Below are 115343 nucleotides of genomic sequence, written 5' to 3'. Positions count from 1 at the left end.
GCTGTTAACTTTCTTAGCAGCTTTAACCTTACCGCCTCCTTTGCTGCCCGGAAGTTTAGTGAACTTGCGCTTCATATAACCAAATTCCATTAACTCTTCCTTCAGAGCCGTAAGATCTTCCTCTGCCAGAGCAATATCCAGAGAGGTCTTAATGGAATCCAGATGCTCGATATCCGCTTTTGTTTCTTCCGAGAGTTTCGTTAGGGCTTCGTAGGTTCTCTTAAGCTTATTGTATTTTTCGAAATAACGTTTGGCATTTTCCGCAGGAGTAAGGGTGTCATCTAACGGAATGGTAATCTCCTCGCCTGTATAGTAGTTAAGTGCCTGAAAGGATTTGGCACCTGGTTCCACCTGATAACCATAAGTATTGATAAGTTCACCATAAACCCTGTATTTATCCCTTTTGTCCGTATCCTTTAGCTGTTTTAACTGCAGATCGTACTTCTTTACCGTACGTTCCATCGCATTGGTTATAATCTTACGAAGATCCGTAGACTTTTGACGTATTCGAGAGACCGTATTCTTTGAAGCATAAAAAGTCTCCAATACCTTTGAGATGGAATCTTCCTGATTCACCGAGAGGTCCTGATAACAGCTTAGCGGGAAACAGGAGAATTCTACCGGCTCCTTTTCGTTATAAACAATATTTGGAGTGAATTTAGCTTGAATCAAATCCTCACGCATATATTCAAAGGTTCGGAAAAGATGTAAACCTTCTTCATCGGATAAGGCATTAGCGGCAGGAGAATTATCCAGAGAAGCACGGTGAATCAGTTCAGTAGCCATGAGCGGGCTAAAGCCGGTAAGAGCAGAGTAAATTGCTTTGTCTAAGGGCATAGGCTTAGTAAGGATATTTGACCTGAATTCCTCTAAGGTTACGGTAAGGGGATCCGCCTTTTCTCCGGTCTGAGGGATAAGATAGGTTCTTCCAGGAAGTACCTCTCTGATAGAGCTTACCATATGTGAGATTCTCTTGATACTATCTACTATAACATCATTTTCATCACAGAAGATAATATTACTGTGCTTTCCCATGATTTCAATAATGAGGTATTTAATACATAAATCCCCCATTTCATTTAGATGTTCAATCTTAATTCGGATAATACGTTCCAGTCCCGGCTGTATAATATCAAGAATTCTGGCACTGTTTAAATGCTTGCGCAAAAGCATACAAAAGCCGGGAGCCACCATCGGATTTTGCTTTGATTCCTCCGTCAGGTATATCAACGGTAGGCTTGCATTTGCCGATAAATATAACTTATAATTTTCTTTACCTCTTTTTATGGTTAATACCAATTCGTCCTTTTCAGGCTGAGATATCTTAGAGATTCTTCCTTCGACCAATTTATCCCTTAATTCTGAAACGACGTTGGCTACTACAAATCCGTCCAGAGCCATTTTTAATCTCCTTCATCAGTTTAATACTTTCTGTTTATTCCAGATTTAGCAAAGAACAACAGATATATAAAGTATACCATTTGCCGGTTAGTCATGCAAGGATGCAGAACCAACTTTTGTGGTATTTTATGCTTTCATAATTATTCTATTATGGAATGGCATCCATAACACAGCAAATAAGTAATAATTACAAAGAAACTGATTAATTTACCAGGGTTCCTGTGTGATAATCCCGTCATAAATTTATGTGACAAAGGTAATATTATAAAACCGTTTAATTTGTCAGTAATATGACACGATTTTAACAAAACCTGGATTTAAAATAAGCATAATGCAAGTGATAAAGGCCTTATCCTAATGATTACCTATACGATTAGGAAATAAGGTTTTAGACATTCGAAGGGATATAGAAAGAGTAATGGGAGAGGAGTAATTATGAGAAAGATAATGGAGAAGTTTGTTATAATAATAATTGTAATAGCAGCAATTGCAATATCAGGACAAAATGTGAAAGCAGAATCAGTATATCACTTTTCAAAGAGCAATTCAGCGGAATACAATCAGGAAGAGGTATTTTCTGTTTCTGATAATGTAACCATATCGGATTTTTTTTACAAACCTGTGTATGCCTCTGTAAAGGTATTAAAGATTGAAGAGGGGGTTACTGCTTTTAGCTGGGATATACTGACAACAGATAGTTTCCCTAATCTTGAGAGCATTATTATACCATCTACCCTAACGAAAATAACGAGCAATGGTTTCGGTTATACTTACGGATTAAATTATCTGAAAACAATAACCGTAGCAGAGGGTAATACCAGTTATAAAGTAGTTAATGGCTGCCTGTTCAATAAGAATATGACTGTATTGATACAGTATCCGGCAGCTTCTGAAAGCGAATCTTATGTGATTCCGGATACAGTTACAACTATCAAGAACAATGCTTTTATTCATACGGAGAACCTAAAGACTGTTACCATAGGAGCCGGAGTAGAAAGGGATCAGTTAAAATCAATTATGGGTCAGTTAAGGAATATCAATGCATTTAAAGTCAGCCCTTTCAATAAGGCCTATTGCAGTAAGGATGGCGTACTTTTTGATAAGGCAGGCAAGATACTTCTGTTATATCCAAATGGTAAAGGGGATGAATATTTCGTACCTTCCGGTACGGTTACACTTATTAAGAATTCCTTTTATCTGAGTCCTATTGTAAAATTAACGTTACCTAATGGCTTGAAAAATATTAATGAAGGAGCTTTCACACAATGTAATAAATTACAGGAGATATACCTTCCGAAGACCTTAGTGAATCTTAAAATATTTGATTTCTTGATGCTCAAATCCTTAAAATATATTCAGGTAGAAAGCGGAAATAAGCTATATTCATCCTATAGAGGTATACTTTATAATAACGCACAAACAGAAATAATTTTGGTTCCTGGGAGGTATGAAGAGAGCAAATTAGTATTTCCTTCTTCCCTTAAAAAACTGGAGCTAAGTACAAGTCTGATAAAGAAAGCCAATGAAATCACAATACCAAAAAACTTAAAGGAACTTAGTGGAGGATCTGGAAGAAGTTTTCAGAATATTCAGATAGCAAGCGGAAATAAAGCATTCATACTCTATAAGGGGTCTCTCTATAATAAGAATAAAACAAAGCTGTATCTGTTTAAGAAACAGGAAAAAGCGGAATTTCCGGATACCTTAGAAGAATTACCTGTTGGACAGCTGATTCATAGTGGTGTAAAGGAGTTCGTATTTCCGCCGGCAGCTAAGATAAATGATACTTCAAATGGTATTTACGATATTCCTACATTAAAAATAGTGTCTATGCCAAAGGGGAGCAAGTATTATATATTAGATGACGGAATGCTTTTTAGCAAAGATAAATCTGTCCTTTATGATGTTCCTCAAGAGACAAAGACTGTTATTGTCCCGGATTCAGTTAATGAAATTTCCAGTATCCTATTTTATAAACGAAATATAGAAAGAATCAATATTCCAAAAAACATAACGGATATTAATCCTTTTGAATTAATTAGTTTAAAATCAATGGAATATATAGAAGTGGCATCTGATAACAGTATGTACAAATCAATTAACGGGGTGCTTTACAATAAGGATGTTACACAGCTGATATATTACCCTGTAAAAAAGAAGGATTCATCCTATACAATGCCGGATACAGTAAAAAAAATAGATAATTCCCAAATCATAATAAAGAATCCTTATTTAGAATCAATAACACTGTCCGGGGACTTGGAATATAAGGATTATGGTTTTTCAGGCAGCAGTTCCTTAAAAGAAATAAATGTCAGTACAAAGAATCCATTTTATAAAAGTGTAGAGGGAGTTTTGTATGACAGTGCAATGACAAAAATAATTGCTTATCCGTATCAAAAACCAGGGAAAATCTTTATAATTCCGGATTCTGTAACGGATGCAACCGGGTTATATAGTATATATCAAGTATTTGTAGATAAAGGGGAAAGTAATTATTATTATATGGTACATCTTAATCCTAACTTGGATACACTGGCTATCGGAAAAAATGTGGAGAAACTAGTTGATGAGGATTACTACCCCAATACACTGGGTGGCTTCCCCCAGTTAAAGAAAATTATGGTCAATGAAGGAAACCAGTATTATTGCATGAATAATGGCATCCTGTATGATAAGAACTATACAGATATGATACTTTATACAGCGGAACATCAGGATTCAGTTCTGAAAATTCCATCTACAGTAAAATCAATTGAAAGCATTTTCTTTCAGTCATTAATAGAAAACAATCAAATTGAGAGAATTGAAGTAGAAGCTGGAAATAAATCCTTTCGTACTTATGGTACATCACTTTACGGCTATTTTACTACTAAAAAATACTACACCATTGGTGATAAAGAATATCACCTTGACACATCAGGGGATTAAACCGGTAAGAGATATTTTAACTCAAATCTTGACTTGTACAGGTATTTCCATTATAATGAGATGAAATGCCTAAAAAGCAGCTTAGAAAAATGAATAATGAAAGAACGTGAAATCATGTTAAAGAGTATGACTGGCTTCGGGCGCTGTGAAGAAGCAGATGCAGAGCGCAAGGTTGTTGTAGAAATGAAAGCGGTAAACCACCGGTACCTGGATATTAATATCAAGATACCAAAGAAACTAAGCTTTTATGAGGCTGGGATTCGAAGCGTTTTAAAGAAATACCTTAGCCGTGGTAAAGTTGATGTGTTTATCAGCTACGAAGAACATCATGAGAATAGTTTATGTGTTAAATATAACGAGGCCATAGCAAGGGAATATTACGATAACCTGAAGAAGATGGCAGAAACCTTTGGATTAAAAGATGATATCACGGTATCTGTATTATCATCCTATCCGGAAGTTTTTACTTTAGAGGAAGAGCAGTCCGACGAGCAGGAGATATGGCATCTTATCGAAGAAGCTGTTAATGGTGCTTGTTTACAGATGGTGGAGTCCAGAAGTCTGGAAGGAGAACATCTTAGGAAGGATCTTTGTGATAAATTAAATGGTATGCTAAAAGTTGTTCATACTATAGAAGAAAATTCTCCAGAACTAGTAAGCGAATACCGGGAGAAGCTAAAGAATAAAGTAGCTGAGCTTCTTGGAGATACAAAGGTAGAGGAAAGTATCATCGCTACAGAGGTTACAGTCTATGCGGATAAGATATGTGTGGATGAGGAAACAGTGAGACTGAAAAGTCATATTGAGAATATGCTCTTATGTTTGAATCAGAGCGAAGAAGTAGGAAGAAGACTTGACTTCATTGCACAGGAAATGAACAGAGAAGCGAATACCATCCTTTCTAAGGCCAATAATATTGATATAACGAATATGGCAATTGACCTTAAAACAGAGATTGAAAAAATCAGAGAGCAGATTCAGAACATTGAATAGCCATGGCGATGAGATAGGCTGAGGAGGCATAGCGTTAGAATGAATCGATTAATTAATGTTGGTTTTGGTAATGTAGTAAATGCTGATAAAATAGTCGGTATCATCAGCCCGGAAGCAGCCCCAATTAAAAGGTTGGTTCAAAATGCCAAGGATGCAGGAAATGCAATCGATGCGACCTGCGGCAGAAAGACAAAGGCGGTTTTGGTCATGGACAGCGGACATTTGATATTATCTTCATTGCTTCCGGATACAATCGCAAATCGTGTTAATTTGAAGGAAATTTCAGAATAGAGTAAAAAAGGCGAAAGGCAGGAAATTCAATATGTTACATCCATCCTATACAGATTTAATGAAAGTGGTTAACAGCGATGTGGAACCCGGTGAGCAGCCGGTTGTAAACAGCCGTTATTCCATCGTGCTCGCTACAGCTAAAAGAGCAAGACAATTAATAAGCGGAGCAGACCCTATGGTTCGCGCCACCACATCCAAACCTTTATCAATAGCAGTAGAAGAGATGTATCAGTCGAAAGTCAAGATACTAAATGATGAAGAAGCGGGAAAGGAAAATAAATCCGAATAATTAATATAAGGCATTCTCGTTTATTCTCTATGAAGCATGGCGGGGATGCCTTACTTTATAAACGGAGGTTCTTATTTATGGATGATAAAAAATTAGAAAACGAAGAAGAATTCGATATGAATGAAATAATAGAAGATAAAGAACCTGAGGGGCAAGAACCGTTGCAGGAAAGTCTGCATTCAGAACCCAAAAGGGATAACGAAAAAGGAAGTCTTGGAAAAGATATCAGGGATATGCTGATTTATTTTGCAATAATTATAGCAGCCGTACTGTTAATACATAATTTCGTGGGGCAGCAGATTGAAGTCAGCGGAAGTTCCATGGAAGCAACACTACATAATGAGGATCATCTTATACTGGAAAAAATATCCTATGAAACAGGTAAACCGAAACGCTTTGATATTATTGTATTCAGACCATATAGCGATGATAAGAAAACCTATTACATAAAAAGAGTAATCGGTCTTCCTGGTGAAACAGTACAGATTATTGGAAGCGATATTTATATAAACGGCGAAATATTGAACGAAGATTATGGGAATGCTTTAATAGAGGATGCCGGAATAGCAAGCGAACCTATTCAGCTTAGTAACGATGAGTATTTTGTGCTGGGTGATAACCGTAATAACAGCAAAGACAGCAGAAATCCGGTAGTTGGTATAGTAAAGGGAAAGAGCATTTTAGGCAGAGCCTGGGTCAGAATATGGCCTGTGAATAGTTTCGGAGTGTTGAAGCATCAGTAAATTCAGAGAATGGAAGGTACTTAAGTTATGGGACTAAGGCCAGAAAATAGGACGGATTCCTTAACAGAAGAAACGCCTGTGAAGGAAGACACAGATAGATTGAACCAGGATATCTTATCCGAAGAAAGCACGGAAGATAGATTGAAATTAGATAAATTACGAGATGTGAAGCAGAAGGACGAAGAGGACAAGCCTTCATCCAAAAAGAATGCAATAATTAAAGATCTAATTACTTATGCTATTATATTTATTGTATGTCTATACATCCTTCCTACCTTTGTGATTCAAAAAACAATTGTAGACGGACCCTCCATGGAGAATACACTCCACAACGGGGATCAGTTGATGGTTGAAAAGATCAGCTATCGTTTGGATGATTTAAAACGGTTTGATATTGTTGTTTTCTATCCCTATGGAAGAAAGCAAAAGGAATATTATGTGAAGCGTGTTATCGGTCTTCCAGGTGAAACAGTACAGATTAAAGGAAAAGATATCTACATTAACAATAAGAAGCTGACTGAGAATTACGGTAAGGAACCTATTACCGATGCAGGCATTGCGGCCAAGCCTTTGAAATTAACAGAGGATGAGTATTTTGTTATGGGAGATAATAGGGAAGTAAGCTTTGACAGCCGGTATGAGGAGGTTGGTCCGGTTAAAAAAGAAAATATCGGAGGAAAAGTTATTCTTCGAATATGGCCATTGAATAAATTCGGACTTTTGGAATAATATAGTAAGAAAAGCGAAAAAGGATTAGAAATGAAAAAAAGTATTTTTCGCTTGTTCCGTTTTCAAGGACCGATTTCGATTCTTTACTATCTTGCCTTTGCAGGATTGTTATGGTATCTGATTGTTCCGCATACTTCGATTTTTTACAGAACCAATCTCTTTGATCCTTTTTCGGTAAGGATTAATGCAGAAGATATTGTTCTAAAGAAAGGGGAAGAATTTCATATTTACCTTTTAAGACTCAATGAAAGGGTAAGGTATTCTTCTACCGATATAAAAGTTGCCGATGTCAGTATATTCGGGACAATAACCGCCTACCGGCCGGGCACTACTTTTATCAGAATACGCTTTGATGGAAAGGAACGCAAATGCCGGATAAGGGTAATAGATATAAGCCATAGGAAGCTCACACTTTCAAAAGGTGAAGGCCACAGACTTTATATCAAGGGACCAAACGGCAGAGTCAAATGGTACAGCGGAAATAAAAAGATTGCAACAGTAAGCCGATTCGGTAAGGTAAGAGCCCATAAAAAAGGCTCAGCTGTAATTTATGCAAAGGTGAATGGAAAACTTCTGACCTGTCAGGTTATAGTTAAATAATAAGGTAGTTGACTGGTTTTCTGCATAAAATAAGTTTTCATAAGGATGTTAAATAGTTCAATGAAAAAGATGTTTCTTCTTGGAAACATCTTTTTTTTATGAAAATCTTTCGAAAAGATTACAATTAAATTTCAAATTTCTTAATTTATCCTTAAAATTTCACCATTTATTCACAGAAAAATCACTACTTCTTTTTAGAATAGAAATGTATTTTAATGGTGGATATTAGTAATTTGATTGAAAAGGAGACTTTAAATGCAGCGAAAACTACTAATGGTAATACTTATTGCAGCTGTTCTTGTAACAACAGTCTATCCGTCTGTTTCGGTAAAAGCGGACAGCAGCAATGCACTGAAAGTAATCAGGGAATTGGGAATTATGAATACGGATAAAGGCAGCACCAGCGCTTTATCAAGTACGGTAAGCAGAGCAGAATTTGCACAGATGCTGATTAATTTATCTACTAAAAAGGGATATGTAACTGCAGCATCGAATGTTACTTTATTTAAGGATGTAAAGAAAACCTATTGGGCTGCAGGATATATTCAAGCAGCAGTAGAAGCTGGTTATATGTCAGGCTACATAGACGGTTCCTTTAAACCGTCATCCGCTATTACCTTAAAAGAAGCCGTATATGGTGTAATTAAGCTTTTGGGATACGCCGATGCTGATTTTACAGGTAATGTTTATAACGGAATGATGAAATTATATACCAGTAAGGATTTGAACGAGAACATTACAAAGACAGCAAATCAGATATTAACAAGAGGTAATTGCGTTAATCTGTTTTATAATGTTCTGACAGCAACAGGAAAAGATGGAAAGGTTTATGGAAGTACATTAGGTTATACCATTGATGCAAATGGTGAAATCAGTTACCTGACTCTGGTAAATTCTACGCTGAAGGGACCGGTTGTAGTTATGAACAACTGGAAAGAAAAGATTCCATTTGCACTGGCTCAGGCTAAATATTACAAAGACGGAAAAGCATCTACTTTAACAGAGATTGACCAGTATGATGTCTTATATTATTCATCTTCTTTAAAAACTATCTGGGATTATGATAATAAAGTGACCGGTACGGTTCAAGCTATTGGAAATGATTCTCTTGCACCGGACCATATAACCATTGCAGGCACCCAGTACACATTAAGTACAGCTACGACTGCGGAGCAATTTGCAGCAGGCGGAAACTTTGAGGTCGGCGATGTTGTAACCTTGCTGCTTGGTAAGAATGGTTCGGTGGTGTATGCATTAGGAGTTGACGAACTTAATGTTACCCTAACAGGCCTTGTCTTAAGCACCGGCCAGCATACAGTAACGGATTCGAAAGGAGATTATTTGAGCACGGCCTACATGACAGTAGTAGATGCCAGCGGTAATACTTTTGAACAGGATTATGACAGTACTTCTATTAGTTATACAAAAGGTCAGTTGGTTCGTATCACTTATACAGATGGAATATCAACCGTCCAGAACTATGATTTTGCAAATTCACTGCCGGATAGCTTAAGTTTTTCAGCAGACGGAATGTTATTAGGCAATTATACGTTAGCAAGTAATATTAAGATATTAGATTATTACGACGGAAATTATGTTTCTCTATACCCAAGCCGGCTTGCTGGTACACTTTTAGGTTCAGGCAGCGTAATCTATTATGAACTAAATAGCAGAAATGAGATTACAAAGCTTATACTTAATAATTTAAGCGGTGATTTATATCAATATGGTATCTATCTTGGTATTAAAAATACAGCAGGTTCAAGTGTAACAAGCCAGTATATATTAAATGGCAAGACCTCCTCAACCGCATCAACGGCAGTACTTTCAGCTGACATCGGACCAGCAGGATTTATGGTAAACGGAGCAGATATTTCTTCCGTTAAGAAACTTCAGTCCGTTGCAGTGAAAGCAGTAGGCACAACATATGTTCAAGATTCCTCCACAAAGTATTTATTAGCAGATAATGTGCAGGTTTATTTCTGCAATGGTACAGATTATACTCAGACAACACTAAGTAAGGTAACAAACTTAACCAAATATAAACTGACAGCTTATTATGATAAAGTTACCGCTTTGGGTGGCCGTGTACGCGTTATCATAGCACAAAATGTGAACTAAACAGTTAAGGAGGATAGAACATGAGTCTGTTTAAGAAGAAAGACACTAAAACTACAGGAACTGCGAAGTCAGAAGCGGTTAACGGCAGAAAATCCAGGCAGAAGAGTAAAAAGAAAAGTATTATACGATTCCTGATCATTTTAATAATCCTTATGTTATTGGTTGGATTAGGTTATAAGAAACTGGTGCTTGACAAAACGAAGAAGGTATCTTCAGAAAATACTGTAACAACTGCCAAAGTTGAAACAAGAGATATTGAAAATACCTTGACTTCATCCGGCACTATACAACCTCTAAACACTTATGATGTAAAGACACTGGTGGAAGGAGAAGTGATATCTGCTGATTTTGAAGAAGGTGATGAAGTAAAAAAAGGCCAGGTATTATACCAGGTAACTACGGACACCCTTGATAAAAAGATAGATCAAGGTAAAACTTCAGTGTCAAGGGCAGAGAAGAATTATGATAAAGCAGTTGATAATTATAACAAGGCAAAAGATAATTATGCAGATGCCTTGAAGGATTATAACGAAGCCGCAGCAAAATATAAGGATTTGAACTTAACTTCATCTGTATCCGGTGTAATCACTCAATTAATGGTGAAAGAAGGAGATAATGTTCAAAAGGGCAGTCAGCTTGCAAAAATTTATGATAACAGCTACATGCTCTTAAATGTTTATTTTAGTGCATCAGATGCAACCTCATCTATAGTTGGTAAAAGTGCTGCAGTTGAATTGTCCGACAGTGCTGATACCTTAACGGGTACTGTTACTAAGGTGAGTAGTCTTGAAGAAACCTTAAGCGGTAACCGCATAGTCAAGAAAGTTACGATTAAGGTAAAGAATCCCGGCGGAATTACAACTGCGAGTAAAGCAACTGCTTCCATCGGTTCACTATCCTCCAGTGAAGAAGGCACCTTTACAGCACTAACTGATACCGTAATTACTGCAGAAAAAGCTGGTGAAATAGCCAAACTTTCTGTAGAAGAGGGGGATAAAGTAATAGAAGGCGGCTCCATTGCTGTATTAGATAAAGACTCTGTAAGCGATCAGCTGGACTCTTATAATAAAGCAGTAGAAAACGCAAAAGACTCTATGGACAATGCATCAGATTCCATTGAAACATCAAAGGAGAGTATTGAAGATGCAGAATCATCTTTGGATGAGGTAATTGATACCAAAACAGATTACAGCATTACAGCACCAAGTGCCGGTAAAATTATCAGAAAAGATGCACTGGAAGGTGATACCATTAATAATCAAAGCAGTCTTTGTACGATTTATGATTTGTCCGCCGTAACCTTTGAAATGTATGTAGATGAATTAGATGTTAAGAGTGTAGCTGTCGGACAGGAGGTTAAAGTGACTGCTGATGCACTGGAAAATACAGAGATTAGCGGTATTGTTACTAATATTAGCCTAGAGAGTACGACCAACGGCGGTGTTACCCAATATCCCGTAACCGTACGCATTGATAAGGTCGGGGAGCTGCTTCCGGGTATGAATGTAACCGGTGAGATAGTAGTTGCCAAATCAGAAGGAGTTCTTGCCATACCTGCAGATGCATTGGTACGTGGGGATATGGTATATGTGAAAGATGATTCTGTAAAAGAAGCAAATGGCAATGTTCCAGCAGGTTTTAAAGCGGTGCAGGTAGAAACAGGCCTGACTGACGGTAACTATATTGAGATCAAGAGCGGATTAACCGGTGACGAAGAGGTCTATGTAAAGCGTATCAGCTCAGGAACTAATCAGCAGAATATGATGCCAGGTATGTTCGGCGGCATGGAAGGCGGTCAGAGAGGTAACTGGCAAGGAAGCACAGGTTCTGGAAGAAGCGGCTCCTTTGGAGGATCGGGAGCTCCTGCTGGTGGTTCCTTTGGCGGCGGCAAATAAGGAGGTGTTACCGTTATGAATGGAAGGATGGATGAGGATAGAGAACCTCTGATCAACCTGATAGATATCTATAAAATATACCAGATGGGTAACACGGAAGTACGCGCAAATGACGGCATAAGTTTAAAGATTCACCATGGTGAATTTGTGGCTATTGTAGGTAAGTCGGGAAGCGGTAAATCGACAATTATGAATATTATCGGTGCTTTGGACGTTCCGACAGATGGGCAATATATCCTGAATGGAGAGGATGTTTCAACCTTAAAGGGAGATGAACTGGCGGAAATCAGAAATAAAACCATTGGCTTTATCTTTCAGCAATATAATCTGTTGGCCAGACAAAATCTTCTTGAGAATGTGGAACTTCCGCTGCTTTATGCAGGAGTACCAAGAAAGCAGAGAAAAGAGCTTGCCATGGCTGCCTTGGATAGAGTAGGGATTAAAGACAAATGGAAAAACTACCCCAATCAGTTATCCGGTGGTCAGCAGCAGCGAGGATCCATTGCCAGAGCTTTAGTGGGTAATCCTTCCTTGATTCTTGCTGACGAACCTACGGGAGCCTTGGATTCCAGGACCAGCAGAGAAGTACTTGACTTCTTAAAACAGCTCAATGCGGAAGGTAATACAATAGTATTGATTACCCACGACCGTTCCATTGCCGAAGAAGCAAACCGTGTTGTATCTTTAAAGGATGGTAAGGTTGATTTTGATGGTGATGTAGAGGATTACAGGAGGAGTCGTGCATGAATTTATTTCAGACCTTTAGATTGGCAATAAAGAGCATTATCGGCAATAAACTGCGCTCCTTCCTTACAATGTTAGGTATGATAATTGGTGTGACCTCCGTTATTACCTTAATCGGTTTAATGAATGGTGTTACGAACTATGTATTATCAACCTTTTCCGATATGGGAACAAATACAATAACTGTTTCAGTAACGAATACGGATACGAGATTTGTTAAAGTTGATGATGTGTATGACCTAGTTGAAAAATACAGCGATTTATTCGAGGGAGTTTCTCCTACGGTTACCAGCAGCTATACGCTGAAATATGGAACAAATTCTATGTCCAGTACTGTTACAGGAGTTGGGGAGGACTACGCTGATTTGAAAGATTATAAGCTTTCAAGCGGCCGTTTCATTGATTATGCAGATATTAAGAACCGTTATAAGGGTTGTGTGATTGGAACCTATATCGTAAACGAATTGTTTGACGGAGTAGCCAGATTAGGAGATACTATTCGAATCAACGGAGAAGTCTATACGATTATAGGTATTAAGGAAGAAACCGCAGACTCAGAAGAAAACTCAGCAGATGACTGTGTCTACATACCATATTCCAATGCTGTAAGGATGGCCGGAACTGCGATATCAAGCTATACTTTTTCAGCAGCCAGTGACAGCAAGGTTGATGCTTGTAAGACTCTTCTTGATAATTATTTATACAATATTATGAAGGATGAAGATTTGTATAAGATATCTACAATGGCAGAGCTTTTGGATAAGGTTACAGAGATGACAAATATGTTAGGTTCCATCTTAGGAGGGATTGCTGGCATATCCCTGCTGGTTGCAGGTATTGGAATTATGAATATTATGCTTGTATCTGTTATAGAAAGAACAAAAGAGATAGGTATCAGAAAATCACTTGGTGCTAAACGGAAGGATATTCTGCTGCAATTTGTTATTGAAGCAGCTACCATCAGTATTCTTGGCGGAACCATTGGAATCATATTGGGGTGGTTAGCAACTACAAGCATCGGAAATGCGTTTGGACTCGAGGCTTATCCATCTTTGGGATCTATTCTTCTGGCTTTTGGAGTATCCGCCGGTATCGGTGTCGGCTTCGGTTTTATGCCGGCGAACAAAGCTGCAAAATTAAATCCTATAGATGCGCTTAGAAGTGAATAAAGTTGGTCTAAAATCTTATACTTCGTACTAATTATATATTAATAGATATGGACTGGGTGGTGCATAGTAGGAAAATAAATTTTCCTACGCAAGTTTGCGCCTGCGAAATCCTCGGCGCAAACTAGCGGCGTGTTGGAGATTACAAGGCAACCGTATGCCTGCGAAATCCTCGGCGCAAACTAGCGGCGTGTTGGAGATTACAAGGCAACCGTATGCCTGCGAAATCCTCGGCGCAAACTAGCGGCGTGTTGGAGATTACAAGGCAACCGTATGCTTGCGAAATCCTCGGCGCAAACTAGCGGCGTGTTGGAGATTACAAGGCAAACTGTACGCCTGCGAAATCCTCGGCGCAAACTAGCGGCGTGTTGGAGATTACAAGGCAAACTGTACGCCTGCGAAATCTTTAACGCAGACACTTTGCGGGGTGAGAACAGCATGGCGGTCAAATTTGCAGCATTAATACAGTATGGAGGTTAGTATGAAGTATAAGAAATTTGCTCGAATTCTGTGCTTTGTGTTATGTATTTCATTACTCTTTTCCTATAATGTGCCTGTAAGGACACTGGCAGATACCGAGAAGAGCAGTAAGTCAGATACTACCGCAAAAGACAGCACAGGACAGGAAGAAGCTGCCACGGAAGTAACCGGGCAGGATAGCACTGCAAAGGATAGCGCTGCAGTTGATATCACATCTGAATCGGCAGTACTTATTGAAGGTTCAACAGGTACTGTAATATACGAAAAGAACAAGGATGAGAAGAGAAAACCTGCCAGTATAACAAAAATAATGACACTTTTATTAATTTTTGATGCACTGGCAAGCGGGAAGATTAAACTGACAGACCAGGTTACAGTAAGCGAATATGCATCATCTATGGGAGGCTCACAGGTATATTTGGAACCGGGAGAAACGCAGGATGTAAATACCATGATAAAGTGTATCAGTATAGCCAGTGCAAATGATGCTGCTGTTGCAATGGCCGAATACATAGCCGGTTCCGAAGAATCCTTTGTAAATATGATGAATGAAAGAGCAAAGGGCCTGGGCATGAACAATACACATTTTGTAAACTGCTGCGGACTCGATGTAGATAATCATTATACTACAGCCTATGACATCGCTCTTATGTCGCGTGAATTGATTACAAAATATCCTCAAATCAGTGATTATTCCACTGTTTGGATGGAAAACATCACACATACTACCAAGAAAGGCCAAAGTGAATTCGGTCTGACCAATACAAATAAATTAATAAAAAGTTATAATGGAATTACCGGACTGAAAACCGGATCCACCAGTCTTGCCAAATACTGTTTATCTGCTACCGCCAAACGAAATGGTATGGATATGATAGCAGTTGTATTGGCGGCACCGGAAACGAAGGTTCGATTCAGAGAAGCTGCTAAGCTTTTAGATTACGGATTTGCCAACTGCAGCATCTATCAGGATGATAACAAAGACCTTGCTATAACGCCTATACCGGTTAAAAAAGGTGTGGCAGATGCCCTGAATTACCGAGTAGGGGATAAGTTTTCTTACCTCTGTCTAAAGGGAACCAACCCTGCTGATATTACCAAAAAAATAACACTGGAGGAAAGTGTTACCGCACCGGTAAAGGAAAATGATAAAGTGGGCGAGATTACTTATGAACTTGGTGGTAAAACCATAGGAAAAATTGATATTGTTGCCGCTGAAAATGTCAATAAAGCGAAACTTATGGATTATTTCAAGCAGGCTCTTAAAAAATTCAAATTCTAAAAAAGGGTACTATAGACCGCAGAGAAAGTCTGTGTTATAATTGATAACAGGCTTTTTGGCGGTCTATCCTTTTTATGGGAATCAGAAGATAATTAAAGGACTGAATATAAGTATATCATTAGAAAGGATTATGAATGATAAAAATAATAGGAGCACTTCTTTTACTCCTTCTTCTCATAGAGTATATAAGAAACCTAAAACCGCAAATCACAAGGATAACAGTGGAATCAGACAGGTTGGGTGAAGCCTTTGACGGTTTGACTATGGTTGTTTTAGCGGATCTTCATAATTACAGTTACGGAAAAGAGAATGAAGTATTAATAAAGCAGATAGATTCCATTAAACCGGATATTGTATTAATAGCGGGGGATATGCTGGTAAGAAAAGCACCAAAGAAATATGAAACCGCTTATCGGCTGTTAAAAGTATTGTCCAGGAAATATCCCATTTATTATGGAATGGGTAATCATGAACAGAGTTTAGCCTGTGAAAGGGAAGAATATGCAGCTCTTTTTAAAAACTATGCTGACAAGCTTACAAAGGATGGAATCGTTCTTCTGGATAATGAAAGCATTACACTAAAACGAAAGAAAAGTACACTTAAGATAACCGGCTTGTCCATTGAGAAACCTTATTATGGTAAATCCAGGATACCAAAGATGCCCGGGGATTATATTGAGAATCTCGTAGGAAAGTGTGAATCTGAGTGTTATAATATATTAATTGCTCATAACCCTGCGTACTTTGAGAATTATGTGGCATATGGCGCTGACCTTATTTTAGCGGGACATGTTCATGGAGGAATTATTCGAATTCCCTTTCTGGGAGGTATGCTGTCTCCTCAGTATCGTTTCTTTCCAAAATATGATGCAGGGCGTTTCTCTGAAAAAGGAAGCACTATGTTAATATCAAGAGGACTGGGACTTCACACCCTGAAATTCCGAATAGGAAACCGCCCGGAATTAATGACTGTAGTGATAAAGAGAAAATAAGCAAAATACTTACAGATTGTATTAAAAGTTACGTATGATTTATTTTGTATAAGACACTTGGGAGGTATAAAAATATCTATGAGAATAGAATTAATAAGACTTATAACTTCCTTCCTGGCAGGTTGTATTGTAATGATACTCCATGAATTTCCGAAAGCTTTCTTATATAACAAATTAAATAAGAATCAGGATGCAAAAAAGAAAAATAATATCTATAAACTGCATCAATATATTGATCCTATCGGAATTCTATTCTGTGCAACAAATCAGGCAGGTTTTTCAAAACCCTATATGTACCGTTTAAAGAACAGAAGAAGCAATTTATTGCTGGGAATCTGCGGTTTTACAAGCTTACTGCTAATCTTTATAATCAGTGTTGTAACCATAAAACTGCAGCATAGTTTTTCCACACCTCTTAAGGTTAATCCGAATGATAGTATATTACGGTTATTTACTCAATTTTTTATGATGAATACGGCACTTATCAGTTTAAGTATGCTGCTGGTTAATTTCTTTCCCGTTTCAACCTTTGATATGGGTTTATGTATTGCAGCCAAGTCTCCTTCCAGATATTTTTCAATCATAAAAAATGATTATCTGATTAAAATTCTTTTGATTTTTGCAGTAATCTTTCAGCTGCTAACATATATATCTTCTTATGTACTGACCTTTTTGATTAAAGGCTGACTTACATGATTGTTATAGCATCTATGTGGATTTTCGAGCTGTTAAGAAATTATATGGTAGGGCTTATTAAGACACATAATTAACGTTTAAGTACGTGTTTACAACCAGTTGGAGGTTATAGAATGGATATTTCATTTAAACTGGAGGTGTTCGAAGGACCTCTGGACTTGCTGTTACATCTTATAGATAAGAATAAAGTAAATATACATGATATTCCTATTGTTTTGATAACAGAGCAGTATATGGACTATGTAAATCACATGGAGACAAAAGACTTAAATATCATGAGTGAATTCCTTGTTATGGCAGCCACACTCCTTAATATAAAATCCAAAATGCTGCTGCCAAAGGATGAAAAACGTGATGTAGTCGAAGAGGATCCCAGACAGGAACTGGTTGAGAGATTATTGGAATATAAGATGTTTAAATACATATCCCTGGAACTTAAGGATAAAGAATTGGATGCCGGAAGAACTTTCTTTAAGAATCCAAGCATTCCGGATGAAATTAAAGATTATGAAGAAAAGGTCGATGTAAGTACCCTCCTCTCGGATTTAACCCTTGCTAAGCTTCATCGTATATTTGAAACTGTAATGAAGAGGCAGGTAGAAAAGATTGACCCTATTCGAAGCAAATTCGGTAAAATCGAGAAAGAAGAAGGAAATCTATCAGATAAGATGGAAGAAGTATCGAAATACGGAAAACTTCATAAAAATTTCTCCTTCTATCAGCTATTATTGGGTCAGCGCAATAAAACAGAGATTATTGTTACTTTCCTAGCTATTCTGGAACTTATGAAGACCGGGGAGATTGTGATAAAACAGGACAACCTGTTTGATGACATTATGATTACATACAATGATTTAGTAGTTTTATCATAAATAGGAAAAGAGATTAATTACAAACGTATGGGAAGTATGTTGGTTTTGGTGAAGTATGAAAAAGCTTACACTAATGCAGAAAGGGTTTGATCATTTATATGGAAATAAATCAGATTAAAGCAGCAATAGAAGCAATTCTTTTTACTATGGGAGAAGCGGTGGAACTGGAAAGGCTTTCAGCTGCATTGGGACATGATAAGGACACCGTAAAGAGAATATTACATTCCATGATGGATGATTATGACAAGGAAGAAAGAGGAGTTCGTATTATTGAATTAGAAGACTCTTATCAGATGTGTACGAAGACTGAACTGTACGAATCTCTCATTAAAATTACACATATACCCAAAAAACATATCCTTACGGATGTACTTTTAGAGACATTGTCCATTATTGCTTATAAACAGCCGATTACCAGAATAGAAATTGAGGCAATACGTGGGGTGAAGTCAGATCATGCTGTCAACAAATTGATTGAGTATAATTTGGTTGGTGAGGTGGGAAGAATGGATGCCCCCGGAAGACCAATATTATTTGGAACGACGGAGGAATTCCTTCGAAGCTTCGGAATTCATTCCTTGGAGGACTTGCCTATCATAACCTCAGATAAGGTGGAAGATTTTAAATTAGAAGCTGAAGAAGAGGTACAGCTTAGGTTGGATATCTAAAAATTGATTTTATTAATTGCATAAAGGGAAACAGTAAAAAATGAGAGAAACGGCAATGGTATGAAACTATTGCCGTTTCTCTTTTTTGATTTATTGTTAAAAACTCTATACCTGACTGATTTTCTAGCCTATTATTTCTTTCTGGTAGATATGAGTAAAGCTAAGTTTCTTTGGATATAATACCAGATATATGAAAATCAATGGATTTTAGGAGGATTCTATGACTCTTTTACATGATGATAAAAACCATATAACAGCACTTTTTTCAAAAAATCTGGATGAAAATATCGATACCCTCTCCGCGTTGTTTGAAAATTGTGCGGACGTAGTAAAACGGAAGTTTAGTGTAGGCGGAATCAATCAGGTTGATATTTTCATTATATATATTGATAACATGATTGACAAAGAGCTGCTGGAAATGAATACTCTGCTGCAATTGTTCCGGGATTTAAAGGACATGCCGGTAACTGAACAATTTGACTATATTAAAAATCAAGGGATTCAGACAGTGGACTTAGTAGAGGTTACCACTATTTCAGAACTTGTAGGCCAGATCCTCTCCGGGGATACGGTTATTCTAGTCAACGGTTATGATAAGGCCCTTAGAGTTTCTATGCGAAAAGCGCCTAACAGAGGAGTTCCTACCAGCGAAAATGAGGTTACTGTAAGAGGCTCCAAGGAAAGCTTCAGTGAAGCATTCTTTATAAACAGAGTACTTCTAAGAAGAAGAATCAAAGATACAAATTTAAAGATGAAACAATACAAAATCGGAACCAGAACACTTACGGATGTGGCTGTCTGCTATCTGGATGGGGTAGCAAAACCGGAAGTGGTTGCTGAGATTGAACGGCGATTAAGTGAATATGAGATAGATGGCATATTAGACAGCGGTATGTTAGAACAGCTTACGGAACGCAACACCTATTCGCCTTTTCCGGAATTTCAATCGACAGAAAGGCCGGACAAGGCAGCTGCAGCCTTATTGGATGGAAGAGTTGTGGTTCTGGTAGATAACTCTCCTGTTGCGACTATACTTCCTACCACACTAAATTCCTTTTTCCAGGCATCCGATGATGCCTATACCAGGTGGGAAGTAGCCACATTTCTTCGACTTTTGCGTTATGTAGCTGCATTTATTACCATAGCACTACCCGGGCTTTACGTGGCGGTATTGAATTTTAATTCGGAACTTCTATCACCGGCTATGGCACTTTCCTTTTCAGCGGCAAGAGGAGGAGTGCCCTTCTCGGTACTAGTTGAAGTGATTATCATGGAAATCAGTTTTCAGATGTTATTGGAAGCGGGAGTCCGAATGCCGGGACCTATGGGCGGAACCTTGGGTGTTGTAGGAGGACTTATTATTGGACAAGCTGCAGTGACCGCCAATATCGTAAGTCCTATAGTAGTAATTGTGATTGCATTGACAGCTATTTCAGCTTTTACGGTGCCGAATGAACCTTTTGCATCTGCTTTTCGTATCATTCGTTATTTCATATTGGCCTTATCTGCTTTTCTTGGATTGTTCGGGTTTATTATTGGAATAACATGTATGCTGATACACCTTGGCGGTCTGAAAAGTTTTGGAATGCCTTATATGGTTCCTTTTGCTGCTTCAGGTATTAATCACGGTACGGACACAAAGGATGGATTAGTACGTTTTCCTTTCAGGAAACTCAGAAGAAGACCTTTATATTCTGAAAAGGATGAAAGAACCAAGCTGGTAAAGAAAGAAGGAGAATCATCAGATGAAGATGAGAAGGGAGAAGAATCATAATGTTTTCAGATAATGACAGAATATCCTTAAGACAATTTTCCAGGCTTTTGGTGTTCGACCTTTTTAGTATTTCGGGCTTAATCATTCCGAATATTGCAGCTGCCTCATCCGGAAGGGACGGCTTGCTTGCCATCTGTTTGGGAACATTGTATGCTTTTATCTACGGATATTTGATACTATCTTTATGCAAACAGACAGGCGGAAGATATTTAAACTTTTGTGATGATACTTTTGGAAGATTCGTAACTTTTTTTGTAGCGATACCCTATATCATAAAGCTTTTTTTCTGTCTCGTATTTTCCGCTAAATTATTTGGACAGGTCATTAATCAGACCTTACTTGCGGATACGGATAACCGGATAATCATACTGTTCCTTCTGGTAGTTTCGGCTTATTCTGCTTCCAAGGGAATGGAGGTTAGAGCAAGGATAACGGAAATCATCTATTTTCTTGTGATTATACCAATTATCCTGTTTCTCTTTCTTGGTATACGTAAGGTGGACCCTGGGAATATAACTCCTTTGTTTACAGAGAATCTAAAAGATATCGGAACAGGCAGTTATCTGGTCCTACTGACCTTTAGTGCCCTGGAAATGATGATTTTTGCAGCACCAATGATTCATTACCGGAAATCTGATCTGAGTAAAGGAAAGCGTTTATATAACTATGCAGCCAGAGCAATTATCATAACTGGAATCCTGGATATCCTAATGTATATTGTTACAATGGGGCTGTTAGGCAGAAAAGAAACCGCAGACAAGCTGTGGTCTGCCATAAATATCTTCCAGATGGTAAAGATTCCGGGAGGGATTGTACAGAGGCAGGATGCCTTTATCCTATCCATATGGCTGCTAAGTATTTTTACCTTAACTGCTGCCTTGTTCTATTACCTGACGTATATTTCGGGACATGTATTAAAATTATCAAGCAGGAATTATCTGCTGGTACCCTTTATTTTGCTTGCTTTTGGAGTGGCGGTAATACCCATTGATACGGAGCAGTTTTATTATTTTTTCAAAAAATATATGATGTATATCGGAATGCCCCAGTCACTGATTCTTCCATTCCTGGTGGCTTGCACCGGTAAACTTAAGAAATTTATAAATAAAAAGGCAATTATCAATACCATGTTTGCCATTGTAATAACGGCGGGTGCATTCACCTTAACCGGCTGTAGTGATATGACAGAGATAGAAGACAAGAATTTTATTCAGGCTGTGGGGATTGATACGGAGGGGAAAGACATGATCAAGGTTTATTATATCCTGCCTGACCTCCAGGCTCTGACAGAACAAGGAGCGGAAGACCCAAAGAAATTAAAACTGTCTTTTTCGGATAAGGATTTCACGGAAATTGAACAAGATTATGGACTTGAGAATAATAAGAGACTTGATTTCAGCCAGCTAAAAGCCGTCATACTGGGGAACGGAATTGCAAAAGATAAAGAGAAAATGGATGCCTTCCTAACTTATGTGGAAAATAAGTATGAATTTGGAAGAAACACTCCGATATTCCTGGCGGAAAATACAGCCAAGGAAATAATGGACCTGAACAGCAATATTGAAGGGGGTATCGGGGATTTTCTGGCCCAGTTAAGCCGTATCAATCTAAAAAATAACGGTATTAAAGAAATTGATGCCGGGGACCTGATCCTTGCCAGAAACGAAGGAAATATGAATATTGTCATTCCAATGCTGCGTGCCGAAGAGACGAAAATGAGAGTCTCAGGCATTGGTATTTACTCCGCAGGAACAGTGCAGCTGCATGCCACGGAGAAGGAGAGTGATTTTATCTATTTTGCTTCCGGTTTCGGAAAGAATAAGATTCTTTATCTTCCGGAAACAAATGAAGATGAACTTCCCAAGTACGTATTAAAGATTAACCGAATCACAAGAACAATGGAATTTCGTAATGCAGACGGGAAGCCATATCTTAATATGATTATTGAAGGGAACGCCTCAATACAGAAAGGGCTTGCCAAAAAGGAAGATGAGGCTAGAAACGAAGATATTAAAAAAATTGAAGAGGAATGCAATGACTACGTCAAGAAAAATATACAAAAGACAATAACGGCAATCTGTATAAACGAAAAGTTGGACTATTTGAATCTTTACCGAATGACCGGATACCGAAACAAAAGTTTATGGCTGGAATACAAAGATGATCCGGAGAAGTTCCTGGAGAATATAACGATTAATTTGAAGGTTAATTTTCATATACAGTAAAAGGTGATAGAGACCGTTTCAAATTCTGTGTTTTAGATATTTTGGAGCCTTAATTATTTTAATAAACCCATGAAATGCCGTAAAGGCTGGAACCCTTGCCTTGACTGCATTTCATTGGCTTTTGTGTATTATAATTAAGCCCCAAATAAGATATGCTGTAAAATGGGTTTACACGAAACTATAAACAGACCCAGGTGATAGTTCAACCACGTGATTAACACATGAAAATTCTATGGTTACTTTCATTTTCAATGTTTTTTATAATATACGGTTTGAATAATTAAGGATTCATTCTAAAATACGACGCAGAATACCGCAGTATAGGGCAGTATTCTACGTCACAACATGTTTTCAAAACGACATAAAGAAACAAATGCAGAAAGAAAACTATGAGATGCTTCATTTCTGATTGGATAGCCGATTCTTTAAGGAGTTATAAACAATGAGGTTATAGGCCTTAAATGTTAAGGAATTCTTTTCTAAGGAAGGAAATTCGCCGTTATCCGACCAAACCACTGTAACCATCCTTGCATTTTGAGTAAATGTATCCCAATTCTCAGCAGTCAATCCGGGCTGAAAAGGTTCCCAATGGTCTCTGTAATTTTCATTTTCTTTTTCAGGCAGATATTTGATTACAGGTTCATCAGCCCAAAATTTCAAGTGTTCGGATTCAGAGTATTCTCTCACTGGTATTATACCTTCTATTACTTGATATTGATCATAGATAGTAACATTAGATATTGTTTTGCCATATGCTTTTTGCATTTTTTTCAATACATTATTCATATCCGTATTGTCGGGATAGGTTACATTCACCGCACAAAGCACCGGATTTCCATCTTTTAAATCTATGAAACTAAAGATGATCTCAGAAGTCTTTTCACCGAATAATTTATATCCTTTAAGTGTAAACCCTAAACCTTCTTCAAAATAACTGGTATCCTTTTTGCTTATCTTGTATGCGTCCAATGTTTCTTTCATGCTCATGCCCCATTTTGTTTTGGGGAATTCAGGATAATTACTATCTGCTTTCTTACTGCATGAGCACAGCAGTATTACGGCAAGAAATAGGATTAATAAGACCTTCTTCATATCATTTTCTCCCCCCTTAAATAAATCCAATAATAGTTGCTTTATATTTATTAATAATATCATATGCTTTATAGCAGAGGTAATAATAAAATTGAAAAATTACTGATATTACCAATTCGCGCTAATTTTACTCTACTAAATACATAATGTCAATGTTAAGTTTCGTATTCATCTATGTTAATGCAGCATCAAACCATATTTTTATTAGTTTATCTTAACTAATTTTGCAGCCCTTTCCTAGGGAGTTTTTTTCTTGTAAAATAATAAGTATATGTGATATTATAGAGATTAGATGATAAATATTGAATTTGTGAAAGCAGCATAAAACTAACTAGTTTGTGCTGTTTTTGCTAGTGTTTCTATATTTATAAGCAAAGTAAAAAATAAAAATGAAACATGATAGAACGGAATGTGAAAGGATAGGCATTATGATTAAGATTATAGCTGACAGTACCTGTGATCTATCAAAAGAACTTCTGGAAAAATACGATATAACAATTTTGCCTTTATGTGTTATTATGGGTGAAAATACATATCTGGATGGAGTGAACATAAAAAAAGAAGAGATATTTACTTGGGCGGAAAGGGAAAACAGCTTGCCAAAGACAGCGGCACCTTCCCTAGAAGGAGCTGTGGAGATATTATCACCCTTTGTAAAGAATAACATGGATATCCTGTTCTTTGGCATATCGGAGGAGATGTCTTCCTCCTGCAACGTGGTGCGTCTGGCAGGAGAATATCTGGATTATAAGAACATACATATTATAAATTCACAGAATCTCTCTACCGGAATTGGATTGCAGATATTAAAAGCTGCTGAAATGGCCCTTGAAGGTTATAATATTCAGGATATAAAAGCATATATTACAGAAACTATGAGCGAGAAGGTGAGAGCCAGTTTTGTAGTGGATACTCTTACCTATCTGCATATGGGCGGAAGATGTTCCTCCGTCGCGGCACTCTTTGGAAATGTATTGCAGCTAAAACCTATGATTGCCGTTAAACATGGGATAATGGGTGTTGATAAAAAGTACAGAGGTACAAATCATAAGGCTCTACTAAGTTATTTTAAGGATCTTATTCCGGAACTATTAGAGGCGGATCCAGAGCGGATATTTATAACTCATTCCGGTTGTGATGATGAAATTGTGGAGAGCCTGTATCAGGAAATAGAAAAGCTTAATGTATTTAAAAATATTTATGTAACCCAAGCCGGAGCGGTTATTTCCAGTCATTGCGGCCCTAAGACCCTGGGTATATTGTATGTTGAAAAATAAAGAGGGTACTTCATACCTTAAGGTTTACGGTACCAATCAATCTGACCTGCCTCTAATGCTTCTTTGAAAGAAGAAGTCTTTGGGGCAGTTCCTCCGTAATTCTTATACCAGCTGGCAGGATAGAGAATAGAAGGATTCTTTGCCGCATTTTCTACCGGAACCTGAGGGTCTTCATTCTCCCTGACTTTTCTAGCCACAATGATTGTCCTGTAATTGTCAAGTTCATAGGAACAGGTGGAGAGGGTAATAATCTGATCCTTTTCATTTAGATCGACGGGAAGATTATAGATGGAACGGACTCTAAGCTGGTACAAGAAGTCCAGAAAATCAGCATCATCCTGAAAATCAGCCCTGGTAAAGTTAAAGAAATCATCATTTATATCAGCATCGGCTTTGAAGATCGAAAATATCTTCCACTGGCCTTTCTGATAGAGGGTATTAAAGGTAATAACGGAGTGCTGCCTATAATAATCAATATCATTGTATTTAATAAGATAATGGAACATGTTGTCAGAGGACTTCATGTTATGACCATACAATACCATATTTCTTGTGTTATTCTCAACAGAGGAGTTTACATCCAAAAAGATACTGCCGGCCTTGTCTGTCTGCCGGTTGATATTTCTGTGCAGGTAGTATTCCGGGTCCTCTTTGCTGGATTGAAGCACAGGATAATCAATGTTTGTACCGTCAATGGTAAGCCAACCCTTTACATCACTGTTAATGGAGAGCAGTGCAGAAAATTCTTTCAGGCGGCCCTCCTTATCATAAAGGCTGTCGGAATCGGCTGGGGAACTGCTGTCAGAAGCAGAGATTGCTGAGTCAGAGGAAGCAGCCTCTGCCGAAGGGGTTATGGAACTGTCAGCACTTTTAGTTCCATTCTTTAATTCTTCCTTTTCGATTTCTTCTTTTGATGCTTCATAAAGGTTCCTGGCTTCGGTAACCGCTTTTTGGGAAATATATGGTCGTAGTATCAGTTCATACCCTAAGTAAACAGCAGATACCAGAAAAACACCAAGGGAAATATAGCGTATTACTTTAATAATATTATTTTTATGAATAGTCTTATTTTTCATACAAACCTCCGTGTGAATATTCAATCTTTGATTAAATATTCCTGAATCTGAAGCTAAAAAAACAGTTTTTTGTTTTTTCAACAAAGAAGTGCTCTTTATTATGTATTTATGTTGATATTATACAATATTTTTCTGTACATGGGAAACACTAATAATAAGAATTTGGATTTATAATTCTTCTTATATATATAGACCTTGGCACATGAAAAATTTAGTAGTAATTTAAACTTATAAGTGCTATAATATGACGAAGCAGGTTTTTTATGCCAACATGCCAGAGATCGTCTCCGAGACTTCTGAAAAGGGCATCGGCTTTTGATTCGGTGGATTTTTCAGTAGTTTCGGCATCTTTGGCAAATTTATCAATAAAGGAGTATAATTCATGTACAAAAGTTTTTCCATGGAGCTTGCCGGAAGAACACTTACCGTTGATGTAGGCAGAGTGGCAGCTCAGGCAAATGGTGCAGCATTTATGCACTACGGTGATACCGTTGTTTTATCAACAGCAACAGCATCTGACAAACCAAGAGAGGGAATAGACTTTTTCCCGTTAAGCGTTGAATATGAAGAAAAATTATATGCAGTAGGAAAAATTCCCGGAGGTTTTATCAAAAGGGAAGGAAAAGCTTCTGAAAATGCAATTCTTACCTCACGTGTCATCGACAGGCCCATGAGACCTCTTTTTCCCAAGGATTACAGAAATGATGTAACCCTTAATAATCTTGTAATGTGTGTGGACCAGGACTGTAGCCCTGAGCTTACCGCTATGCTTGGTTCCGCTATCGCAACGGCAATATCCGATATTCCCTTTGACGGACCGACAGCTTCAACTATGGTTGGTATGGTTGATGGTGAACTTGTCTTTAATCCGACCAGTGCACAAAGAGAAAAGTCTACGTTAAGCTTAACCGTAGCTTCTACAAAAGAAAAAGTTATCATGATTGAAGCCGGTGCTTATGAATTACCGGAAGATAAGATGATTGAAGCAATTTTTGCAGCTCATGAATTAAACCAGAAAGTTATTGCTTTTATTGAGACAATCGTTGCTGACTGCGGTAAAGAGAAACACGCTTATATTAAATGTGATACACCGGAAGAGCTCTATGCAGATATGGTGGCTTTCATTACTCCTGAGGCAATGGAAGAAGCAGTTTTTACCGATGTGAAGCAGGTAAGAGAAGGCAATATCCGTGAAATTACCGATAAGCTTACAGAGCGTTACCAGGAAACACATCCGGAATGGATACCGTTACTTGGTGAAGCAATATATAAATTCGAGAAGAAAACCGTACGTAAGATGATTCTAAAGGATCATAAACGTCCTGATGGCCGTGAAATTACACAGATAAGACATCTGGCAGCAGAAGTTGATATTCTTCCAAGAACTCATGGCTCCGCTATGTTTACCAGAGGACAGACACAGGTTCTTACCATAACAACATTAGGTGCTCTTGCAGAAATTCAGAAGTTAGACGGAATTGATGAAAATGAGAAGACGAAACGTTATATGCACCATTATAACTTCCCTTCCTACTCTGTAGGTGAGACAAAACCTTCCAGAGGACCGGGAAGAAGAGAGATAGGACATGGCGCTTTGGCAGAGAGAGCGTTAGTTCCGGTATTGCCAAGCGAAGAAGAGTTCCCTTATGCAATCCGTACCGTATCCGAAGTATTAGAATCCAATGGCTCCACTTCTCAGGGAAGTATCTGTGCTTCAACACTTTCTCTTATGGCAGCAGGTGTTCCTATTAAGAGCATGGTAGCAGGTATTTCCGTAGGTCTTGTTACCGGTGAATCAGATGATGACTACATTATCCTTACCGATATTCAAGGTCTTGAAGATTTCTTTGGGGATATGGACTTTAAAGTAGCCGGAACCCATAAAGGTATTACTGCAATACAGATGGATATTAAGATTCATGGTTTGACAAGAGAGATTATTGAGAAGGCTATCAGACGTACAAAAGAAGCAAGAACCTATATTCTGGATGATATTATGGCACCTTGTATCAGCAGTCCTCGTTCTGAAGTTGGACCTTATTCACCTAAGATTGTTCAGATTAAGATCGATCCTGCCAAGATTGGTGATGTTGTTGGACAAAGAGGAAAAACGATTAATGCTATTATTGACCAGACCGGTGTTAAGATTGACATTACCGATGACGGTGCCGTATCCGTATGTGGTGTTGATTCTGACAGCATTCAGAAAGCAATTAAGTTGATACAGACAATCGTTGCAGACTTTGAAGAAGGACAGATTTTCGAAGGTAAAGTTGTTAGTATCAAAGAATTTGGAGCTTTTATTGAATTTGCACCGGGCAAAGAAGGTATGGTTCACATTTCCAAGATTTCTAAGGAGAGAATTGATAAAGTAGAGGATGTTCTTACTCTTGGAGATGTTGTTAAGGTTGTATGCCTTGGTAAAGATAAAATGGGCAGAATCAGCTTTAGTATAAAGGATGTTAAGTGATAAGCAGTTAACAATTTAATAATTGTTTGATAAAAAGAAGCAGTCTATTAATTCTTGCGACACATGGTTTATTTACCATATGTACAGAATCAACAGGCTGCTTTTTTGACATAGATAGACATTATTCAGGATTATAGTTTTATGATATAGGAATCTAACTTGATAATTAATAGAACAATCTGTTCGTATTCACTTCTTTACTAGTTAGGATACTGTACAAAAGGACCCTCATTAAGATATCGGGTTGAAGAAAATTGGGCTTGTAAAATACTGCCATAGGTATTATAATTTGTAAAAGAACAGATGTTCTTATTGGAACAGCTGTTCTACTGATTTTAGGACAAGCTTTTGTATGTAACGAATAAAGCTGATAATATGTAACGAATAAAGCTGATAAAAAGACAATGGAAGAGGAAAGGGAGAATATATGAAGCAATATTATCTATCCAGAAAAGAAGCAAGAAGGTTGCTGCTGATGAAACAAGGCCTCCTTGGGGAACACCGTTTTCACGGAGAGGAAGGAATTACTTCTTATATTAAGCAGGCAGGCTGTATTCAGTTTGACCCTGTTGACGTATGCGGTAAGAATCCAGAGCTGGTACTGCAGTCAAGAATTAAGGGTTTTCAAAAAGAAATGTTATATAAACTGTTATATCAGGACCGCGTACTGATAGATTATTTTGATAAGAACCTTTCCATATTTTTAACAGAAGATTTTCGATACTTTGAAAGAACAAGAAAGCGTATGGCTGAAAATGCCTGGTTTCAAAGGGAAGTCAATGCACTTGCACCGGTTATTCTAAAGAAGATGAAAGAAGTTGGTCCAATCAGTTCAAAGGATATAAAGACAGGGGAGAGCGTTGATTGGTATTGGGGAATGAATACCAGCTTATCAAGAATCGCTCTTGAGAATCTTTATTTTGCCGGAGAATTGATTATCCATCATAAAAAGGGCTCGAATAAGTATTATGCACCTGCAAAAGAGTATTTGGGGAAAGAATATAAACGCAGGGACCCTTTAAAGGAAGATTATGATCATTATAAATGGAGAGTATTAAGAAGAATATCCGGTGTGGGACTGCTTTGGAATAAGCCTTCCGATGCCTGGCTAGGTATCAAGAATCTTAAGGCCTCGGACAGGGAGAAAATATTTGGTGAGTTATTGGAAAAAGGTAAAATAGTTAAGCTAAATGTAGAAGAGATAAAGGATCCCTTGTATTGTATGAAAGAGGATATTAAGTTATTAAGTAGTGCGAAGGAATCCTGTACTGAAAGAACAGAATTATTGGCACCACTTGACAATATGCTCTGGGATAGAAAGCTTATTCAAAGTCTCTTTGATTTTGATTATAAATGGGAGATCTATACCCCCCTTGATAAACGGAAATATGGGCATTATGTGCTTCCTATCTTATCTGACGACGATATTATTGGCAGAGGTGAATTTATATTAAACCGTAAGAAAAAAGCGCTGGACGTAAAGCGGATATGGCTGGAAGAAGGCAGGAATTGGGATAAGTATCAGGAAGGTGTAAAAGGTGCAGCGTATCATCTGGCGGAATTCAATGGTGTGACAGAAGTAAACTTTGACAAGGATTTTGTTCAGTATTAGCATTACACAATATGAAAGAAAAGATTAAAAATACAAATAATGTAAATAAATAAACACATTGGATTTTTCACTGTTGTATAATAACTGCAATGATGATACAATTGAATTTATCGATTATCAGAAAGGTTGAAATTAATGGTAAATACCAGGAAATTATCCAATGGAATAACTGTTGTATTGGAAGCAATGCCATATCTAAGAAGTGCGGCATTAGGGATATGGGTTAAGGTAGGTTCTTCCAATGAGAATGCTAAGAATAACGGGATTTCACATATAATTGAGCATATGCTCTTTAAAGGAACAGAAAACAGGAGTGCAAAGCAGATTGCAGATGAAATGGCTAAAATAGGAGGAGATATTAATGCCTATACCAGTAAGGAATGTACATCCTTTTATGCGGTAACCTTGGACGAGCATCTACCTATTGCAATTGATATATTAGGAGATATGTTTAATAACTCTCTTTTTGAAGAAAACTCATTTCAAAAGGAAAAGGGGGTTATCATAGAAGAAATTGATATGTATGATGATTCACCGGAGGATCTGGTTCATGAAATGCTTCAGATGAAAGTCTGGGACAAGCATCCTCTGGGGTATCAGATTTCAGGGTCGAAAGAAACAGTAAAAAATATCACCAGAGCGGAAGTAGTGGAATTTATGAAAAAGCACTATGTAACTCAGAATATGGTGATATCTGTAGCGGGTAATTATAAGGAAGATGAAATTATGGAACGGTTAGAGCTGAATTTCAGTAAGATACCATCCGGTGAAAAATCAGTAATAGCCCCCGCACCTACTTATGAATCTACATTCTATGTAAAAGACAAAGACGTGGAGCAGCTCCATCTGAATATGGCTTATGAATCGATTCAATCAGATGCAAGTGAAAAATATATACTTACTGTTCTGAATTCAGTGTTCGGCGGAAGTATAAATTCCAGATTATTTCAGGAAATCAGAGAAAACCTTGGTTTAACCTATACAATATATTCCTATGGAAGCTCATATTCCAAAGCAGGACTTTTTCATATATACGGTGCTATGAATCCTTCTCAATTAAAACCAGTCATAAATAATATTTTTCAGATTATTGATGATATCAAAGAGAACGGGATTACGGATGAAGAACTCTCGATGTGTAAGGAGCAGATAAAAACGGAACTTATACTGGGCGATGAGACTGCAAAGAATCGTATGAACAGCAATGGAAAGGCAATGCTTTTCCGAGGATATATTATACCTTTAGAAGAAATTATCGAGAAGGTGAATGCTGTAACCAGAGAAGAAATCAAACAGTTTGCAGCCAAATATTTAGTGAAAGAAAATGTTAGTATTTCCCTGGTAGGGAACTTAGAAGGCATTGATAAAGAAGGACTTTTACAATAGACCTGCTCCTATTAAGGAAAGATTAAAAATATTCATGAAATTTAAGGAACAGGACACGGATTCATTAATATAATAAAATATAGTGTTTTTAACGGAGCGTATGGCTTATGCAACTTTTATAAAGAAGATTGAATATGTAATTACCCTTTTATCTTAGCGATAATAGAGTGTATTACAGGCTGTGGCTCCGTTTTTCTGTATAAGAAAAGGGAGGGTATACCGTGCAAATAGACTTAAGCAGATTTCGTGGAACTTGTACTTGCGGCAGAACCCATGAGATATTTGTAAAGGATATACTAATTGAAGAAAATGCATTAAGAAAACTTCCTGATAAAATAAAGAATATACATAAAGGTCCAAATAGCAGCATTGTTGTTATCTGTGATACCAATACATACCAGGCAGCAGGAAAGCAAATCGAAATCCTTCTGCCGGGATCTGAATTTGTAATACTTCCGGCCAATGGTCTTAGGGCGGATAATATTGGGCTTGCTTTGGCTAAAAAAGGGATATTGGCTTCTGATAATCCAAGACTGCTCATTGCAGCAGGTTCCTGCACGATACATGAAATCAGCAGGTATCTTGCGAAAGAATTTTGTATTCCTTTCGTTTCGGTTCCTACGGCCGCCAGTTGTAACACTTATGCTTCTCCGGTATCCGTAATAAATTGGAATGGATTTAAGAAAGTATTACCGGGAGTTTCACCGGTTTTCGTTCTCGCAGATACGTTAATTTTTGCAAAAGCTCCCTATAAGCTTACTGCAGCAGGGATATCCGCTATGCTTGGTAAATATACGGCTCTTACAGATTGGGAGATATCCCATATGGTAACTGGTGAGTATATCTGTAACCGGGTTTGCGAAATGGAAATGACTGCGTTAAAGGATGTATGCATAAGTATCAATAACTTAAAGGGAGCTTTGCAGGAAGCCGGTACGAAGGAAGCAGGTACGAAGGAAACTGGTACGAAAGAAGCTTATGAGAAATTAATGTATGCCTTATTGCTATCAGGTGTTACCATGCAGATGATTGATAGTTCAAAATTTGAAGGCCGCATGTTGTCCCAGATTTCTGGTTTGGAGGACATGGAAATGAACAGCACAAGTTCAGAGGTTAATCATGGAGAAAAGTTCTCATTGGGTTTAATGATGGCAATACATACCTGTCATAAAATCAAAAGTTCTATAAGAAACGGAATCTACAAAGCAATACCATATGACGGGATAGCGTATAATTTATTAGAGGTGAATTTTAGAAGGAAAAGTAGTCGGGATGAAATCCCAGATACAGGGTTAGAGGAATCCTTTGAATTAACGAATGAATGGGAACATGGCAGTAAACGACCTTTAATTGCCGGCGTTCTTGATAAATTGCCTTCCGAAGCGGAACTGATAAAACTAATGACTGCTGTTGATTGTAAAAGCAAAGAGAACTATGGGAAACCACAAGATATTTTGGCTCCGATAACGTTACGACTTGTTCCCTACATACGAAATAGAGCAGAGTTAATCAGGCACTCAAAACTTTTTAAAATGAAAAATGAGACTTAAAATGAAATACAAATTAATTTATATGAATTAACTTATAATATTGATAATACAAAAAAAGATTAACCATACAAAAATATGGTTAATCTTTTTTATGTTAAGGTTTCATGATATTTTAACTTTGATTTGGGAATATTAAAACTTATCACGATGACAATATGTGAAGACGTGAACAGCCATAAACTGGCATATAAAGGATAAAAGAAATACGAAATAGATGTAAGGAGATGCCATGAGTAAAGACGAAGCCAAGCTTGAGAGAGAAAAGGAAGAAAAGGAAAAGGTAGAGTTAGATGATGGTAAGATCAGGGAATTCGGACAAACAACTCTGGTTAATGAAGAAAGAAAATCTAAGATTCACCTGCTTTCTATTATAGGAGAAATTGAAGGACACGAATGCCTGCCCCAGCATAATAAAACAACGAAGTATGAACATGTCTTACCACAGCTTGCCGCGATTGAAGATAGTTCAGATATTGACGGACTCTTGATTCTTATAAATACGGTAGGAGGAGATGTGGAAGCGGGACTTGCAATTGCAGAGATGATAGCATCTTTAAGTAAACCGACCGTTTCATTAGTATTAGGAGGAAGTCATTCTATCGGTGTGCCTTTGGCAGTGTCAGCAAAATACAGCTTTATCGTTCCCACTGCCACCATGATTATACATCCGGTGCGTATGAATGGCACAGTGATAGGGGTTTCACAGACTTACGATTATTTTGAAAAGATACAGGACCGTATTTTGAATTTTGTATCAACTCATTCCAAAATTGAAAAGGAAAAGTTAAAAAATCTGATGCACAACACCAGCCAGCTTGCGAAAGATGTAGGCTCTATATTGGTAGGCATTGAAACAGTAGAGAATGGGATTATCGATGAAGTAGGCGGAATTAAAGAAGCATTAGGTAAATTATACGAACTGACAGGAAGAGGTGAGAAAGAATGCTCTACACCGTAGTACCTCTGGAGAGAATCTACACTGATAGAACAGATTCGTTGATTAAGTCGAAGGATAACAGAGAAAAGACGACTGATGTAGAACGAAGTGGATTTGGTGTAGAACATGGTAGAATATATACCAGACGAGAGGGAGATAACTATATTATTGAAGGAATACAGTCCACCGATATGCAGGATTATTTGAATCCCCAGTATTCCCCGGGGAATAATTTTCCTTGCAAGGAATAGGGTTTAAGGGTATAATAAAATTATGGTAAATTCCTGAAAGAATAAGATAGGAAATGCTATTGTCCTACATTTTCTTTCAGGAAATAATTTGTAAATGAAGGCATTTTTAATGGCTGTCAAAAGATCAGGAAAGCAGCAGACAGCTGCACAGTTCCGGGTCTATTTTTAAGTTAGGGAGGGTTTGGGTTTGGCTGCCGTAAAAGGAAAAAATAATAGTTCTGCCAGAAAAAGGACAAGTACTGCAAAAGGGCAAAATGGCAGAAAGAGTGTACATAGAGGAAAAAGAAAAGCTGCGAAAAAGGATAATATGTTCAGGGATGAGGTTACATTGGTTACCAGCCTTGTAGTTTCGCTGCTGCTGATACTTAGTAATTTTAATTTAAGCGGAATAGTTGGGAAATGGATTAATAGCTTTACATTTGGCATGGTGGGTTTCCTTGCCTTTTTGCTGCCTTTCTTTCTGTTTTTTTCGGTTGCATTTGGGATTGCAAACAGAGGTAATAAGACGGCTTACGTCAAGATTATTACAGCGGCATTAAGCGGAGTTGTTCTGGCTGCAATAATACAATTAATTCAGACCGGATTCCCGAAAGGCACAAGGCTTATCGATGTCTATTTGACATCTGCGGATAAAAGAAATGGCGGAGGACTTATTGGTGGTTTATTACTCAGTTTGATTAAACCTTTATTTGGGTTGGTTGGCAGTTATGTTGTACTGTTTGGAATAATGGCGGTACTAATCGTTCTCTTTACGGGTAAATCTCTGTTCAAACCTCTTGGGCAAAAGAGCGAAGCAGCACTTCTTCAAATGAAGGAATTGAAGCGAATAAGACAGGAGGAAGCCTTCGAACAGTCCGATGAGGAAGAGGTTTTACCCAAAAGAAAAGCAAGAATCATTTCCTTTCAAAAGAATAAAGACCAGAGTGAAAATGGCGTAGATACGAAAGAGACTGTAGTAGAAAACCAAAATACAGAAGATACTGCAGCAGGAAAAAGAGGAAAAGCTTCGAAAAAGAAGAAAGACGGGGGTAAGGCAGCTGTAGAAATGCAGGAAATAACCCCAGCTATAAAGGAAGATTTTCCAATCCAGGAAGCCGACATGGGATTTGTTTTGCAGGAAGCCAGAGCTTCAGAACCAGAATTTATGAAAGCAGAAGATATCTCGGTCATGCCTTTTACTGACGGTATGTTTGCGGATGTAAATAATAGCACCTCGGCTTTTGACATAAATACTCAGCCGGAGAGCCAGAATGGCTTAAAAGAGGACGAAGAACAGCCCGAGAATGCATTCAATATGGATAATATGATACAAATAGATAGAGCCGAGAACTTTAAGGTGGAAAATACGGCAGAAGAAAATGGCGTATTTTATGAAGAAGAGCCAAAGGATATCCATGTAAAACAACAGCCAGAGAAGAAGGACAAAGAAGATGGTGGGGAAGATATAGCCAGTGAGATGAATCTTAACCAACAGGCTCCGATAAAGGAATATGTATTCCCACCATTAGATCTTTTAGCAAAACCAAAGGGGAATGTAAAAGGTGTTTCTGAACGGGATTTAAAAGAAACAGCTCTCAAACTCCAGAAGACCCTGGAAAGCTTTGGGGTTGGTGTTACGGTAACCAATGTAAGCTGCGGGCCGTCTGTAACCAGATATGAACTCCTGCCGGAGCAAGGCGTTAAAGTAAGCAGAATAACCGGTCTTGCCGATGATATCAAGCTTAATCTGGCAGCAGCGGATATTCGTATTGAAGCTCCTATCCCTGGAAAAGCAGCGGTAGGAATCGAAGTTCCTAATAAGGATAACGCAACAGTGTTGTTTCGTGAACTCATAGACAGCAAGGAATTTAAAGGACATGCATCAGATATTGCTTTTGCTGTAGGAAAAGATATTGGCGGACAAACGATTGTTACTGATATTGCAAAGATGCCCCATCTTCTTATAGCAGGAGCTACCGGTTCCGGTAAATCCGTATGTATAAACACTTTAATAATGAGTATTTTATATAAAGCAAATCCATCAGATGTAAAAATGATTATGGTAGATCCAAAAGTAGTTGAGTTAAGTGTATACAATGGGATTCCCCATCTGTTGATACCGGTTGTAACCGACCCTAAGAAAGCATCTGCAGCGCTTAACTGGGCTGTCATGGAGATGACGGAACGTTATAAGAAATTCGCAGATTTAGGGGTGAGAGATGTAAAGGGTTATAACGATAAGGTAGCAACTGTGGCAGAATATCAGGATGAACGATATCAGAAATTACCTCAAATTGTTATTATAGTAGACGAGCTTGCTGACCTTATGATGGTAGCACCCGGAGAAGTTGAGGATGCTATTTGCCGTTTGGCTCAAATGGCTCGTGCAGCAGGGCTTCACCTTATAATTGCAACCCAAAGACCATCTGTTAATGTTATTACCGGTCTGATTAAGGCAAACATTCCTTCCAGAATTGCTTTTTCTGTATCTTCGGCTATTGATTCCAGGACAATTATTGACGGATCTGGCGCAGAGAAGCTGCTTGGTAAAGGGGATATGTTATTCTTTCCTTCCGGTTATCCAAAGCCCGTACGTGTTCAAGGAGCATTTATCTCAGATAAGGAAGTAAGCGAAGTTGTACGTTTCCTTGCAGAAACCAATAACGGAGCAGAATATAGTGAAGAAGTAGCCGGTAAGATTGCAAATGCCCAATCGGGAGAGAGTAGTTCAGCAAGTGGCGGAGGCAGCGAACGTGATGATTATTTTATAGAAGCCGGTAAGTTTATTATAGATAAGGATAAAGCCTCTATCGGAATGCTGCAACGAGTATATAAAATCGGCTTTAACAGAGCTGCAAGAATTATGGACCAGCTGGCAGAGGCCGGTGTGGTGGGGCCGGAAGAAGGCACGAAACCAAGAAAGATATTAATGTCTTTGGAAGAGTTTGAACAATATGTGGACGAATATTATTAATAAGACTTGGAGATGAAATGAATGAATTATAAAAAAGGACTGATTTTAGTAAATGCATTTTCTAAACTAAAGTCTGCCATGCATCAACCGGTTCGTTTAAAGGATGAATTAAAAGTGCTGGGTATAGAGTGTGATATAAAACCCTGCAGCATTGAAACAGCAATGATAATCTCCGGCAGCAGTACTTCCTTTCTTAAGGATTATGATTTTATAATATATTTGGATAAGGATAAATATACTTCAGCACTTCTTGAAAAAACAGGTAAGCGGCTGTTTAACTCACATGAAGCGATTCTTACCTGTGATGATAAGATGATGACACATATAGCACTATCAGATAAAGGGATTAAAATGCCCGATACTATTCCGGGATTACTTTGCTATAATAAAGATGCGTCTTTACAGGAGGTAATGAAGAGAATTGAAATGATTGAGCAAAGACTTGGTTATCCGTGTATTATAAAGGAATGCTATGGTTCGCTTGGATCAGGAGTGTTCAGAGCAGAAAACCGGGATGAATTATTATTAAACATGGAAAAAGTAAAATGTAAAGAGCATTTGTTTCAAAAAATGATAAACTCCAGTGAGGGAAAAGATGCAAGAGTAATTGTTATCGGTGGCAAAGTAGCTTGCAGTATGAAGCGGATATCAGATACGGATTTTCGGTCCAATATAGAATTGGGAGGAAGGGCGGAAGTGTTTGACTTACCACCGTCTTTTAAAGAAATTTCTGAGAAAGTAGCAGACATCTTGAAACTGGATTATTGCGGCATTGATCTGTTATTTGGAGAATCTGGGGAACCGGTTGTATGTGAGGTGAATTCCAATGCCTTTTTTGGGGGGATGGAAAGTGTTACCGGTTTTAATGTTGCAGGAGCTTATGCGAGACACATAAAGGAAATTATTTATGAAACAAAAGTTTGTTAGTGAACTTGGTCCCGGGCTGATTTGCAAAATCACATAAACCGGTATAAAGTTCACTTTGACAAATTGAATGCTTTATGGTAAGATATCAAAAATAATTTATTATCACTAAGATGAGGTAGAATTATGAATCCTTTTAAGCCTTCCTTCATGAATAGGGACGATGATAGGCGGCGCTTATAGCTATGGAGAACCATAGGTATAAGCGCTTATTTGGCTTGTACCTATGGAGGCAGGATTCTTATATCATCAGAACAAAAAGCCACCTGGGTATTGTATTTTAATATAATATCCGGGTGGTTTTTTGCTTAAGGGGGTGATAATATGCAGCATACAGATTATGCTGGAAAAGATATGGCGCGTGAAATATTGAGAATTGTATTAATAAACGACTGGGAAATTCTCAGTCCTATCCTGCAGCCGTTTAAATGGCAGGGCTGTAAATTTGAAAACATTAGTGTGAAAATGAAAGAACAATTATCACTTTTAATCTGAATATACGCTAAAGCGCATCCTATGGAGGTTTGTATGAATAATATTGTTGGTAAAACGATAGAAGTAATAGAAGAAAAAGAATTAAGAGAAAAATTAGGCAGTATTGCGGAATTTACCGGAGCGGTTTATAAGATAAGAAAAATGAGCGGTTTTTCATTTGTAATAATCAGAACGGCAAGAAATCTTATTCAATGTGTTTTGGATACCAGTAAATGTTCTTATGAAGAACTTTGTGAAAATGCCTGTGTACGAATTAAGGGAATGGTACGAAAAGAAGAAAGGGCTCGTGCAGGCTTTGAGATTGATATACTTGAGGTAGAGATTCTCTCCCAGCCGGCAGCTGAATCGCCGGTAGTTATCAATAACAAAGAGGTAAAAGCATCACTTGAAACAAAACTGGATTACCGTCCTGTTACTCTTAGAAATCATAAAGAAAGAGCGGTATTTAAAATACAGGAAGGATTTATAAATGGAGCAAGAGAATTTCTAAGGAATCAGAAATTCACAGAGATACACACACCAAAGATTGTATTTGCAGGAGTGGAAGGAGGTGCGAACATGTTCAGCCTTGAGTATTTCGGAAAAGAAGCCTATCTTGCCCAAAGTCCTCAAGCCTTTAAACAAATGATGGTAGGTGTTTATGACAGAGTATTTGAAGTCGGTGCTGTTTACCGAGCGGAAAAGCATGATACAGCAAGGCACCTCAATGAATATATGGGATTGGATCTGGAAATGGGCTATATCAACAGTTTCTATGACATTATGGAGACAGAAACTGCAATGCTTCAGTATTCAATGGCGTATCTTAAGGATAATTACAAAGAGGAACTGGAACTGCTTTCGGTATCACTTCCTGTTGTAGAAGAAATTCCTGCCATATCCTTTCAAGAAGCAAAAGAATGGATACAAAAGGAGTTTAACAGAGAAATAGCAGACTTCTATGATTTTGAGCCGGAAGAAGAACGACTGCTATGCCAGTTAGTAAAAGAGAAAACCGGCAGTGAATTTATCTTTGTTACTCATTATCCAACGGCTAAGAGACCTTTCTATGCTATGGAAGAGGAAAATAATAAGGAAGTAACCAAAAGCTTTGACTTGTTGTTTCGAGGAATAGAGGTTACTACAGGGGGACAGCGTATTCATGATTATCATGCACAGGTCGAAAAGATGGTGGCAAGAGGCATGAACCCTGAGGCATTTGAAAGTTATTTAATGCTTCATAAGTATGGGATTGCTCCCCATGGAGGACTAGGAATGGGAGTGGAGAGATTCACTATGAGCCTGTTGGGTAAGAATAATGTCAGGGAAGCAGCGCTGTTTCCCAGAGATATGAATCGGTTAGTGCCCTAATATAAAAAAATTATTCTGCTCTCATTTGTGGGAAACACCAAGGGACATGACCAAGAACTGTCCCTTGGATTGTATTTCTTATTAATGCAGTATTTCTTATTAATACAGTATTTTTGGGTATTTTCTACGCTGAAATTAGTGCTTTTTAATGATATCATCAGATGCTAATACAGGAAGAAGTTCCGTGGGATTATCAATTACCATATCAGCACCTGCACTTTCTAAAAAGGCTCTGCCGCGAAATCCCCAGGCAACACCGATACAGGGTAAGCCTGCATTGTGTGCGGTATGCACATCCACATCGGAATCACCTACAAAGACAGTATTACCGAGATCGGAACCTAGTTCCTGAACTGCTGAATATACGCAATCCGGTGCAGGTTTTGTAGGAACTCCTGTCCGGTTACCTACAGCCACAGTTACATAATCAGAAAAATAAAGGTGACATAAATCCTTAACAGCACTGTCATATTTATTGGAAACGACACCTACTTTATATCCTTTATCCTTAAGTTCTTTTAGTAATGTCATGATACCCTCATAGGGTCTAGTCTTTTCGTTTACGTGTGTGGAATAATATTCTTTATTAAACTGAAGGCAGGTGTTTATCAGTTCTTCGGAGGTGCCCTCCGGTACCGCACGCTTTATCAGCATAGCAACTCCATTACCGACAAACTGCCTGACCTCATCAAGGGTTCTCTCCGGATAATTCATTTTTCGTAAAGCATGATTTACACCGTCTGCAATATCCTCTAAGGTATTAAGCAGCGTTCCGTCCAGATCAAATAATATTGTGTCATTCATTGGTTTTCCTCCTTAGTTGGATCTAGAAATTATTATAACCCTAGTTCAGCGATTTGGTCAAAATAAATAATATTAATAAAAGTAATCTGTAATTATAATGAATGAAGTACTATCTTTCTTACAGGAAATTGGTATATAATAGATACAAAAGCTAACAGGAGGCTATGATAGGATGTTAACGGATATAGAGATTGCAAGAAAAGCATCAATGAAACATATCAGAGAGGTTGCTAAACTGCTTGATATTTCGGATGATGATTTGGATTATTATGGTAAATACAAAGCAAAGCTTTCAGATGAATTGTGGGATAAGGTAAAGGATAAGAAAGACGGTAAGTTAATATTAGTAACAGCAATTAATCCCACACCGGCAGGAGAAGGAAAAACAACGACCACCGTTGGTCTTGGACAAGCACTGGCTTTAAGAGAGAAAAAAGCTGTTATTGCCTTAAGAGAGCCTTCCCTTGGGCCTTGTTTTGGTGTGAAGGGCGGTGCATCTGGCGGCGGATATTCACAGGTAGTTCCTATGGAGGATTTAAACCTTCATTTTACCGGAGATTTTCATGCGATTACTTCCGCAAATAATCTTTTGGCAGCAATGCTCGATAATCATATTCATCAGGGAAATCAGCTGAATATTGATACGAACCAGATTGTGTGGAAGAGATGCCTTGATATGAATGACCGTGCACTGCGTAATATTGTCATTGGTCTTGGCAAAAAAATAGACGGAGTGGTAAGAGAAGATCATTTTATCATAACCGTTGCTTCAGAAATTATGGCAATTCTCTGTCTTGCAGATGATATGGAAGACTTAAAAGCAAGACTGTCCAGAATAATAGTAGCTTATTCTTATGATGGAAAACCAGTTACAGCACAAGATCTAAAGGCAGTAGGCTCTATGGCAGCCCTTTTAAAAGATGCTATAAAACCGAATCTGATTCAGACTCTTGAGAATACTCCTGCTATTGTACATGGTGGTCCTTTTGCAAATATTGCCCATGGCTGTAACAGTGTAAGAGCAACGAAAACAGCCTTGAAGCTGGCGGATATTGTAGTTACGGAAGCCGGCTTTGGAGCTGACCTCGGAGCTGAGAAATTCTTTGATATCAAGTGTGTCAGCGCAGGTTTAAAACCTGATGGAGTTGTTCTGGTAGCAACTGTGCGGGCCTTAAAATATAACGGTGGTATGCCAAAGAAGGAACTTGGACAAGCTGATCTATCAGCACTTAAGAAGGGAATCGTTAATCTGGAAAAGCATATAGAGAATCTCCAGAAATTTCAGGTTCCGGTAGTCGTAACGCTGAACCGTTTTTCTTCGGATACCGAAGAAGAGCTTCAGTTTGTAAAGGAGTTCTGTGAAGAAAGAGGCTGTGAGTTTGCCATTTCCGAGGTTTGGGAGAAGGGTGGCGAAGGCGGTCTTGCCTTAGCGGATAAAGTAATTGAAATGCTTGATACAAAGAGAAGTAACTTTGCTCCCCTTTATCCCCTTTCACTCTCCTTAAAAGAGAAAATTGAGACAGTGGCAAAGGATATTTATGGAGCTGTTTCTGTTACTTATGATTCACAGGCTGAGAAGACACTGAGGAAAATAGAAGAGATGGGCTATGGCCAGGTTCCGGTTTGCATGGCTAAAAATCAGTATTCTCTTTCTGATGACCCTGCAAAGCTTGGAAGACCTGAAGGGTTTAATATCAATATCAGAGAAGTTTATTTATCGGCAGGTGCAGGTTTTGTAGTTGCAATAACAGGTACCGTTGTTACCATGCCTGGACTTCCTTTGGTACCGGCTGCTGAGCAGATAGATGTAAATGAAGATGGTAATATTATAGGATTATTTTAAAATAAGAAAATGCAGTAGTTTGTTAATTGAATAGTAACAGCAGAAATGAGACTGCTCAGGCTTGTTGGAATAAAAGCTGATTTATAGACTTTTGTATCTTCAAAAACACCTGACAGTCTCTTTTTGTTAGGGTACAACATTCTGAACTATAAGATAATATTCTCCAGAACTTACAATCAATTGAGGTATCAAAAAGCTTGATTAGAAGAATAGGAAGTATCTTTTCATGAAGTTTATCTAAAATAAATAATATAATACTAATTGAAATTTTTCTGCGTATATTTAAGTAATGGAATAATATGTAGTAGGAATAATGGAGGATGGAATGAAATTCGTAAAGTTAAACTTTGAATATTCGGATGATGTTACAGTAATTAACCAGGAACAATTTGACGTACATATGCGGCTATATGAAGGATACATTAACAAGATGAACGAGATCGATGCTCTTTTAAAAGATAACACAGGTGTAAAAGAGGCCAATGCGACATATAGTGAATTCAGAGGTATTAAACGAGGAGAGACATATGCCCTAAACGGTGTAATTCTTCATGAATTATATTTTGAAAATATAGGGTCTACGAATAATACACCAAGCACGATGATAACCCAGATGCTATCCAGAGACTACGGAAGTTTTGATAACTGGAAAGATCAATTTGTTGCTACAGCCAAAGCCAGCAGAGGCTGGGCAATCCTTTGCTATGATCCTAGGTCTGATTCCTTCCGCAATGACAGTCTGGATACTCATGACGATGGGTATATGGCAATGTCAATACCGCTTCTGGTTCTGGATATGTACGAACACGCTTATTTCTTGCAATATGCTGATAATAAAGCAGAATATATCGATCGGTTTATGGATAATATCGACTGGCAGGTAGTTGGAGAGAGAATGTCAATGTTACAGTAAAATATATGGATTTCTGGAGCTCTATAGGGTAAAAGCTATAGGGCTTCTTATATGAGAGAGGAATCTTTTCGTCAGCTGGACATCAACGATGGACATAAAACAGTATTTTAAAGATATGAGACAGTTGACAAAAGAAGGAATATAAGACATAATGATATTATCAAATTGATAATATCAAGTAAGAAATATCAAAATATTAATTTCAATAAGAAATATCAAGTATTATTATCAAGTAAGAAATATCAAATAAGAAATATCAAATAAGAAATATCAAATAAAAAATATCAAATAAAAAATATCAAATAAGAAATATCAAGGTAAATATTAAGTAAACTACATCAAAGTATTAATTTCAAATAAGCAAGAAAATGATAACGTGTAAACAATATCTAGATAATTAATATCCAGTAAACAATATCATATATAACTACTTCGTAATTAAGGCAGATAGGTTTAAAAGTTTTTTAAAGTGTAATATACAAGTTTCAAGTAAAATGAAAATCTTCAGTGAGGTCAAGAAAGATGGAAAAGGAGAACCGGATACAATTCGATATAAAAGATAAGAATGGGTTGACGGAAGCTGAATTTTTAAAGGGCTATAACCCGGCAAAGTATGACAGACCGTCTGTTACGGTTGATATGTTAATCTTTACAGTAAGAGAGAGGGAAGAACAAAATTACAGAAAGCTCACAGAGAAAAAATTAAGTATTCTCCTGATTAAGAGAGGCGAGCATCCTTACTTAGGAAAATGGGCGCTTCCAGGCGGTTTTGTTAAGATGGAGGAAGATCTTGAGGAAGCAGCCAGGCGTGAATTAGCCGAAGAGACCGGTTTAACAGGTATCTATATGGAACAGCTATACACCTGGGGGGACACCGGGAGAGATCCAAGAACTAGGGTTATAAGTACATCTTATATGGCTTTAACAGATAGCCGTTACCTGTCACCCAGAGGAATGGATGATGCTTCGGATGCAGCATGGTTTGATGTGAAATTGAAGCAGATAGATGAGGAAAGAAGAGATACAGAGAATGGTACAATACTGGTGCAAAAGTTGAAATTATCTCTTACCAGTAATAAGGAAAACCTAACGGCTGAGTTCGAGATATCAAATAACTTAATGCGGGGAATGAGTATAACAGAGCGAAGGATTACCAAGTCAGAGGGTATTGCCTTTGACCATGGTAAGATAATCGCCTATGCACTGGAAAGACTTCGCAGTAAGATTATGTATACGGATATTGTTTTTCACCTTATGCCGGAACTATTTACTCTTACGGAGCTGCAGCAGGTCTATGAAACTATCCTTGATAAGGAACTTTTAAAAGCCAATTTCAGAAGAAAGATTACTGCTATGGTAGAAGAAACAGAGCAATACAGGACAGATGCCGGCCACAGGCCGTCAAAGTTATATCGAGTCCATTCTGAAAACAATATAGTTAATTAGAAAGCTACGGGTATATGCATATTTATTTAGAAAAGGAGCAGATGATGAAAGACAGTAGAAATCTATACTCACTGGAATGTATTGAGCGATTTAGAAAAGGGAACAAACAGGTCTTAAAAGAAGAAAAATGGCTTATGTACCTGTCAGTAACATCACAGGAAAATATCAATATGGAACGGCTTCATTCCATGGAAGAGAAAAAAAGCAGTTATTTACTGGATTATGTGGAACGAACCCTTCGGGTTCTGGAGCAAAAGGGAATGAAAGAAAATATCCCATCAGATATCATCTCTCTGGTGGAAGAGACGCTAATATGGTCAGAGGTTGCCAAGGGCGGAACGGATTATCAAAGAAAAAAGTGGCTTGAGTCAGGAATCAACTTATATGTTCACAATATAGGCTCAGCGGATATATACCAAAAAAACGTAATTACCTCAAATGAGCGAAAGCATATTGTAACTGTGTTGATCAGTACTCACGGATTAATTGGGCAGTATATCAGAGGAGAAGTATCGCTGTCTGGAAACGTAGCGCTGACAGAACTTATCAGAGAAGGAACTTTAACCAAAGAAAAGCTTGCTGCTACTTTGGAACTTCTCAACTACTGCATTGTTTCAGGGGTTGATGCTAATTTGTGGGAGAAGATACAACCGGAGTTGAAATCGGTGATTTCATATATAGTAAATAATGACCTGCTAAAGGACTATGATTTAAGAGAAAGGTTAAGACGTCTTAGGAAGAGTTCCATTGAGCATGGGGAAGATTTTGAGGCATTATATGAAAAATTAGTTATAAAGAATAATATAAAAGAAAAACTGGAAGAACTTTTATACCAAAAAGAACTATGGTTTGTAGAAAGTGCTCTTTATGATTTTTCCTTTGAAGAATTCATAAAGATATTTTTGATAATCGGAAACCAGATTGCAGAAACAGAAGCAGTAAGACATATCAGTTTTGAACCTCTTATGAAAGATATTTATTACCAGCACGAAGGACGTAAACGAATTAATATTTATAAAAAGCGCATTATTGAGAGTTATCTTTCTGCTATGTCATTTGAAGATATTTTAGGAGGCACATTCGGAACCAGTCTTCATGTATCTCAGCATATTAGTTTATTTGGCGAACCCCGCAGTACGCTTTTCTTTCACTTCGCATATTCACCTGCCGGCGAAAAACTGATAGATTTTTGTGTGGAAGCAGAAAAAGCAGATGTACTATATGAAAGTGCGATTGTTCTACTGTTTGACCTGTTTCAGTTAAGGAAAGACAAATATGATAGATTCTATGAGGAAGAAACTTATCTAAAAACTATGAATCAGAGTATTGATTATAAAAAAATCATTCTGGATTACATAAAAGGGGAGAAAGTAATTGACATTGGCCCCGGCGGTGGTGCTCTTATGGATCTTATTGAAGAAAATGCACCGGAGAAGAGGGTTACCGGTATTGATATTGCACAGAATGTTTTGGATAATCTGAAGCGAAAGAAACAGATAGAGAATAAACAATGGGAAGTTATGTATGGAGATGCCTTAAACTTAAGCTCTTATCTGCCGGAAAACAGTATTGACACCATTATCTTTTGTTCCATTTTGCATGAACTCTTTTCCTATATCGAATTCGAAGGCAGTAAATTTAATTATAATACCTTGGCAGCAGCTTTCCAAAGTGCCTTTGATGTATTAAAACCCGGCGGGAGAATCATAATCCGGGATGGTATTATGACAGAAGAGAAGGAAGAAAAACGAATTATTCGGTTCTTATCCCATGATGGGATGGAGTTCCTGAAAAGATATACCTCGGACTTTAAGGGACGGGAAATCCAATATGATATGGTTGGACAGAATGAAGTAATACTTCCGGTAAATGATGCCATGGAATTCTTATATACCTATACCTGGGGAGAGAAGTCCTATGTACATGAAGTGAATGAACAGTTCGGGTATTTTACGCCGGAAGGATTTCGCCGATTTATCAGTAAGGTTCTGGGGGAGAAAGCTGAAATTATTGTATTGGAGCATTTTCTCCAGGAAGGGTATACCTTAGCTTTATCCCAAAAAATTGAATTTTTTGATGAAAGAAGAAAGCCTGTAAGGCTTCCGGACAGTACTTGTCTGGTGGTTATAGAAAAGAAAGAATAAACATATTCAGCTAAGACGGGAGGATAATTATGTTTGGTTTTCGCTATGTAAAGTTTCAACCGAGTCAGTATGTTTTGAAATATAGGAATGGAAAGGTTGTTAGAGAGGGAGCAGGTTTGTCTTTCTACTATTATGTTCCACAAACTTCAATTGTTGCCATTCCGATGGAAAGTAATGAGGTTCCGTTTATCTTTGAAGAAGTAACAGCGGATTTTCAAACAGTAACAATTCAAGGGCAGATTACCTACCGAATAGCGGATTATAAAAAAATAGCCGAGGTTCTTAATTATACCCTGGATATGAAGGGAAATGGCTATTCATCCGAAGACCCAAAGAAATTACCTCAACGTATCATTAATATTGTCAGAGTACTGACGAAGAAATCCATTGAAGAAATGGCTTTAAAAGAAGCTATTAAGTCAAGTCAGCTGCTTGCTAAAAGCATCAAATCAGAAATTGCGGAAAATGCTGAAATCTCATTCCTTGGAATTGATATTCTGGGTGTTCTTATCCTCTCTGTCCTGCCGAACCGGGAAACGGCAAGAGCCTTGGAAGCCCAGACCAGAGAAGAAATATTAAGAAGTGCTGATGAAGCTATATACGAAAGACGTAATGCTGCTATTGACCAGGAACGTCGCGTAAAAGAAAATGAATTTAATACGGAAATTGCTGTTGAAAATAAAAAGCGTCTGGTAAAAGAGACACAGTTGGAAGCTGACCGTGTTGTACAGCAAAAGAAGAATCTTCAAAAGGAAGAGCAGATGGACTTCGAGACTGCCCTGGAGGAAAAAAGGAAGGAATTTATTAATCTTACTGTGGAAAATAAGAAGGCTGAAGCCGATGGTAAAGCTTATGAGCTGGCAGCTGTTATGAAGGTACTGGAAGGAATGAAACCGGAGGTAATTCAATCTCTTGCAAATATTGATATGCAGCCAAGTAAGCTTATTGCCATTGCATTTCAGGAACTGGCAGAAAAGGCCGGACAGATTGGACAGCTTAACATTTCCCCGGACTTATTAAGGGAATTAATGAAAGAAAGCTGATGAAAGAATGGTAATCTACTATTAGCTAAATACCACTTAAGGTTATATTGGTATCAGTATAATGCCGGTACATTCATAGTGAGCAGGTAACAGAAGGGGTGTGGTTTGTATGAGCGGGCGTTTATATGATAGAAAAATCATTATCATTAAAAGAAAGTCCAGATTAAAAGAACTGATTTACCGTTTTAATACAGTAGAACAAGCGAGATTCTATATCGAGCATATGGGAAGTGATTTTTCAGATTATCTGCAAGAGGATAAAAAGTATGAAGAAGCGCTGATGCATGTAAATCTGGAACTGGAACGGCTTGGAAGAGTGCAGGTGCTGGATCGGGAATTTGTTCCGAATTTCATCTTTGATCCTACAGATATTGTTGTGGTGGTAGGTCAGGATGGGCTGGTGGCCAATACCATGAAGTACCTGGATAATCAGTTACTTATCGGTGTCAATCCGGACCCTGTAAGATGGGATGGAGTTCTTTTGCCCTTTCGGCCTTCCCAAGCAGCAGAAGTAGTGGCAGAATGTATCAAGGGAAATAGTCAGATTCAAAAGGTTACCATGGCAAAAGCAGAATTAAATGACGGACAGGTGATATATGGGGTGAATGACCTTTTTATCGGGCAAAAGACCCATGTCTCCTCGAGATATCATATTACCTACGGAAAAAAAGAGGAAAACCAATCCTCCAGCGGTATTATTATCTCCACAGGTCTTGGGTCAACCGGATGGCTGAAGAGCATTCTAAAAGGAGCGGCAGGAATAGTAAGGTCAAACATGCCAAATACTTCCGGGATCGATGAAATACGGGGTGTTCAAACCAGTTGGGATATGAACTGTCTTTATTTTACAGTCAGGGAACCTTATGAGAGCAAAAGTACCGGAGCAGAAATAGTTTTTGGAAGTGTATCAGAGAAAATGCCTTTAACAATTACATCACAGATGCCTGAGAATGGTGTAATTTTCAGTGATGGTATGGAAAGTGATTATTTAGGATTTCATTCCGGGATAACAGCGCGTATCTCAGTGGCAGAAAAGTGCGGTCATCTTGTAGTATAAACGTTTAAAGAACGAAAGAACTAGGGGGAGTACATGATTCAAAATAACAAAAGAAATTTGGCTTTGGAGGTGCTTAAAAAGTATTTTGGCTATGAGAATTTTCGAAATGGGCAGGAAACTCTGATACATAGTATATTGGGCGGCAGAGACGCTCTTGGTATTATGCCGACAGGAGCCGGTAAATCACTGGTCTATCAAATTCCCGGTATCATTATGGAAGGGGTAACTCTGGTAATATCGCCGTTAATATCTCTTATGAAAGATCAAGTAGCCGCTTTGAATGAAGTTGGTATTCATGCAGCTTTTATCAACAGTTCTCTTTCGGCAAGGCAGGTTAGCCTGGCTCTTGAATATGCAAGGCAGGGAAAGTATCAATTGATATATGTTGCACCTGAGCGGCTTGAAACAGAAGAGTTTCTTTATTTTGCTCTAAATACCAGGATTTCTATGGTAGCAGTGGATGAAGCTCACTGTATTTCACAATGGGGGCAGGATTTTAGACCGAGTTACCTAAAGATTGTAAGGTTTATTGAGCAGCTTCCGAAGAGGCCTGTTATCGGGGCTTTTACAGCAACAGCAACAAAGGAAGTTATGGAGGATATCAGCTGTATCCTAAAGCTTCAGTCACCGGAAGTAGTGGTAACTGGATTTGATAGAGAGAATCTTTATTATGAGGTTCGAACACCAAAGGATAAAGAGAAGGAGATTCTGCATTATATAGCGGAGCATCCGGGGAAATGCGGAATTATCTACTGTAATACAAGAAATAACGTAGAAGAATTATGGGAACTTTTATTGAAAGAGGGAGTAGCAGCAGCCAAATATCATGCCGGTATGTCTGATACAGACAGAAGCCGGAATCAGGAGAATTTCATCTATGACAGAAACCTTGTAATGGTGGCTACGAATGCTTTTGGTATGGGAATCGATAAATCCAATGTGCGCTATGTTATCCACTATAATATGCCAAAGAATATAGAAAGCTATTACCAGGAGGCGGGTAGAGCAGGACGGGATGGTGAGCCATCAGAATGCATTCTGCTGTACAGCGGCAGGGATGTGGAAGTAAATAAATTCTTGATAGAGAAGGGCAATGCCGGTGAAGAACAGGATTTTGCGGACCGTGAGATTATTCTAGAACGGGATATGGAACGGCTCAAAAAAATGACCTATTACTGCTTTACAAAGGATTGTTTGAGAGAATATATCTTAAATTATTTCGGACAATACGGTAACAGCTCCTGTGGTAATTGCTGCAACTGCTTAAATGAGTACGAAGAAACAGATGTAACGAAGCAAAGTATGGTTATTTTACAATGCATCAGGGAAAGTGGTCAGCGGTATGGTATAAATCTTATTATTGCTGCATTGCTTGGAAGAAGGACAGCAAAACTGACTGCTACGAATATGGTTAATCAGAGCATGTACGGAAAACTGGCTTCTTATCAGGAAGGTTTTCTAAAACAGATAGTAAATAAATTGATATTAGACGAATATTTGTTTGTTACTAGTGATAAATATGCAGTTGTGAAGCTTAACCGTACTGCCTTAAAGGTGATAGAGGGAGAAGCAGCAGTCATTCTTAAAACTTCAAAGACAAACACAGAAGATAGGGAAGACGGAAAAGCAGGATCTAATGCCTCCGGGAAAGGAGGAAGATTACGTAAGTCCGAGATTTTAACATCCAGAGGGCTTGACCTTTTTGAAATGCTTCGGCAGGTACGGACAGATATTGCCAGGGAAGAGGGTATGCCTCCATATATTATTTTTTCTGATAGGACACTTACCGATATGTGTGTAAAGCTTCCCTTCACGAAGGATGAAATGCTGACGGTAACCGGTGTGGGAGAGAACAAATTTTTAAAGTATGGAGAGAAATTTCTAAAAGCTATACTGGATTTTACCAAAGGAAGTAAGGAAGTCCTGGCATATGAACCGGCTGAGGCCGAGCCAAAACCGGAGAAGATAGTCCGAAGCAAAAAGCTAAAAGATGATTTTTCATTGACAAAAGAAATGCGGGAGGCTTATAAAACAGAAGAAAAGATTACAATCTCTCAGTTCGTAGATAAGTTAAATGATATCCGGGATGAAAGTATTATGAAAAGGCTGGCCGGTGTCCATGTTACAGCTATATTAAAGAAAGAAGGTTATCTTTTGGAGCGTTATAATCCCAAATTAGGGAGGCCGGAAACATATCCTACAGAGAAGGGGCAGGAAGCTGGAATTATAACGGAAAATCGCACCAGTGGAAACGGTAATGAATACCTTGTAATACTATATGATGAAAAAGCACAATTAAAATTACTTGACTTAATAGAAAGAACCTGAAATAGAGTATAACCTTTTAAAGGGCTGTTTGTTTTTCGCAAGTTTATATGCGTAAATGAACAGCCTTTTTACGCCACAATAGCAACAAATAGAATGCAATGTAATGTGCAATTACTCTATAAACGCTATAAATAAGATTAGTTTTATAGAAATATTATGCAAATAAATTTAAGGGTATAATTGACAAGTATAAATCTATATAATATAATAGTCATATGCAATCGATTACACATTATATCTTATTGGGTAAATTGCCAAAGGCGAATTTTGTAATAATGTGTAACCGATTACACATTAAAAAGGAGGAAGGTTTATGATTAAGAAAGTACTGAAAAGGTCAGCAGCAGTTGTAATTATCTTTTCAATGCTGGCAGCGGGAATGACGGGCTGCTCTAAAAAAGGTTCGGAAGAAACCATGAAGCCTACAGAGGCAGCAATCACGAACGAGCCTACAAAGGCTGATACTGCAACACCTGAGGGAGAATCAAAAGTTCTTCGTTGGGGAACACACTGGCAAGCAGGTCTGGATCCTAACTATAAGGACCCAACTACCGGGGAATACACAATGGATGAAACATCCAGACAGGCATCTTTAGCTGCATTGAAGGCAGCAAAAGAGCAGTTGAATGTGGATGTAGAATTCGTTCAGTATGCAACAGATACTCGAAGTGAATTAATTACCAGTGTACTTGCGGGTAATCCGGTTTGCGATATTGCTATACTGTGGGGTGGTTCAGAAAATACAATTTTATCCCAGAATATTCTACAGCCTCTTGATGACTATGCAGATTTGTTCTCTGACCCTGAATATTCCTGGATGCTATATGACAAGTTATATGGACATAATTACTTCCTGACATCCAAGCAGGCTTTTATCCCCAGATGGCCTTTGATCTACAATGCTTCAATGATTGAAAAGGTAGACTCCTTAAAGGATGCTGATGGCAAGACTATATATCCTACTGATTTGTTCCTGGATGGCAAATGGACATGGAGTGCCTTCAAGGATTACCTTTCTAAAATCCAGACCTTTTATGCTAATACCAAAGCTCCTGATGGTACACAGTATGATAAGGTAAAAGCTTATGAAACAGATCACCGTTTCGCAGGACTTTCCGCTATTTTTGCTGACGGCGGAGAAATCTATGGTTCTGATGGATTAAAGGCTGATTCCAAAGAGGCCTTAAAAGCAACTTCTTATATTAAGGAATTAATGGATGGAGGTTTATTATCAGAGTGCGGTCTTTACGATGATGGTTATACCCCTAAATGGTTACAGGGCTCCGGTGACTTTGGAGCAGGTGCTACCGTATTTACTGACTGTGCCGACTGGACTATTGCAGGTGTGGCTTCCTCAGCGGCTGACAGAGGAGAATCTATTGGTATGGTTCCCTGGCCCAGACCCGATGATATGGCTTCGGATGACCCCAATTATAAGCAGGTTTTAACAGTAGGTGACAGTATCGGTATCTTAAAGGGTGTTGATGCTGACACAACCAAACTTGCCCTTGAATTCCTTAAGGTTTACTACAGTACTTATTATAAGACTCTTGGCGGTGTTGACAGCATCGCTGCATATAAAGACAGTGCAGCTACAACCCAGGCTACAGGATTTGGATTGGATATCTTTAATGAAACTTACGGGGATGATCTCTTAAAGACCTTCCAGTATATATCCAAACAGACGGTTCCCAATGATTATTCTGATCTTCTTGGTTTCCGTGTTGTCTGGGATGATATCTTCGGCAAATCCCTTTATGGTGTTGACGGTTATGCATCCTATGATGTATCCATTGCTGCCAATAAGAATCTGTTTACGGAAAAGGCCGCCAATATGGAAAGTATTCTTGCCAGTGATGAGATAAGGGATAATATTGCACCGGTTATTACTGTGGCAAAGCCTCTGGTATTCCCTGCGGGAACGGACCCGAAGAAGATTGCCTTCTCAGATTATTTATCCATTGAGGATGCTATTGACGGTGTTCTTGATGCAACTGCTGCAACTTATGACTATTCGGCTGCCGATTTCTCCAAGGTGGGAAGTTATGGAGATGGTCTGAAGGTTAAGATGGCGGATAAATCTAAGAACGAAGCTAACTTAAGTTCTGCGGTTACGGTTTATGATCCGGAGAATAAGAAGGCGCCTGTTATCACACAGGTAAAGGATTACCGCAAGATTAAGCTGGATGAGGATGCATCCAAAATCGCCTGGAAAGGTGATTTCATTGCAAGTGCCGTTGATACGGACGGTCTTGATATCTCTGCTAATATTACAGCGGATATCTCTGGTCTTGATACGTCCACACCCGGAGATTATGATGTGGTTATTACAGCCACAGATTTTGCCGGTAACAGCAGTAATGTGACCCTGTCTGTAACAGTAGCGGAAGCGGAGTAAAAGGGTGGCTTAACAGTAAAAAAGTTTGAAGTTAATTTCCGGTTGCTGCAAAACGTCAGTATAGGACTGCAAGGATTGCAGGATGAAATGAGACGGATTGCAGCAACCAATTTATACGGAAATGAATTACTTCTATTAGTTACCTTAAGGTAGCTTAAATATAAATTTATCTGGAAAGGCACGGGTATCAGTATGAAATCGAAGAAGTCCTTAATAATACTTCTAATAACCGTATTATTCGTAATTATTGCGGTTACTGCCTTGATTTTAAATAAGGATCATTCTAAGGGAATGTATGCAGTTCCAGCCTCAAATGCCGCTGTTTATGACACGTCCTATAAGGAATATCTCGACCAGAATGGTTATAACGGAACGATTCTGGATACCAGTCTGCAAGTAAATCTGAATTCTTTTAAGACAACAGGCGGCATGACAGCAGAAAAGACGGACAAAGGTCTGGCAACAGGTGACAGTGGTTCTATAACCTGGACCTTTGAGGTTCAGACAGAAGGTTTTTACAATCTTCAGATAGGGTATATTCCTCGTACAGGAACCACCTCGGATATTCAAAGAAGACTTCTTCTTAACGGCGAAATATGTTATGACGGTCTGGAACAGGTGGTGTTTAAACGTTTTTGGACCGATGGTGAAATTAAGAGCAAAAACGGAAATGAAATAAGACCAAATACAAAAGAAATCTATAAGGAAACAAAGATTTATGTGGAAGATTCCGAAAGAAGAACAGGAGAGCCTTACGTATTTTATTTAAAAAAGGGTACCAATACCTTAACTTTTGAAGCTATTAAAGAGCCCGTTGAATTTACGTCAATTATCTTTCAAAAAGCAGAAAAGCCGGCAGCTTACGCAGAGGTTATTAACCAATTAAAAGAAAAGTATCCGGTATATGACGGTAAAAACATTATTTGCCAGGCAGAACGTGCAGAAGGCGGCACTTCCTATATTGAAAAAAATTCATCTTCTATTAATATTCAGAAGAATTACTCAGATTCTCTGCTATATCCGTATCACCCGTATAAGATTAAATACAACACCATTGGAGCAAACAACTGGAAACAGCCGGGTAATGCGATATCCTGGGATATTACCGTTCCAAAAGAAGGACTTTATGAATTGACTTTTAAGGGCAGACAGAATCTGAAGAGGGGTGTAACCTCGGTTAGAAGATTGTACATAAACGGAACGGTTCCTTATTCGGAAATGGATGCCGTTAATTTCGATTACAGCAGCAGTATGTCAAATTATACGATAACAGGGTCTGATGGAACACCCTATCTCTTTTATCTGAAGGCAGGAACCAACACCATCAGTCTGGAATGTGTAATGGGGGATTTCGGAGGCATTATTAACGATGTGGAAGAAAGTATGTACCGGTTGAACCAGATGTATCTGAAAGTGACACAGATAACCGGACAGACACCGGATAAGTTCATTGATTATCAGATTGCGAAGAAAATCCCGGATTTTCAGCAGACTATGACAGAGGAAGAAGCAAGGCTGTATCAGATAGTTGATAACCTGGTTGCAATCACCGGAGAAAAAGGGGAAAACACCAGTCTTCTTGAGAAAATGGCAGTAGAAGCGAAGGGACTTGCCAAAAATCCTGAAAGCGTAGTGGAAGAAGTAGCGCAGCTGAAGGAGAATATTTCAGCTCTGGCAACCTGGCTGGTCAACATCTCCGAGATGCCTCTGGAGCTTGACAGCTTTATCCTGTCGTCACCGGGCGGGGACTTGCCGAGAGCGAAGAGCAGCTTTATGGAAAGTGCTTATTACGGAACAATCCGTTTCTTCTCCACTTTCTTTGCTAAGATAAGCCAGGTAAGTGAGAAAGAGGATACAGCAGGGGGCGATACCATAAAAGTTTGGATGGTCAACGCCGGAACGGCAGCTAATGTGCAGAGCATCGGCAGGGAGCAGGCGCAGATTATTCAGAACCTTATTGATGAGAAATTTACACCGGAAAATAATATTAATATCGACCTGCAGTTAATTCCTGTGGATGTGGTATTAAGGGCGGCTCTTGCCGGTAACAGTCCCGATGCAGTTATCGGGCTTAACCAGGCAACCCTGCTGGATTTTGCCATGCGCGGTGCGGTGGTGGATTTATCAAAGCTGGACGGGTTTTCGGAAGCCACCGGCAAATATTATAAGAGTGAGCTGGATGCTGCTTCTTATCTTGGCAGCGTATACGGTATACCGGAACAGGCGGATTTTATGATGCTGTTTACGAGAGATGATATTCTAAAGGCTATAGGAGCAGAAACGCCAAAAACCTGGGAGGATGTAAAAGCAATCCTACCGGTTTTAAAGAAAAATAACTATGAATTTTTCCTTCCGAATGCCCAGGGGGCACCGAATTTTTATCCTTCCCTGGTCTATCAGTTCGGCGGTAATTTGTATAAAGGCACCGGTAATGATTATGGAATAGCCGGCAATCTTGGAACGGATGCGGCAATGGAAGCTTTTAAGACTTATACGGATTTCTTTACCAATTACGGATTTAATCCCAATGTGGATTTCTCCACCAGATTCCGTACCGGAGAAATGCCAATTGGTGTGATTAAGTACACCACCTACTGCCAGTTAGAGGTATTTGCTCCTGAAATCAAAGGTCTTTGGTCCTTTACCACTCTACCGGGAGTAAAAGGGGAAGATGGGGCTGTGAACGACTCCTATGTGATTGAAACGGTAAACAGTGCAATCCTGAATACATCTAAGAAAAAAGAGGCCGCCTGGAAGTTTGTAAAATGGTGGAATAATACAGAAACACAACTGCAGTATGCTAATACCGTAGAATCCGTCATGGGAACTTCTGCCCGTTATCCGGCTGCCGATCCGGAAGTTATTAAGAGGCTGCCCTGGAGTAATGCAGAGCTTACCCAAATATTGTCACAGATGCAATCCACCGTAGGAATACCGGCAGTCCCCGGTAATTATATGCTGACAAGAATGGTACTATATTCCTTTAACAATGTAGTAGCAGAAGGTGCCAACCCCAGAGAAACCCTGTACTTAAATTTGAAGACCATTGATAAGGAGATTACCAACAAGCGCAGGGAATTCCACTTATCAGTGCAGAAATAGAATAGAAGGAGGTATTTCCTTGAAAAAGAAGAAAGAGCCTTTATCACTGGTATGGAAGCATCATAAGTACAAATATCTGCTCATTGCACCTTTTGCAACGATATTTATTGTATTTACACTGATTCCGGTAGTTGTTTCCATTGTTTTAAGCTTTACATCCTTTAACATGGTGGAAGCTCCCAGTTTTAACGGGCTGACCAATTACATAAATCTCTTGGTGCGGGATGACGTATTCCTGATTGCCATTAAGAATACGCTGCTGTTTGCTTTGATAACCGGCCCTATCAGCTATATTATGTGCTTTTTGTTTGCCTGGATGATTAATGAGCTGCCCCCGGTTCCAAGGTCCATCATTACCCTGGTATTTTATGCCCCCTCTATTTCGGGTAATGCCTATATGATATGGAAACTGATTTTCTCTTCCGATACTTACGGATGGGCAAATGCCTGGCTGTTAAAGCTGGGATTTATCCAGAGCCGTATCCTATGGTTTGAAACTGCCAAGTATGTTATGCCCATATTGATTGTGGTACAGCTGTGGTTAAGTCTTGGCGTTAGCTTCCTGGCTTTTATTGCAGGGCTTCAGAACGTAGATAAGTCCTGGTATGAAGCGGCAGCGGTGGAGGGGGTCAGGAACCGCTGGCAGGAACTCTGGTATATAACCTTACCCTCTATGAAGCCCCAGCTTATGTTCGGTGCGGTTATGCAGATTACAGGTTCCCTGTCGGTTTCACAGATTTCCATTGATCTGGCAGGCTTCCCTTCTGCCAGTTATGCAGGGCATACCATTCTGACACATCTCCATGACTACGGTAATGTGAGATATGAGTTGGGCTATGCGTGTACCATTGCAGTGATTCTGTTTTTTATAATGCTCCTATGCAATATTATAGTACAGAAGCTGCTTCGTAAATTAGGCTAGAGAAAGGCGGTTTGTAAAATGAAACAATTATATAAGTTTCTTGTATCAAAGCTGCGTGCAAGAAAATTAAGAAGAAGAAACCGAAGCCTTATGGGAGATATCGGTCTTACGCTGGTGCTTGTTTTCTTTGGTTTGTTCAGCCTCTTTCCCCTCATATTTACAGTGGTAAATGCATTTAAGCCTTTAAGTGAAATCTTTATCATACCTCCTAAAATGACGGTGGAAAATCCTACCCTGAATAACTTTTTTGACCTGGCAACTATTGTGGAAAGCTTTAATGTGCCTTTATCAAGATATATATTCAATACGGGTGTTATTACGGTTCTCGGAACCTTCGGAACCGTGCTTCTTGGTTCTATGGCTGCCTTTCCCCTGGCGAAATATACTTTTCCGGGTTCCAAACTGATGAGCAATATCATAGTTTATGCCCTGATGTTTAACGCCTCCGTAACGGCAATACCCAATTACCTGATTATGAGCAAGCTTGGTATGATAGATACTTATTGGGCGGTCATCCTGCCGGCTATAGGATCGACCCTTGGTCTGTACCTGATGAAGAATTTTATGGTACAGATACCGGATGAGATGCTGGAGGCTGCTAAAATTGACGGAGCAGGAGAATTTAAGACTTACTGGAGCGTGGTTATGCCTTTGTGCAAGCCTGCGTGGATTACCTTAATAATCCTGTCCTTTCAACAGATGTGGGGTACTACCGGAGGTGTATTTATCTATACGGAAGAATTAAAGCCTGTAACTTATGTGCTCCAACAGCTGGTAAGCGGCGGTATATCCCGTACCGGTGTATCCTCTGCCATATCCTTTATTATGCTGCTGGTTCCCATAACAGTATTCGTTTTGTCACAGAGTAATGTTATCGAAACAATGGCAACTTCCGGTGTGAAGGGTTAGTAATAGGAGGAGAATGGAAAATGAAGAAAAAGTGCTTACTAATCCTGCTCGTATTCATACTGGTATTTATACCTATGGATGTTTACGCTGCCGATGGTAAAAGCTATGATTTTGAGGGCTATACCTATGATTACTGGGGGAATGCCGTAGAGAGTCCGGCAGCCTTTCAGCTGGACCGGGTAATTAATGAGAAAAATATGGGAGGCATCAAGGTACAGGGGTTTAACGATGTGGTTACCAGCGGGGACGGACGTATTTTCCTGGTAGATACGCTGGAAGGCCGGGTGGACATCGTAAATCAGGGAGGTTCTTTTGTGAAATCCCTAAAAGTTATCAGGGATGCGAATGACAAGATTGTAATAGATGAAAAAAGCGGGGCACAGCTGGTATTAAGTGCTCCGGAAGGTGCATTTTATCAGGAAAAAGACCAGGAGCTTTTTATCGCCGATACAGGAGCCGAAAGAATTATCGTTCTGGACGGCAGGAATTATACCTTGAAAAGAGTGATTAAAAAACCTGAAAATATGGCAGGGGTTTCAGAATTTAAACCTTCAAAAATTGTCGTAGATAATACGGGCAGGATTTATGTGGTGGTACAGTCAAGTTATGAGGGTATTCTAGAATTGAATTCGGACGGTACTTTTTCCAGGTATTTTGGTGTGAATTCCCCTTCCGTTAATGTTATTGATTATTTCTGGAAGTCCATTTCCTCTGACAGGCAAAAGGAGCAGATGAAGAGGACCTTTGCACCCGCCTTTAATAACATAGACCTGGATTCCGACGGCTTTGTATATGCCGTAACCTTTGACGCAGCAGCACAGCATATGGTATTCCGGCTGAATTCCGGCGGTAAAAACGTCTTAAGAGAGAAGGGCAATACCAGTGTTGTCGGGGATATACACCGGATGAAGATTGCGGATCAGAGCCAGTTTGTTGATATTGCCGTACAGGATTATGGTACTTATGCAGTGATAGATAAATCCAAAGGAAGGATTTTTCTCTACGACTTTGACGGACAGCTTCTTGATGCCTTCGGTTCTCAGGGAAAGACAAAGGGTTCTTTCCAGATGCCTACGGGTATCGCATGGCTGGGAAACAACCTGGTGGTAGCAGACAGCACTTTAAAATGCGCCTATATCCTAACACCTACGGATTTCGGTGAAGCGGCACTTCTTGCCAGCGAGAAATATTATTACGGTAAATGGGATGAGGCCCTGACACAGTTTAAGAAAATACTGACCCTGAATGCCAATTATGAGGTCGCTTATGCTGGTATCGGCAAGAACTATCTGATGAAGGATGAATATAAGAAAGCAATGTATTACTTTAAGTTAGGAAATAACCGTGAGTTCTATTCCAAGGCTTATAACGGATACCGGGCTGAGGTGCTGCAAAGCCATTTTGGTATAATAGCGGTTATCTTTTTAGCTTTTATCTTCCTGATTCTATTTACGGAAGTCAGATATCATAAGAAGGAGAGTGGACAGAATGAGGAGTGAGATAATAAAGGAACGGCTGCATTATCTAAGGTACGCCATGTTTCATCCCTTTGACGGCTTCTATGAGATTAAGTACCGGGGAAAAGGAAGTGTTTTGATTGCTACGGTAATCCTGGTACTCTACGGTATTATGCAATGTATTGCCTATCAGTATACCGGATTTGTTATGAACAGGAATGCTGTCTTTGCAATGAACAGCGTATCTATATTTATTTCTGCCTTATCCGTATTTCTCCTTTTTACGGTAAGCAACTGGACGGTAACCACTCTTTTTAACGGAAAAGGCAACATGCGGGATATCTATATCGTAATATGTTATTCCATTCTTCCCATGTTATTGTTCAACGGTATTACGGCCTTTATCAGTAATTTTATTATAAAGGAAGAAGTTATCATTGTAAAATCCCTGCAGGAGATCGGTGTGGTCTGGTTTGTCTTTGTCCTTTTAGCCGGACTGTGTATAATACATGAATATACTTTTTCCGTGAATATCAAAACTCTGCTGGCAACAGCGGTGGCCGCCTTTATTATTATCTTTTTAGGCATACTGTTTTTCTCACTGTTAGAGCGCATGTACTATTTTTTTACATCGGTCGGACAGGAGATTATAAGAAGAGTGAACTGAAAGCCGAAGCGGCTCTCATAGATTTCAGTAAAACATGAAAGGATGAAATAAGATGGCGGATTATATAAGACTCCTGACGGAAAAAATCCGTAAAATATATGCCAGACATTTTGCCCGTAAGATGGTGGCAACAGTTCTGATCATATGCCTTATTATCGGATTCCTGCGTTATATACCTGTTCTTGGGGTGAAAGCAGGTCCTCTGCCCGAGGCAGATAAGGCGGAACTGTCCAAGACAGGAGAGGAGATATCCCATGATATGGGCGAGGTGCTGGTAGCGGAAAGTGACAGCAAACAGCTCTACATAAACAGTAAGACCATGAACTTGAAGCTAAAGGATAAAAACACCGGAAAGGTATGGAATTCTACCGTTAACGGGAGTAATGAGGCCTCAGAGCTTGCCATGCTAACGGTTTCCTACCTGGGGAAAGATAATAACCTTACCGAATGGGATTCCTATACCTACTGTACCCAGCTTGGGAGTTATGTCTTAAAAAAGATAGATAATGGTGTTCAGATAACCATGGATATCAATGAAGGGGAATCAGAACGCTTCCCGGAATATTATCCGCAGAAAATGCCAACGGACAGGTTTGAAAATTTCTTTTTAGCTGGTATCAAAAACCTGGTGGAAACCGGCAAGATTGACCAGGTTTCGGCAGATAAATATAAAATGACTCTGGAGCTGTTGTATAAAAAGAGCATTACTGAGGACTGTTATGCGGTTTCCTATAATGGAACTCCTCCAAGAAGTGCCGTCAAACAGTTGATCAAACTGGCTGAGTTATTGGGTTATACAAAAGAAATGCTCATAAGTGACAGCAATGAAATGGGACTTAGCGTAACTTTTACCGAGCCGGCACAGTTTAAAATTGTTGCGGAAGCGACTCTTGATGGAGATGATTTTGTATTCCGTGTACCCACACAGCAGATGGTAAGCGGTAATTCCTATTACACCATACAAAATATCAAAGTGCTTCCCAACTTTGGAGCAGCAGCTTCCAAAGAGTATGAGGATGGATACATCCTGGTACCGGATGGGGCTGGAGCACTGTTTAAATTTAATACTTTTAATATGGCTGTGCCCGATTATATCAGGCCAATTTATAATAATAACTCTCTGGCTGATTACTACTTCGCCCCAGAATACGGGGAAGAGCTTATGATGCCGGTATTTGGCATGACATACGGGACCATGGAGAATGCTTCTCACGGTTTTCTTGGAATCATTGAGAAAGGCGCCGAAACTTCCTACATAAATGTCAAGCTGGCCTCTACGGCAAAAGACAGCGCTTCCTCCTATAACAAAGCCTATGCTTCTTTTGATGCAGCACAGTACAGTAATGTTAAGGTATATGGCCCTTATAGTGACAACAAGGCTTCCTATCTGGTGGATACGGGAGTTTTGGATGTGGATTATACTATTCGTTACAAATTGTTTCCGGGAAATGTTTCTTACTTTGATATGGCGAAAACCTATCAGGAATATCTGATGAAACAGGGGAATATTACAAAACTGTCCTATCCGGATAAGGCAAAGGTGTATATGGACTTTTTAGGTACCATATCTCTTACCAAGCGTTTTCTGGGTATCCCTTACCAGTCGAGTTATTCTGTGACGACTTACAAAGAACTGTCGGATATTATCAAAGATTTACCGGATGTCAATATGGCGCTGCAATATACCGGTTTCTTTAACGGTGGGTTTGAAAATAAGCTTAACAATAGAGCTGAACTGACCTCTGCCAACGGATCGAAAGAGGAATTGAAAGAATTAAGGAATCTGGCCGGTGAACGGAAGGCGGATATGTTTTTTGATGTAAGCTTATCCAAGGTTTATGATAAGGGCAACGGCTTTCGGGCGAAAACCCATGCCGTATATGACTATTCCAATTCTCCTGCCACCATATACCGTTATCTGCCGTCCTTAGGCATTCTGGATGGATTTACCGGATTTGATGTGAATTATTTCTATCTGCTCTCACCCAGATATTTAGACGGAGTGGTGAATAAATTCCTGGACGGGGCTAAGGAGTATGATAAGCTTGCCATATCCGATCTGGCTCATTATAACATGGCAGACTACCGTTTTAAGAAGAAGGTGTCAGTTTATGAAGCCGGACGAATTGCAGAAGACAGCTTAAAGAAACTCTCCGAAAGCCATGAACTGTCTCTGGAAAATCCCATGATGAAGAATGTATTATATGGTTCCTATGCGGAAGATATCTCAAGAGAGAGCAGTGATTACGCCTCCTTTTATATTACGATTCCCTTTCGGCAGCTGGTTATGAACGGACTGGTCCAGGTAACAACGGAGAATGTAAATATGTCTTCCGAAAATCCTGCCTATTATGTACTCCAGTCAGTAGAGCTTGGTGTATATCCGAAATTTACTTTGAGTGCCAAGAGTGATGATATTTTACAGGAGACCGCTTATTCCTACTATTACGCTACCGAGTACCAAAAGCAGAAGGACACCATACAAAAGGTATACTCACAGTGTAAGAATGCCTGGGAGAAAATCGGTACCATGGAAATTACAGGACACAAAATCTTATCAGATAATGTATTCTGCACGGAATATGCTTCAGGTGCAAGGGTTATAACAAACTATAACCTCCATTCCGTTGTTGTAGACGGCAGTGAGATACCTGCCCTAGGATTTATTATTTCAGGAAAGTAGGAGGGAAGAGGGATGCGAAATATTTTTCCGTTAAAATACAAAACTAAAAGAAAGCTCAACGGCTTCCTCTATGTCCTGCCGTTTATAGTAGGTTTTTTCCTGTGCTTTGCCATACCTTTGTTTAATACGGTAATGTATTCCTTTAATAAGGTAAGTGTCAATGATACGGGCGGCATGAAATTTGATTATATTGGGTTTCAGAATTACATCGATTTATTCCAGAGTGAGGTAACTACCGGAGCACAGCCAATGGCAAGGCTTTTTGCAGACCAGAACCTTTCGATATTGACCAATGTTCCTCTTATCGTTATCTTCAGTTTATTTATGGCGTTGTTAGCCAACTTAAAATTCAAGGGAAGGGGAATTGTAAGAGTAATTTTCTTCCTGCCTATTATTTTCGGACTTGACATCGTTATTAATATGCTGGCAATTACTACCGGAGGTGAATGGGTGAAAGAGAGCTCCGGCTTATTCAGTCAAAGTTATATCAGTGTTTTATTAATGAGATACATGGATATACCTATGAGCATTCTGCAGCCGGTCATATCTTACGTGGATAAGATATTTGACGTGCTTTCCCAATCAGGTGTCCAGACCCTGATATATCTTGCAGGACTTCAGTCTATCAGTCCAAGCCTGTATGAGGTGGCAAAAATTGAAGGGGCAACGGCTTATGAGACCTTTTGGAAGGTTACCATACCCACTATTATGCATATAACGCTTTTTGTTACTATATATACGGTGGTGGATATGTTCTTAAAGTCTCCTATATCGGAAGAGGCTTATAGCTTTGCTTTTGAACAAAGTAAGATTGGTACCGGTTCGGCCTTATCCGTAGTATATATTTTCAATGTGCTGCTGGTTCTTGGAGTTGTCCTGCTGGTTTTAAGAAAGGTGGTAAAGAAATATGAAAAATAAGACAGAGAACGCCTCTTTTGGGCTTAAGGTCTACCTCTTTCGCAAGAAATGGAAGAATGTCCTGCAATCCGTCTTTCTATTTTGTATTATTGCAGGTTTATGTTTTACAATTCTTTATCCGATTGTCCAACTGGTACCTACCATATTTTCTAACATTGAAGATTTAGGAAATCCTAATGTAATCTGGCTGCCTTTGGAATTCTCTATTACCAGCTTCAGGGCGGCAATAAGATTTTGTATGCCGGAAGGTATTATGACCATGATAAAATCCATCCTGTATGCTGGTTTAATCATGTCGATACAGGTGTTCTTTTCCGCTATGGCCGGTTATTCCCTGGCGAGGGTAAAGTTTCTTGGACATCGTGTGGTATTTTTCTTGGTAATACTGGTGTTTTTGGTTCCCAGGCAGTCTCTGTTGCTGGCACAGTATATTTATTACTCTCATTTTAATGCATTTGGGTTATTAAAACTTTTTACAGCTGCAGGAGAGATTAATCTTATTAATAAACCCATAACCCTTATTATGCTGGCAGTACTGGGTTTTGGCGTACAGCAGAGTCTTTTTATCTTCATATTCAGCCAGTTTTTCAAAAATATCCCCAATGAACTGGAGGAAGCCGCCCTGATTGACGGCTGTGGTTTCCACAAAACTTATTTTAAAATTATGGTACCTAATGCAGTGCCGGCCATCTCGACGGTAGCGGTGTTATCTTTTGTCTGGAATTACGGAGATACTTACTTAACCAGTTATTTCAACAAAGACGGTCCTTATTTAAGTTCTACTCTCGCCAGAGTCTTTTCAACAGCCAACAAGGACTTTGTTCTGAATGCGATAAAGGTTTGGTTTAATGTACCTTTGGCTACGGATTTTGCCTTTGATGCTGTGAAGCAGGCAGCAGTACTGATCTTTCTGATACCTCTGCTGCTGGTATATTTCGGTGCGCAAAAGTGGCTTGTTGAGAACCTTGAGAATTCAGGTCTTGTCGGATAAGTAGGAATTATTGAAAAGCATAATTCCTACACAGATTGTGCCTGCGAAATCCTCGGCGCAATCTTAAGGCGCGTTGGAAAGGGCATAATGGGTAGTAGGAATTATTGAAAAGCATAATTCCTACGCAGATTGTGCCTGCGAAATCCTCGGCGCAATCTTAAGGCGCGTCGGAAAGGGCATAATGGGTAGTAGGAATTATTGAAAAGCATAATTTCTACACAAGATTGTGCCTGCGAAATCCTCGGCGCAATCTTAAGGCGTTTGGAAATTAATAATCAATTTCTACAATGAGTTGAACGCACGCAGTGGTGCGCATGGGGGAATTTTTATGAAGAAAAAGTGGAGTGTGACGGTTTTATGTGTGCTGCTTCTGTTAACCGGCTGTTCTCTGGGAAATGGATCAAAGAAAGACAGTGATATTTCCGGCAGAAATGGATTACAGGGTGAAACAGCGGTTACGAAGGAAGCAGATGAACAGTCTGGAAAAAATGACACAGAGGGAGCAATTACCTTGAATATTGACATAACGGATAAACATCAGACCCTTGAAAGCTTTGGCACCAGCGGCTGCTGGTGGTCCCAGTATGTAGGGGGCTGGGAGAATGAATACAAAGATACCGGCCGATCTGTCAGAGATGAGATAGCGATGCTTTTATTTGACAGAGAAAAGGGTATCGGGCTAAGCAGCTACCGGTATAATATCGGAGCCGGCTCCGCTGACAGCGGAAAGGGAACTTACAGTGACCCTCACAGACGAGCCCAAAGTTTTGAAACAGCACCTTTCCAGTACAACTGGAATAAGGACGCCAATGCAGTATGGTTTATGAAACGGGCGGCAGAACTTGGTGTAAAAGAAGTGGTAATGTTCTGCAACAGTCCACTGGAGAGATTGACTATAAATGGGACGGCTCAGGTAACAAAGGGCAGCAAGGAGAATATCCTGCCGGAAAATTATGATGACTTTGCCAGATATGTTATGGATGTTGCAGAACATTTTAAGAAGGAAGGAATTCCGGTAAAATACATTTCTCCTATTAATGAACCTCAATGGGATTGGACGGAAGGACAGGAAGGATGCCATTACGAGCCTGCTGCAATTGCCAAGGTATACCGCGCCTTTTTGGAGGAGCTTAACAACAGGCCTGAGTTAAAAGGTGTGGCATTATCAGGGCCGGAAAGCGGAGAATGGAAAGGAGATGCTATAGCCTATACCAGCGCCTTATTAAATGATACGGTTCTGGGTGGTTATTTTGATACCATAGACAACCATTCCTACTGGTCTGATACGGCTTCCAAGGCTGCTTTTAAGCGTTGGATGGATGCAAACCATCCAGAGGTGAAGCTTCGCATGAGCGAATGGTGTGAGATGGTAAATGGTTCGGATGTTACCATGGCTTCCGCTTTTGAGCTTGCCAGAGTGCTTCAGGAGGACTTAACGGTACTGGATGTGGTATCCTGGCAGAACTGGGTGGCTGTAGCTCCGGGTGGCTATCATGACGGACTTATCTATGTGAACGAGCAGAAGAAAGCCTTAAATCCTCTGAAACGTCTATGGGGCTACGGAAATTACTCCAGATTCATAAGACCGGGGTATCAAAGGATTGGGATAAAGGAAAGCTCGGATATCAAAGAGTTAAAGCCAGTTGCATTTACCGGTGTTAACGAAGAGGGAAAGGAGGAATTGGTTCTTGTTATAATAAACCAGGCGGAGGACAATAAAAAACTTTTGCTTGATATTCCAGGGGCAGTAGAATATACTGGTATCAATGTATATGAGACCTCAGACAGCCATGATTTGGACAAAATAGAGAGTGGACGATATGATATGGGAGACACGGTTGAGGTCAGTAAGCAATCGATTACTACAATTATTTTGTCAAAGGACTGGTGATTTCTATTTTAGATAGCAACGATGTGCCAAAGCAGTTAACCATCTACGATATTGCCAAGGAAGTTGGAGTCTCTGCTGCAACGGTTTCCAGAGCGATATCCGGTAGGGGCTATGTATCGGAAGCAAATAAAACAAAAATTATGGAACTGGTTAAAAAATATAATTTCAAACCCAATACCTTTGCTCAGAACCTGCAGGCCGGCTTTACAAAAACCATTGGATATATTGTACCCCATATCGGCAATATGTATTTTGCCAATGTTTATTATGAATTTGAGAAATGGGCTTCCCGACATGGTTATATGACAATATTGCTGAATTCAAAAGGTGATTATGATTTGGAATCCAAACTGCTGAATTCTCTGCAAGAAAAGCATGTGGATGGAATTGTTATCATGGGTGGCCGAATGGATGAGATTCACCTTCCGGATAATTATGTAAAGGAGATTCAAGAGGTAGGTAAGAAAATACCGATGGTCTCCTGTGGTGCAGAAGCGGAGCGCTTTGGATGCAGCGGTATTTACACCGATGATGAAAAAGGTGTGGAGGAATTGCTCCAGTTTTTAAAATCAAGGGGCTATCAACGGATTCTCTTTACCGGAGGGGCAGATCAGTATTACCCTTCCTATATTAAGAAAAAAGCTGCTTATGCTATTGGAGAGAAGCTGGGTCTGGATATTTCCGTCAGATGGCTCACAGGAAATGACGTATTCAGCTACAGTGCCGGCTATGACAGCTTAAAAATACTCTTAGAAGAAAAGAAGCCTCTTCCGGAAGTTATCTGCGGCATTAATGATTATGTTGCCTTGGGTGTGGTCAACTGTGCCCTGGAAGCAGGTTTAAAAATTCCCGGTGACCTTGCAGTTACCGGATTTGATAATGCAAGTATTACTACGATGACACCGGTTCATATTACTTCTATCAGTCCAAGATATGAATATTACGGGAAAAAAGTTTTTAATACTCTAGAGAAGCTTATGCAGGCCCAGGGTGCCGTACATGGTAAGACATCACTGATTAAACCGGAAATTATTATACGAAGCAGTACAATATAAACCGAGCCGGAAAAAAGCACTAAAAAATTCAGCCCTCTTCCTATGGCAAATAGGGGGGCTGATTTTTTAAAACAGGATATGCAATCGGTTACATAAAATAAAAACAGGAGTAGAAAAAATGGCATTTAACACCTTTGAAATAAAAGAAAAATTTTATATGAATGGAAAGCCTGTTCAGATAATATCCGGGGCTGTCCATTATTTCAGAATTGTACCGGAATATTGGCGTGACCGTCTTGAAAAACTGAAGGCCATGGGATGTAATACGGTGGAGACCTATGTACCCTGGAATCTGCATGAACCCAAAAAAGGAACTTTTTGTTTCGATGGTATCCTGAATGTAAAGAAATTTATAGAAATTGCCGCCGACCTGGGACTATGGGTAATTTTTCGACCATCTCCCTATATCTGCGCGGAATGGGAATTTGGGGGACTTCCTGCCTGGCTGCTGGCGGAAGAGGGAATGCACCTCAGAAGTGTTTATCCGCCTTTTTTAAAGCATGTCCGTGATTACTATAAAAAATTGTTTGAAATTACGGCACCTCTTCAGCTGACTAACGGCGGTCCGATTATTATGGTGCAAATTGAAAATGAATATGGTTATTTCGCAGACGATACAAGATATCTGAATGAGATAAAAGAATTAATGCTTGAAAACGGTGTAACAGTACCTTTTATTACATCTGACGGCCCTTGGGGAGATGCCCTTTCCTGCGGAAGCCTGGAGGGGGTATTGCCGGCAGGAAATTTCGGCTCCGGAATGAAAGAGCAGTTTGAGGTTCTGAGGCAGTATACAGACAGAGGACCTTTGATGTGTATGGAATTCTGGGTTGGCTGGTTTGACCATTGGGGAAACGGAGGGCATAAAACTTCCAATCTGGAAGAGAACTGCAAAGATCTGGATGAAGGTCTGCAGTATGGGAATATTAATATCTATATGTTCATAGGAGGTACTAATTTCGGCTTTATGAACGGCTCTAATTATTACGAGGAACTTACTCCTGATGTTACCTCCTATGATTATGACGCCGTTTTAACAGAAGCCGGTGACATTACCCCCAAATATAAAGCATTTCAGAAGATTATCGGAAAATATGTGAAACTTCCGGAGGTGGTCTTTACCACCAGGATTGAAAAAAAGGCTTACGGCCAACTAACCTGTACGGGAAAAGTGGGATTATTTGAAGTTCTTGAGGACATATCCGAGCCGCTATTTGATACCTTTCCCAAATCTATGGAGAAACTGGGGCAGAACTATGGTTACATTCTATATCGGTCAACACTGGTTAAGGAGAAGAAAATTGAAAAAATCCGTTTGCATCAAGCCAATGACCGGGCTAAAATATATATTTCCAAAGAGCCGGTGATAACATTATATGACAGAGAACTATTGAAAGAGCATAATCTATCCTTAGCCTTTGAACAAGGCAGCTCCATAACAATATTGATGGAGAATATGGGAAGGGTCAATTTTGGACCCTATCTGGATAAACAGCGTAAAGGGATTGACGGAGAAGTAGTTATTAACGGACATCAGCATATGAACTGGACTCATTACTCATTGCCTTTGGATAATATCGGAAAACTGGACTTTAAAAAAGGCTGGAAGAGTAAGGAACCTGCTTTTTACCGCTTTGAATTCTTAATAACGGAAAAATGTGATACTTTTATTGATATGGAAGGCTGGGGGAAGGGCTGTGTATTTATTAATGGCTTCAACCTTGGACGTTTCTGGGAAATCGGCCCGCAAAAGAGGCTGTATCTGCCGGGACCTCTGTTAAAAGAAGGGATGAATGAGATTATTGTATTTGAAACAGAAGGAAAAGTAAGAGATAGTATAATACTTTTGGATGAGCCGGATTTGGGTTAGGGAGTGATTGTTGATAATATCAGGGCAGAAACCGGAAATGGATTCTGCCCAAAATATTATTAACATTTAGATTATGCGGTGAAAGATTTAAATCCTCTTAAAGGCCTGTTCGCAGTATACGCAACGGTATACTCCTTTTTGTTTATCCGTAAGACGGAAAATATGAGGAAGTTCCTGCTCTATGGAAGTAATGCAACGAGGATTCTTACATTTAATAATATTGGTTACCCGTTCTGGCAGGTTCAGGTTCTTTTTTGATTTTATTTTACCGTCTTCAATGATATTAACCGTAATGTTCCTATCGAGAACTCCCAGTATATCCAAATCCATATCAAGGAAGCCATCTATTTTAATAATATCTTTCTTACCCATCTTATTACTTCTGGCATTTTTAATAATAGCAACACTGCAATCCAGTTTTTCCAGATTTAAGTAGGAATAAATCTTCATAGCCCCGCCGGCTTCTATGTGATCAATTACTATTCCCTGGTTTAAACCTCCGATATTTAACATTAAGCCACCTCCAGCAATTTCATAATCAAGGCCATTCGTACATATACTCCCAGTTCTGCCTGTTTAAAGTACACTGCACGCTTGTCCGTATCCACTTCTGTTGCAATTTCATTTACACGGGGCAGAGGGTGAAGTACCAGCATGTCTTCTTTGGCTAGTGACATCTTTTTGGCATCCAATATAAAGGAATCCTTTAAGCGGATATAATCCTCCTCATTAAAAAAGCGTTCCTTCTGGACCCTTGTCATATATAACAAATCAAGGTCAGGAAGAACTGCTTCAAGGTTTTTCACTTCCTCGTAAGAAATATGATTGGCATCCAATACTTCTTCACGGAGATAAGCGGGTATCTTAAGTTCATCGGGTGAAATCAAAACAAAATGGATATTTTCATAGCGTACCATGGCATTAATTAAAGAGTGTACGGTTCTTCCGAATTTTAAATCACCGCAAAAACCTATCTTTAGGTTATCAAGTCTGCCCTTTAATTTTGAAATAGTAAATAAATCCGTTAAGGTTTGAGTGGGATGATTGTGACCGCCGTCACCGGCATTGATTACAGGAATGGAAGAATAGGTAGAAGCAACGAAGGGAGCGCCTTCTTTGGGATGACGCATAGCACAGATATCAGCGTAACTGGAGATAACACGTATGGTGTCGGCAACACTTTCACCTTTGGCGGCAGAGGAAGAATCTGCTGATGAGAAACCTAAAACACTTCCGCCAAGATTAAGCATAGCGGCTTCAAAACTAAGTCTTGTACGGGTACTCGGTTCATAGAATAGTGTTGCCAGCTTTTTGCCATGGCAGATATCCGAGTATTTCTTCTTATCACTTAAAATGTCGTCTGCCAGCCTTAGAATATCCTCTAATTCTGAAACAGATAAGTCGAGGGGACTAATAAGATGTTTCATGACTACCTCCGTATACTGTTAATTTTTTCAACTGATTATTATACTATAAGACATTTATAAATACAATAAAAAAATGTAAAATGCGCGAATTGATAATATGTTAACAATACATTGCTTGTAAAAGATACCTTAATATGGTAGCATATCATAGATATAATGCAGGGATAAAACGGGCAGAAAGGATAAGGGACTTAACCTGGGTAGCATGATGGAGTACAGAATTGGAAGAAGCAGAAAGCAGCAAGAGGAACAGGCAGTCAAAGAAGCTACAGAAGGATTAGTAAATCCGAAACTAATCCTATTTTTTTCAGAGGCAGATAATTTTACAAAATATACGGTTGATATGAAGAACTTATTTCCCGACAGTCTTATAATTGGCTCTACCACCTTTGTTGGATTATGCAAGGAGGGAGCTTATAAGGATACGCTTATAGTTCTTGGTATTGAAGAAGGGATTGAATGTTACGGTGATGTGCTGGAAGAGGTTGACAGATATCCCCTAAAATATATTGATCGTATTGAAAATTGTGTAAAACAGTTTAAGAATACGCAGAATACGATTTGCTTTGAAGTATCTTCGGCATTGATAAGCAGTGAAGAATTAATCCTTTCAACGTTTAGTTCTGTGCTGGTGGACAAGGGAATTCCTTTATTCGGTGGTTCTGCCGGTGATCGTGGTAATGCTGAAAAGACCATGATATCCTTTAACGGAAAGGTAATGGAAAAAGCCTGTGCTTTTGTAATACTCAAAAATTTGGGCGGTGGAATCAAATTATACCGCGAAAACATATATAGACCAACTAAATGGCATTTTACTGCTACGAAAGTAGATATTAGAAATAGAATCGTATATGAATATAATGACCAGCCGGCAGCGCAGGTTATGGCAAAAGCTTTAAATACAGACATTAAGAACCTGCCGTCTTATCTGGACAGCTATCCGTTGGGAAGATTAATCGGCAATGAAATGTATATAACAGCCAACCAGGGAATTACAGATCATAACGGCATGGCATACCATGCAAGGGTATATAATAACTCCCATATGGTGTTACTGGAACCGGATGATTATAAGGAGGTACTTAGAAGGACCAGAGAACAGGTTAAGAGAGATATTCCCAACCCGTCCTTAACCATCATGATACATTGCCTTGCCAGATCCATTCTCTTTGAGAAAGATGGATATTTAAATGATTTTGCAAAAGAGATGGGAAATACTCTTGGCAATTATATTGGCTTCGCAGGGTATGGTGAACAATTGAATCAGCAGCATTTTAATCAGACTATGGTTCTGGCTGTATTCGAATAAGGGGGATGTTATGACACTATTTCAAAAGAAAAGTACGAAGATTCAAACTACAGGAATCATAGAGCAGGAAGCTGCTGCCTCTGAGATTGATTACGATAAATACATAAATTATGGTGTGCTGCATATTGAGAGAAAAGTAGAAGAATTCATGAAAGAGGAAGTGGAGGTATCCAGAAATCTTGGCTATATTAATTCCAGTTTTGCAGAGTTTGACAGTATTAATCAGACTATTGGAAAGGTAAATGCCGATTTCGAGGAATTTAGTAAGTATGCCAGCCAGATCAATGAAATTATGCAAAAGTCTGATAAAGCAGTTTGGGAAGCAGAAGATAAGATGAATGTACTGGCAGAACAGATTCAAGGAACCTGCGGGAAGTTAAATTCCATTACAGATACTTTTCTGCTCTTAAAAAAGGACTTTGACAGAATAAAGGATATGTCTAAAAGTATAACAGGGATAGCTAACAGTACGAATCTGCTGGCATTGAATGCATCCATAGAAGCAGCCAGAGCCGGGGAGGCCGGAAAAGGCTTCTCTGTGGTAGCAGACAGAATCAGAGAACTGTCCGCTTCCACCGCAGGTCTTGTAAAAGGTATCGATGAAAGTGTCAATTCCCTTTATCAGAGTATAGAAACCCTAAGTCGTGAGATTGATAATTCCAAAAGCTCAATAGAAGAGAATCTTTTATTTGCAGAAGATGCACGTCAGAATTTCAAACAAGTCTCTGAATGCACCGATGAGGTTAAGAACTTTAGTAAGCAGATTATAACCGGTATTGAAAATACCAGCAGAGATATTAACGGAACCGCTAAAGGTGTACATTCCATTGTTGGCTTGATAAGCTCCTTTGGCGATAAACTGGCAGAGCTGAATATTAAAATGAGCAAGAAATCCATTATCATATCTGAGATAATCGACTTCCTTCAGCAGCTGGAGAATATGCTCAAAGATTCATTACAGAGCAAAAAGCGTCTGTAATCTGTACAGTAACTTTTTACCGTATCAACCATAAAATGAATTAAGAATATATTTGGATACAATGGATCCGGATGGGAAATCAATAAAATGTTATATAATAATTCCCGTATCATTCAGAATATGGCAACTTGGTATAAAAGAAAAGATTATTTCATAGAAGGAATATCCTTTGCAGGTGAAAATGTTATAGAGCATCAGGAAGTGCTGAATGAAGACAACAATTTGCCTTATGCTATTGAAGTTGTTAGCGAAAATTTATTTGTCCCCTGGGCATTAGATATTGCTTCAGATGGGAGAATTTTCTTTAATGAGCGAAATGGAAATGTTCGGCTTATAGAAAATGGAATATTGGACATCTCACCGGTATACACCTTCCTCCCACCCTTTGAAGCACAGGGGGAAGGAGGGCTGCTAGGACTGGTATTAGATTTGAATTTTGATCATAATGGATATTTTTATGTTATGTATACGTATTTGGAGAATAACCAGTTCTATAACAGAATTGTTCGAATGCACTATGAAAAAGGAAATACGGTAGAAGATAAGATTTTATTGGATAAGATTCCCGGTGACAGGGTTCATAATGGAGGAAGGCTAAAGATTGGTCCGGATGGGAAACTCTACGCAACTACCGGGGATACCGGTAAGCCTGAATTGTCTCAGGATGTCAATAGTCTGGCAGGGAAGATATTAAGGCTGGAAGTAGATGGGAGCGTACCTTCTGACAATCCTTTTCCGAATTCCTATGTATACGCCTATGGGATTCGAAATGCGCAAGGTCTTGACTGGAACCGGAATAATGTATTGTATGCCTCAGGACATGGTGATGTTGGAGACGACGAAATCAATATTATCGTTCCTGGGGGGAATTATGGCTGGCCATTAAAACAGGGGGATTTTATCAAACCTGTGTATAACAGCGGAAAGGATTCAATTGCCCCGTCGGGTATTGCTTTTGCAAAAAGCGGGCCCTTTGAAGGAAAGCTGTTGGTAACAACCCTTCGAGGAACAGAATTATTGGTATTAACCTTCAATGAAAGCGGAGATCAGGTTTTACAAACTGATAGTTATCTGAAAAATGAATATGGAAGACTAAGAGAAGTTCACAGCGCACCTGATGGTTCTATCTATCTTGGTACCAGTAATCTGGATGGAAGGGGTCTGCCAAACCCGGGAGATGATAAAATCTTTCGGTTAGTACCTGTTTTACAAGAAAATTAATAGACAAAGACCTGAATGAATATGACGTGTCAGAAATGTTAAAACTAATCCCAATGCATATTACAAGCTTCTTGTAATACTGCTTATTAAGATAGGAATAAGGATATTTAAAATTCTTATTAGTTGGGAGGTTTTTGATGGAAAATGTAAATACAGAAAAAAGCAATATATCATCCATTTTACCAATGATGGCATTATCTGATATCCCTGAAAGTAAGCCGGATGCTAAAGAAATTGTTGCACTGGTTAAGGAAAGCGGAAAGGTAACAGGCTACAAGCTTTCCGATGGGCAGCTTCTTAGTAAAGAAGAAGGAGTTGAAGCGGCGAAACAGGGGGATATAAAAGGGGTAGGTGTTTCTTCAAGAAAAGGAAACGAATATTTAAAATCATTACCGGACGGTAATGAGAACAATAATCTTTCCAGTCTGCCTTCTGTGACAAATGAAGGATAAAATCAAAAAAATATGTATAGAAATGTAATTTTTAGCTATAATATCCATGTACAGAATTGACTCTGTTCGGTTAAACGAGTAAGATTATATTACTATACAATATAAGAAAGGTACCCTTCGAGAGAATGGTAAATGGGAATTTAATATGAAAGCAAGCGTTAGTCCAGATCTTTGCATAAGTTGTGAATTATGTACTAATCTATGTCCGGAAGTTTACTATATGGGTGATGATGGATTTGCTCATGGTATTGATGAGGATATTCCTTCTGATAAAGAGGCAGAGGCAGAAAATGCCAGAGACAGCTGTCCTACCAGTGCCATTGATATTGACTAATATCAATGGAATAGGACTCATTTATCGTCCATTCTGTAACTGGAACTAAAAGCGATTCATTCCATATGCTATAGTGCTATCTTGAGAATGAAGAAAGCTGCATTTTACAATGATTTGTAAAAGCAGCTTCTTTTTTTGTGAAAGATAAAATATAACCAGTTTAAATCTCAGAGGATACACTGGCGTTGTCAGAATATATTTCATTTGTTCGTCCTAAGGCTGTCTTTTCAGTTTTTCTGCCTGTTAAAAGGAGACTGCAGGTCAAGGCAGTAAAAGGCGCAACCAATACAAGACCGATACTTCCGATAAAAGTATCGAGAATTTCAGCTGATACATATTTATAGTTTAGAATATTAAATACAGGTGTCCCTTGCGCCATAAATACCATGAGAAGGGCAATATAACCGCCGGAGTACGCTAGAAGCAGAGTGGTTGTCATTGTACCCATAGCAGCTTTTCCTACATTCATGCCTGAAAGAAAAGCTTCCTTCCATCTCATCTCCGGTTTTTTGGAGATGACTTCGTTAATAGCAGAGGTAATATCAACGGCCAGATCCATTACAGCACCGGAGGAGCCGATAAAAATACTGGCCATAAAGATCTTTGTCAGATTCAAGTTGGCAAAACCGCTATAGAGAAGGCTTTCCGAATTTGGCATGATAGCTCCGTGTATTTTATAACTTGTGGTAAAAATTATACCAAGCAGGCAGGTGACAAGAATACCAAGTGAAGCTCCTGAGACTGCCGCCAGAGCTTTTTTATTAAAACCAAATACCAGCGACAGAATCAGGATAGTAAGGGATATATTTATAAGAATACCAAAGTATATCGGATTATATCCATTTAGATAAGAGGGAACTAATACCTTCCATATCATTAAAATACTGATAGCAAAGGAGATGAGCGAGCGAAATCCAGTCTCGCCGGCTACTGCTATTAATAGTATTGCAAAGGCTGCTGCCAGAATAACTTCTTTTTTTATTCGATAATGGTCAATGAGATTCACGGAAAGTATGTTAGAATCCTGGTAGCTGATAACAACTAAGACCTTGTCACCTTTTTCAAATATCTTATCATTTTCTAATGAGCCGTTTAATAGATTAAAGCCCTCTACCTGCTGACCTTTAAAGCGTCCTCCAAGGAGTTTCACCATACAGGTCTGCTCGCCGGAGCGGATAAGACCGGTATCAATAATATTCTTATTGTCTACAGAGAGAACCTTGGCTGAGGTGCGGTCAGCACCTTTATAGATAATAGCATCTTCATAGCCCGTGGGAAGAAGTAATAGTATGAATAAAACTGCCAGGGATACCAGTACGGGAAGATGATAAGGAAGATTTTTCTTAATTTTATATAAAAAGGGGTTCATATTAGCTCCTTTTGCTTACGCAATTTTAATTATTTACTAAAGAGTAAAGGATTGCAGAGATATCGTAAATAGAATTAGTCACTCAGCAATCCTTCATAAAAGTTAATGGACGGATATTACTTTACTTTTAAGAGACTTGCAAGATTATAATATATCTGGGTATTGTCGTAATAACCGTTAAAAAGGTCCGCGCCTTGCCCCTGTGCAAATACACCAACTGGAAGACCTGTATGGGCATAGCTGGTAAAACTGATACCGGATTTATTATTCAGAATATGTGTTATTGTAACAGTCAATGGTTCATAATTTCCGTACAGGATATATTCTTCCTGGCTTTTAGCGGTCTTTCCGTTGATAGTCATATCATAGGCCGCCTTCAATTTATTGTATTCGTAAGAAGTCAGTACCAGGTTGGGATAATCCTTTGCACTGGGATCTGAATCGGTTATCAGTCCAAAATTGTTCTTGATATCAGTTAGTACATCAGCAAAAGAGGTTTTGCTTTCCTTATATTTCTTGACATAAGCAGAATCGAATTTGGCATAAGAAAGCTTTTGATTGGAAAGGTTATCCAGGAAAGTATTGTATTCAGTGCCGGCGTAGCCGATGGTAAGACCACCGGTTTCATGATCTCCTGTTACAATAATAAGCGTCTCACTAGGATGTTCATTATAAAAAGCGATAGCCTCTGATACGGCATAATCCAATGCAATCGTATCTGAAATGGTTGAACCGGCATCGTTAGCATGACATGCCCAGTCAATCTTTCCGCCTTCTACCATCATAAAGAACCCTTTTTTGTTATAAAGAACATCGATACCTTTTCTTACATAATCTTTCAATGCCCATTCTCCGCTCGTGGTATCGTTGGAATAGGAGAGGGAATCACTGTCAGCCAGCGTTTCACCGATTATAATTGCTTTACCGTCAGCAGCTGTTAACTTAGCAGCTTCCTCCTGGGTTTTGATTACTTTATAGCCATTATCCTTTGCAAGGTCATACAGATTGCTTTGGGGGGAATCTTTCTTATCTCCGTTAGGATTTAAGAGAGCTCCGCCGGCAAAATAGTCAAATCCGCTGCGAATCATTTCCAAACCGATAGCATAGTAATTGCTTCTGGAAGATTGGTGGGCATAATAAGCAGCAGGAGTAGCATGATTTAAATTTACGGTTGAGATTATACCAATCTTGTACCCAAGCTGATTCTTTAACTTTTCAGAAATAGTCTCATAAGTGATTGTTTTCGTCTCATCCATATTGATGGTTCCGCTGTATGTTTTATGCCCTGTAGATAACGAGGTTGCTGTTGAAGCAGAATCCGGGCAGAAAGATGTGGAATCATAAGTAACGGCAGAACCTGCCACCGGGAACTTTGTAAAATTGAGATATTTGTTTCCGGTTAATATCTTCGAGGATTTGTTTTGTGAGGTAGCGCCAAGATAATCGCTGGCAGCTTGAATCTGAGGAAAACTCATGCCGTCGCCGATAAACATAAAAACATATTTAGGAGCCTTTAAAGTGACTGCCTGCGTTTCTTTTTTACTACCGGCAGCCGTACTTTTTATACTGTTAAAGTCATTGGTGAAGGCAAAGGACAAGAGGAAGATACCTGCTATTGTACAGGCGATAGCTTTCTTAATAGTTTTTTTCATCATTACTTTCATACTCCTTCTATTATTGCTTATAGTTTTAAGCTGCGAATCAAATCCTGACCGAATAACAGCCTGCATGCACGCCCGGTAGCCGGTATCGGCAGAATCTATATTTCATAAATAACATAAGGAAGAGAGTAAGACAATAGGATATGGAAAGAATTAACATAAGATTTACCCAATATTTAGAAATTTACATATAAGCTTTTAGATGGATGAAAGATTGATTGATCCTTATGAGGACCTGCTGTTTTAAGGCTGATTTGTTCCGCAGGGCCTCATAAGGATTTATGGTTGATTGAGATGAAATGACAACAATTAGAAATGAAAATAATCCTTTGTATTGTAATATGATATATCTTGAACTATCTTACCAAGGAGGTGGAAATCCATAGGGTATTCACCTTTTTCAACCCATTGTCCGATTAAATCACAGAGGATTCGCCTAAAATATTCATGCCTTGGATAAGAGAGAAAACTTCTGGAATCCGTCAGCATCCCGATAAAGTTAGCCAGCAGACCGGAAGTTGCAAGAGAGGTCATTTGTTCAGTGATACCATACTTATTATCGTTAAACCACCATGCGCTGCCATGCTGAAGCTTACTCTTAACTCCGCTCTCCTGAAAGCAGCCAATGACGGAATCGATAGCTGCATTATCCACTGGGTTTAAAGAATATATAATAGTCTTTGGCAGACCATCCATATCGTTTAAAGCATTAAGATAATCTGCTAGTTGGGAAGAGAAGCTTACATTACTGATGCAGTCAAAGCCGGTATCAGGACCGAGGAGCCGGAAGCTTTTTTGATTATTGTCCCGTTTTGGCCCGTAGTGAAGCTGCATTACCCAACCGGCTTCCTCATAGCTTTTACCTGCAAATAATAAAAATGCTGTCTTATATTTTAAGATTTCTTCTTCTGTTAATAAATCCTTACTTAATCTTTTCTTAAATATAGTTTCAATTTCATTTTTATCGGCGGGAAGATACATTACATATGGGAGGGAGTGGTCGCTTAGCCGGCATCCCAGAGCGGCAAAATATTCAATCCGCTTCTTTAATGCTCTGCAAAGAGATTCAAAGTCTGTAATTTTGACGTCACTAACCTCAGACAAAGCGGACAGGTACTCTAAAAAGTCAGGCTTTTCAAAATGAAGTGCTTTATCAGGGCGAAAAGTAGGATAGACCTTCACCGGGAAGGTTGAGTCTTCCTGAAGCTGTTTATGCCAGCATAAGGAATCAATTGGATCATCAGTTGTGCAGATGGCCTCAACTTTTGAAGAGTGCATAATATTTCTGGCACTGAACTCTTTCTGAGACAGCTTTTCGTTACATAATTCCCATACTTCGTCAGCTGTAGTTTCTGTTAAGGCTCCGTAATAGCCAAAGTACCTTTGAAGTTCCAAGTGACTGAAATGGTACACTGGATTACCAATGGCTTTTTGCAGGGTGTCCACCCATTTTCTGAATTTGTCATAATCTGAGGCATCACCGGTTATGTATTTTTCATCTACTCCATTAGCGCGCATCAACCGCCATTTGTAGTGGTCTCCGCCCAGCCATACCTGTGTGATATTGCCAAACAGCCGGTCCTCAGCAATTTCTCTGGGATTGATGTGGCAGTGATAATCAATAATCGGAAGGTCGGCCGCATAGTTGTGATAAAGAGCTTTTGCAGTCTCGGTGGTTAATAGAAAATCCTGATCCATAAATTTCTTCATTTTTTGCTCCTTTTCTAAATATACTCAATATATTTGTCTATTCTATTGTGGTTTTTCTAATAATCAGCTCACTAGAGAGGGTAATTACAGCGGGTACATTCTCTTTGTTTAATACTCTCATCAGGCTGGATACCGCAGTAATACATAAGGATTCCACATGATTATCAATAGAAGTTAACTCTGGCTCACAACTTTCTGCCAGAAGAGAATTATTATAGCCAATTACAGATAATTCCTCCGGTACCAAAATGCCCTCATCTCTGGCGTATTTTAGCGCGCCTATTGCCAGAATATCTTCAGCAGATATGACAGCCTGAAAAGTTATTCCCTTGATTTTTAAGGAATGCAGGTGATTTTTTGCTGCTGTAATATCAAGAGGGCACTGTTGTATTAAATCGCCTTGCAGTGTTAGTCCACAATCTTCATAAGCTTTTTGAAATCCTTTTAATTTATTCATACTGCTTAAGGATTTATTAGCATGAAGAAATAATATATTCCTCTTTTCCTGCTGTAGCAAAAGGGCTGTGGCTTGCCGAACTGCCTGCATTTCATCGCATAATATTCCGTAAATATCAGGTGTGTTAATATAACCGTTTATTATGATAAGAGGTATCTGTCTGGCAGCGGATTTTATATAGTCATTATTCTTATCCACAGCTTCCAGAAAGTTAGAGCCTATTACAATAACAGCATCGACCCGTTTCGATAACAGCAGCTTCATATAATTCTTTTTATCTCTTAACTCATATCCGGTGCAGCAGAGCAGGGAATCATAGCCGCACTTTCTAAGTTCTCTTTCCAGATAGTTGATTGCATTGGCATGAAACAGGTCGGCGGAATCGGTACACATAATACCAATGGTTTTCATAGTATCAAGGCCCAGACTTCTGGCAAAGGCATTTGGAGTATAATCTGAGTCTTCTATTACCTTTAGGACTTTGTTTCTTGTTGCTTCACTGACGGAAGGGCTGCCGTTTAGAACTCTTGAGATGGTAGCCGTTGATACTCCCGCTTTTTTTGAGATGTCATAAATATTCATAGACCTCCACATGTAAGTACTTACATTTTAGTATTTATTTATATTTATTATACTTCCATTGGATTTTTATATCAAGTATAAGAAATATCAATATTTATATTTTAGTTCGTTATAGAATTCAGAAGAGTAATATGGTAAGATATATAAGAAATCAATGTAACTGCTTACATTAATACGCTTTAATATACACATTTAAAATACACATATATAAAGCTCGTATGAACTTATCCAACCATAAGGATAAAAAATACAATAAAAATTTCAGTATTTAACTTGCTTTGATTAACAAAAAACGTTAGAATCAATGTTTAAGAATAGAATAATATGACAAATCCAAATTATTATATTAAAATAGGGAATTTTGAATTCAGGAAAGAGGTTATCATGGCTAAGATTGTTACAATGGGTGAAATCATGCTTCGTTTATCCACCCCGGGTTATCAAAAATTTATTCAGGCAGATAATTTTGAGGTGAATTATGGCGGTGGAGAGGCAAATGTCTGTGTGTCTCTTGCAAGATTCGGACATAAAACTTATTTTGTGTCCAAAGTCCCGGATAATCCCATCGGAGAATGTGCGGTAGCAGCTTTGAGAAAGCATGATGTGAATTGTGAATATATTATAAAGGGCGGAGAACGTCTGGGTATTTATTATCTGGAACCCGGAGCTTCCATGCGTCCTTCAAATGTGGTATATGACAGAGCACATTCCTCTATGTCGGAGGCTGCTATTGAGGAATTTGATTTTGATACAATCTTTAAGGGAGCAGACTGGTTTCATCTTAGCGGCATTACCCCTGCAATAAGCGATAAAGCTGCGGACTTAGCTCTGGCAGCATTACAAAAGGCCAGAGAACTGGGGGTCAAAGTGTCAATGGACTTTAATTACAGGGCGAAGCTTTGGTCTTATGAAAAAGCCGGAAAGGTTATGACAGAGCTGCTGCCTTATGTGGATGTGTGTATCGGCAGTAAGGAAGATGCCATATACATACTTGGAATGACTCCTAGTCAAAAGCCGGATGGAGCTTTAGCGGATGATGTAACTAAGGATATGTTTCAGCAGATGATTGAAAGATTTGGTTTTCAGTGTATGGCGGGCACCATGAGAGAAAGCTATTCAGCTTCTGATAACGGCTGGTCTGCGTGTATTTATGATGGAAAGGAATTCTATCATACCAGAAAGTATGATATGAGGATTGTTGACCGTGTAGGCGGCGGAGATTCTTTTGCAGCAGGCCTGATATGCGGACTGGTGGAAGGCAAAGGGATAAAAGAGGCATTGGATTTTGCTACGGCTGCTTCTGCCTTGAAGCATACCATACCAGGAGATGTGAACCTGGTAACCCGAAGTGAAGTAGAGCGTTTAATGAATGGAGATGCCTCAGGAAAGGTACAGCGGTAATAAAATTTGAGCTTTGACTCAGTGCATATATATTCATTTTAAACTTCTTAATACTCCAAGCACTCTAAAAAAAGGCAGATTAATGTAGTTTGCTGCTGTATTTAAAAACCGATAAAAGGAAAGATATAAAACATTTAAAATTAATCTTGATTATTCTCACCATAACTATTATGATAATGAGGTACCTAATAGCGTGCCTCATTTTTTGTGTTATTCATTATTATAGATTAAAATGTATAAATTCAACATTAATAATACAACAGCATAAAGGAGACGATAGGATGATTAAGCTTTATGAAAAAGGTGCCTATGTTTTACACGGCACAGAGGTTATAGACGAATTAGAAGCAACAAAGGAAATGCTTCAGGCTAAGACAGGAAAGGAATGTTCCAAGTCAGAGTTATCTGAAAATACGCTGGCTTACAGTATTTTAAAGGCACATAATACCTCGGGAAATATGGAGAAGTTAAAGGTTAAATTTGATAAATTGACTTCTCATGATATAACTTTCGTTGGAATTATTCAGACAGCCAGAGCCAGCGGTCTTGAGAAATTCCCTGTTCCCTATGTCCTGACAAATTGCCACAACAGCCTTTGTGCCGTAGGTGGTACCATAAATGAAGATGATCATATGTTTGGATTATCCTGTGCCAAAAAGTACGGTGGAATTTATGTTCCCCCACATCAGGCAGTTATACATCAATTTGCAAGAGAGGTGTTGGCAGAAGGTGGTAAGATGATCCTGGGTTCTGACAGTCATACACGTTACGGTGCTTTGGGAACCATGGCTATCGGAGAAGGCGGGCCGGAGCTTGTAAAACAGCTTTTAAATAAAACCTATGATATCAATATGCCGGGAGTAATTGGCGTTCATTTAACAGGAGAACCAAGAAAAGGTGTCGGTCCTCAGGATATAGCACTTGCAATAATCGGAGCAGTCTTTGAAAAGGGCTATGTTAATAATAAAGTAATGGAGTTTTTCGGAGAAGGTGTGTATAAATTATCCGTTGATTACCGTATAGGAATCGATGTTATGACCACAGAAACTACCTGCCTTTCTTCCATCTGGGTTACGGACAATAAGGTAAAAGAATTTTATGAGATACATAAGAGACCGGAAGCTTATAAAGAACTCACTTTAGAGGAAGCAGTTTACTATGACGGAATGATAGAAGTAGATTTGGGAGATATCAAACCAATGATTGCGATGCCTTTTCATCCCAGCAATGTTTATACCATTGATGAGCTGAATGAAAATCTTTATGATGTTCTTTCGGAAGTAGAAAAGAAAGCGGCTGTCAGCCTTGATAATAAGATTAAATATAGTTTGCAGGATAAGGTTCGCAACAACAGATTATATGTTGATCAGGGAGTAATCGCCGGCTGTGCGGGAGGCGGATTTGAGAATATCTGTGATGCAGCTGATATTCTAAAAGGAAAATATATCGGAGCTGATGACTTCTCCTTAAGCGTATATCCTGCCAGTCAGCCTATCTTTATGGAACTTGTAAAGAATGGTCTGGTAGCAGATTTAATGGAAACCGGTGCAACGATAAGAACGGCTTTCTGCGGTCCTTGTTTTGGAGCGGGAGATGTACCTTCCAATAACGGGTTTAGCATCAGACATACTACCAGAAATTTCCCTAACAGAGAGGGATCCAAGATTACAAGCGGACAGATTGCATCCGTGGCACTTATGGATGCAAGATCCATTGCAGCCACCGCAGCAAGCCAGGGATATTTGACCTCATCGGAGAATATTGATACTGAATTTTTAAAGCCGAAGTATTTCTATGACAGTAAGATTTATGATAACCGCGTATATAATGGTATAGGAAAGCCCATACCTGAGACAGAGATAAAGTTTGGACCGGGAATTGTTGATTGGCCGGCAATGTCAGGACTAACGGATAATATGCTGTTAAAAGTGGTATCTGTTATAATGGATCCGGTAACAACTACGGATGAACTGATACCCTCCGGCGAAACCTCCTCTTACCGTTCGAATCCTTTAGGTCTTGCAGAATTCACTCTTTCCAGGAAGGATCCGGCTTATGTAGGAAGTGCCAAAGAAATACAGCTTGGTGAGAAGGCTCGTACCAAGGGAGAAGATATTTTTGCTGCAGTGGGCGAGCTGAAAGAAGTGTATGAAACTATTCAGAAGGTCTTTCCGGTTGAGCCCTCAGAGACGGAGATTGGCAGTGTAATCTATGCGGTTAAGCCCGGGGACGGCTCTGCCAGAGAACAGGCAGCCAGCTGCCAGAAGGTACTTGGCGGACTTGCCAATATCGCAAAAGAATATGCTACCAAGAGATACCGCTCTAATCTGATTAATTGGGGAATGCTACCCTTTCTGTTAAAGGAGGAGGTTCCTTTTGAAAAAGGTGATTATCTCTTTATAAAAGATATTAAAAAAGCAATTTCAGAGAAACATAGTGAAATCAAAGCCTATATTGTAGGAAAAGGCATGAAAGAGATTACGCTTATGTTAGGTGAATTGACGGATGACGAAAGAGAAATTATAGATAAAGGTTGTTTAATTAATTATTACCGCAATGAAAAATAAATAAAAAAATATTGTTTACAATAAAGGAAAATGATTACCCAATGTATTTAATGGGTAATCATTTTGTTGTATCCTTCTTGATAAGGAAGACTATTTTTAGACGTGGGATTGCTTGGATTGTAAAAGGAAGACTATTTTTAAACCAGGGATTGCTTGGATTGTAAAAGGAAGACTATTTTTAATCCAAGGGCTGCTTTGGATTGTAAAAGGAAGACTGCTATGGTAAAATATTACCTGGATGATGCGTATTTTTTTCTCGCATGCCAGCGCCTGTATACTCCTTGGCGCAAATAGGAGGAGAGTTAGAAAGGGCAAGGTTTTATTATGGATAAGATAATTGATGGAAAGCAAATATCCTCAGCTTTAAAGGAGGAATTAAAAAAAGAAGTCAGTCAGTTAATGGAACAGGGAATTGAAGTTACTTTAGCTGTTATTCAGGTGGGAAGTGATCCTGCTTCCACTGTATATGTGGGAAATAAAAAGAAGGCTTGCGAATATATCGGTATTCGTTCTTTAGCTTATGAACTAAAAGAAGAAACGACACAAGAGGAGCTTCTGGCCCTGATAGAAGAGTTAAATCAAAAAGTAGAAGTTAATGGAATTTTAGTACAGCTTCCCCTGCCAAAGAATATAAAGGAAGATGTTATTATAAAGGCCATATCTCCCCAAAAAGATGTGGATGGTTTCCATCCGGAGAATGTCGGGCTTTTAAACACCGGGCAAAAAGGCTTTGTATCCTGTACCCCTGCCGGTATTATTGAGTTGATAAAGCGTTCCGGAATTCGTATAAGCGGAAAAGAATGTGTAGTAATCGGTAGAAGTAATATTGTTGGTAAACCCATGGCAGCACTGCTTTTAAAAGAAGATGCTACCGTGACGGTCTGCCATTCCAAAACAGTCGATCTAAAAAGTGTGGCAAAGAGAGCAGATATTCTGATAGCTGCACTAGGAAAGCCTAAATTTATCAATCGTGATTTCATCAAAGAAGGTGCAGTAGTAATTGATGTGGGCATACACCGGCTTGATAATAAGAAACTCTGCGGAGATGTTGACTTTGAGGACGTTTATGACCTGGTAAGTGCTATTACTCCGGTACCGGGCGGTGTAGGACCAATGACCATTACCATGCTTATGAAGAATTGTGTGGAAAGTGCCAAAGAAATGCAAAACTTAAGAAAATAGAGAAAGGTAATAATGATAATGGCTGGCAGCAACCATATTATAAAAGATGAGAACACCTATGTGGTTTTAAAATGTGAAGACAGTCCTTATTTGCCTGCTGATTTAAAAATTTCTCCTACCTGGGAGAAAGATAAGCAGTTTCAATATAGCGGTAATATGGAGGTAGAAGATTATAAGCTTTATCTAAAAGATTTATCTGTTTTTTGTGACCGAGGGTTTCCGGAGATAGGAAATGTAACACCAAAGCTTTCGGAAATCAGCTACGGAATTACGAATGCCTGCTATGAGGATATCCATGTACCGCTTATCTATACCGGCGGCATGATTATCGGAATAGGGTATCTTAAAGACTATGACAAAGGTATGATTTGCTCCGGACGCTATTATGAACCTGTATATTGTTATGAGACGTTATTGGAACTTATTTTTCAGGATGGCAGGCTTGTTACGGAAATCGACCATAGTAAAGCTATGAAACGGATTAGAAAAAATCTGGAGTTAGAACTGCGTTCCCTTGATAAAGAACGAGATGTAAAATGCATACGTCATTTTATTAATACCTCTTTTGTAGGAGATTATGAGCATCCCGGTAAAAATAAAAAAAAGAAACTATTCCGAATGAATGTTTATATAAAGAAATTGAGAAAATCCAATAATGATGCTTCCGACCAAAACAATCAGGCTCTTGGTTGACAGGAAAAAAGGGAAGGACTATAATGGTTAATGCAAATGATTTGCGTTAACCATTAATTGCGTTTGGAAGGACATTCGATGAGTAGTTATTCTAAGAAAAATATTATATTGATTACAGGTTATTTAGGTTTCGGCAAAACAACTCTGCTGAATGAACTGTTACAGAATATGGTAACTAGTGTTTATTGGAAAAAGTTATGATAAAGAAGAATTTATTCAAAAAATTATCTAATTGTTTATGGAAAGGCGGTGACAGTTATGAAGTCTGAATTGGAGGAAAAGTACCATTACCTTTATGAAAACCTGCAGAAGGCGCCACTAAAGGAATTAAAAGAATTTGTAAAAGCGTGGGAAGTGTCTGAGAACAAGAAGGATACTCCTTATTTTTCTCCAAATCATCTTTTGGAGTTATATATATACGAATACAAAGTCCAGGGTGAAAAATTCGAAATCTTAGACTGGAAGCTGCATCTGATATACCGGGAATTGGCAGAAAGATACACGAAAAAGGATGACCTGGCGATGGCTCTTAGCTATTATGAAAAAGCCCTTGATTTTAATCCGGTGGATGTGGAGGTTATATATGGATTGGCACATCTGTACCGGAATAGCGGAAATTTTGATATGCTTTATCAGACTGCCGTAAGAATGTATCCCTTCTGTTATACCAGAAGTGATATGAGTAAATATTACAGACTCCTTGGTATGTTTTACTTAGAGACGTACCAGCCGGAACTTGCAGAAGCACTTTATGAGTACAGTGAGTATTATTACCCCAATGAAGTTGCCTCAAAGGAAATAGAATTTCTGGAAAAAGCTTTAAAAAGAAAACATCAAGAAAGGGAAATCTCTGAACTCCAAGAGATATTAAAGAAGAAGAGTATACCGGTTATCCCAAGACAGGAAACTATGGGCTTGTTGTATAAAACAGCGCAGCTGGAACTTGGGAGAAATAACACGGAGTATGCCAGGTTTCTCTTCTTATTTTTATACCAGCTAACAGGAGATGAAGAAGCTGGAGAGATTCTTACCCGTTTAGGGCACCCGGTAAAATAAATGACAGGATAAGTAATCGTTCTATGGCTTCATTTAAAACAAAAACAAGTCTGCGGCTGCAGCGGAAAGAGAGGCAAACATGAACAAAAGAATACCGATTACACTGATAACAGGTTATTTGGGGTCCGGCAAAACAACCCTGCTAAATCAAGTGTTGAAAAATCAGAAAGGCTATAAGGTTGCAGTAATTGTAAATGATATCGGTGAAATTAACATTGATGCGGAACTGATCGAACGGGGAGGAGAAGTGACTCTGGCCGAAGATAATCTTGTAGCTTTATCTAATGGATGTATCTGCTGCAGCTTAAAGACGGACTTAATGAAGCAGATTGTGCAGTTAGTCAAGCAGAGGCGTTTTGATTATATTGTAATAGAAGCCAGCGGAATCTGTGAGCCCTTATCCATTGTCCAAACCATTGCTATGTTGGATGGAACTGTAGAAGATGAGCGCCTTCCTAATATATGCAGACTGGATAATGTGGTTACAGTAGTTGATGCCAGACGTTTGGTGGACGAATTTCTTGGCGGAAGAAGCCTTATAAAAGAGAATATTGAGGAAGATGATATCGAAAGTCTTGTCATACAACAGATAGAGTTCTGTAATACGATTATTTTAAATAAAGTATCTGATGTTACAGAAGCTGAAAAAAGAGAGATTCTTTCAATAATCAGGCAGCTTCAGCCGGAGGCAGAAATAATTGAAACTGATTATGCGAGGGTAGAAGTAACCAAGGTATTGAATACGGAAAAATTTTCTTTAGATAAAGTAGAGAGCTCCTCTGGCTGGAAGAAAGCCTTTTTAGAAGAGAAAGACCACTCCCATGAACATGAAAGTCAGCAGGAAGAACATACCCATCAACACAGGCACCATCATCACCATCATAATGGTGAAACGGATGAATATGGAATAAGTACCTTCCTTTACTATACAAGAAGACCTTTTATCTACGAAAAATTCGAGGAGTGGATAAATAGTAAATGGCCTGCCAATATAATCAGAAGTAAAGGGATGGTGTGGTTCTCTGACGAATGGGACAATGCTCATATCTTTGAGCAGGCAGGAAAACAGGTGAATCTAACACCGGCTGGACTATGGGCAGCAGCTGCTACAAAAGAAGAGCTTGAAGCAGCAATGAAGAAATATCCGACCATAAAAGAGAATTGGGATAAGACTTACGGTGATCGAATGATTAAGCTTGTTTTTATTGGAAAGAACATGGATAAAGTGAAAATCTGCAAAGAATTGGATGCTTGTCTAGATAATTGAAGTAGGAACTTATCGCTTATTATAATTTAAGATGATTCAGAATATAATCTCTACATGAATTCCATAATGAATAATTAAATATAGCCAAGTCTGTAAGTGTAAACAATAAATAAATGAGTTACATCTCACAGACCTGGCTATTATTTTACTCTTGAAGTTCTTCTACCGTATTATAGGAGGCACCTGGTGAAAAAGTTATCTTTAAGAAATCTCCTATGTTGTATCGTATAATTTCCGGGAATTTTTCTACATTGATATCAAAGATTCCGTCATTTCCCTGTAGTATAATATAATAATGGGAGTTACCGTCAATAACTACATCTGCAATCTTTGATATAATACCGGAGGCGGACTGAAGACTATCGGTGTCTTCCTGAATGATATTGTCATCCTGAAGCTTTTGCAGATACTGACGTTCACATTCCTTAATAGTTTCAGCGGTTGCTACGATCTGATACCTGGAGATGTTTACCATGGCATAGCTTTTCACAAGGCCGGCAGCATCTTTTAGAGCAATAAAATAAGTTGGTTCTCCGCCGATGTTAAGGAGCAATGGAAAGGTTGCGGTATAACCCAGATGCTGTACCTGGCCTTCGGCAGAGGCCATAGCTGAATATTCCTCGGCACCGGAGATTGGATAGTATCTGGTCTCTGCAGTTCGCTGATTCATAAGAACAAAACCTACATTGGATTCATCCTGACCTACAGAGGTAACACCGGTATAAACCCAAACGTCATCTTCCAGGGCAATGTAGTTATACCCCTGAGTGGTTTGCAGGGAATCCTTCTGACTAAAGACGGAATTCAGATAGCCATGTTTTAAAGTTCCATAGTAATTAAACTGCTGTATCAGCAAATCGGCAGAGTAAACACGGTCTACCCATTGGGGAACATCAGCTACTTTATAGGTCTTTAAATCACCGGTAATGGCATTCACAAGTACTACTTTTCCAATAGTTTCACCACCGAACAGCCCGATAGTGTAGCTCTTGACAGGGCACACCCAGTAAGGCACACCGGATTCATCAATTTCGAAGTTATAAGAAGCGAAGACATAAGCCGGGTAGTGAAAACGCAGATAACGGTTTAGATATCTGCCAAAATGGTCTGACTGGGAGTATTTTATGCCTTTTGATAGTTTCACCAGAGACACGTTTTCCGTAGTCATATCTATACGCATATAGGCAGGTATACCGTTTTTGTGATTAGTAAACCATTTTATAGCGTTGCCGTACTTTAAAGGAGTGACTCTGTTAGGAACTCCTTTATAATTAATCTGAGTATAATCATCTGATACTTCAAACTGTGATACATATTCTGTGATACTACCCATCTTCCTGGAACCTAAAAGAGTTGCAGAAGTTTTATCCAGGACAGGAATCTCGGAATAGGAGATTTCTTTAATGTCTTTTTTAAAATCTCCTTCCTTTACTGCAAGGAGCTTTTGGTATTTTGAGGAATTAATAATAGGGGAGGACAAAAGCGCGCCTCCGATATAAAAGAGGGTAACAGCAATGGTCAGGGCCAAAGAAGCCTTTATAAAAGGACCTTTCAGAAAGTCTCCCGGACTTGTAATTAACTTATCTTTCTTGTTAAAGGCAAAACCAATAACAAGGGTGAGTACAATCATGGCAATGATAATAAAGAACCAGAAGCCGTGGGAGTGTACATTCACAGCCGGCAGTGTGATATAATAATAAACAAATAATATCAAAAGAGCGGCGATTAGGCTGATTATAACATTTCGCGTTTTTTTCATATATTTCATACCTTTCATATAATTTCTTTTATCTTAACAAAAAAAGGATAAAAGTCAATTAGAATCAGATTAAAAATAACTGTTTCCTTTTCTACAAAAAACTGTTAAAATGTCAAAGGTAACAAAAAACATAGATTGAACAACAACAAAAGTAGAAATGAGGAATTGAATGAATATATTTTTTGTTTCGCTGGGATGCGACAAAAACCTGGTGGACAGTGAAATAATGCTTGGAATTGTAAAAGAGTATGGCTTTACCATAACCGATGAGGAAAAACAGGCAGATATTATTATTGTAAATACCTGCTGCTTTATAAACGATGCCAAGGAAGAAAGTATTAATACCATTTTGGAAATGGGGCAATATAAGAAGAACGGTAAATTAAAGGGATTAATTGTAACAGGATGTCTTGCACAACGCTATAAACAGGATATTTTGAATGAAATACCGGAAGTAGACGGAGTGGTAGGTACAAAGAAGTATGATGAAATAGCTTCTGTTATTGATGAGGTATTAAAGGGAAGCAAGTCAGTTAAAATAGACGAGGATGTTAACAGCAAACACCAGAAATACAAGAGAATTAATACGACTGGCGGTTATTTCTCTTATTTAAAGATTGCGGAAGGCTGTGATAAGCATTGTACTTATTGCATTATCCCTAAGGTAAGAGGCAATTATCAGAGCAGACCAATGGAAGAAGTACTGGAGGAAGCTAAAGAGCTGGCTGATAACGGTGTTAAGGAGCTGATACTGGTAGCTCAGGAAACAACACTTTACGGAAAGGATATCTACCAGGAGAAATCCTTGCATAAACTTCTAAGAGAGCTATGTAAGATAGAAGGAATTGAATGGATTCGAATACTCTACTGCTATCCGGAGGAGATTACTGATGAACTGATAGAGGTTATGAAATCCGAAACCAAAATCTGTCACTACCTGGATATCCCAATTCAACATGCCAGTGATGATATATTAAAGAAGATGGGGAGACGCACTACCAAGGAAGAGCTGACCATCATGATAAACAAATTAAGAAGAGAAATACCGGATATAGCTCTTCGGACAACCTTAATTACCGGCTTTCCCGGTGAAACAGAGGAAAATCATGAAGAAGTGAAAGCTTTTGTGAAGGAGATGGGGTTTGAAAGACTTGGTGTATTCACCTATTCCAAGGAAGAAGATACGCCTGCTGCCAAAATGCCCTCTCAGATTAGAAAACCCGTAAAAGTAAAACGTCAGAAAGAAATTATGGAATTACAGCAAAGTATTGCATTCGAAAAATCAGAAGAAAAAATCGGTGACAGATTAAAAGTATTAATCGAAGGAAAACTGCCGGATGAATCTCTGGATGATTATGGAATGGACAGCGGAAATGTTTATATCGGAAGGACCTATATGGATGCTCCCAATGTGGACGGATACATTTTTATTCCTACCAGAGCAATGATAATGTCCGGTGAATTTGTTGAAGCTGTTGTGACTGAAGCAAGAGGCTATGATTTGGTAGCGGAACTTGTAAATTAAATTAATTTTTGAATTCTAATTACGTTTTTCATATTTCCTGCAGCATTAAATTAGTTTGGCAGTGTACACCTTCCTCGTATTAAATGGATAATACACTGGTAATGCGTACAGGGAAATCATGGGTGAAAGAAAATCTAAATTGAAAGGATTGCCACATACAGATTCTTTCACTCCAAGTTATTTGTGGCAATTACGCAGGCAAACCTGTGTAATGCAATGGGTATAAGGATGAATAAGATGAATCTTCCTAACAAAATCACGATAGCAAGGGCTTGCATGATACCGGTTTTTCTAATATTTTTTCTGGTGCCGGGTATTACCGGAGGCAAGTATATTGCAGGAGTAATTTTTATTGTAGCCTCTCTTTCTGATGCTTTGGATGGATATCTGGCAAGAAAAAACAATTTGGTTACAAACTTTGGTAAGTTTGCTGATCCCTTGGCTGATAAACTGCTGGTTTCAGCTGCGCTTATCTGCTTTGTAGAATTAGGGCTGGTTCCTGCCTGGATTATTATCGTTATAATCTCCAGAGAATTTATTATCAGTGGTTTTCGCCTGGTAGCATCGGATAACGGAGTTGTAATAGCTGCAAGTTATATCGCAAAGTTTAAAACAACTGCTCAGATGATTATGGCAGTTCTTTTGATTTTTCACTTTGATAACCCTGTATATCATGTACTGGAGCAGATATTTATCTATCTCTCACTGGTATTGACGGTGGTATCTTTGATTGACTACATGTATAAGAATAGAAAAGTACTATCAGATAAGAAATAATGAATCAAATTGAATGTTACACTGTAAGGCAGAGAAAGGAGACGCAGCGGCAGCTGCGTTGACTGATGATACAGCGGCGGATGGTATTGTAAGTTACCATTTACGATAATATCAGACAGTCAGTGCACTAGGATATGACAGTTGAATTAATTAGTGTTGGAACGGAAATATTACTAGGAAACATTGTAAATACAAATGCAAGCTTTCTTGCAGAAAAATGTGCTGCGCTTGGAATGGCGAATTATTATCAGATCTCTGTAGGCGACAACGAAGAAAGACTGAGTGGTGTAATTAATACGGCTTTATCCCGTAGCGACATTATAATCCTGACAGGGGGACTTGGTCCCACGGAAGATGACCTGACGAAGGAAGTTACGGCTAAAGTATTAAAGCGCAGGTTGGTGGAAGATGCTGGTTCGAGAAGCAGAATCGAAGAGTATTTTAAAGGCAGAGAAAGAAAAGATATTACTGAAAACAACTGGAAGCAGGCACTTATAATAGAAGGCTGTCAAGTTGTAGAGAATAACAATGGAACAGCCCCAGGGCTAATTGTGAAAACAGAAGAAGGAAAGATTATTATTCTGATGCCAGGACCTCCGGGTGAGATGATCCCGATGTTTGAAGAATCCATTGTTCCTTACCTGAAAACTCTTTCAGAGAATGTTCTGTATTCGGAGATGGTTAAGATCTGCGGGATTGGTGAAAGCAAGGCAGAAACCATGATAAAAGATATGATAGATTCTCAGACCAATCCTACCATAGCGCCTTATGCTAAAAATGGAGAAGTTCATCTTCGTGTTACCGCATTGGCAGCTACAAAAGAAGAGGGAATGCTTCTTACGGCACCGGTTGTTGCAGAGTTAAAGAAACGTTTTGGAAGCCATATATATACCACAGATGAAAAAGTGACGATTGAAGAAGCTGTGATAAATCTGTTAACGAAGTTTAATTTAACGGTTTCTACCGCTGAATCCTGTTCCGGAGGACTTTTAGCCGGAAGGCTTGTGAATGTTTCTGGGGCTTCTGCTGTTTTTGAAGAAGGCTTTATAACCTATTCCAATAAGGCTAAAATGAAGTATTTAGGTGTATCTGAAAGTACTCTTAAAAAGTATGGAGCGGTCAGCAGTGAGACAGCAAAAGAAATGGCAGCAGGTGCGGCTAAGGCGGCAGGAAGCCTAGCAGCTCTTTCTGTAACAGGGATTGCAGGTCCGGAAGGCGGTACAGAAAGTAAACCCGTTGGCCTTGTCTATATCGGATGCTATTTCGATGGAAAGATAGAAGTAAGAGAATTTCATTTTAAGGGAAACAGACAAAAGGTTAGGGAATATACGGTAATTTCAGCGTTAGATTTCCTTCGTACCTCTTTAGTAAATGCTTATGGTGAAGCAATAGAAAATAACAGATAAATGTTATGGTTTATTCCTAGAATATGGATATGAAAAAGATAAATTCTGCTGTATAAAAGACAAGGTTTTAACATAAAAATGACATACTTGGCACCTATTATAATAACTGGAGTGAGTATAGATGTTATGCCTATGTTTGGTAAATCAGTAGGAGTGATTAGAATGAAAAATACGACAAGGAAACTTACTGTAATCCTGGTTTTATTTTTAATCGTATTAACAACGGCATGCACAAATAAGGTTGAGGTAAAAAAAGATACTTCCATTACAATCGTAACACCTTCCGCAGGGCAGGACAAACAAACTGCCAAATCCGCAGTAACACCATCTGCAACAAAAGAAATCTCCATCTATACCATGAACGAAAATACGCAGGATGTGGAATCCGTATCAGCATTTGTAAGTGAAGATACAAAGATTACACCGGAATTTATCGTTGACAAGGTAGCAGATTCTTTAGCAGAACGGTTAATTGATGTGGGAATTGATAGCGTAACAACAGAAAAGGATACGGTTATTGTAAGCTTTCTCTCTGATGCCCCGCCTGTTGTTCAGGTCGATTTAACGGTTGAAACAACCATTCTGGATGCCATTGCACAAAGCCTGGTAGACAACCTTCCGGAATATCCTAAAGTGATTTTCCGAATTGAAGGAAAGGAATATAAGTCAGATAATCTATCTTTCGGATTGAATTCTGTTTATCTGGACGGTAACAAGTCAAAATAATATGACTAAAAAAAGAGGCTTATGCCTCTTTTTTATGAGATTTCAGTTCTGCAGAAAGTTTGCGATGAATTTTGAAAAGTATAAACCCTGTACTTGAGGAAATTATAATAATTAAGGTGAAAAAGTTTTCACAAACAATAGCATGGTTGTTAGTGCGGATACTAAAAAGCAAATGGGAGATAAAATGAGCAAGGATAAAGATAAGGTAATAGTAATAGGAGCCGGAGCTGCCGGTATGATGGCGGCAGTAATCGCTGCCAGAAACGGACATGAGGTCCTGCTTTTGGAGAAAAATGATAAAGCCGGCAAAAAGCTCTATATAACAGGAAAGGGTCGTTGTAATATCACCAATGCCTGTGATATGGAAGATTTGTTTAAGAATGTCATGAGTAATCCCAAATTCCTGTACGGAGCTTTTTATGGATATAATAATTACGATGTTATTGACTTCTTTGAGCAGCTTGGGTTAAAGACCAAGATTGAAAGAGGCGGAAGAGTGTTTCCGGAGTCAGACAAATCATCAGATGTTATCGGTGCCTTATTAAGAGAGTTGAAAAAACTTCACGTAGAAATCAGATACCAATGTGAAGTTGAACAGATTCTTACAGAAGACTCTAAGGTGAAGGGGGTTTCTATTAAGAATACCTCCGAGATAATCTATTCTGGCAAAGTAATTGTTGCCACCGGCGGTCTGTCTTACCCTTCCACCGGCTCCACCGGCGATGGTTATCGGTTTGCTAAAGCTATGGGACATTCGGTCACCAAACTTAACCCTTCCCTTGTTCCTATGAATATCAAGGAAATCGAACTTGTGAAAGAACTTCAGGGCTTATCCCTTAAGAATATAGAAATAACAATTACGAATCAGGGAAAGAACCTATATTCCGATTTTGGAGAGCTTCTCTTTACACATTTTGGTGTGAGCGGACCGGTTATTTTAAGTGCCAGCAGCTTTTTGGTACCTCATATGGGAAAGGGTGAGCTTACTTTGTCGATTGATTTGAAGCCAGCCCTTACCAGAGAACAGCTGGATGCCAGAATATTAAGAGATTTTGATGAATTTAAGAATAAACAATATAAGAATGCGCTTGATCAACTCTTGCCACGCAAGATGATTCAAGCTATAATAACATTAAGTAAAATTGATCCTGAAAAAAAAGTCAATCTTATTACGAAAGAAGAAAGAAAGCAGTTGGTAGACGTATTAAAAGCAATGCCTCTTCACATTGAGAGATTAAGGGACTACAATGAAGCTGTTATTACAAAAGGCGGAATAGCAGTGAAAGAAATCAATCCCTCAACTATGGAATCAAAGCTTATATCCGGGGTATACTATATCGGAGAAGTTTTAGACCTTGATGCCCTGACCGGAGGCTTTAATCTTCAAATAGCCTGGTCAACGGCATATCTTGCTGGTATTTCTGTGTAAATCTTTCGGATTTTGTAAATCTTTCAGATTTACTGAAGTTAAAGGCTGGATTTTAAATATACCCTGCTATCAAATAAGCCTGCAAAGCACTTCACATGGGGGAAAATATGCATAAAGAACAAAAGTATTACAATATAGCTATCGATGGTCCGGCTGGAGCCGGTAAGAGTACAATAGCAAAGCTTGTTGCAAAAGAACTGAAATTTATCTATGTTGATACAGGAGCTATGTACCGTGCAATTGGTTTGTTTGCTGCTCGCAATGGTATTAATACAGAAAAAGAAACCGAACTTGGAGAGGCAGTTCAAAAAGCTGACATACAATTAAAATATGAAGACGGTGGACAACAAGTATATCTTAATGGTGAGAACGTAACGGAACATATTCGTACGGAAGAAGCCGGTAAGATGGCATCTGCTGTTGGCAAAGTAAAGGCTGTCCGGGAAAAAATGGTTGAACTGCAGAAAAAAATCGCAGAATCTTCCAATGTTATCATGGATGGCAGAGATATCGGAACAGTGGTTCTTCCTTTTGCTGACCTAAAAGTCTATCTGACAGCAGAATCAAAGGTAAGAGCAGAAAGACGTTATAAGGAATTGACTGAGAAGGGAATATCCTGTAATATAGAAGAAATTGAAAAAGATATTGTCGCAAGGGATTATCAGGATATGAACAGAGAGGTTTCGCCTTTAAAGAAGGCAGAAGATGCAGTAGCTCTGGATTGCTCCTATATGTCTATAGACGAAGTAGCTGCTGCTATCATTTCACTGTACAAAAAAGCAGTTTCTGTTCAGTGAAAATACCTTTATAATCTGTCCATATAGTACCGAAACGGACTGTTAAGCTTGCCGGAAAGAGGTTCCAATGGAAAAGTTAGTTTTAGCAGATACTGCCGGCTTTTGCTTTGGTGTGAAACGTGCGGTAGACGCTGTTTATGATGAAATCAAAAAAGGTGATAAGGTATACACTTATGGGCCTATCATACATAATGATGAGGTTATTAAAGATCTGACAGATAAGGGAGTTCATCTGATTAAGACAGAGGAAGAATTAAAAACCTTAGGCGAGGGTACAATAATCATAAGATCCCATGGTGTACCCGAGAAGATATACGACATCATCAAAAGTAACAACCTGAATCTGGTTGATGCTACCTGTCCATTTGTACTTAAGATTCATAAAACAGTAAAAGAGCAGACGGAACAGGGCAGGCATATCATTATTGTAGGCAGTAAATCACACCCTGAAGTACAGGGAATTACAGGCTGGTGTTTGAATAATTATACAGTTCTTGAAACAAAAGAAGATGCTGAAACCTTTGATTTACCAGTGGATACAGACATATGTATAGTGGCTCAGACGACAATTAACTACAATAATTTTCAAGATATAGTTGAAATTATATCTAAAAAGGGTTATGATATAATTGTTATAAATACAATATGTAATGCTACAAAAGAGCGCCAAACCGAGGCAAAAACACTTGCCAAGGCTTCTGACGCTATGATTGTTATTGGAGACAGGCACAGTTCTAACACCCAAAAACTGTACGAAATATCAAAAGCTGAATGTGAAAATACTTACTATATACAGACACTGAAAGACCTGGATTTGAACATACTCAAATCTTTTCGTAGCGTAGGTATTACAGCAGGGGCTTCAACCCCAAACAATATTATCAAGGAGGTTCATACTGCATGTCAGAAATGAGTTTTGAGCAATTATTGGAGGAATCATTAAAAACAATACAAAACGGAGAGGTTGTAGAGGGCACTGTAATACGTGTAAAAGAAGACGAGATCGTCTTGAATATAGGTTACAAAGCTGATGGTATCATAACCAGAAGTGAATTCACAAACACCCCTGGTGTTGATTTAACAACTCTCGTAAAAGAAGGAGACCCTTTACAGGCTAAAGTATTAAAGGTAAATGACGGAGAAGGACAAGTTCTGTTAACCTATAAGAGACTGGCTGCTGAAAAGGGAAGCAAGAGACTGGAAGAAGCCTTCAACAATAAAGAAGTTTTAACTGCAAAGGTTACTTCTGTATTAGAAGGCGGTCTTAGTGTTATTGTAGATGAAACCAGAATATTTATCCCTGCAAGTCTTGTATCTGACGGATATGAGAAAAATCTTGAAAAATATGCAGGACAAGAGATTGAATTTGTTATCTCTGAGTTCAATCCTAAGAAGAGAAGAATTATCGGTGACCGTAAGCAGTTAATCGTTGCTAAGAAGCAAATATTACAAAAAGAACTGTTTGAAAGAATCAAACCTGGTATGACAGTTGAAGGAACAATTAAGAATGTTACCGATTTTGGTGCGTTTATTGATTTAGGCGGCGCTGACGGACTTCTTCATATCTCCGAAATGTCTTGGGGCAGAGTTGAGAATCCCAAGAAGGTATTTAAAGTAGGGGATAAGGTAAAAGTTCTTATTAAAGACATTTCCGGTGAAAAGATTGCACTCAGTCTTAAATTTGAAAATGAAAATCCCTGGATTAAAGCATCTGAGAAGTATGCTGTTGGCAATGTAGTGCTTGGTAGAGTTGCAAGAATGACTGACTTTGGTGCCTTCGTTGAATTAGAGCCCGGTGTGGATGCTCTTTTACATGTGTCCCAGATTTCAAAAGAACATGTAGAGAAGCCTGCTGACGTATTAAAGATTGGTGAAGAAATCACTGCAAGAGTAGTTGATTTTAACAGCGATGAAAAGAAAATCAGTTTAAGCATCAAAGCTTTGGACAATGTAATGGATGAATCAGCTTCTGAAGAAGATATCCAGGAATAATGAAATAATTCAATACAAAAGATAGGAGTGTATCTGTTTGACGGATAGTTATGAATCCTTTAAGACCCAGATTTATCAGCTGACGAAAATAGACTTAAATCTATATAAAGAACGTCAGATGAAACGCAGAATTGATGCATTAATTGCAAAGCATAAGATCGAAACCTATAGTGCATACGTAGATTTTATTAAGAAAAGTCCGGTGATGTTTGAAGAATTCGTTAATTATCTTACAATTAATGTATCGGAATTTTACCGTAATCCAGAACAATGGGTATTGTTGGAAAAGGAAGTGCTTCCTTATCTTTTTAGTAAATTTGGAAACACATTAAAGATTTGGAGTGCCGCCTGTTCCACAGGAGATGAGCCCTACTCTTTGGTAATGCTTTTATCGAAATTCATGCCGTTGTCCCGTATAAAGGTTATCGCTACAGATATAGACAGACAAATATTAGAAAAAGCCAAAATTGGTTTATATAATATAAAGAGCCTGAAGGGACTTCCGGAGGAATTTCAAAAAAAGTATTTTACAGAGATTAACAGTTCCACCTATCAGATTTCCGACAGTATAAAAGCTTGTGTGGAATTCAAACAGCACAATTTGTTAAAGGATGAATACCCTTCTAATTGTGATTTGATTATATGTCGGAATGTACTTATTTATTTCACGGAAGAGGCTAAAGATAAGATATATAAGAGTTTTAATGCTGCTTTAAAGAAGGAAGCCATCCTTTTTGTAGGCAGTACAGAACAAATTATTCAGCCTCAGAACCTGCAGTTTGCCACTTACAAATCATTTTTTTATAAAAAGATATAATACTGCTTATCACATATGTGATATTTCGGGTCATGTCAGTGGTTTATGACAGGATACTTACTGATTCTTTGGTAACCTGTATGGACTTGTGACTGACTCAGGAATATCACTTTTTTTTGATAATTTTTAGTTGATTTTTATAATGATATCTAGTATATTGTGTATAGATACTGGCTGGGTAAGATTTAAACAGACCCAAAAAAGTTGAAGAGTTCATTTTCAGCTGCTAATTCAAGAGAATGAAAGCAATAATTCGATTCTCACAAATGGAGTTGGGTTGAAAAAACATAAGAGGTTTTTTCAACTACCGATTAACGAATATCAAGTGAATGATTAGATATTCAGGAAAGAGGTAATATGGATAGAGTTGTAAAAGTTGCAGTCGATGCAATGGGCGGAGATTATGCGCCTGCCCAAATCGTTAAGGGTGCATTGGAGGCTTTGAGGGAAAGAAAGGACATTAAGATTGTCCTGGTTGGTCAGGAAAAAGCAATTAATGCAGAATTAACCGGCATTGATTATGACAAGGAGCGTTTATCGATTATCCATGCAGAAGATGTGATAACCAACGATGAAGCTCCTGTAATGGCTATTCGGAGAAAGAAGAATTCATCCATCGTTGTCGCAATGAATCTGGTAAAGAATGGTGAAGCAGATGCATTTGTTTCAGCCGGAAGTACCGGAGCAGTGTTAGTTGGCGGACAATTGATTGTAGGAAGAATTAAGGGTATAGACAGACCACCCCTTGCACCCTTACTTCCCACAGAAAGTGGTGTATCCTTGTTAATTGATTGCGGAGCTAATGTGGATGCAAGAGCTTCACATTTGGTACAGTTTGCCAAGATGGGCTCTGTTTACATGGAGAATGTTGTTGGAATCAAGAATCCGAGAGTTGCCATTGTTAACATAGGTGCAGAAGAAGAAAAAGGTAACATGCTGGTAAAGGAAACTTTCCCGTTGCTTAAAAACTGTAATGACATAAATTTTATCGGCAGTATCGAAGCAAGAGAGATACCCAAAGGCGGTGCAGATGTTATCGTGTGTGAAGCTTTTGTTGGTAATGTAATTCTCAAATTATATGAAGGTCTTGGAAGTACCTTAATCGGTAAAATTAAGGCAGGCTTAATGAGTACAACAAAGAGTAAAATTGGTGCTCTGTTGTGTAAGCCGGCTTTGAAAGAAACATTGAAGTCATTTGATGCATCCGGATATGGCGGAGCACCGATGCTTGGTTTAAATGGTCTGGTTGTAAAAGCCCATGGAAATTCTACCAGCAATGAAATCAAGAATTCAATTATTCAGTGTATTACTTTTACAGAGCAGAATATCAATGATAAAATCAGAATGCATCTGGAAGAAGAATAGAAAAGAAAGGTGAATGTTATGGAATTTGAAAAATTACAAAAAATAATCAGTGAAGTTTTAAATGTGGATGAGGACGAAATTACAATGGAGACAACATTTGTTGATGATTTAGGAGCCGATTCCCTTGATATTTTCCAAATCATAATGGGTATAGAGGAAGAGTTCGACATTGAAATTGCCAATGAAGAAGCAGAGAATATTGTAACCGTTAGTGACGCGGTAGAGCAGATTAAAAACGCACTGAACTAATAGAAAGATTAAAGTTGCAATATACGGAACCCTTATAGAAGGGTTCTTCCCTTATAAAAGGGGTTACCCTTCTATAAGGGTTCTTTTTATAATAATGAGCCATAAAAAATACTGACGGAAAAGGAGGAATACAATGAATAAATCGGAAGAATTGATTTTAGAAAGATTACGAAAGTTTGAAGAAGAAATAGACTACCGATTCAGAGATCGCATGATATTAAAGCGTGCATTGACCCATAGTTCTTATGCCAATGAAAAAAGACTTAATAAGCTTGAAAACAATGAGCGGCTTGAATTCTTAGGTGACGCGGTGTTAGAACTTATCACCAGCGAGTTCTTATATCAGAACAATCCTAAAATGCCGGAAGGTGAACTGACGAAATTAAGAGCAAGACTGGTATGCGAGCAGACTCTTGCTAATTGTGCCATAGACATGAATGTTGGTAATTATCTGTTGCTTGGCAAGGGGGAGGCAGCAACAGGCGGAAAAGAGAGATTTTCCATACTTTCTGATACCGTTGAAGCTATAATAGGGGCTATCTATATAGATGGTGGTTTTACTAATGCAAAAGAGTTTATTTTACGTTTTATTTTATCCGATATTGAAAATAAGAAGCTCTTTTTCGATAGCAAGACTATCTTGCAGGAAATCGTACAAAGTGAATATAAAGAACAACTATCCTATGAATTAGTCAAAGAAGAAGGCCCGGATCATAATAAGCAGTTTACAGTGGTAGCTCTGGTTAAGAATATCAGGCTTGGTACTGGGGTCGGTAAGACCAAAAAAGCTGCTGAACAAGAGGCTGCCTATGATTCTATCTTGAAGATAAATCGCAAAAAAAATCTCATTCCCCAAACAAAATAAAAAATAACCGGGAGTAACTATGTATTTAAAAAGTATTGAAGTATATGGGTTTAAATCCTTTGCCAATAAAATTATTTTTGAATTTCATGACGGGATTACCGGAATCGTAGGACCTAACGGCAGTGGTAAGAGTAACGTGGCGGATGCAGTTCGATGGGTATTGGGTGAGCAGAGTGCAAAGCAATTACGTGGAGCCAAGATGGAAGATGTTATTTTCTCCGGTACGGAGACACGTAAGCCCCTTGGATATGCCTATGTTTCGCTTACCATAAACAACGAAGATCACAAACTACCCATTGAATATGACGAAGTAACTGTGGCCAGAAGGGTATATCGTTCAGGTGAAAGTGAATATCTTTTAAATGGAAACAGCTGCAGGTTAAAGGATATGCAGGAACTGTTTCTGGATACCGGTATCGGAAAAGAAGGATATTCTATTATCGGGCAAGGACAAATTGAGAAAATCTTAAGCGGAAAACCGGAGGATCGCAGAGAATTATTTGATGAAGCAGCTGGAATTGTAAAATTTAAGAAAAGAAGGGCTGCGGCTCATCATAATCTTGAAGAGGAACGCTTAAACTTAAGCAGAATACAAGATATTCTTTCTGAAATTGAGAAACAGGTTGGCCCTTTAGAAAAGCAATCGGCTGTAGCAAGAGAATATTTAAAATTAAGAGATGAACTAAAGGAACTTGATATTCAGCTATTCTTATTGGAGAATGAAAAAATTGCCGAAGGGAAAAAGCAAACCGGTGATAGGCTGGCAATAGCAAATGCTTCACTTCAAAGTGCGAATGAAAAATCAGAGCATATGAAGGAAGAGTTTGAACGCCTAGAGAGTGAAATTGAAGGTTATAATACTTCTTTAGAAGGTTTAAAAGCAACTCAAAGCGATAAGCGTCTGGAACAAGAAAAGACGGAAGGCGAAATAAAAGTTCTAAAAGAGCAGCTTTTATCAATTAAACAAAACGATTCCCATTATGAATCCAGACTCCAGGTTATAGCGGAAGAAATAAAAGTAAAATCTGCCGAACAGGAAGGATACTTAGGCGAAAAGAATTCTTTGGATATCAAAATGGATAAACTGGATGAAAAACAGTCAAATGACATTCTGCTTCTGGAAGAAATCCGTGGCAGGATAAAAGAAGATACAAGACTTGCAGAAAGTCTTCATGGTGAAATCTTTGACTTTTTAAGCCAGAATTCCGGTATTAAAACGAATCTGCAGCGTTATGAAACTATTTTAGAGCAGAACAATATTAAGAAGACAGAGCTGACCCAAAAACTTCTTCGAAATAAAAGTGAAGAAGCTGTTACAGACTTAGAAATTCAGAATATTGCTGATAAATTAGAAAAACTTCACAGTACGATTGAGGAAAATCAGAAGATTACAGCGCTATCTCAAGAAAAGCTTATAGAGCATAGAACACATTTAAAAGAGATTGAAGATGAAATACAAAGGAAACAGCAAGCCTATCATACCGGCTTTTCACAGCTTGAAGCCCTGAAAAATCTGACAGAGCGCTATGAGGGGTATGGCAACAGTATCCGTAAGATTATGGAGAAGAAAGACACCCCTGGAATCATTGGTGTTGTTGCAGATATTATTAAAACAGAGCCTAAATATGAAACAGCTGTAGAAATTGCTTTAGGCGGCAGTATTCAAAATATAGTAACTGATAAAGAATCTACTGCGAAGGAATTAATCGAGTATTTAAAGAGAAATAAGTACGGAAGAGCGACCTTCCTTCCTCTTACCAGTATATCCGTAAAAGAAAGTTATGGACAGCAAAGATACCTGGAGGAAAAAGGTGTAATAGGCTTAGCAAATACATTGGTAAGAACAGAAGAACGTTTTAAAGGTCTGATGCAGAATTTACTGGGAAAAAGCCTTGTAGTAGATAATATCGATAATGCCCTTGCAATTGCAAAAAAGTATAACTATACTTTACGTATCATTACATTAGATGGAGAGTTACTAAGTCCCGGTGGTTCATTGTCCGGTGGAGCCTATAAGAATTCCAGCAATTTGCTCAGCAGAAGACGTGAAATTGAGGATCTGGAAGAGAAGATAACTCTTCTAAAAAATGAAGGAAAAGAGCTTACAAGCAGCAGGGATAAATTAAACGGAGATATACAGACAGTCCTAAAAGAGATAGAGGACAGAAAACAAACCCTTCAAAGCATCTATCTGGAAGAAAATACAGATAAGCTGCATCTGACCCAAAATGAAAAAAAGAAACAGGAATTAGGACTGGTTTACGAAGAAATTACAAATGAGATCAATCAAATTGAACATCAGAGTATAGAATTAAATAAAAACATTAATTCCTTACAAGAAAGCCTTGTTTTAAATGAAGAGAGAAGCAAGGAAAATGAACATAGAATTGATGAGATGAACAGAAAGCTGGAAGAGGTAAAGACTTCAGAACAGGAAATCAGTGATAGAGTATCAACACTGAAAGCTGAAATGTCTGCTTTTGAACAGAACAACCAGCATCTCCTTGAAAATATCAAAAGAGTAAAACGTGATCTTGAAAAACTGTATGATGAGGAAAATTCTATTAGAAAGAGCAGGGAAGATTCTCTTTTGCAGTATAATACCAAGGAGAAAGCAATTCTTAATGATGAGGAAACATTAAAACAATTTGCAATTGAAATTCAAAAACTGGAAGAACAGATAAAAGAACTTCAATTAAAAAAAGAAGAAGTAACCATAACACATAAGTCTTTTTTTGAACGCAGAGAAGAACTTTCGAAGGAAATTATTAATCTGGATAAGGAAATTTATCGCCTTAATGGCCAGTTAGAACGGCTGGAGGAGCAGTTAAATGAGAAAAAGGATTACATGTGGGAGGAATACGAGCTCACGCTGCATAATGTTATGGAGACCATGGATGCTGAACTTCTTGGCAGCATAGATTCTTCCTTTGTAAGAAAAAGAATCGGTGAAGTAAAGGGAAGCATGAAAGGGCTCGGCGATGTTAATATTAATGCCATTGAAGATTATAAAAATCTTTCCGAGCGCTTCTTGTTTTTAAAAGGACAAAAAGAGGACATTGAAAAAGCGGAGGAAACTCTGATACATATCATACAGGAACTGGATGATGAGATGAGAAACCAGTTCAATGAAAAATTTGCTCAGATTAAGGTGCAATTTGATCTTGTATTTAAGGAATTATTCGGCGGAGGTCGGGCAACACTGGAATTAACAGAAGATGAGGATGTTCTGGAAGCAGGTATTATAATAACTTCCCAGCCGCCGGGAAAGAAGCTGCAGAATATGATGCAGTTATCCGGTGGAGAGAAGGCGCTGACAGCTATCTCATTGCTGTTTGCCATTCAGAACCTAAAGCCGTCTCCGTTTTGTCTGTTGGATGAGATTGAAGCGGCTTTGGATGATGCTAATGTTAAACGTTTTGCGAAATACCTTCATAAGCTTACAAAGGACACACAGTTTATAATAATTACACACAGAAGAGGTACCATGAATGCGGCAGATGTACTGTATGGTATCACAATGCAGGAAAAGGGTGTTTCTGCCCTGGTATCTGTAAATTTGATAGAAAATGATTTGGATAAATAATGCTAGTTTATGTCCTGTAGAAGCAGGTGTGCTATGCTGAACTCAGCAGAACAAAGTTCAGCGTAACAAAGTTCTGCGAAACAAAGCTCTGCGAAATGTAGCTTTGTAAAGAGCACCTTGTGGTATTAGGACGGGAAGAGAGGTAAGGATGGGAGAAAATAAGAAAGGCTTTTTTGGCAGACTGGTTGAAGGACTCTCAAAGACAAGGAACAATATCGTAGCCGGTATTGAGTCTATATTCAGCGGATTCTCAAGTATTGATGATGAATTTTATGAAGAGCTGGAAGAGATACTTATTATGGCGGATATTGGTATTAACACCACGGGTTCCATCATATCCGACTTGAAACAAAAAGTAAAAGAAGCAAAGATAAAAGAACCGAAAGAATGTAAGGAATTATTAATGCAAAGTATCATGGAGCAGATGAAGGTAACAGAAGCTGCCTATGAATACGAAAGCCAGAAATCCATTGTGCTTTTAATCGGTGTAAACGGAGTAGGAAAAACAACTTCTGTTGGCAAACTTGCAGGACAATTAAAGGATAAGGGGAAGAAGGTAATGGTAGCAGCAGCGGATACCTTCCGTGCTGCGGCTATTGAGCAGCTTACCGAGTGGGCTAATCGTGCAGGGGTTGAAATTATTGCACAAAAGGAAGGTTCAGACCCAGCAGCGGTTATCTATGATGCGGTAACTTCTGCAAAAGCAAGAAACACAGATGTGCTTATTTGTGATACCGCAGGAAGGCTTCATAATAAAAAGAACCTGATGGAAGAGTTAAAGAAGATAGATAGGGTAATCTCAAGAGAATATCCGGATGCTTACAGGGAGACTCTGTTGGTTTTAGATGGAACTACAGGTCAGAATGCTCTGTCTCAGGCAAAGCAATTCAAAGAAATAGCAGATATTACAGGCATTATTTTGACTAAGTTAGACGGAACAGCCAAGGGAGGTATTGCAATTGCCATTCAGGCAGAGCTTGGCATACCAGTAAAATATATCGGTATCGGAGAACATATTGATGATTTACAGAAATTCAACGCAGGAGATTTTGTAAACGCGCTGTTTAACTAAAAGGAGAATACAAAATGATGACATTGGATAAGTTTGAGGAAGCTTCAGAAACGGTAAAGCGGGTAACTTTAAGAACAAAACTAATCTACAGCGATTATTTTTCTGACACTACGGGAAACAAAGTATTTTTAAAACCTGAAAATATGCAGTTTACCGGCGCTTATAAGGTGAGAGGTGCTTATTATAAAATCAGCACTCTAAGCAAGGAAGAAAGGGAAAAGGGTCTTATTACAGCTTCTGCGGGAAATCATGCCCAGGGAGTTGCTTACGCTTCCCGAATATATGGAGCAAAGGCTGTTATAGTTATGCCTACCACCACTCCCCTTATTAAGGTTAATCGTACTAAGAGTTACGGTGCGGAAGTTATTCTGCATGGCAATGTGTACGATGATGCCTGTCAGTATGCTCTTAAACTTGCCGAGGAAAAAGGGTATACCTTTATCCATCCCTTTGATGATGAAGTGGTAGCAACAGGACAGGGAACCATAGCAATGGAAATCTTCAAAGAAATTCCGACTGTTGACATCATTCTGGTGCCAATCGGGGGAGGCGGCCTTGCAGCAGGTGTATCTACCCTGGCAAAACTCTTAAATCCAAATGTCAAAGTCATTGGTGTAGAACCTTTAGGTGCAAACTGTATGGAGGAATCCTTAAAAGCAGGCCATGTAGTAACACTGCCTCAGGTGGATACCATAGCAGACGGTACAGCAGTTAAAACACCCGGAAGCAATATATTTCCGTATATTCAGAAGAATATCGATGAAATCATAACAATCGATGACAGAGAATTAATTGTAAGTTTTCTGGATATGATAGAAAACCATAAGATGGTTGTTGAAAACTCGGGACTTCTAACCGTTGCAGCGCTTAAACATTTAAATTGCAGCGGGAAGAAGGTAGTCTCAATCCTCAGCGGAGGTAACATGGATGTCATCACTGTATCCTCAGTGGTACAGCACGGACTTATTCAAAGGGGGCGTATATTTACAGTATCCGTTCTTTTGCCGGACCGTCCCGGTGAGCTTGTGAATGTCGCTAATGTCATCGCAGAGAATCAGGGTAATATCATACGTCTGGATCATAACCAGTTCGTTTCCATAAACCGTAACAGTGCGGTGGAATTAACGATTACCATGGAGACCTTTGGACATGAGCACAAAGACGTTATTGTTCAGGCATTAAAAAAGAAAGGCTATAATCCACAGATTGTACAGCCTAAGAATACATACTATTAAGATTTCAGTTACGGTTCGGTTTTGAAAACCTTTGGAGCTGCTGCAAGATTAAAATTGCTGCAGCTCCTTTTGTCGTCTATTGATTTCTGGTAATCAGAAAAGACTATACAATTTAAAATCAATTTACAATTAGGAAAATATAGGGAAATTCAAAAGAAAAAGTCAATAATATTACTAATAATACGACGAAATATAGAATTTAAATATATAATATGACATTTTAAATGTAATATTAAGGAATGAGCATTGTAAAAAGTGTTAAAATAAATTAATTTTACATGGAATATAGTAGCATTTTTTCTATAAGTGTTATATAATTATATTTGTATGTATATTATACTAATTACGTGACAGGAGGAGTTATTCATGTTAAATCTAGCAAATGCGACTACCTTTGAAATAGTCGCAATCTGGTGCGTACTTCTCATTTCCTTTCTGGGATTAGGATATGCTCTGCTACTCAGAAGACAAATTATGAAGTATGACAAAGGAACTGCTAAAATGCAGGAAGTATGGGGCGCTATCAAAGTTGGTGCAGATACCTACCTGAAAAGGCAGCTAAAGACAATTGTGCCGCTTATTGTTATTCTTACCGTTGTATTGTTTTTATCTGTTTATGTTGTTCCGCCTTCGGATGAAGCGATGAGTCGTTTTGCTGGGAAGTCCGAGGAGACAGTTAAAATAATTATCGGTATCGGACGTGCTATTGCCTTTGTTATGGGCGCTTGCTTCTCATTAATGGTCGGACAGTTCGGTATGAGAATGGCTGTTGAAGGTAATGTTCGTGTTGCTTCCGCATCCAGAAGAAGCTTTGGTGAAGCTCTCAAAATAGCATATAGAACAGGAACTATAACCGGAATGCTGACAGACGGTTTAGGTCTTCTTGGTGGTACTTTGATATTTATGATATTTGGTATTGCCGCACCGGATGCACTCTTAGGATTTGGTTTTGGCGGTACTTTATTAGCCCTATTTATGAGAGTGGGCGGTGGTATCTATACAAAAGCAGCAGATGTAGGAGCTGATCTTGTAGGTAAGGTGGAAGCAGGCCTTCCGGAAGATGATGAAAGAAATGCAGCTGTTATAGCTGACCTTGTTGGTGATAATGTTGGTGACTGTGCCGGAATGGCAGCAGACATCTTCGAATCCTATGAAGTTACCATTGTTTCCGGTCTTATTCTTGGTCTCGCATTAATGAACCTTAACCATGGCGATTTGAAGTGGATCGTATTTCCTTTGTTGGTAAGAGGTATTGGGGTACTTTCTTCCATGATAGGTACATATCTGGTTAGAGGTTCTAAAGAACTTAAAGGTAGTAATGCTTTATCATCCATTAATAAAGGCTTTTATATTTCTGCCGCAATCAGTCTCGTTTCCTTTGCTTTGCTCGCTCATTTTTATATGAAAGAATGGAATGCATTCTTTTCAGTAGGTATTGGTATTGTTCTTGCAATTGTTCTTGATGAAATTACAAAATACTTTACAGATACACACTACAAGCCGGTGAAAGAAATTGCTGCCTCCTCCAAGACAGGCTCTGCAACGCTTCTATTGCGCGGTATTTCAGAAGGCTTTGAAAGTGCTGTATGGCAGACAATCGTTATTGCTGTTACAATAATATCATCTACTCTGATTTATCATGGTATGGGAATAACTTATATACTTTATGGTGTGGCTATGACTGGTATTGGTATGCTTACTCTTACCGGAAATAACGTAGCCATGGATTCATTTGGTCCTATTGCTGATAATGCAAATGGTGTTGGAGAGCTTTCCGGCCTTGACAAAGAAGCCAGAAAAGTTATGGATCATCTGGATGCTACCGGAAATACAACAAAAGCAATCACGAAGGGTGTTGCAATCGGTTCAGCCGTTATTGCTGCCGTTTCACTTTTTGGTTCTTTCCTAACAGATATTACAAAGATACAGACACAGATGAATATCAGCGAGTCCTTAAGAATAGCTTCCACGGGTATCAGAGTATCTGAACCCAAGGTATTTGTAGGTGTTCTAATTGGAGCATGTATTCCCTGGTTATTTTCCTCCCTTATTATTAATGCGGTTACCAGAGCGGCAGCAAAGATAGTTGAGGAAGTAAGAAGACAATTTAAAATACCCGGATTATTAGAAAGAAAAGTGAAACCGGATTATCAAAAAGCTGTTGATATCTGTACTGTTTCAGCACAAAAGGAACTTTTAGGGCTTGCACTTATCGGAATCTTAAGTCCCTTGGTTGTAGGTATTCTCCTGGGAGTAGAGTCTCTAGGAGGCTTCCTGGCAGGTGTAATTGTTTCTGGACAGCTTTTAGCCGTATTTATGTCTAATACCGGCGGAGCATGGGATAATGCCAAAAAGACCATTGAAGATGGCTTGTATGGCGGTAAGGGTTCTGAGGCTCACAAAGCAGCTGTTGTTGGCGATACTGTTGGTGATCCTTTAAAGGATACAGCAGGTCCTGCGCTTAATCCTATGATTAAGGTTATTAACATGGTATCCCTGCTTGCAGCTCCCGTACTTGTTCAGTATAACGCCAAGAACTGGGGTATGATAGCAACCTTTATCGTATGCGCTGTTGTAATCGTAATATCTATCTTATATTCGAAAAATGGTGGGTTCTCTTTCCTGAAAGGAAAATCAGGTAAAGCATAAAGCAGGTAAAGCATAGAACAATTAAACGATACAAACGAGTTAGTACAGCTTTCAATGAATGTTTTGCATAAGTATGTGAACATTTATTGAAAGCTGTTTTCTTAATTTAACCTTTGTGATATAATTTCCCGAGATAAGACTTTACAAAATTCCCCCTTTCTGCTATTGTATTGTTATAGTTTTATTCTTATATTTTTTCTTTCGGTATTTCACCGGATTATTCACAGATTATTTTAACATTTACCGGAGACAGCTCTAAGGTGAATAAACGTCAGATAATGGAGAGGGTGATTTAAACTCAATAATTTTAATACAGTTAATTTATATTTTCATTGACAAATGAAAGAAGATACGCTATTATTAAAAAAAGAACATAAGTTCGTATAAAGGAGAGGAAATATGTCAAAAGAAGATAAGAGCAGAGCATTGGAATCAGCCCTTGCACAGATTGAGAAACAGTATGGAAAAGGCTCCGTTATGAAACTTGGTGATACGGCAGCGCATATGAATATAGAAACCGTTCCTACAGGATCCATTAGCTTGGATATAGCATTAGGTCTTGGAGGGATACCCAAAGGAAGAATTATTGAAATCTACGGACCGGAATCCAGTGGTAAGACAACAGTAGCTCTTCATATGGTAGCAGAAGTTCAAAAGATAGGCGGAATTGCCGGATTCATTGATGCAGAGCATGCCTTAGATCCTGTATATGCCAAAAAAATAGGTGTAGACATTGACAATCTTTACATATCACAGCCGGATAACGGAGAACAGGCATTGGAGATTACGGAAACAATGGTACGTTCCGGTGCGGTAGATATTATCATAGTAGACTCTGTAGCAGCTCTGGTTCCTAAAGCTGAAATCGACGGTGATATGGGTGATTCTCATATGGGCTTACAAGCCAGATTAATGTCTCAGGCTCTCCGTAAATTAACAGCAGCTATCAGTAAGTCCAACTGTATTGTAATCTTTATCAATCAGTTACGTGAGAAAGTCGGAGTAATGTTTGGTAATCCTGAAACTACTACAGGCGGACGTGCCCTTAAGTTCTATTCCTCTATCCGTATGGACGTTCGTAAGATTGAAGCATTAAAACAGGGCGGAGATATTGTAGGTAGCAGAACTCGAATAAAGGTGGTTAAGAATAAGATAGCCCCTCCTTTTAAAGAAGCTGAATTTGACATAATGTTTGGACAAGGTATTTCCAGAGAAGGCGATGTTCTGGATTTGGCATCCAATGATAATATTGTAATAAAGAGCGGTGCATGGTATGCGTATAACGATGCTAAGATTGGTCAAGGCAGAGAGAATGCCAAGCAATTCCTGAAAGAGAATCCGGAAGTCTTTAATGAGATTGAGAAAAAGGTTAGAGAGAAGTACAATATAACCGCCGGAGCAGTAATTTCCCAAAAGGAAGCAGATGAGCAGTAATGATTGTAACGGGTTTAGAACAATACGGTAAGAATAAAGTAAAAGTATATTTGGAAGAAGAATATTACTTCATGCTTTATAACAGAGAGATTTATCGATATGGTCTTAAGGTGGACAAGGAAGTTTCTGATTTGATTGTAAAAGAACTTAATGACCATATGGTTAAGAGAGCTAAACAAAAAGTAATGGCTTTATTGAAGAGTATGAATCGTACAGAAGCTGAGCTTAGAGCTAAGCTTGCTCTTTCTGGTTATAGAGAAGCGGCAATTGACGAAGCAATCGAATATGTTAAGAATTATCATTACATCGATGATTCCAGATATGCAGCCAACTATGTACGTTTAAAAAAGCAGAATAAGAGCCGTAGGCAGATCATCGGAGAACTCAAACAAAAAGGGGTATCAGATGAAGAAATAGAAGAAGCTCTTGGAACTGAATATGACAACGAAGAGGAAGCAATTAAGAGAGAAATTCTGAAGAAAGCAAAGGATATAGACAATCTGAGCAGGGAAGAAAAACAAAAATTAGCTGCGAAACTCTATCGTAAGGGATATGGAATGGACCTTATCAAATCACATGTCAAACTTGATTATTAAGTAATATTGGTAGATATATCCCAGTAGGTATATCCTAGTAGAATAAACTATACGAAACAGAAGTACTTGTTGAAGAATTCTGATTCGTATAGTTTTTTATGTCTTTAGCATTTAAGTGAGCAATGAAGTTAAACAGAGTAGGATTATATTCAGGTAATAAAAAGAAAGACTTGTATTATACAGGATTTATGCTACTATTATTGGTAACAGATAACAACTTAGAGATGCACAAAGGCTGTGGGAGGAGTTATTACATGAAGAAACGCTTGCAGAGTTTAACTGCAGCTGCCTTTAAGAAAAGCATCATTTCTTCTTTTTTACCGGAAAATAATGCTCTGCTTATGTTTACTATCGAAGGAGTTCTATTTGCGATAGCAACGAACATTATTAATAATAACAATAATTTATTTGCCCTCCGGCTGGGAGCAACGGATGCACAGGTAAGTCAAGTGACTGCCATCCCCCAGTTTGTAGGGCTTCTTGTATTACTTCCCATTGGGATATTAACAGATCGATTGCGTAATAAAGGTCTTATGGTCAGACTTTCTTTACTGGCACTTGCCTTCTTTTATTTACTTATTGGCTTTGTACCATTTTTGGAGCATTATCGTTTTTTGGTATTTTTGATACTGTTAAGTTTGTCTATGGGGCCAATGACCGGTTATAATGCCAGTTGGCAGGCATATTTTTC

90 protein-coding genes (2 of these 90 only partly in view) are annotated in these 115343 nt (G+C 38.7%); 79 read left to right on the top strand and 11 right to left on the bottom strand.

Annotated features, from left to right (window positions below):
- Positions 1–1401, bottom strand: the 5' portion of a protein-coding gene (locus bsdcttw_RS14790; protein WP_185255618.1) for an Rqc2 family fibronectin-binding protein. The gene continues 369 nt to the left of window position 1, outside the view; 1401 of the gene's 1770 nt are visible here — the first part of the coding sequence; its start codon is at positions 1399–1401; the stop codon falls past the left edge of the window.
- A gap of 435 nt (positions 1402–1836) precedes the next feature.
- Between bsdcttw_RS14790 and bsdcttw_RS14785 the strand changes: the two genes are divergently transcribed.
- The 18 genes from bsdcttw_RS14785 to bsdcttw_RS14700 all read left to right on the top strand — a co-directional run bounded on the left by bsdcttw_RS14785 (position 1837) and on the right by bsdcttw_RS14700 (position 22892).
- Positions 1837–4332 carry a leucine-rich repeat protein gene (locus tag bsdcttw_RS14785; RefSeq protein ID WP_185255617.1) on the top strand — a complete coding sequence of 832 codons (2496 nt, stop codon included), beginning with the start codon at positions 1837–1839 and terminating at the stop codon, positions 4330–4332.
- A 114-nt stretch (positions 4333–4446) separates the two neighbouring features.
- A complete protein-coding gene (locus tag bsdcttw_RS14780; protein ID WP_185259827.1) occupies positions 4447–5325 on the top strand; it encodes a YicC/YloC family endoribonuclease in 879 nt (292 codons plus the stop codon).
- Positions 5326–5364: 39 nt separating this feature from the next.
- Positions 5365–5616, top strand: a complete 252-nt coding sequence (locus bsdcttw_RS14775; protein WP_185255616.1) for a DUF370 domain-containing protein — start codon at positions 5365–5367, stop codon at positions 5614–5616.
- Positions 5617–5647: 31 nt separating this feature from the next.
- Positions 5648–5905: a DNA-directed RNA polymerase subunit omega gene (gene rpoZ, locus bsdcttw_RS14770; protein WP_185255615.1), complete on the top strand. Its 258-nt coding sequence runs from the start codon at positions 5648–5650 to the stop codon at positions 5903–5905.
- A gap of 233 nt (positions 5906–6138) precedes the next feature.
- A complete protein-coding gene (lepB, locus tag bsdcttw_RS14765) occupies positions 6139–6648 on the top strand; it encodes a signal peptidase I (protein ID WP_225903872.1) in 510 nt (169 codons plus the stop codon).
- Between the two features lie 27 nt (positions 6649–6675).
- The gene (gene lepB / locus bsdcttw_RS14760) at positions 6676–7377 is read left to right on the top strand and encodes a signal peptidase I (RefSeq protein ID WP_185255614.1); all 702 of its coding nucleotides are present in this window, start codon (positions 6676–6678) and stop codon (positions 7375–7377) included.
- A 30-nt stretch (positions 7378–7407) separates the two neighbouring features.
- Positions 7408–7977 (top strand): Ig-like domain-containing protein, encoded by a 570-nt coding sequence (locus bsdcttw_RS14755; protein ID WP_185255613.1) that lies wholly within the window; start codon positions 7408–7410, stop codon positions 7975–7977.
- 255 nt (positions 7978–8232) lie between these two features.
- Positions 8233–10098, top strand: a complete 1866-nt coding sequence (locus bsdcttw_RS14750; protein ID WP_185255612.1) for an S-layer homology domain-containing protein — start codon at positions 8233–8235, stop codon at positions 10096–10098.
- Positions 10099–10118: 20 nt separating this feature from the next.
- Entirely contained in the window at positions 10119–11993 is a 1875-nt protein-coding gene (locus bsdcttw_RS14745; protein ID WP_185255611.1) for an efflux RND transporter periplasmic adaptor subunit, read from the top strand.
- A 27-nt stretch (positions 11994–12020) separates the two neighbouring features.
- Positions 12021–12740 (top strand): ABC transporter ATP-binding protein, encoded by a 720-nt coding sequence (locus tag bsdcttw_RS14740; protein ID WP_185259825.1) that lies wholly within the window; start codon positions 12021–12023, stop codon positions 12738–12740.
- Positions 12737–13906, top strand: a complete 1170-nt coding sequence (locus bsdcttw_RS14735; protein ID WP_185255610.1) for an ABC transporter permease — start codon at positions 12737–12739, stop codon at positions 13904–13906. The genes bsdcttw_RS14740 and bsdcttw_RS14735 overlap by 4 nt, the downstream gene beginning before the upstream one ends.
- A gap of 478 nt (positions 13907–14384) precedes the next feature.
- On the top strand, positions 14385–15665 hold the full coding sequence (locus tag bsdcttw_RS14730; RefSeq protein ID WP_185255609.1) for a D-alanyl-D-alanine carboxypeptidase family protein: 1281 nt from the start codon (positions 14385–14387) through the stop codon (positions 15663–15665).
- Positions 15666–15799: 134 nt separating this feature from the next.
- A complete protein-coding gene (locus bsdcttw_RS14725; protein WP_185255608.1) occupies positions 15800–16657 on the top strand; it encodes a metallophosphoesterase in 858 nt (285 codons plus the stop codon).
- A 78-nt stretch (positions 16658–16735) separates the two neighbouring features.
- Positions 16736–17344 (top strand): hypothetical protein, encoded by a 609-nt coding sequence (locus bsdcttw_RS14720; protein WP_185255607.1) that lies wholly within the window; start codon positions 16736–16738, stop codon positions 17342–17344.
- A 122-nt stretch (positions 17345–17466) separates the two neighbouring features.
- Positions 17467–18225: a segregation and condensation protein A gene (locus bsdcttw_RS14715; RefSeq protein ID WP_185255606.1), complete on the top strand. Its 759-nt coding sequence runs from the start codon at positions 17467–17469 to the stop codon at positions 18223–18225.
- A gap of 98 nt (positions 18226–18323) precedes the next feature.
- A complete protein-coding gene (scpB, locus tag bsdcttw_RS14710; protein ID WP_185255605.1) occupies positions 18324–18893 on the top strand; it encodes an SMC-Scp complex subunit ScpB in 570 nt (189 codons plus the stop codon).
- Positions 18894–19113: 220 nt separating this feature from the next.
- Positions 19114–20667: a spore germination protein gene (locus tag bsdcttw_RS14705; RefSeq protein WP_185255604.1), complete on the top strand. Its 1554-nt coding sequence runs from the start codon at positions 19114–19116 to the stop codon at positions 20665–20667.
- On the top strand, positions 20667–22892 hold the full coding sequence (locus tag bsdcttw_RS14700) for an endospore germination permease (RefSeq protein ID WP_185255603.1): 2226 nt from the start codon (positions 20667–20669) through the stop codon (positions 22890–22892). The genes bsdcttw_RS14705 and bsdcttw_RS14700 overlap by 1 nt, the downstream gene beginning before the upstream one ends.
- Before the next feature lie 399 nt (positions 22893–23291).
- Here bsdcttw_RS14700 and bsdcttw_RS14695 read toward each other — a convergent pair whose 3' ends face one another.
- Complete coding sequence (locus bsdcttw_RS14695) at positions 23292–23984, bottom strand: hypothetical protein (RefSeq protein WP_185255602.1); 693 nt, start codon at positions 23982–23984, stop codon at positions 23292–23294.
- Positions 23985–24412: 428 nt separating this feature from the next.
- On the opposite strand from bsdcttw_RS14695, the gene bsdcttw_RS14690 reads away from it, so the two are divergent.
- Complete coding sequence (locus bsdcttw_RS14690; protein ID WP_185255601.1) at positions 24413–25261, top strand: DegV family protein; 849 nt, start codon at positions 24413–24415, stop codon at positions 25259–25261.
- A 17-nt stretch (positions 25262–25278) separates the two neighbouring features.
- On the opposite strand, the gene srtB is transcribed toward bsdcttw_RS14690, so the two are convergent.
- On the bottom strand, positions 25279–26337 hold the full coding sequence (srtB, locus tag bsdcttw_RS14685) for a class B sortase (RefSeq protein ID WP_185255600.1): 1059 nt from the start codon (positions 26335–26337) through the stop codon (positions 25279–25281).
- Between the two features lie 382 nt (positions 26338–26719).
- On the opposite strand from srtB, the gene bsdcttw_RS14680 reads away from it, so the two are divergent.
- From bsdcttw_RS14680 to aspS, 10 genes are all read left to right on the top strand, one after another.
- Positions 26720–28807 carry a polyribonucleotide nucleotidyltransferase gene (locus bsdcttw_RS14680; protein ID WP_185255599.1) on the top strand — a complete coding sequence of 696 codons (2088 nt, stop codon included), beginning with the start codon at positions 26720–26722 and terminating at the stop codon, positions 28805–28807.
- Between the two features lie 427 nt (positions 28808–29234).
- Positions 29235–30419 (top strand): DNA glycosylase AlkZ-like family protein, encoded by a 1185-nt coding sequence (locus bsdcttw_RS14675; protein ID WP_185255598.1) that lies wholly within the window; start codon positions 29235–29237, stop codon positions 30417–30419.
- A 135-nt stretch (positions 30420–30554) separates the two neighbouring features.
- The gene (locus bsdcttw_RS14670; protein ID WP_185255597.1) at positions 30555–31805 is read left to right on the top strand and encodes a M16 family metallopeptidase; all 1251 of its coding nucleotides are present in this window, start codon (positions 30555–30557) and stop codon (positions 31803–31805) included.
- Positions 31806–32026: 221 nt separating this feature from the next.
- Positions 32027–33355: an iron-containing alcohol dehydrogenase gene (locus tag bsdcttw_RS14665; RefSeq protein WP_185255596.1), complete on the top strand. Its 1329-nt coding sequence runs from the start codon at positions 32027–32029 to the stop codon at positions 33353–33355.
- A gap of 229 nt (positions 33356–33584) precedes the next feature.
- Positions 33585–34313: a ClpP family protease gene (locus tag bsdcttw_RS14660; protein WP_185255595.1), complete on the top strand. Its 729-nt coding sequence runs from the start codon at positions 33585–33587 to the stop codon at positions 34311–34313.
- On the top strand, positions 34298–34543 hold the full coding sequence (locus bsdcttw_RS14655) for a YlzJ-like family protein (RefSeq protein WP_185255594.1): 246 nt from the start codon (positions 34298–34300) through the stop codon (positions 34541–34543). The genes bsdcttw_RS14660 and bsdcttw_RS14655 overlap by 16 nt, the downstream gene beginning before the upstream one ends.
- A 187-nt stretch (positions 34544–34730) precedes the next feature.
- Positions 34731–37496 carry a DNA translocase FtsK gene (locus tag bsdcttw_RS14650; protein ID WP_225903670.1) on the top strand — a complete coding sequence of 922 codons (2766 nt, stop codon included), beginning with the start codon at positions 34731–34733 and terminating at the stop codon, positions 37494–37496.
- Positions 37497–37517: 21 nt separating this feature from the next.
- On the top strand, positions 37518–38423 hold the full coding sequence (locus bsdcttw_RS14645) for an ATP-grasp domain-containing protein (protein WP_185255593.1): 906 nt from the start codon (positions 37518–37520) through the stop codon (positions 38421–38423).
- A 321-nt stretch (positions 38424–38744) separates the two neighbouring features.
- Entirely contained in the window at positions 38745–38915 is a 171-nt protein-coding gene (locus bsdcttw_RS14640; protein ID WP_185255592.1) for a hypothetical protein, read from the top strand.
- 33 nt (positions 38916–38948) lie between these two features.
- Positions 38949–40265 carry an aspartate--tRNA(Asn) ligase gene (aspS, locus tag bsdcttw_RS14635; protein ID WP_185255591.1) on the top strand — a complete coding sequence of 439 codons (1317 nt, stop codon included), beginning with the start codon at positions 38949–38951 and terminating at the stop codon, positions 40263–40265.
- Between the two features lie 135 nt (positions 40266–40400).
- Here the strand turns inward: aspS and bsdcttw_RS14630 are convergent, their stop codons facing one another.
- A complete protein-coding gene (locus tag bsdcttw_RS14630) occupies positions 40401–41069 on the bottom strand; it encodes an HAD family hydrolase (RefSeq protein ID WP_185255590.1) in 669 nt (222 codons plus the stop codon).
- Between the two features lie 172 nt (positions 41070–41241).
- Between bsdcttw_RS14630 and bsdcttw_RS14625 the strand changes: the two genes are divergently transcribed.
- The 19 genes from bsdcttw_RS14625 to bsdcttw_RS14535 all read left to right on the top strand — a co-directional run bounded on the left by bsdcttw_RS14625 (position 41242) and on the right by bsdcttw_RS14535 (position 70706).
- Positions 41242–42912: a formate--tetrahydrofolate ligase gene (locus tag bsdcttw_RS14625; protein ID WP_185255589.1), complete on the top strand. Its 1671-nt coding sequence runs from the start codon at positions 41242–41244 to the stop codon at positions 42910–42912.
- A 325-nt stretch (positions 42913–43237) separates the two neighbouring features.
- Positions 43238–43825, top strand: a complete 588-nt coding sequence (locus bsdcttw_RS14620; RefSeq protein WP_185255588.1) for a superoxide dismutase — start codon at positions 43238–43240, stop codon at positions 43823–43825.
- A gap of 522 nt (positions 43826–44347) precedes the next feature.
- Complete coding sequence (locus tag bsdcttw_RS14615) at positions 44348–45271, top strand: NUDIX hydrolase (RefSeq protein ID WP_185255587.1); 924 nt, start codon at positions 44348–44350, stop codon at positions 45269–45271.
- A 44-nt stretch (positions 45272–45315) separates the two neighbouring features.
- Entirely contained in the window at positions 45316–47415 is a 2100-nt protein-coding gene (locus bsdcttw_RS14610) for a class I SAM-dependent methyltransferase (protein WP_185255586.1), read from the top strand.
- Between the two features lie 29 nt (positions 47416–47444).
- Positions 47445–48458 (top strand): SPFH domain-containing protein, encoded by a 1014-nt coding sequence (locus bsdcttw_RS14605; protein WP_185255585.1) that lies wholly within the window; start codon positions 47445–47447, stop codon positions 48456–48458.
- 109 nt (positions 48459–48567) lie between these two features.
- Positions 48568–49515 (top strand): diacylglycerol kinase catalytic domain-containing protein, encoded by a 948-nt coding sequence (locus tag bsdcttw_RS14600; RefSeq protein WP_185255584.1) that lies wholly within the window; start codon positions 48568–48570, stop codon positions 49513–49515.
- A gap of 33 nt (positions 49516–49548) precedes the next feature.
- The gene (gene recQ / locus bsdcttw_RS14595; protein WP_185255583.1) at positions 49549–51843 is read left to right on the top strand and encodes a DNA helicase RecQ; all 2295 of its coding nucleotides are present in this window, start codon (positions 49549–49551) and stop codon (positions 51841–51843) included.
- A gap of 313 nt (positions 51844–52156) precedes the next feature.
- Complete coding sequence (locus bsdcttw_RS14590) at positions 52157–54241, top strand: hypothetical protein (protein WP_185255582.1); 2085 nt, start codon at positions 52157–52159, stop codon at positions 54239–54241.
- A gap of 192 nt (positions 54242–54433) precedes the next feature.
- On the top strand, positions 54434–57343 hold the full coding sequence (locus bsdcttw_RS14585; protein ID WP_185255581.1) for an extracellular solute-binding protein: 2910 nt from the start codon (positions 54434–54436) through the stop codon (positions 57341–57343).
- A 19-nt stretch (positions 57344–57362) separates the two neighbouring features.
- Positions 57363–58265 (top strand): carbohydrate ABC transporter permease, encoded by a 903-nt coding sequence (locus bsdcttw_RS14580; protein WP_225903669.1) that lies wholly within the window; start codon positions 57363–57365, stop codon positions 58263–58265.
- Between the two features lie 18 nt (positions 58266–58283).
- Entirely contained in the window at positions 58284–59174 is an 891-nt protein-coding gene (locus tag bsdcttw_RS14575) for a carbohydrate ABC transporter permease (RefSeq protein WP_185255580.1), read from the top strand.
- A 20-nt stretch (positions 59175–59194) separates the two neighbouring features.
- Complete coding sequence (locus bsdcttw_RS14570; protein WP_185255579.1) at positions 59195–60673, top strand: NHL repeat-containing protein; 1479 nt, start codon at positions 59195–59197, stop codon at positions 60671–60673.
- The gene (locus tag bsdcttw_RS14565; protein WP_185255578.1) at positions 60663–61298 is read left to right on the top strand and encodes a Yip1 family protein; all 636 of its coding nucleotides are present in this window, start codon (positions 60663–60665) and stop codon (positions 61296–61298) included. Before bsdcttw_RS14570 ends, bsdcttw_RS14565 begins: the two co-directional genes overlap by 11 nt.
- A gap of 52 nt (positions 61299–61350) precedes the next feature.
- Positions 61351–63981, top strand: coding sequence for a DUF5696 domain-containing protein (locus tag bsdcttw_RS14560; protein WP_185255577.1), 2631 nt, complete (start codon positions 61351–61353; stop codon positions 63979–63981).
- Between the two features lie 12 nt (positions 63982–63993).
- Positions 63994–64899, top strand: a complete 906-nt coding sequence (locus tag bsdcttw_RS14555; protein ID WP_185255576.1) for a carbohydrate ABC transporter permease — start codon at positions 63994–63996, stop codon at positions 64897–64899.
- On the top strand, positions 64889–65890 hold the full coding sequence (locus tag bsdcttw_RS14550) for a carbohydrate ABC transporter permease (protein ID WP_185255575.1): 1002 nt from the start codon (positions 64889–64891) through the stop codon (positions 65888–65890). Before bsdcttw_RS14555 ends, bsdcttw_RS14550 begins: the two co-directional genes overlap by 11 nt.
- A 328-nt stretch (positions 65891–66218) precedes the next feature.
- On the top strand, positions 66219–67781 hold the full coding sequence (locus bsdcttw_RS14545; protein ID WP_185255574.1) for a glycoside hydrolase family 30 protein: 1563 nt from the start codon (positions 66219–66221) through the stop codon (positions 67779–67781).
- Complete coding sequence (locus bsdcttw_RS14540) at positions 67778–68836, top strand: LacI family DNA-binding transcriptional regulator (RefSeq protein WP_185255573.1); 1059 nt, start codon at positions 67778–67780, stop codon at positions 68834–68836. Before bsdcttw_RS14545 ends, bsdcttw_RS14540 begins: the two co-directional genes overlap by 4 nt.
- Positions 68837–68954: 118 nt before the next feature.
- Positions 68955–70706 carry a glycoside hydrolase family 35 protein gene (locus bsdcttw_RS14535; protein ID WP_185255572.1) on the top strand — a complete coding sequence of 584 codons (1752 nt, stop codon included), beginning with the start codon at positions 68955–68957 and terminating at the stop codon, positions 70704–70706.
- An 87-nt stretch (positions 70707–70793) separates the two neighbouring features.
- Here the strand turns inward: bsdcttw_RS14535 and bsdcttw_RS14530 are convergent, their stop codons facing one another.
- Positions 70794–71219, bottom strand: a complete 426-nt coding sequence (locus bsdcttw_RS14530; protein WP_185255571.1) for an aspartate carbamoyltransferase regulatory subunit — start codon at positions 71217–71219, stop codon at positions 70794–70796.
- Positions 71219–72133, bottom strand: a complete 915-nt coding sequence (gene pyrB / locus bsdcttw_RS14525) for an aspartate carbamoyltransferase (protein WP_185255570.1) — start codon at positions 72131–72133, stop codon at positions 71219–71221. The genes bsdcttw_RS14530 and pyrB overlap by 1 nt, the downstream gene beginning before the upstream one ends.
- Positions 72134–72341: 208 nt before the next feature.
- On the opposite strand from pyrB, the gene bsdcttw_RS14520 reads away from it, so the two are divergent.
- The 5 genes from bsdcttw_RS14520 to bsdcttw_RS25405 all read left to right on the top strand — a co-directional run bounded on the left by bsdcttw_RS14520 (position 72342) and on the right by bsdcttw_RS25405 (position 76428).
- The gene (locus bsdcttw_RS14520) at positions 72342–73442 is read left to right on the top strand and encodes an FIST signal transduction protein (RefSeq protein ID WP_185255569.1); all 1101 of its coding nucleotides are present in this window, start codon (positions 72342–72344) and stop codon (positions 73440–73442) included.
- A gap of 10 nt (positions 73443–73452) precedes the next feature.
- Complete coding sequence (locus bsdcttw_RS14515; RefSeq protein WP_185255568.1) at positions 73453–74421, top strand: methyl-accepting chemotaxis protein; 969 nt, start codon at positions 73453–73455, stop codon at positions 74419–74421.
- Positions 74422–74508: 87 nt separating this feature from the next.
- Positions 74509–75642 (top strand): PQQ-dependent sugar dehydrogenase, encoded by a 1134-nt coding sequence (locus bsdcttw_RS14510; RefSeq protein ID WP_185255567.1) that lies wholly within the window; start codon positions 74509–74511, stop codon positions 75640–75642.
- 137 nt (positions 75643–75779) lie between these two features.
- The gene (locus bsdcttw_RS14505; protein WP_185255566.1) at positions 75780–76094 is read left to right on the top strand and encodes a DUF3892 domain-containing protein; all 315 of its coding nucleotides are present in this window, start codon (positions 75780–75782) and stop codon (positions 76092–76094) included.
- A gap of 220 nt (positions 76095–76314) precedes the next feature.
- On the top strand, positions 76315–76428 hold the full coding sequence (locus bsdcttw_RS25405) for a ferredoxin (protein ID WP_334297347.1): 114 nt from the start codon (positions 76315–76317) through the stop codon (positions 76426–76428).
- A 160-nt stretch (positions 76429–76588) separates the two neighbouring features.
- Here the strand turns inward: bsdcttw_RS25405 and bsdcttw_RS14495 are convergent, their stop codons facing one another.
- The 4 genes from bsdcttw_RS14495 to bsdcttw_RS14480 all read right to left on the bottom strand — a co-directional run bounded on the left by bsdcttw_RS14495 (position 76589) and on the right by bsdcttw_RS14480 (position 82207).
- Positions 76589–77797, bottom strand: coding sequence for a YibE/F family protein (locus bsdcttw_RS14495; RefSeq protein WP_185255564.1), 1209 nt, complete (start codon positions 77795–77797; stop codon positions 76589–76591).
- A 116-nt stretch (positions 77798–77913) separates the two neighbouring features.
- Positions 77914–79452 carry an alkaline phosphatase gene (locus tag bsdcttw_RS14490; protein WP_225903668.1) on the bottom strand — a complete coding sequence of 513 codons (1539 nt, stop codon included), beginning with the start codon at positions 79450–79452 and terminating at the stop codon, positions 77914–77916.
- 315 nt (positions 79453–79767) lie between these two features.
- Positions 79768–81168, bottom strand: a complete 1401-nt coding sequence (gene uxaC, locus bsdcttw_RS14485) for a glucuronate isomerase (protein WP_185255562.1) — start codon at positions 81166–81168, stop codon at positions 79768–79770.
- 37 nt (positions 81169–81205) lie between these two features.
- Complete coding sequence (locus tag bsdcttw_RS14480; protein WP_185255561.1) at positions 81206–82207, bottom strand: LacI family DNA-binding transcriptional regulator; 1002 nt, start codon at positions 82205–82207, stop codon at positions 81206–81208.
- 384 nt (positions 82208–82591) lie between these two features.
- Here bsdcttw_RS14480 and bsdcttw_RS14475 point away from each other — a divergent pair, with 384 nt between their 5' ends.
- From bsdcttw_RS14475 to bsdcttw_RS14445, 7 genes are all read left to right on the top strand, one after another.
- The gene (locus tag bsdcttw_RS14475; protein ID WP_185255560.1) at positions 82592–83608 is read left to right on the top strand and encodes a sugar kinase; all 1017 of its coding nucleotides are present in this window, start codon (positions 82592–82594) and stop codon (positions 83606–83608) included.
- A gap of 281 nt (positions 83609–83889) precedes the next feature.
- Positions 83890–86175, top strand: coding sequence for a hydratase (locus bsdcttw_RS14470; protein WP_185255559.1), 2286 nt, complete (start codon positions 83890–83892; stop codon positions 86173–86175).
- 324 nt (positions 86176–86499) lie between these two features.
- Positions 86500–87357, top strand: coding sequence for a bifunctional methylenetetrahydrofolate dehydrogenase/methenyltetrahydrofolate cyclohydrolase FolD (gene folD, locus bsdcttw_RS14465; RefSeq protein ID WP_185255558.1), 858 nt, complete (start codon positions 86500–86502; stop codon positions 87355–87357).
- 12 nt (positions 87358–87369) lie between these two features.
- Positions 87370–88050, top strand: coding sequence for a hypothetical protein (locus bsdcttw_RS14460; protein ID WP_207726413.1), 681 nt, complete (start codon positions 87370–87372; stop codon positions 88048–88050).
- A gap of 78 nt (positions 88051–88128) precedes the next feature.
- The gene (locus tag bsdcttw_RS25535) at positions 88129–88251 is read left to right on the top strand and encodes a GTP-binding protein (RefSeq protein ID WP_185255556.1); all 123 of its coding nucleotides are present in this window, start codon (positions 88129–88131) and stop codon (positions 88249–88251) included.
- Between the two features lie 57 nt (positions 88252–88308).
- A complete protein-coding gene (locus tag bsdcttw_RS14450) occupies positions 88309–89106 on the top strand; it encodes a tetratricopeptide repeat protein (RefSeq protein WP_185255555.1) in 798 nt (265 codons plus the stop codon).
- A gap of 79 nt (positions 89107–89185) precedes the next feature.
- Positions 89186–90373 (top strand): GTP-binding protein, encoded by a 1188-nt coding sequence (locus tag bsdcttw_RS14445; protein ID WP_185255554.1) that lies wholly within the window; start codon positions 89186–89188, stop codon positions 90371–90373.
- Positions 90374–90518: 145 nt separating this feature from the next.
- Here bsdcttw_RS14445 and bsdcttw_RS14440 read toward each other — a convergent pair whose 3' ends face one another.
- A complete protein-coding gene (locus tag bsdcttw_RS14440) occupies positions 90519–92132 on the bottom strand; it encodes a CvpA family protein (protein WP_185255553.1) in 1614 nt (537 codons plus the stop codon).
- A gap of 169 nt (positions 92133–92301) precedes the next feature.
- Here bsdcttw_RS14440 and rimO point away from each other — a divergent pair, with 169 nt between their 5' ends.
- The 19 genes from rimO to bsdcttw_RS14345 all read left to right on the top strand — a co-directional run.
- Positions 92302–93657 (top strand): 30S ribosomal protein S12 methylthiotransferase RimO, encoded by a 1356-nt coding sequence (rimO, locus tag bsdcttw_RS14435; protein WP_185255552.1) that lies wholly within the window; start codon positions 92302–92304, stop codon positions 93655–93657.
- Positions 93658–93894: 237 nt separating this feature from the next.
- Positions 93895–94434, top strand: coding sequence for a CDP-diacylglycerol--glycerol-3-phosphate 3-phosphatidyltransferase (gene pgsA, locus bsdcttw_RS14430; RefSeq protein ID WP_185259822.1), 540 nt, complete (start codon positions 93895–93897; stop codon positions 94432–94434).
- A gap of 134 nt (positions 94435–94568) precedes the next feature.
- A complete protein-coding gene (locus tag bsdcttw_RS14425) occupies positions 94569–95840 on the top strand; it encodes a competence/damage-inducible protein A (protein WP_185255551.1) in 1272 nt (423 codons plus the stop codon).
- 162 nt (positions 95841–96002) lie between these two features.
- Positions 96003–96566, top strand: a complete 564-nt coding sequence (locus bsdcttw_RS14420) for a regulator of G-protein signaling domain-containing protein (RefSeq protein WP_185255550.1) — start codon at positions 96003–96005, stop codon at positions 96564–96566.
- A 184-nt stretch (positions 96567–96750) separates the two neighbouring features.
- Entirely contained in the window at positions 96751–97995 is a 1245-nt protein-coding gene (locus tag bsdcttw_RS14415; protein WP_185255549.1) for a BaiN/RdsA family NAD(P)/FAD-dependent oxidoreductase, read from the top strand.
- 107 nt (positions 97996–98102) lie between these two features.
- The gene (gene cmk / locus bsdcttw_RS14410) at positions 98103–98792 is read left to right on the top strand and encodes a (d)CMP kinase (protein ID WP_185255548.1); all 690 of its coding nucleotides are present in this window, start codon (positions 98103–98105) and stop codon (positions 98790–98792) included.
- Between the two features lie 67 nt (positions 98793–98859).
- Positions 98860–99705: a 4-hydroxy-3-methylbut-2-enyl diphosphate reductase gene (gene ispH, locus bsdcttw_RS14405; protein ID WP_185255547.1), complete on the top strand. Its 846-nt coding sequence runs from the start codon at positions 98860–98862 to the stop codon at positions 99703–99705.
- Complete coding sequence (rpsA, locus tag bsdcttw_RS14400) at positions 99693–100784, top strand: 30S ribosomal protein S1 (RefSeq protein WP_185255546.1); 1092 nt, start codon at positions 99693–99695, stop codon at positions 100782–100784. The genes ispH and rpsA overlap by 13 nt, the downstream gene beginning before the upstream one ends.
- 37 nt (positions 100785–100821) lie before the next feature.
- Entirely contained in the window at positions 100822–101601 is a 780-nt protein-coding gene (locus tag bsdcttw_RS14395; protein ID WP_185255545.1) for a CheR family methyltransferase, read from the top strand.
- A 357-nt stretch (positions 101602–101958) separates the two neighbouring features.
- Positions 101959–102966, top strand: a complete 1008-nt coding sequence (plsX, locus tag bsdcttw_RS14390) for a phosphate acyltransferase PlsX (protein WP_185255544.1) — start codon at positions 101959–101961, stop codon at positions 102964–102966.
- An 18-nt stretch (positions 102967–102984) separates the two neighbouring features.
- Complete coding sequence (gene acpP / locus bsdcttw_RS14385) at positions 102985–103215, top strand: acyl carrier protein (RefSeq protein WP_185255543.1); 231 nt, start codon at positions 102985–102987, stop codon at positions 103213–103215.
- 133 nt (positions 103216–103348) lie between these two features.
- Positions 103349–104080, top strand: coding sequence for a ribonuclease III (gene rnc, locus bsdcttw_RS14380; RefSeq protein ID WP_225903667.1), 732 nt, complete (start codon positions 103349–103351; stop codon positions 104078–104080).
- Between the two features lie 19 nt (positions 104081–104099).
- Complete coding sequence (gene smc, locus bsdcttw_RS14375) at positions 104100–107666, top strand: chromosome segregation protein SMC (protein WP_185255542.1); 3567 nt, start codon at positions 104100–104102, stop codon at positions 107664–107666.
- Positions 107667–107814: 148 nt separating this feature from the next.
- Positions 107815–108738, top strand: a complete 924-nt coding sequence (ftsY, locus tag bsdcttw_RS14370; RefSeq protein WP_185255541.1) for a signal recognition particle-docking protein FtsY — start codon at positions 107815–107817, stop codon at positions 108736–108738.
- A gap of 14 nt (positions 108739–108752) precedes the next feature.
- Positions 108753–109973 carry a threonine ammonia-lyase gene (gene ilvA / locus bsdcttw_RS14365; protein WP_185255540.1) on the top strand — a complete coding sequence of 407 codons (1221 nt, stop codon included), beginning with the start codon at positions 108753–108755 and terminating at the stop codon, positions 109971–109973.
- 366 nt (positions 109974–110339) lie between these two features.
- Positions 110340–112622 carry a sodium-translocating pyrophosphatase gene (locus bsdcttw_RS14360; protein ID WP_185255539.1) on the top strand — a complete coding sequence of 761 codons (2283 nt, stop codon included), beginning with the start codon at positions 110340–110342 and terminating at the stop codon, positions 112620–112622.
- Positions 112623–113021: 399 nt separating this feature from the next.
- Positions 113022–114056 (top strand): recombinase RecA, encoded by a 1035-nt coding sequence (recA, locus tag bsdcttw_RS14355; RefSeq protein WP_185255538.1) that lies wholly within the window; start codon positions 113022–113024, stop codon positions 114054–114056.
- Positions 114056–114652, top strand: a complete 597-nt coding sequence (locus tag bsdcttw_RS14350) for a regulatory protein RecX (protein WP_185255537.1) — start codon at positions 114056–114058, stop codon at positions 114650–114652. The genes recA and bsdcttw_RS14350 overlap by 1 nt, the downstream gene beginning before the upstream one ends.
- Before the next feature lie 254 nt (positions 114653–114906).
- On the top strand, positions 114907–115343 hold the 5' end (the start) of the coding sequence (locus bsdcttw_RS14345; protein ID WP_185255536.1) for an MFS transporter. The gene runs 898 nt beyond the window's last position; only the first 437 of its 1335 coding nucleotides appear in the window; its start codon is at positions 114907–114909; its stop codon lies off the right edge, out of view.

The sequence above is a fragment of the Anaerocolumna chitinilytica genome (assembly GCF_014218355.1).
GTDB classification, from domain to species: Bacteria; Bacillota; Clostridia; order Lachnospirales; family Lachnospiraceae; genus Anaerocolumna; species Anaerocolumna chitinilytica.
The sequence above is the reverse complement of the archived record's forward strand: the minus strand, read 5'-3'. Positions and strand labels throughout refer to the sequence as shown.

Coding starts and splice junctions, on each gene's coding strand:
- bsdcttw_RS14785 (WP_185255617.1), top strand. CDS start 1,837: ATGAGAAAGATAATGGAGAAGTTTGTTATAATAATAATTGTAATAGCA.
- bsdcttw_RS14780 (WP_185259827.1), top strand. CDS start 4,447: ATGTTAAAGAGTATGACTGGCTTCGGGCGCTGTGAAGAAGCAGATGCA.
- bsdcttw_RS14775 (WP_185255616.1), top strand. CDS start 5,365: ATGAATCGATTAATTAATGTTGGTTTTGGTAATGTAGTAAATGCTGAT.
- rpoZ (WP_185255615.1), top strand. CDS start 5,648: ATGTTACATCCATCCTATACAGATTTAATGAAAGTGGTTAACAGCGAT.
- lepB (WP_225903872.1), top strand. CDS start 6,139: ATGCTGATTTATTTTGCAATAATTATAGCAGCCGTACTGTTAATACAT.
- lepB (WP_185255614.1), top strand. CDS start 6,676: ATGGGACTAAGGCCAGAAAATAGGACGGATTCCTTAACAGAAGAAACG.
- bsdcttw_RS14755 (WP_185255613.1), top strand. CDS start 7,408: ATGAAAAAAAGTATTTTTCGCTTGTTCCGTTTTCAAGGACCGATTTCG.
- bsdcttw_RS14750 (WP_185255612.1), top strand. CDS start 8,233: ATGCAGCGAAAACTACTAATGGTAATACTTATTGCAGCTGTTCTTGTA.
- bsdcttw_RS14745 (WP_185255611.1), top strand. CDS start 10,119: ATGAGTCTGTTTAAGAAGAAAGACACTAAAACTACAGGAACTGCGAAG.
- bsdcttw_RS14740 (WP_185259825.1), top strand. CDS start 12,021: ATGGATGAGGATAGAGAACCTCTGATCAACCTGATAGATATCTATAAA.
- bsdcttw_RS14735 (WP_185255610.1), top strand. CDS start 12,737: ATGAATTTATTTCAGACCTTTAGATTGGCAATAAAGAGCATTATCGGC.
- bsdcttw_RS14730 (WP_185255609.1), top strand. CDS start 14,385: ATGAAGTATAAGAAATTTGCTCGAATTCTGTGCTTTGTGTTATGTATT.
- bsdcttw_RS14725 (WP_185255608.1), top strand. CDS start 15,800: ATGATAAAAATAATAGGAGCACTTCTTTTACTCCTTCTTCTCATAGAG.
- bsdcttw_RS14720 (WP_185255607.1), top strand. CDS start 16,736: ATGAGAATAGAATTAATAAGACTTATAACTTCCTTCCTGGCAGGTTGT.
- bsdcttw_RS14715 (WP_185255606.1), top strand. CDS start 17,467: ATGGATATTTCATTTAAACTGGAGGTGTTCGAAGGACCTCTGGACTTG.
- scpB (WP_185255605.1), top strand. CDS start 18,324: ATGGAAATAAATCAGATTAAAGCAGCAATAGAAGCAATTCTTTTTACT.
- bsdcttw_RS14705 (WP_185255604.1), top strand. CDS start 19,114: ATGACTCTTTTACATGATGATAAAAACCATATAACAGCACTTTTTTCA.
- bsdcttw_RS14700 (WP_185255603.1), top strand. CDS start 20,667: ATGTTTTCAGATAATGACAGAATATCCTTAAGACAATTTTCCAGGCTT.
- bsdcttw_RS14695 (WP_185255602.1), bottom strand. CDS start 23,984: ATGAAGAAGGTCTTATTAATCCTATTTCTTGCCGTAATACTGCTGTGC.
- bsdcttw_RS14690 (WP_185255601.1), top strand. CDS start 24,413: ATGATTAAGATTATAGCTGACAGTACCTGTGATCTATCAAAAGAACTT.
- srtB (WP_185255600.1), bottom strand. CDS start 26,337: ATGAAAAATAAGACTATTCATAAAAATAATATTATTAAAGTAATACGC.
- bsdcttw_RS14680 (WP_185255599.1), top strand. CDS start 26,720: ATGTACAAAAGTTTTTCCATGGAGCTTGCCGGAAGAACACTTACCGTT.
- bsdcttw_RS14675 (WP_185255598.1), top strand. CDS start 29,235: ATGAAGCAATATTATCTATCCAGAAAAGAAGCAAGAAGGTTGCTGCTG.
- bsdcttw_RS14670 (WP_185255597.1), top strand. CDS start 30,555: ATGGTAAATACCAGGAAATTATCCAATGGAATAACTGTTGTATTGGAA.
- bsdcttw_RS14660 (WP_185255595.1), top strand. CDS start 33,585: ATGAGTAAAGACGAAGCCAAGCTTGAGAGAGAAAAGGAAGAAAAGGAA.
- bsdcttw_RS14655 (WP_185255594.1), top strand. CDS start 34,298: ATGCTCTACACCGTAGTACCTCTGGAGAGAATCTACACTGATAGAACA.
- bsdcttw_RS14645 (WP_185255593.1), top strand. CDS start 37,518: ATGAATTATAAAAAAGGACTGATTTTAGTAAATGCATTTTCTAAACTA.
- bsdcttw_RS14640 (WP_185255592.1), top strand. CDS start 38,745: ATGCAGCATACAGATTATGCTGGAAAAGATATGGCGCGTGAAATATTG.
- aspS (WP_185255591.1), top strand. CDS start 38,949: ATGAATAATATTGTTGGTAAAACGATAGAAGTAATAGAAGAAAAAGAA.
- bsdcttw_RS14630 (WP_185255590.1), bottom strand. CDS start 41,069: ATGAATGACACAATATTATTTGATCTGGACGGAACGCTGCTTAATACC.
- bsdcttw_RS14625 (WP_185255589.1), top strand. CDS start 41,242: ATGTTAACGGATATAGAGATTGCAAGAAAAGCATCAATGAAACATATC.
- bsdcttw_RS14620 (WP_185255588.1), top strand. CDS start 43,238: ATGAAATTCGTAAAGTTAAACTTTGAATATTCGGATGATGTTACAGTA.
- bsdcttw_RS14615 (WP_185255587.1), top strand. CDS start 44,348: ATGGAAAAGGAGAACCGGATACAATTCGATATAAAAGATAAGAATGGG.
- bsdcttw_RS14610 (WP_185255586.1), top strand. CDS start 45,316: ATGAAAGACAGTAGAAATCTATACTCACTGGAATGTATTGAGCGATTT.
- bsdcttw_RS14605 (WP_185255585.1), top strand. CDS start 47,445: ATGTTTGGTTTTCGCTATGTAAAGTTTCAACCGAGTCAGTATGTTTTG.
- bsdcttw_RS14600 (WP_185255584.1), top strand. CDS start 48,568: ATGAGCGGGCGTTTATATGATAGAAAAATCATTATCATTAAAAGAAAG.
- recQ (WP_185255583.1), top strand. CDS start 49,549: ATGATTCAAAATAACAAAAGAAATTTGGCTTTGGAGGTGCTTAAAAAG.
- bsdcttw_RS14590 (WP_185255582.1), top strand. CDS start 52,157: ATGATTAAGAAAGTACTGAAAAGGTCAGCAGCAGTTGTAATTATCTTT.
- bsdcttw_RS14585 (WP_185255581.1), top strand. CDS start 54,434: ATGAAATCGAAGAAGTCCTTAATAATACTTCTAATAACCGTATTATTC.
- bsdcttw_RS14575 (WP_185255580.1), top strand. CDS start 58,284: ATGAAACAATTATATAAGTTTCTTGTATCAAAGCTGCGTGCAAGAAAA.
- bsdcttw_RS14570 (WP_185255579.1), top strand. CDS start 59,195: ATGAAGAAAAAGTGCTTACTAATCCTGCTCGTATTCATACTGGTATTT.
- bsdcttw_RS14565 (WP_185255578.1), top strand. CDS start 60,663: ATGAGGAGTGAGATAATAAAGGAACGGCTGCATTATCTAAGGTACGCC.
- bsdcttw_RS14560 (WP_185255577.1), top strand. CDS start 61,351: ATGGCGGATTATATAAGACTCCTGACGGAAAAAATCCGTAAAATATAT.
- bsdcttw_RS14555 (WP_185255576.1), top strand. CDS start 63,994: ATGCGAAATATTTTTCCGTTAAAATACAAAACTAAAAGAAAGCTCAAC.
- bsdcttw_RS14550 (WP_185255575.1), top strand. CDS start 64,889: ATGAAAAATAAGACAGAGAACGCCTCTTTTGGGCTTAAGGTCTACCTC.
- bsdcttw_RS14545 (WP_185255574.1), top strand. CDS start 66,219: ATGAAGAAAAAGTGGAGTGTGACGGTTTTATGTGTGCTGCTTCTGTTA.
- bsdcttw_RS14535 (WP_185255572.1), top strand. CDS start 68,955: ATGGCATTTAACACCTTTGAAATAAAAGAAAAATTTTATATGAATGGA.
- bsdcttw_RS14530 (WP_185255571.1), bottom strand. CDS start 71,219: ATGTTAAATATCGGAGGTTTAAACCAGGGAATAGTAATTGATCACATA.
- pyrB (WP_185255570.1), bottom strand. CDS start 72,133: ATGAAACATCTTATTAGTCCCCTCGACTTATCTGTTTCAGAATTAGAG.
- bsdcttw_RS14520 (WP_185255569.1), top strand. CDS start 72,342: ATGGAGTACAGAATTGGAAGAAGCAGAAAGCAGCAAGAGGAACAGGCA.
- bsdcttw_RS14515 (WP_185255568.1), top strand. CDS start 73,453: ATGACACTATTTCAAAAGAAAAGTACGAAGATTCAAACTACAGGAATC.
- bsdcttw_RS14510 (WP_185255567.1), top strand. CDS start 74,509: ATGTTATATAATAATTCCCGTATCATTCAGAATATGGCAACTTGGTAT.
- bsdcttw_RS14505 (WP_185255566.1), top strand. CDS start 75,780: ATGGAAAATGTAAATACAGAAAAAAGCAATATATCATCCATTTTACCA.
- bsdcttw_RS25405 (WP_334297347.1), top strand. CDS start 76,315: ATGGGTGATGATGGATTTGCTCATGGTATTGATGAGGATATTCCTTCT.
- bsdcttw_RS14495 (WP_185255564.1), bottom strand. CDS start 77,797: ATGAACCCCTTTTTATATAAAATTAAGAAAAATCTTCCTTATCATCTT.
- bsdcttw_RS14490 (WP_225903668.1), bottom strand. CDS start 79,452: ATGATGAAAAAAACTATTAAGAAAGCTATCGCCTGTACAATAGCAGGT.
- uxaC (WP_185255562.1), bottom strand. CDS start 81,168: ATGAAGAAATTTATGGATCAGGATTTTCTATTAACCACCGAGACTGCA.
- bsdcttw_RS14480 (WP_185255561.1), bottom strand. CDS start 82,207: ATGAATATTTATGACATCTCAAAAAAAGCGGGAGTATCAACGGCTACC.
- bsdcttw_RS14475 (WP_185255560.1), top strand. CDS start 82,592: ATGGCTAAGATTGTTACAATGGGTGAAATCATGCTTCGTTTATCCACC.
- bsdcttw_RS14470 (WP_185255559.1), top strand. CDS start 83,890: ATGATTAAGCTTTATGAAAAAGGTGCCTATGTTTTACACGGCACAGAG.
- folD (WP_185255558.1), top strand. CDS start 86,500: ATGGATAAGATAATTGATGGAAAGCAAATATCCTCAGCTTTAAAGGAG.
- bsdcttw_RS14460 (WP_207726413.1), top strand. CDS start 87,370: ATGATAATGGCTGGCAGCAACCATATTATAAAAGATGAGAACACCTAT.
- bsdcttw_RS25535 (WP_185255556.1), top strand. CDS start 88,129: ATGAGTAGTTATTCTAAGAAAAATATTATATTGATTACAGGTTATTTA.
- bsdcttw_RS14450 (WP_185255555.1), top strand. CDS start 88,309: ATGAAGTCTGAATTGGAGGAAAAGTACCATTACCTTTATGAAAACCTG.
- bsdcttw_RS14445 (WP_185255554.1), top strand. CDS start 89,186: ATGAACAAAAGAATACCGATTACACTGATAACAGGTTATTTGGGGTCC.
- bsdcttw_RS14440 (WP_185255553.1), bottom strand. CDS start 92,132: ATGAAAAAAACGCGAAATGTTATAATCAGCCTAATCGCCGCTCTTTTG.
- rimO (WP_185255552.1), top strand. CDS start 92,302: ATGAATATATTTTTTGTTTCGCTGGGATGCGACAAAAACCTGGTGGAC.
- pgsA (WP_185259822.1), top strand. CDS start 93,895: ATGAATCTTCCTAACAAAATCACGATAGCAAGGGCTTGCATGATACCG.
- bsdcttw_RS14425 (WP_185255551.1), top strand. CDS start 94,569: ATGACAGTTGAATTAATTAGTGTTGGAACGGAAATATTACTAGGAAAC.
- bsdcttw_RS14420 (WP_185255550.1), top strand. CDS start 96,003: ATGAAAAATACGACAAGGAAACTTACTGTAATCCTGGTTTTATTTTTA.
- bsdcttw_RS14415 (WP_185255549.1), top strand. CDS start 96,751: ATGAGCAAGGATAAAGATAAGGTAATAGTAATAGGAGCCGGAGCTGCC.
- cmk (WP_185255548.1), top strand. CDS start 98,103: ATGCATAAAGAACAAAAGTATTACAATATAGCTATCGATGGTCCGGCT.
- ispH (WP_185255547.1), top strand. CDS start 98,860: ATGGAAAAGTTAGTTTTAGCAGATACTGCCGGCTTTTGCTTTGGTGTG.
- rpsA (WP_185255546.1), top strand. CDS start 99,693: ATGTCAGAAATGAGTTTTGAGCAATTATTGGAGGAATCATTAAAAACA.
- plsX (WP_185255544.1), top strand. CDS start 101,959: ATGGATAGAGTTGTAAAAGTTGCAGTCGATGCAATGGGCGGAGATTAT.
- acpP (WP_185255543.1), top strand. CDS start 102,985: ATGGAATTTGAAAAATTACAAAAAATAATCAGTGAAGTTTTAAATGTG.
- rnc (WP_225903667.1), top strand. CDS start 103,349: ATGAATAAATCGGAAGAATTGATTTTAGAAAGATTACGAAAGTTTGAA.
- smc (WP_185255542.1), top strand. CDS start 104,100: ATGTATTTAAAAAGTATTGAAGTATATGGGTTTAAATCCTTTGCCAAT.
- ftsY (WP_185255541.1), top strand. CDS start 107,815: ATGGGAGAAAATAAGAAAGGCTTTTTTGGCAGACTGGTTGAAGGACTC.
- ilvA (WP_185255540.1), top strand. CDS start 108,753: ATGATGACATTGGATAAGTTTGAGGAAGCTTCAGAAACGGTAAAGCGG.
- bsdcttw_RS14360 (WP_185255539.1), top strand. CDS start 110,340: ATGTTAAATCTAGCAAATGCGACTACCTTTGAAATAGTCGCAATCTGG.
- recA (WP_185255538.1), top strand. CDS start 113,022: ATGTCAAAAGAAGATAAGAGCAGAGCATTGGAATCAGCCCTTGCACAG.
- bsdcttw_RS14350 (WP_185255537.1), top strand. CDS start 114,056: ATGATTGTAACGGGTTTAGAACAATACGGTAAGAATAAAGTAAAAGTA.